The organism is Methanothermobacter sp. KEPCO-1, assembly GCF_008033705.1.
In the GTDB taxonomy this organism is placed as follows: Archaea; Methanobacteriota; Methanobacteria; order Methanobacteriales; family Methanothermobacteraceae; genus Methanothermobacter; species Methanothermobacter marburgensis.
In genome coordinates this window covers 1,339,326-1,453,538 of the sequence record NZ_CP042937.1, presented here as the reverse complement: position 1 = coordinate 1,453,538, position 114,213 = coordinate 1,339,326, and the positions used below count along the sequence as shown (strand labels likewise).

120 protein-coding genes, 6 tRNA genes, 1 pseudogene and 1 riboswitch (2 of these 128 running past the window's edge) are annotated in these 114,213 nt (G+C 49.1%); of the genes and pseudogenes, 58 read left to right on the top strand and 69 right to left on the bottom strand.

Annotated elements, in window-relative coordinates; all coding sequences use genetic code 11:
* A protein-coding gene (locus FVF72_RS09440) for a threonine/serine exporter family protein (RefSeq protein ID WP_255503697.1) crosses the window boundary here: on the top strand, positions 1-462 show its 3' portion. It extends 255 nt beyond the left edge of the window; the window shows 462 of its 717 coding nt (coding positions 256-717); its start codon lies off the left edge, out of view; the stop codon is at positions 460-462.
* Positions 462-962, top strand: a complete 501-nt coding sequence (locus FVF72_RS09435) for a hypothetical protein (RefSeq protein ID WP_255503695.1) — start codon at positions 462-464, stop codon at positions 960-962. Before FVF72_RS09440 ends, FVF72_RS09435 begins: the two co-directional genes overlap by 1 nt.
* On the opposite strand, the gene FVF72_RS07795 is transcribed toward FVF72_RS09435, so the two are convergent.
* The 3 genes from FVF72_RS07795 to FVF72_RS07785 form a co-directional block, all read right to left on the bottom strand.
* Positions 944-1,016: transfer RNA gene (locus FVF72_RS07795), tRNA-Thr, on the bottom strand. The genes FVF72_RS09435 and FVF72_RS07795 overlap by 19 nt on opposite strands.
* 89 nt (positions 1,017-1,105) lie before the next feature.
* On the bottom strand, positions 1,106-1,873 hold the full coding sequence (locus FVF72_RS07790) for an MBL fold metallo-hydrolase (RefSeq protein ID WP_147671784.1): 768 nt from the start codon (positions 1,871-1,873) through the stop codon (positions 1,106-1,108).
* Between the two features lie 94 nt (positions 1,874-1,967).
* On the bottom strand, positions 1,968-2,897 hold the full coding sequence (locus tag FVF72_RS07785) for a DUF2121 family protein (protein ID WP_013295962.1): 930 nt from the start codon (positions 2,895-2,897) through the stop codon (positions 1,968-1,970).
* 133 nt (positions 2,898-3,030) lie between these two features.
* Here FVF72_RS07785 and FVF72_RS07780 point away from each other — a divergent pair, with 133 nt between their 5' ends.
* From FVF72_RS07780 to FVF72_RS07755, 6 genes are all read left to right on the top strand, one after another.
* Positions 3,031-5,064, top strand: a complete 2,034-nt coding sequence (locus tag FVF72_RS07780; RefSeq protein ID WP_147671783.1) for a thioredoxin domain-containing protein — start codon at positions 3,031-3,033, stop codon at positions 5,062-5,064.
* Position 5,065: 1 nt separating this feature from the next.
* Complete coding sequence (locus FVF72_RS07775; protein ID WP_255503694.1) at positions 5,066-7,009, top strand: heavy metal translocating P-type ATPase; 1,944 nt, start codon at positions 5,066-5,068, stop codon at positions 7,007-7,009.
* Positions 7,010-7,081: 72 nt separating this feature from the next.
* A complete protein-coding gene (rbr, locus tag FVF72_RS07770; protein WP_147671782.1) occupies positions 7,082-7,666 on the top strand; it encodes a rubrerythrin in 585 nt (194 codons plus the stop codon).
* A 12-nt stretch (positions 7,667-7,678) separates the two neighbouring features.
* A complete protein-coding gene (locus FVF72_RS07765) occupies positions 7,679-8,053 on the top strand; it encodes a desulfoferrodoxin (protein WP_147671781.1) in 375 nt (124 codons plus the stop codon).
* An 83-nt stretch (positions 8,054-8,136) separates the two neighbouring features.
* Complete coding sequence (locus FVF72_RS07760) at positions 8,137-8,538, top strand: VOC family protein (RefSeq protein ID WP_370511828.1); 402 nt, start codon at positions 8,137-8,139, stop codon at positions 8,536-8,538.
* A gap of 183 nt (positions 8,539-8,721) precedes the next feature.
* A complete protein-coding gene (locus tag FVF72_RS07755) occupies positions 8,722-9,210 on the top strand; it encodes a hypothetical protein (protein WP_147671779.1) in 489 nt (162 codons plus the stop codon).
* Between the two features lie 97 nt (positions 9,211-9,307).
* On the opposite strand, the gene FVF72_RS07750 is transcribed toward FVF72_RS07755, so the two are convergent.
* The 5 genes and pseudogenes from FVF72_RS07750 to FVF72_RS07735 all read right to left on the bottom strand — a co-directional run bounded on the left by FVF72_RS07750 (position 9,308) and on the right by FVF72_RS07735 (position 12,670).
* Positions 9,308-10,507, bottom strand: a complete 1,200-nt coding sequence (locus tag FVF72_RS07750) for a sodium:proton antiporter (RefSeq protein WP_147671778.1) — start codon at positions 10,505-10,507, stop codon at positions 9,308-9,310.
* Positions 10,508-10,545: 38 nt separating this feature from the next.
* Positions 10,546-10,608, bottom strand: a riboswitch (Fluoride riboswitch).
* Between the two features lie 41 nt (positions 10,609-10,649).
* Entirely contained in the window at positions 10,650-10,892 is a 243-nt protein-coding gene (locus FVF72_RS09545; RefSeq protein ID WP_370511827.1) for an MFS transporter, read from the bottom strand.
* Between the two features lie 40 nt (positions 10,893-10,932).
* Positions 10,933-11,496 (bottom strand): annotated as a pseudogene (locus tag FVF72_RS07745) (MFS transporter); the annotation flags it as partial.
* Positions 11,497-11,501: 5 nt separating this feature from the next.
* A complete protein-coding gene (locus tag FVF72_RS07740) occupies positions 11,502-11,804 on the bottom strand; it encodes an MFS transporter (protein WP_147671776.1) in 303 nt (100 codons plus the stop codon).
* A 104-nt stretch (positions 11,805-11,908) separates the two neighbouring features.
* Entirely contained in the window at positions 11,909-12,670 is a 762-nt protein-coding gene (locus FVF72_RS07735; RefSeq protein ID WP_147671775.1) for a prenyltransferase/squalene oxidase repeat-containing protein, read from the bottom strand.
* Between the two features lie 107 nt (positions 12,671-12,777).
* Here FVF72_RS07735 and FVF72_RS07730 point away from each other — a divergent pair, with 107 nt between their 5' ends.
* Positions 12,778-14,955, top strand: coding sequence for a DHH family phosphoesterase (locus FVF72_RS07730; protein WP_147672026.1), 2,178 nt, complete (start codon positions 12,778-12,780; stop codon positions 14,953-14,955).
* Positions 14,956-15,107: 152 nt separating this feature from the next.
* Here FVF72_RS07730 and nth read toward each other — a convergent pair whose 3' ends face one another.
* The 4 genes from nth to FVF72_RS07710 form a co-directional block, all read right to left on the bottom strand.
* Positions 15,108-15,725 carry an endonuclease III gene (gene nth / locus FVF72_RS07725; protein WP_048901292.1) on the bottom strand — a complete coding sequence of 206 codons (618 nt, stop codon included), beginning with the start codon at positions 15,723-15,725 and terminating at the stop codon, positions 15,108-15,110.
* A gap of 42 nt (positions 15,726-15,767) precedes the next feature.
* Complete coding sequence (locus FVF72_RS07720; protein WP_013295975.1) at positions 15,768-16,223, bottom strand: ATP/GTP-binding protein; 456 nt, start codon at positions 16,221-16,223, stop codon at positions 15,768-15,770.
* 81 nt (positions 16,224-16,304) lie between these two features.
* Positions 16,305-17,570, bottom strand: a complete 1,266-nt coding sequence (gene aroA / locus FVF72_RS07715) for a 3-phosphoshikimate 1-carboxyvinyltransferase (protein ID WP_147671774.1) — start codon at positions 17,568-17,570, stop codon at positions 16,305-16,307.
* 18 nt (positions 17,571-17,588) lie between these two features.
* The gene (locus FVF72_RS07710; protein ID WP_013295977.1) at positions 17,589-20,219 is read right to left on the bottom strand and encodes a valine--tRNA ligase; all 2,631 of its coding nucleotides are present in this window, start codon (positions 20,217-20,219) and stop codon (positions 17,589-17,591) included.
* Positions 20,220-20,361: 142 nt separating this feature from the next.
* Here FVF72_RS07710 and FVF72_RS07705 point away from each other — a divergent pair, with 142 nt between their 5' ends.
* Complete coding sequence (locus FVF72_RS07705) at positions 20,362-20,721, top strand: hypothetical protein (protein WP_013295978.1); 360 nt, start codon at positions 20,362-20,364, stop codon at positions 20,719-20,721.
* 26 nt (positions 20,722-20,747) lie between these two features.
* Here FVF72_RS07705 and FVF72_RS07700 read toward each other — a convergent pair whose 3' ends face one another.
* Positions 20,748-21,596: a hypothetical protein gene (locus FVF72_RS07700; protein ID WP_013295980.1), complete on the bottom strand. Its 849-nt coding sequence runs from the start codon at positions 21,594-21,596 to the stop codon at positions 20,748-20,750.
* Positions 21,597-21,762: 166 nt separating this feature from the next.
* Here FVF72_RS07700 and pheT point away from each other — a divergent pair, with 166 nt between their 5' ends.
* The gene (gene pheT, locus FVF72_RS07695; RefSeq protein WP_013295981.1) at positions 21,763-23,418 is read left to right on the top strand and encodes a phenylalanine--tRNA ligase subunit beta; all 1,656 of its coding nucleotides are present in this window, start codon (positions 21,763-21,765) and stop codon (positions 23,416-23,418) included.
* 111 nt (positions 23,419-23,529) lie between these two features.
* On the opposite strand, the gene FVF72_RS07690 is transcribed toward pheT, so the two are convergent.
* From FVF72_RS07690 to FVF72_RS07650, 9 genes are all read right to left on the bottom strand, one after another.
* Complete coding sequence (locus tag FVF72_RS07690) at positions 23,530-23,943, bottom strand: secondary thiamine-phosphate synthase enzyme YjbQ (RefSeq protein ID WP_013295982.1); 414 nt, start codon at positions 23,941-23,943, stop codon at positions 23,530-23,532.
* 145 nt (positions 23,944-24,088) lie between these two features.
* Positions 24,089-25,219, bottom strand: a complete 1,131-nt coding sequence (locus tag FVF72_RS07685; RefSeq protein ID WP_013295983.1) for a DUF362 domain-containing protein — start codon at positions 25,217-25,219, stop codon at positions 24,089-24,091.
* Between the two features lie 34 nt (positions 25,220-25,253).
* Entirely contained in the window at positions 25,254-26,216 is a 963-nt protein-coding gene (gene mch, locus FVF72_RS07680; protein ID WP_147671773.1) for a methenyltetrahydromethanopterin cyclohydrolase, read from the bottom strand.
* Positions 26,209-26,880 (bottom strand): thymidylate synthase, encoded by a 672-nt coding sequence (locus FVF72_RS07675; RefSeq protein ID WP_147671772.1) that lies wholly within the window; start codon positions 26,878-26,880, stop codon positions 26,209-26,211. Before FVF72_RS07675 ends, mch begins: the two co-directional genes overlap by 8 nt.
* A gap of 11 nt (positions 26,881-26,891) precedes the next feature.
* Positions 26,892-27,821: a methionine synthase gene (locus FVF72_RS07670; RefSeq protein ID WP_147671771.1), complete on the bottom strand. Its 930-nt coding sequence runs from the start codon at positions 27,819-27,821 to the stop codon at positions 26,892-26,894.
* 10 nt (positions 27,822-27,831) lie between these two features.
* Entirely contained in the window at positions 27,832-28,137 is a 306-nt protein-coding gene (locus FVF72_RS07665) for a DUF1894 domain-containing protein (protein WP_147671770.1), read from the bottom strand.
* On the bottom strand, positions 28,137-28,592 hold the full coding sequence (locus FVF72_RS07660; protein WP_147671769.1) for a DUF1890 domain-containing protein: 456 nt from the start codon (positions 28,590-28,592) through the stop codon (positions 28,137-28,139). The genes FVF72_RS07665 and FVF72_RS07660 overlap by 1 nt, the downstream gene beginning before the upstream one ends.
* A 20-nt stretch (positions 28,593-28,612) precedes the next feature.
* A complete protein-coding gene (locus FVF72_RS07655) occupies positions 28,613-29,689 on the bottom strand; it encodes a hypothetical protein (protein ID WP_147671768.1) in 1,077 nt (358 codons plus the stop codon).
* 128 nt (positions 29,690-29,817) lie between these two features.
* Positions 29,818-30,303 (bottom strand): GNAT family N-acetyltransferase, encoded by a 486-nt coding sequence (locus tag FVF72_RS07650; protein ID WP_255503692.1) that lies wholly within the window; start codon positions 30,301-30,303, stop codon positions 29,818-29,820.
* Between the two features lie 75 nt (positions 30,304-30,378).
* Between FVF72_RS07650 and FVF72_RS07645 the strand changes: the two genes are divergently transcribed.
* Positions 30,379-30,452, top strand: a tRNA-Ala gene (locus tag FVF72_RS07645).
* 6 nt (positions 30,453-30,458) lie between these two features.
* Here FVF72_RS07645 and FVF72_RS07640 read toward each other — a convergent pair.
* Genes FVF72_RS07640 through hypA form a run of 3 tightly spaced genes read right to left on the bottom strand, consistent with a single transcriptional unit; the run spans position 30,459 to position 32,549 of the window.
* Positions 30,459-31,505: a DUF354 domain-containing protein gene (locus FVF72_RS07640; protein ID WP_147672024.1), complete on the bottom strand. Its 1,047-nt coding sequence runs from the start codon at positions 31,503-31,505 to the stop codon at positions 30,459-30,461.
* A 9-nt stretch (positions 31,506-31,514) separates the two neighbouring features.
* The gene (hypB, locus tag FVF72_RS07635; RefSeq protein WP_147671766.1) at positions 31,515-32,168 is read right to left on the bottom strand and encodes a hydrogenase nickel incorporation protein HypB; all 654 of its coding nucleotides are present in this window, start codon (positions 32,166-32,168) and stop codon (positions 31,515-31,517) included.
* 12 nt (positions 32,169-32,180) lie between these two features.
* Positions 32,181-32,549, bottom strand: a complete 369-nt coding sequence (gene hypA / locus FVF72_RS07630) for a hydrogenase maturation nickel metallochaperone HypA (protein WP_147671765.1) — start codon at positions 32,547-32,549, stop codon at positions 32,181-32,183.
* A 91-nt stretch (positions 32,550-32,640) separates the two neighbouring features.
* Here hypA and FVF72_RS07625 point away from each other — a divergent pair, with 91 nt between their 5' ends.
* A complete protein-coding gene (locus FVF72_RS07625) occupies positions 32,641-33,495 on the top strand; it encodes a ribose-phosphate diphosphokinase (RefSeq protein WP_147671764.1) in 855 nt (284 codons plus the stop codon).
* Positions 33,496-33,603: 108 nt separating this feature from the next.
* Here FVF72_RS07625 and lonB read toward each other — a convergent pair whose 3' ends face one another.
* Positions 33,604-35,538: an ATP-dependent protease LonB gene (gene lonB / locus FVF72_RS07620; protein WP_147671763.1), complete on the bottom strand. Its 1,935-nt coding sequence runs from the start codon at positions 35,536-35,538 to the stop codon at positions 33,604-33,606.
* A gap of 139 nt (positions 35,539-35,677) precedes the next feature.
* Positions 35,678-36,919, bottom strand: coding sequence for a PAS domain S-box protein (locus FVF72_RS07615; RefSeq protein WP_147671762.1), 1,242 nt, complete (start codon positions 36,917-36,919; stop codon positions 35,678-35,680).
* Positions 36,920-37,037: 118 nt separating this feature from the next.
* Between FVF72_RS07615 and cobQ the strand changes: the two genes are divergently transcribed.
* The gene (cobQ, locus tag FVF72_RS07610; RefSeq protein WP_147671761.1) at positions 37,038-38,555 is read left to right on the top strand and encodes a cobyric acid synthase CobQ; all 1,518 of its coding nucleotides are present in this window, start codon (positions 37,038-37,040) and stop codon (positions 38,553-38,555) included.
* Between the two features lie 163 nt (positions 38,556-38,718).
* On the opposite strand, the gene FVF72_RS07605 is transcribed toward cobQ, so the two are convergent.
* Positions 38,719-40,062, bottom strand: a complete 1,344-nt coding sequence (locus tag FVF72_RS07605; protein WP_255503822.1) for a DASS family sodium-coupled anion symporter — start codon at positions 40,060-40,062, stop codon at positions 38,719-38,721.
* Positions 40,063-40,261: 199 nt separating this feature from the next.
* The gene (locus FVF72_RS07600) at positions 40,262-40,987 is read right to left on the bottom strand and encodes a heparan-alpha-glucosaminide N-acetyltransferase (RefSeq protein WP_147671759.1); all 726 of its coding nucleotides are present in this window, start codon (positions 40,985-40,987) and stop codon (positions 40,262-40,264) included.
* 139 nt (positions 40,988-41,126) lie between these two features.
* Between FVF72_RS07600 and FVF72_RS07595 the strand changes: the two genes are divergently transcribed.
* The 5 genes from FVF72_RS07595 to FVF72_RS09270 all read left to right on the top strand — a co-directional run bounded on the left by FVF72_RS07595 (position 41,127) and on the right by FVF72_RS09270 (position 44,038).
* Positions 41,127-41,200: transfer RNA gene (locus tag FVF72_RS07595), tRNA-Gly, on the top strand.
* A 2-nt stretch (positions 41,201-41,202) separates the two neighbouring features.
* Positions 41,203-41,276, top strand: a tRNA-Gly gene (locus FVF72_RS07590).
* A gap of 240 nt (positions 41,277-41,516) precedes the next feature.
* Positions 41,517-42,557 carry a hydroxymethylglutaryl-CoA synthase gene (locus FVF72_RS07585; RefSeq protein ID WP_147671758.1) on the top strand — a complete coding sequence of 347 codons (1,041 nt, stop codon included), beginning with the start codon at positions 41,517-41,519 and terminating at the stop codon, positions 42,555-42,557.
* 12 nt (positions 42,558-42,569) lie between these two features.
* Complete coding sequence (locus tag FVF72_RS07580; protein ID WP_147671757.1) at positions 42,570-43,721, top strand: thiolase domain-containing protein; 1,152 nt, start codon at positions 42,570-42,572, stop codon at positions 43,719-43,721.
* Between the two features lie 170 nt (positions 43,722-43,891).
* A complete protein-coding gene (locus tag FVF72_RS09270; protein ID WP_187239626.1) occupies positions 43,892-44,038 on the top strand; it encodes a hypothetical protein in 147 nt (48 codons plus the stop codon).
* A 58-nt stretch (positions 44,039-44,096) separates the two neighbouring features.
* On the opposite strand, the gene thsA is transcribed toward FVF72_RS09270, so the two are convergent.
* Positions 44,097-45,707: a thermosome subunit alpha gene (gene thsA, locus FVF72_RS07575; protein ID WP_147671756.1), complete on the bottom strand. Its 1,611-nt coding sequence runs from the start codon at positions 45,705-45,707 to the stop codon at positions 44,097-44,099.
* 118 nt (positions 45,708-45,825) lie between these two features.
* On the opposite strand from thsA, the gene FVF72_RS07570 reads away from it, so the two are divergent.
* Both FVF72_RS07570 and FVF72_RS07565 read left to right on the top strand, forming a co-directional pair.
* Positions 45,826-47,034 carry a transglutaminase domain-containing protein gene (locus tag FVF72_RS07570; RefSeq protein ID WP_147671755.1) on the top strand — a complete coding sequence of 403 codons (1,209 nt, stop codon included), beginning with the start codon at positions 45,826-45,828 and terminating at the stop codon, positions 47,032-47,034.
* A gap of 33 nt (positions 47,035-47,067) precedes the next feature.
* Positions 47,068-47,640: a cyclase family protein gene (locus FVF72_RS07565; protein WP_147671754.1), complete on the top strand. Its 573-nt coding sequence runs from the start codon at positions 47,068-47,070 to the stop codon at positions 47,638-47,640.
* 45 nt (positions 47,641-47,685) lie between these two features.
* On the opposite strand, the gene FVF72_RS07560 is transcribed toward FVF72_RS07565, so the two are convergent.
* From FVF72_RS07560 to FVF72_RS07520, 9 genes are all read right to left on the bottom strand, one after another.
* A complete protein-coding gene (locus tag FVF72_RS07560) occupies positions 47,686-48,198 on the bottom strand; it encodes a hypothetical protein (RefSeq protein WP_255503691.1) in 513 nt (170 codons plus the stop codon).
* Positions 48,199-48,420: 222 nt separating this feature from the next.
* On the bottom strand, positions 48,421-48,891 hold the full coding sequence (locus FVF72_RS07555; protein ID WP_255503690.1) for a phosphatase PAP2 family protein: 471 nt from the start codon (positions 48,889-48,891) through the stop codon (positions 48,421-48,423).
* A 201-nt stretch (positions 48,892-49,092) separates the two neighbouring features.
* Positions 49,093-50,136, bottom strand: a complete 1,044-nt coding sequence (gene asd, locus FVF72_RS07550) for an aspartate-semialdehyde dehydrogenase (protein WP_147671751.1) — start codon at positions 50,134-50,136, stop codon at positions 49,093-49,095.
* A gap of 12 nt (positions 50,137-50,148) precedes the next feature.
* Positions 50,149-50,970, bottom strand: a complete 822-nt coding sequence (dapB, locus tag FVF72_RS07545) for a 4-hydroxy-tetrahydrodipicolinate reductase (protein ID WP_147671750.1) — start codon at positions 50,968-50,970, stop codon at positions 50,149-50,151.
* A gap of 17 nt (positions 50,971-50,987) precedes the next feature.
* Positions 50,988-51,878 (bottom strand): 4-hydroxy-tetrahydrodipicolinate synthase, encoded by an 891-nt coding sequence (gene dapA, locus FVF72_RS07540; protein ID WP_147671749.1) that lies wholly within the window; start codon positions 51,876-51,878, stop codon positions 50,988-50,990.
* On the bottom strand, positions 51,875-53,095 hold the full coding sequence (locus FVF72_RS07535) for an aspartate kinase (protein WP_147671748.1): 1,221 nt from the start codon (positions 53,093-53,095) through the stop codon (positions 51,875-51,877). Before FVF72_RS07535 ends, dapA begins: the two co-directional genes overlap by 4 nt.
* A gap of 46 nt (positions 53,096-53,141) precedes the next feature.
* On the bottom strand, positions 53,142-53,330 hold the full coding sequence (locus FVF72_RS07530; protein WP_013296011.1) for a 30S ribosomal protein S17e: 189 nt from the start codon (positions 53,328-53,330) through the stop codon (positions 53,142-53,144).
* A gap of 1 nt (position 53,331) precedes the next feature.
* Positions 53,332-53,628 carry a chorismate mutase gene (locus FVF72_RS07525; RefSeq protein ID WP_147671747.1) on the bottom strand — a complete coding sequence of 99 codons (297 nt, stop codon included), beginning with the start codon at positions 53,626-53,628 and terminating at the stop codon, positions 53,332-53,334.
* Between the two features lie 41 nt (positions 53,629-53,669).
* Positions 53,670-54,530: a shikimate kinase gene (locus FVF72_RS07520; RefSeq protein WP_147671746.1), complete on the bottom strand. Its 861-nt coding sequence runs from the start codon at positions 54,528-54,530 to the stop codon at positions 53,670-53,672.
* Between the two features lie 125 nt (positions 54,531-54,655).
* Here FVF72_RS07520 and sppA point away from each other — a divergent pair, with 125 nt between their 5' ends.
* From sppA to FVF72_RS07485, 7 genes are all read left to right on the top strand, one after another.
* Positions 54,656-55,519, top strand: a complete 864-nt coding sequence (gene sppA, locus FVF72_RS07515; RefSeq protein ID WP_147671745.1) for a signal peptide peptidase SppA — start codon at positions 54,656-54,658, stop codon at positions 55,517-55,519.
* Positions 55,520-55,782: 263 nt separating this feature from the next.
* Positions 55,783-56,040 carry an MJ0307 family thioredoxin gene (locus FVF72_RS07510; RefSeq protein WP_147671744.1) on the top strand — a complete coding sequence of 86 codons (258 nt, stop codon included), beginning with the start codon at positions 55,783-55,785 and terminating at the stop codon, positions 56,038-56,040.
* A gap of 37 nt (positions 56,041-56,077) precedes the next feature.
* Positions 56,078-57,199 carry a cobalt-precorrin-5B (C(1))-methyltransferase CbiD gene (gene cbiD / locus FVF72_RS07505; RefSeq protein WP_147671743.1) on the top strand — a complete coding sequence of 374 codons (1,122 nt, stop codon included), beginning with the start codon at positions 56,078-56,080 and terminating at the stop codon, positions 57,197-57,199.
* 44 nt (positions 57,200-57,243) lie between these two features.
* Complete coding sequence (gene moaC / locus FVF72_RS07500; protein WP_147671742.1) at positions 57,244-57,729, top strand: cyclic pyranopterin monophosphate synthase MoaC; 486 nt, start codon at positions 57,244-57,246, stop codon at positions 57,727-57,729.
* Positions 57,726-59,807, top strand: coding sequence for a DEAD/DEAH box helicase (locus tag FVF72_RS07495; RefSeq protein WP_147671741.1), 2,082 nt, complete (start codon positions 57,726-57,728; stop codon positions 59,805-59,807). The genes moaC and FVF72_RS07495 overlap by 4 nt, the downstream gene beginning before the upstream one ends.
* Entirely contained in the window at positions 59,767-60,237 is a 471-nt protein-coding gene (locus FVF72_RS07490; protein WP_255503689.1) for a DUF2115 domain-containing protein, read from the top strand. Before FVF72_RS07495 ends, FVF72_RS07490 begins: the two co-directional genes overlap by 41 nt.
* Before the next feature lie 55 nt (positions 60,238-60,292).
* Positions 60,293-60,829: a DUF2115 domain-containing protein gene (locus FVF72_RS07485; RefSeq protein WP_147671739.1), complete on the top strand. Its 537-nt coding sequence runs from the start codon at positions 60,293-60,295 to the stop codon at positions 60,827-60,829.
* Here the strand turns inward: FVF72_RS07485 and FVF72_RS07480 are convergent.
* The 3 genes from FVF72_RS07480 to FVF72_RS07470 form a co-directional block, all read right to left on the bottom strand.
* On the bottom strand, positions 60,820-61,302 hold the full coding sequence (locus tag FVF72_RS07480) for a DUF308 domain-containing protein (protein WP_147671738.1): 483 nt from the start codon (positions 61,300-61,302) through the stop codon (positions 60,820-60,822). The two genes, FVF72_RS07485 and FVF72_RS07480, sit on opposite strands and share 10 nt — an antisense overlap.
* 108 nt (positions 61,303-61,410) lie before the next feature.
* Entirely contained in the window at positions 61,411-61,710 is a 300-nt protein-coding gene (locus tag FVF72_RS07475) for a DUF2098 domain-containing protein (RefSeq protein ID WP_147671737.1), read from the bottom strand.
* 11 nt (positions 61,711-61,721) lie between these two features.
* On the bottom strand, positions 61,722-61,988 hold the full coding sequence (locus tag FVF72_RS07470) for a PRC-barrel domain-containing protein (protein WP_147671736.1): 267 nt from the start codon (positions 61,986-61,988) through the stop codon (positions 61,722-61,724).
* Between the two features lie 72 nt (positions 61,989-62,060).
* Between FVF72_RS07470 and FVF72_RS07465 the strand changes: the two genes are divergently transcribed.
* The 4 genes from FVF72_RS07465 (at position 62,061) to FVF72_RS07450 (ending at position 65,844) form a co-directional block, all read left to right on the top strand.
* Positions 62,061-63,086, top strand: a complete 1,026-nt coding sequence (locus tag FVF72_RS07465; protein ID WP_147671735.1) for a CBS domain-containing protein — start codon at positions 62,061-62,063, stop codon at positions 63,084-63,086.
* Positions 63,087-63,153: 67 nt separating this feature from the next.
* On the top strand, positions 63,154-64,770 hold the full coding sequence (locus tag FVF72_RS07460) for a tRNA uridine(34) 5-carboxymethylaminomethyl modification radical SAM/GNAT enzyme Elp3 (RefSeq protein WP_147671734.1): 1,617 nt from the start codon (positions 63,154-63,156) through the stop codon (positions 64,768-64,770).
* 1 nt (position 64,771) lies between these two features.
* Complete coding sequence (gene deoC / locus FVF72_RS07455; RefSeq protein WP_147671733.1) at positions 64,772-65,437, top strand: deoxyribose-phosphate aldolase; 666 nt, start codon at positions 64,772-64,774, stop codon at positions 65,435-65,437.
* A 53-nt stretch (positions 65,438-65,490) separates the two neighbouring features.
* On the top strand, positions 65,491-65,844 hold the full coding sequence (locus FVF72_RS07450; protein ID WP_147671732.1) for a cyclophilin-like fold protein: 354 nt from the start codon (positions 65,491-65,493) through the stop codon (positions 65,842-65,844).
* 23 nt (positions 65,845-65,867) lie between these two features.
* Here FVF72_RS07450 and cofH read toward each other — a convergent pair whose 3' ends face one another.
* Positions 65,868-66,983, bottom strand: coding sequence for a 5-amino-6-(D-ribitylamino)uracil--L-tyrosine 4-hydroxyphenyl transferase CofH (gene cofH / locus FVF72_RS07445; RefSeq protein WP_147671731.1), 1,116 nt, complete (start codon positions 66,981-66,983; stop codon positions 65,868-65,870).
* Between the two features lie 152 nt (positions 66,984-67,135).
* Here cofH and hmtA1 point away from each other — a divergent pair, with 152 nt between their 5' ends.
* Together hmtA1 and FVF72_RS07435 are read left to right on the top strand one after the other, a co-directional pair.
* Positions 67,136-67,342, top strand: coding sequence for a histone HmtA1 (gene hmtA1, locus FVF72_RS07440; protein ID WP_013296030.1), 207 nt, complete (start codon positions 67,136-67,138; stop codon positions 67,340-67,342).
* Between the two features lie 140 nt (positions 67,343-67,482).
* Positions 67,483-67,974, top strand: a complete 492-nt coding sequence (locus tag FVF72_RS07435; RefSeq protein WP_147671730.1) for a rubrerythrin family protein — start codon at positions 67,483-67,485, stop codon at positions 67,972-67,974.
* An 18-nt stretch (positions 67,975-67,992) separates the two neighbouring features.
* Here the strand turns inward: FVF72_RS07435 and FVF72_RS07430 are convergent, their stop codons facing one another.
* Positions 67,993-70,113, bottom strand: coding sequence for a PAS domain S-box protein (locus FVF72_RS07430; protein ID WP_147671729.1), 2,121 nt, complete (start codon positions 70,111-70,113; stop codon positions 67,993-67,995).
* A 118-nt stretch (positions 70,114-70,231) separates the two neighbouring features.
* On the opposite strand from FVF72_RS07430, the gene FVF72_RS07425 reads away from it, so the two are divergent.
* The 3 genes from FVF72_RS07425 (at position 70,232) to FVF72_RS07415 (ending at position 70,606) form a co-directional block, all read left to right on the top strand.
* Positions 70,232-70,480 carry a hypothetical protein gene (locus tag FVF72_RS07425; RefSeq protein WP_147671728.1) on the top strand — a complete coding sequence of 83 codons (249 nt, stop codon included), beginning with the start codon at positions 70,232-70,234 and terminating at the stop codon, positions 70,478-70,480.
* Positions 70,458-70,529: transfer RNA gene (locus FVF72_RS07420), tRNA-Val, on the top strand. Before FVF72_RS07425 ends, FVF72_RS07420 begins: the two co-directional genes overlap by 23 nt.
* A gap of 4 nt (positions 70,530-70,533) precedes the next feature.
* A tRNA-Phe gene (locus FVF72_RS07415) sits at positions 70,534-70,606 on the top strand.
* A gap of 152 nt (positions 70,607-70,758) precedes the next feature.
* Here the strand turns inward: FVF72_RS07415 and FVF72_RS07410 are convergent.
* Genes FVF72_RS07410 through tes form a run of 6 tightly spaced genes read right to left on the bottom strand, consistent with a single transcriptional unit; the run spans position 70,759 to position 76,427 of the window.
* Entirely contained in the window at positions 70,759-72,042 is a 1,284-nt protein-coding gene (locus FVF72_RS07410) for a tRNA (N(6)-L-threonylcarbamoyladenosine(37)-C(2))-methylthiotransferase (RefSeq protein ID WP_147671727.1), read from the bottom strand.
* A 50-nt stretch (positions 72,043-72,092) separates the two neighbouring features.
* Positions 72,093-72,746 (bottom strand): protein-L-isoaspartate O-methyltransferase, encoded by a 654-nt coding sequence (locus FVF72_RS07405; RefSeq protein ID WP_147671726.1) that lies wholly within the window; start codon positions 72,744-72,746, stop codon positions 72,093-72,095.
* 34 nt (positions 72,747-72,780) lie between these two features.
* Complete coding sequence (locus FVF72_RS07400; RefSeq protein WP_147671725.1) at positions 72,781-73,389, bottom strand: HVO_0476 family zinc finger protein; 609 nt, start codon at positions 73,387-73,389, stop codon at positions 72,781-72,783.
* Positions 73,390-73,431: 42 nt separating this feature from the next.
* Complete coding sequence (gene hacB / locus FVF72_RS07395; RefSeq protein ID WP_147671724.1) at positions 73,432-73,932, bottom strand: homoaconitase small subunit; 501 nt, start codon at positions 73,930-73,932, stop codon at positions 73,432-73,434.
* A gap of 18 nt (positions 73,933-73,950) precedes the next feature.
* On the bottom strand, positions 73,951-74,931 hold the full coding sequence (locus FVF72_RS07390) for a beta-ribofuranosylaminobenzene 5'-phosphate synthase (RefSeq protein WP_147671723.1): 981 nt from the start codon (positions 74,929-74,931) through the stop codon (positions 73,951-73,953).
* Between the two features lie 20 nt (positions 74,932-74,951).
* Positions 74,952-76,427, bottom strand: a complete 1,476-nt coding sequence (gene tes / locus FVF72_RS07385) for a tetraether lipid synthase Tes (RefSeq protein ID WP_147671722.1) — start codon at positions 76,425-76,427, stop codon at positions 74,952-74,954.
* A 163-nt stretch (positions 76,428-76,590) separates the two neighbouring features.
* Between tes and FVF72_RS07380 the strand changes: the two genes are divergently transcribed.
* On the top strand, positions 76,591-77,106 hold the full coding sequence (locus FVF72_RS07380) for a CDP-2,3-bis-(O-geranylgeranyl)-sn-glycerol synthase (protein WP_147671721.1): 516 nt from the start codon (positions 76,591-76,593) through the stop codon (positions 77,104-77,106).
* Between the two features lie 75 nt (positions 77,107-77,181).
* Here FVF72_RS07380 and FVF72_RS07375 read toward each other — a convergent pair whose 3' ends face one another.
* The 7 genes from FVF72_RS07375 to truA all read right to left on the bottom strand — a co-directional run bounded on the left by FVF72_RS07375 (position 77,182) and on the right by truA (position 84,783).
* Positions 77,182-77,856, bottom strand: coding sequence for a hypothetical protein (locus tag FVF72_RS07375; protein WP_255503688.1), 675 nt, complete (start codon positions 77,854-77,856; stop codon positions 77,182-77,184).
* Between the two features lie 4 nt (positions 77,857-77,860).
* Positions 77,861-78,886 (bottom strand): hydantoinase/oxoprolinase family protein, encoded by a 1,026-nt coding sequence (locus FVF72_RS07370; protein WP_147671720.1) that lies wholly within the window; start codon positions 78,884-78,886, stop codon positions 77,861-77,863.
* Between the two features lie 19 nt (positions 78,887-78,905).
* The gene (locus FVF72_RS07365; RefSeq protein ID WP_147671719.1) at positions 78,906-79,886 is read right to left on the bottom strand and encodes an ATP-grasp domain-containing protein; all 981 of its coding nucleotides are present in this window, start codon (positions 79,884-79,886) and stop codon (positions 78,906-78,908) included.
* Positions 79,883-81,178 carry a nucleotide sugar dehydrogenase gene (locus FVF72_RS07360; protein WP_187239676.1) on the bottom strand — a complete coding sequence of 432 codons (1,296 nt, stop codon included), beginning with the start codon at positions 81,176-81,178 and terminating at the stop codon, positions 79,883-79,885. The genes FVF72_RS07365 and FVF72_RS07360 overlap by 4 nt, the downstream gene beginning before the upstream one ends.
* Positions 81,179-81,191: 13 nt before the next feature.
* Entirely contained in the window at positions 81,192-82,496 is a 1,305-nt protein-coding gene (wecB, locus tag FVF72_RS07355) for a non-hydrolyzing UDP-N-acetylglucosamine 2-epimerase (RefSeq protein WP_147671718.1), read from the bottom strand.
* Positions 82,497-82,518: 22 nt separating this feature from the next.
* The gene (locus FVF72_RS07350) at positions 82,519-83,877 is read right to left on the bottom strand and encodes a DUF460 domain-containing protein (protein WP_147671717.1); all 1,359 of its coding nucleotides are present in this window, start codon (positions 83,875-83,877) and stop codon (positions 82,519-82,521) included.
* A gap of 84 nt (positions 83,878-83,961) precedes the next feature.
* On the bottom strand, positions 83,962-84,783 hold the full coding sequence (gene truA, locus FVF72_RS07345; RefSeq protein WP_147671716.1) for a tRNA pseudouridine(38-40) synthase TruA: 822 nt from the start codon (positions 84,781-84,783) through the stop codon (positions 83,962-83,964).
* A gap of 204 nt (positions 84,784-84,987) precedes the next feature.
* On the opposite strand from truA, the gene FVF72_RS07340 reads away from it, so the two are divergent.
* A complete protein-coding gene (locus tag FVF72_RS07340) occupies positions 84,988-85,905 on the top strand; it encodes a DMT family transporter (RefSeq protein ID WP_147671715.1) in 918 nt (305 codons plus the stop codon).
* Between the two features lie 37 nt (positions 85,906-85,942).
* On the opposite strand, the gene FVF72_RS07335 is transcribed toward FVF72_RS07340, so the two are convergent.
* Positions 85,943-86,449, bottom strand: coding sequence for a V4R domain-containing protein (locus FVF72_RS07335; protein WP_255503687.1), 507 nt, complete (start codon positions 86,447-86,449; stop codon positions 85,943-85,945).
* A 229-nt stretch (positions 86,450-86,678) separates the two neighbouring features.
* On the opposite strand from FVF72_RS07335, the gene hisA reads away from it, so the two are divergent.
* Both hisA and FVF72_RS07325 read left to right on the top strand, forming a co-directional pair.
* Positions 86,679-87,419 (top strand): 1-(5-phosphoribosyl)-5-[(5-phosphoribosylamino)methylideneamino]imidazole-4-carboxamide isomerase, encoded by a 741-nt coding sequence (gene hisA / locus FVF72_RS07330; RefSeq protein WP_147671714.1) that lies wholly within the window; start codon positions 86,679-86,681, stop codon positions 87,417-87,419.
* A 26-nt stretch (positions 87,420-87,445) separates the two neighbouring features.
* Positions 87,446-87,901 (top strand): adenylyltransferase/cytidyltransferase family protein, encoded by a 456-nt coding sequence (locus tag FVF72_RS07325; protein ID WP_187239675.1) that lies wholly within the window; start codon positions 87,446-87,448, stop codon positions 87,899-87,901.
* 28 nt (positions 87,902-87,929) lie between these two features.
* Here the strand turns inward: FVF72_RS07325 and FVF72_RS07320 are convergent, their stop codons facing one another.
* Positions 87,930-88,727, bottom strand: a complete 798-nt coding sequence (locus FVF72_RS07320; protein WP_255503820.1) for a transglutaminase family protein — start codon at positions 88,725-88,727, stop codon at positions 87,930-87,932.
* Between the two features lie 202 nt (positions 88,728-88,929).
* Here FVF72_RS07320 and argC point away from each other — a divergent pair, with 202 nt between their 5' ends.
* From argC to FVF72_RS07290, 6 genes are all read left to right on the top strand, one after another.
* On the top strand, positions 88,930-89,931 hold the full coding sequence (gene argC / locus FVF72_RS07315; RefSeq protein ID WP_147671712.1) for an N-acetyl-gamma-glutamyl-phosphate reductase: 1,002 nt from the start codon (positions 88,930-88,932) through the stop codon (positions 89,929-89,931).
* Between the two features lie 95 nt (positions 89,932-90,026).
* Positions 90,027-90,524: a flavodoxin gene (locus tag FVF72_RS07310; RefSeq protein WP_147671711.1), complete on the top strand. Its 498-nt coding sequence runs from the start codon at positions 90,027-90,029 to the stop codon at positions 90,522-90,524.
* Positions 90,525-90,553: 29 nt separating this feature from the next.
* Positions 90,554-91,390, top strand: a complete 837-nt coding sequence (locus FVF72_RS07305) for a protein translocase subunit SecF (protein ID WP_370511826.1) — start codon at positions 90,554-90,556, stop codon at positions 91,388-91,390.
* Complete coding sequence (locus FVF72_RS07300) at positions 91,387-92,595, top strand: preprotein translocase subunit SecD (RefSeq protein WP_147671710.1); 1,209 nt, start codon at positions 91,387-91,389, stop codon at positions 92,593-92,595. The genes FVF72_RS07305 and FVF72_RS07300 overlap by 4 nt, the downstream gene beginning before the upstream one ends.
* A gap of 18 nt (positions 92,596-92,613) precedes the next feature.
* Entirely contained in the window at positions 92,614-93,078 is a 465-nt protein-coding gene (gene pyrI / locus FVF72_RS07295) for an aspartate carbamoyltransferase regulatory subunit (protein ID WP_013296057.1), read from the top strand.
* 9 nt (positions 93,079-93,087) lie between these two features.
* Entirely contained in the window at positions 93,088-94,758 is a 1,671-nt protein-coding gene (locus tag FVF72_RS07290) for a pseudomurein-binding repeat-containing protein (protein ID WP_147671709.1), read from the top strand.
* 216 nt (positions 94,759-94,974) lie between these two features.
* On the opposite strand, the gene FVF72_RS07285 is transcribed toward FVF72_RS07290, so the two are convergent.
* The 4 genes from FVF72_RS07285 to FVF72_RS07270 form a co-directional block, all read right to left on the bottom strand.
* Positions 94,975-95,766 (bottom strand): succinylglutamate desuccinylase/aspartoacylase family protein, encoded by a 792-nt coding sequence (locus FVF72_RS07285; RefSeq protein WP_255503685.1) that lies wholly within the window; start codon positions 95,764-95,766, stop codon positions 94,975-94,977.
* Between the two features lie 134 nt (positions 95,767-95,900).
* Positions 95,901-97,079: a GMC family oxidoreductase N-terminal domain-containing protein gene (locus tag FVF72_RS07280; protein ID WP_147671708.1), complete on the bottom strand. Its 1,179-nt coding sequence runs from the start codon at positions 97,077-97,079 to the stop codon at positions 95,901-95,903.
* A 41-nt stretch (positions 97,080-97,120) separates the two neighbouring features.
* Positions 97,121-97,507, bottom strand: a complete 387-nt coding sequence (locus FVF72_RS07275) for a 4Fe-4S binding protein (protein WP_147671707.1) — start codon at positions 97,505-97,507, stop codon at positions 97,121-97,123.
* Entirely contained in the window at positions 97,504-99,051 is a 1,548-nt protein-coding gene (locus tag FVF72_RS07270) for a homocysteine biosynthesis protein (RefSeq protein WP_147671706.1), read from the bottom strand. The genes FVF72_RS07275 and FVF72_RS07270 overlap by 4 nt, the downstream gene beginning before the upstream one ends.
* 219 nt (positions 99,052-99,270) lie before the next feature.
* Here FVF72_RS07270 and FVF72_RS07265 point away from each other — a divergent pair, with 219 nt between their 5' ends.
* From FVF72_RS07265 to FVF72_RS07250, 4 genes are all read left to right on the top strand, one after another.
* On the top strand, positions 99,271-100,635 hold the full coding sequence (locus tag FVF72_RS07265) for a TldD/PmbA family protein (RefSeq protein WP_147671705.1): 1,365 nt from the start codon (positions 99,271-99,273) through the stop codon (positions 100,633-100,635).
* Positions 100,632-101,210 carry a TIGR00296 family protein gene (locus FVF72_RS07260; protein ID WP_147671704.1) on the top strand — a complete coding sequence of 193 codons (579 nt, stop codon included), beginning with the start codon at positions 100,632-100,634 and terminating at the stop codon, positions 101,208-101,210. The genes FVF72_RS07265 and FVF72_RS07260 overlap by 4 nt, the downstream gene beginning before the upstream one ends.
* A gap of 73 nt (positions 101,211-101,283) precedes the next feature.
* Complete coding sequence (locus FVF72_RS07255; protein ID WP_147671703.1) at positions 101,284-102,294, top strand: NOG1 family protein; 1,011 nt, start codon at positions 101,284-101,286, stop codon at positions 102,292-102,294.
* On the top strand, positions 102,287-102,724 hold the full coding sequence (locus FVF72_RS07250) for an Hsp20/alpha crystallin family protein (protein WP_255503684.1): 438 nt from the start codon (positions 102,287-102,289) through the stop codon (positions 102,722-102,724). Before FVF72_RS07255 ends, FVF72_RS07250 begins: the two co-directional genes overlap by 8 nt.
* 98 nt (positions 102,725-102,822) lie before the next feature.
* On the opposite strand, the gene FVF72_RS07245 is transcribed toward FVF72_RS07250, so the two are convergent.
* The gene (locus tag FVF72_RS07245) at positions 102,823-103,827 is read right to left on the bottom strand and encodes an SIS domain-containing protein (RefSeq protein ID WP_147671702.1); all 1,005 of its coding nucleotides are present in this window, start codon (positions 103,825-103,827) and stop codon (positions 102,823-102,825) included.
* A 1-nt stretch (position 103,828) separates the two neighbouring features.
* Entirely contained in the window at positions 103,829-104,386 is a 558-nt protein-coding gene (locus FVF72_RS07240) for a thiamine-phosphate synthase family protein (protein WP_147672017.1), read from the bottom strand.
* 81 nt (positions 104,387-104,467) lie between these two features.
* Between FVF72_RS07240 and FVF72_RS07235 the strand changes: the two genes are divergently transcribed.
* Entirely contained in the window at positions 104,468-104,929 is a 462-nt protein-coding gene (locus FVF72_RS07235) for a DUF2124 family protein (protein WP_147671701.1), read from the top strand.
* A gap of 11 nt (positions 104,930-104,940) precedes the next feature.
* Complete coding sequence (locus FVF72_RS07230; protein ID WP_147671700.1) at positions 104,941-105,612, top strand: DUF447 domain-containing protein; 672 nt, start codon at positions 104,941-104,943, stop codon at positions 105,610-105,612.
* A gap of 38 nt (positions 105,613-105,650) precedes the next feature.
* Here the strand turns inward: FVF72_RS07230 and ade are convergent, their stop codons facing one another.
* The 4 genes from ade to eif5A form a co-directional block, all read right to left on the bottom strand.
* Positions 105,651-107,261, bottom strand: coding sequence for an adenine deaminase (ade, locus tag FVF72_RS07225; RefSeq protein ID WP_147671699.1), 1,611 nt, complete (start codon positions 107,259-107,261; stop codon positions 105,651-105,653).
* Positions 107,262-108,497, bottom strand: coding sequence for a TIGR00300 family protein (locus FVF72_RS07220; protein ID WP_147671698.1), 1,236 nt, complete (start codon positions 108,495-108,497; stop codon positions 107,262-107,264).
* A 102-nt stretch (positions 108,498-108,599) separates the two neighbouring features.
* Complete coding sequence (speB, locus tag FVF72_RS07215) at positions 108,600-109,463, bottom strand: agmatinase (protein WP_147671697.1); 864 nt, start codon at positions 109,461-109,463, stop codon at positions 108,600-108,602.
* 50 nt (positions 109,464-109,513) lie between these two features.
* A complete protein-coding gene (gene eif5A, locus FVF72_RS07210) occupies positions 109,514-109,906 on the bottom strand; it encodes a translation initiation factor IF-5A (protein ID WP_147671696.1) in 393 nt (130 codons plus the stop codon).
* Positions 109,907-110,036: 130 nt separating this feature from the next.
* Here eif5A and FVF72_RS07205 point away from each other — a divergent pair, with 130 nt between their 5' ends.
* The 5 genes from FVF72_RS07205 to hemC all read left to right on the top strand — a co-directional run.
* Positions 110,037-110,480, top strand: a complete 444-nt coding sequence (locus FVF72_RS07205; RefSeq protein ID WP_147671695.1) for a pyruvoyl-dependent arginine decarboxylase — start codon at positions 110,037-110,039, stop codon at positions 110,478-110,480.
* 18 nt (positions 110,481-110,498) lie between these two features.
* The gene (locus FVF72_RS07200; protein WP_147671694.1) at positions 110,499-111,344 is read left to right on the top strand and encodes a bifunctional fructose-bisphosphatase/inositol-phosphate phosphatase; all 846 of its coding nucleotides are present in this window, start codon (positions 110,499-110,501) and stop codon (positions 111,342-111,344) included.
* Positions 111,341-112,192 carry an NAD(+) kinase gene (locus FVF72_RS07195; protein ID WP_147671693.1) on the top strand — a complete coding sequence of 284 codons (852 nt, stop codon included), beginning with the start codon at positions 111,341-111,343 and terminating at the stop codon, positions 112,190-112,192. Before FVF72_RS07200 ends, FVF72_RS07195 begins: the two co-directional genes overlap by 4 nt.
* Before the next feature lie 186 nt (positions 112,193-112,378).
* Entirely contained in the window at positions 112,379-113,701 is a 1,323-nt protein-coding gene (gene cfbE, locus FVF72_RS07190) for a coenzyme F430 synthase (RefSeq protein ID WP_147671692.1), read from the top strand.
* Positions 113,702-113,821: 120 nt separating this feature from the next.
* Positions 113,822-114,213 carry the 5' portion of a hydroxymethylbilane synthase gene (gene hemC / locus FVF72_RS07185; RefSeq protein ID WP_147671691.1) on the top strand. 478 nt of this gene lie beyond the right edge of the window, so 392 of the gene's 870 nt are visible here — the first part of the coding sequence; its start codon is at positions 113,822-113,824; its stop codon lies off the right edge, out of view.

Sequence of the window (114,213 nt, the reverse complement as noted above, 5' to 3'; positions counted from 1 at the left end):
GTCAGGTCAGGCGGGACCGAAATCAGCGACGCACTTGATGAACTCAGGGAAATAGTGGGTGGACCCCACAGGTTCGGGCGCTACGGGATGTTCCTCGGGTACCTGCTCCTCTCAGTGGGGATAGCCTTCCTGATACAGCCTGATCTGAACCTTGTTGTCTATTCCTCCCTTCTGAGCGTAATATCAGGTGCGCTGATAGTGCTGGGTTATGGTAACAGGAGGCTCTCCCTAATCATGCCTGTACTCGCCTCCTTCACGGTTTCAGGTGTTGCATTCTTTCTGATAAGGGCGGGGGCCGTCACAGGTAACCTCACCCTCATTGTACCCCCACTCATATACTTCATCCCGGGGGTCACCCTCACAACGGGCATATATGAACTTGCAAGCGGTGAACTCGTATCAGGGTCCAGCAGGGTGATATACGGCTGCATGGTTCTTCTCCTCCTCTTTTTGGTGTCCTGATGGGTATGCAGCTCAACAGGTTCCCGCAGGAGGAATTTGCAGCTATAAAAATATCAGCCATAAGTTACAGCCCATATCTGGGGGCATTCCTATTTGCCGTTGGCATATACCTCTTCCTCTCCGTCTACCGGAGTGATTTTCCATGGATACTCCTTGTACTCTACACGGCACTGGTTGGTCAGCAGCTTGGAAACACCATGGGGGGTGGGCTTCTCGGGGCCTTTCTTGGCGCCCTCTCCATGACACTGGTGGCAAGGGCCATTGAGATGGCCGGTAAAACCCCGCACTTTGTCACGCTCTACCCTGCCTTCTGGTTCCTTGCACCGGGGTCCATAGGGTTCATAGGACTTGCCAATCTCCTTGGAAAGAATTACCTGACATCCATTGCAGAGATAACGCTCTTTTCAATGACGGTGATCGCCATAGCCCTCGGACTCCTGGTTGGAGCGCTTCTAACCGAACCATTCCATGAGAAAATAAGAGCCCCGGGCGGGGATTGAACCCGCGACCTCGGGATTACGAATCCCGCGCTCTCCCACCTAAGCTACCGGGGCATATCAGGGATTAATGCATTTTTATTATATAAAATTTTGGTGCTCAGGTGATAGATCATCTACCCTCAGCACCATCTCAGGTAATTAAATCAGCGGATCATGTTAAAAATGCCGCTCTCATCCAGTTCAATTTTCATCCCATCCCTTGCTGCCAGTGTACGGATCCCTGTGGCCTCCTGAACCCTGAATGCCTCCATTTCAGGGTCATTGAGTATCATCTTCATTCCAAGGTGGTTCATCACCGCAAGTCCCGGTTCAACCTCCTCAACGAGTTTTATGAAGTCATCGGTGCACATGTGACCCCTTATATGGTCATTACCGGGTCTTATGACGCTTGCTATGAGAACATCCGCATCCCTGTGGTATTCTGAGAGCCCATCAAAGTATTCTGTATCCGATGTGTAGGATACTGTAAGATCACCGGCCCTCAGTTTGAATCCCACCCCTGTGGGGTCTCCATGCACGGTCCCTGTACCCATCACCTCAATCTCCCCTATCTCCACGGTCTCGCCGGGGGATAGTGTCAGGCAGCGAGATTTTCTCTTGTGATAATCTGATATGCAGGGACCCCAGTCCCTGTAGCCATCTATGACACTCACACTACCCACAACAGTCCCATTCTGGCGGGTCATCCCTCTTGTCATCGCCTCTATGAGTACCTCGGCGTCGGTGTAATGGTCCGTATGTGAATGTGAGACCATGACTGCATCCAGTTTTCTGGGGTCAGCATCGAACTGGTAGGACCTCACAAGGGCACCCGGACCGGGATCCACATGGATGTTCATTCCACCGAATCCATCAATTCTAAGTCCACCGGTCATCCTCTTCTGTGTTATGGTGGCGAAATCGTCCGCCACCACTCCCCAGAAATGTTAGCCTCATTTTATATCACCTATCTATGTAATGGGGGGAGATTATAAAAATCTATCCCCCTGACGATTTCTTAAAAGTCTATTCCTCAGTGCGGCAGATTATGACGTCGCACTCAAGTTTTATGTCCCTGCCGTCCACGCAGAGGTTCTCGTTCCTCACAGCGACCCCCTCACCTGCAGCCACCGCAACATCGTCTGAGAGCCTCATGAGAACATTCTCACCGGGGCCTGCAACACGTTTCCATCTGGTGTCGTAGGCCTCGACACCATCTGAAAGTTTCACCTCAACATGGTTGCCGTCCTGACTGATTACACGGCCAACCTCCCCCTCAGTGAGTATTCTGGATGCCAGTTTCATCTCCTCTCTGCGATCAAGCATCTCTTGTTTAAGTTTAGCCCTCCACTTCTGGAGGAGCCGGACGTCCCTAACGATTGTATCGCTGAGAAGCTTATGTGCGCTCCTTTTATCCAGTGAGGGACTCTTCATGAAGATATCATATTTACTGCCAACTGAGGGGGTTCTGGATGAAACGTAATCCATGAGTTCCCTGAAAAGATTTTCAACCTCCTTGAGGGTCGTCTTTGTCTTCCACCTCTTCTTAAGGAACCTGTTTGTCAGTTCCTTGGCCACCTTATTTCCGAAGACGATTATCGCAGTTTCACCCTTCTCCATGCTGGTTATCCTTGAGCCTGTGAGATCTATTATCTGATAGGCCCCTGTTGTTGCGTATATCCTTCTCCTCTTTGTCTCGAATGGGGTTTTCTGGCTTATCTCCCCAACAACCACATCCCCCAGGCTTCTCACCTTGGCTGTGTCATCTGTGACCTTTATACTGACACCAAGCTCCGACGCCCTTCTGTGGAGTTCATCGTCACTCTTTATCTTCCCACTGTATAGTTCCTCTTCAAGCTTTTCCCTCTTTGATTTATCCCCAAAGTAGGCTATTCTGCGTTTGTCTCCTGCTATCACGCATCCCCTGGTACTTATGTATGTTATGATGAGACTCATTGTGGATCACCAACAGGTACCATATCTGGTGGGGGAAATAATAAATGATTCGAATGACCCCTCGCCCTGGCAGCAGCCCATCTATTAATATTAATAAAGCCGGATCAACATAATTGATGTTGAGGGGGAGTAAATGAAAGGTAAAGAATTCACCAATTCTCTGATAAATGAGAAGAGTCCCTACCTGCTTCAGCATGCCCACAACCCTGTTAACTGGTATCCATGGGGGGATGAGGCTTTTCAGCTGGCACGGGAGGAAGAAAAACCCATATTTCTATCCATAGGTTACTCAACATGTCACTGGTGCCATGTGATGGCACGGGAATCCTTTGAGGACCCTGAAATCGCGGGAATACTCAATGAAAACTTTGTTGCTGTGAAGGTGGACAGGGAGGAGCGCCCTGACATCGACGCCATATACATGAGGGTCTGCCAGATGATGACCGGGACAGGTGGCTGGCCACTCACAATCATCATGACACCTGAGGGGGAACCCTTCTTTGCAGGGACCTACTTCCCGCCCGATGACAGGGGCGGTGTACCGGGTCTCAGGACAATCCTCGAAAGGGTGGTTCTGCTCTGGAAGAACGACCCTGATGGAATAGTAAAAACCGCCAGGGAGGTTGTCAGTGCCCTTAAAAAATCTGTGAAAGAATCATCCAGACTCAAACCCGGAACCGTGGATGCTGCATATGAGTATCTAAGGAGGAATTTCGATGCCAGGAACGGCGGCTTTGGATCCTACCAGAAGTTCCCGACCCCCCACAACATCTACTTCCTCCTGAGGTATCATCTGAGGCGAAGGGACGATGATGCCCTCGGGATGGTTAACCTCACCCTGAGGAGGATGAGGTACGGGGGCATATATGACCAGCTGGGTTACGGATTCCACAGATACGCGGTTGAACCCACCTGGACTGTGCCCCACTTCGAGAAGATGCTCTATGATCAGGCGCTGATACTGAAAGCCTACCTGGAGGCCTTCCAGGTTACCGGTGATGATCTCTACAAAAAGACATCCCTTGAGATGGTTGAATACGTTCTTGGGAATCTCCAGTCCCCAGAGGGGGGTTTCTATTCAGCGGAGGATGCCGAGAGTGAGGGAGTTGAGGGTAAGTACTACCTCTGGAGGGCCTCTGAGATACGCAGGGCCCTGGGGGATGATGCGGATGTTGTGATGCGCTATTTCAACGTGCTTGAGGATGGAAACTTTGCAGGTGACGTGAGGGGTGAGAACATACTTCACATCGGCTCCCCCGGAAGGGTTGCAGAGGAGTTCAACCTCACCCTGGCTGAGTTAAATGAGATCATAGAAAATGCAAGGGGTGTCCTCCTTGAGATGAGGATGGAGCGACCGGCCCCCGCCCTGGATGATAAGATATTAACGGACTGGAACGGACTTATGGTGGGGGCGCTTGCAGCGTGTGGGAGGATCCTCGACAGTGATGAGGCCCTGGACGCTGCAGAGAGGTGCCTCAAATTCATCATGGACAACCTGCACATGGATGGTGAGCTTCTTCACCTCTATCGTGACGGTGATGCTGGAATAGACGGGAAACTCGATGACTACGCATTTCTCATCTGGGGCCTCCTTGAGATGTATGACGCGACCTTCAGGAAGGATTACGTTGAGATGGCCCTTGAACTCTCAGAATCCCTTGAGAATAAATTCGGTGCCCCTGATGGTGGATTCTATTCAACCGATGACCCCAGGCTAATATTAAGACCCAGGAATGCTGCTGATGGTGCCATCCCCTCAGGAAACTCTGTTCATATGCTGAACCTCCTCAGGCTGGGGGGCATCCTTGAGGATGATGAGCTAGCAGAATCTGCCAGGGGCGTGATGAGGGCCTTTGCCGGTGATGTTGAATCTGCGCCGGCAGCCCATACATTCCTCCTATCCCATGCAGAGTGGGCCATAAGTGGAGGCAGGTCCCTCACTGTCGTCTGCAGCGGGAAACCTGTTATACCCGTGGAGCTCAGGAAAAGGCTGATACCTGATTTTACCATCACCGTCATGCCCCGTGACTGGCCCATTGCACCTTCACACCTCAGGGATAAGAGAGCTCCATCTGAGGGCTGCGCCTATTACCTCTGTGATGGCAGCAGATGCTACCCCCCGGTGAATGATCCGGTGGAAGTCATGGAACACCTGGGGGTGATCTAGGATGGAGATGCACAGACACCATGAAATGGAATACAGGAGGAGATTCATTGTATGCCTCCTCCTCACCATCCCTGTTATCCTGCTTGGTGAACTGCCAACAGGGACTGTTCTGGTAAGCTTTGAGGGTAGTGAACTGGTTGTTCTGATCATATCATCCATCATATTCTTCTACGGGGGCTACCCCTTCCTGAGGGGATCCGTGAGGGAGATTTCATCCAGAACCCCCGGTATGATGACCCTCATCGCCGTGGCCATAACCGTGGCCTACATCTACAGCCTCGGGGTACCGGCCGGCCCTGGGGGTATGGTGTTCTTTGTTGAACTTGTAACCCTAATTGACGTCATGCTCCTCGGGCACTGGATCGAGATGAGATCTGTCAGGAGCGCCTCCGGGGCAGTTGAGAGGCTTGCAAGGCTCATCCCCAAGAAGGCCCACCTCCTGGTGGATGGAAAGGTTGAAGATGTTGATGTGGCCACCCTCAAACCAGGCGACATCGTGCTTGTGAGGTCAGCAGAGAAGATACCAACGGATGGAACCGTGATAAAGGGGGAATCCCATGTGAATGAGGCGCTGCTCACCGGGGAGTCGGTTCCCGTCAGAAAGTCCCCTGGTGACCGGGTTATTGGGGGTTCCATAAACACCGGAGGCCCCCTCACTGTAGAGGTGGAGCGCGTTGGTGAGGAATCATTCATTTCCCAGATAATCCGGCTTGTGGGGATGGCCCAGGAGGGGAGGACAAGGACTCAGGTGCTGGCAGACAGGGCAGCATTCTGGTTAACAGTTGTTGCCCTTACCGGTGGGGTCCTCACATTCACAGCATGGTACGGCCTTGGTATGGGAGCATTCTTCTCACTTGAAAGGTCAGTGACGGTCATGGTAACAGCCTGCCCCCATGCCCTGGGACTTGCAATACCCCTTGTGATAGCTGTCTCCACCGCAATCTCAGCAGGGAGGGGCATACTCATAAGGAACCGGGAAGCCTTCGAGAACGCCATGAACCCTGATGTTGTTGTTTTTGACAAGACAGGAACACTGACGGTGGGTGAACTCGGGATAACCGATGTCATATCCTTTGACCCTGAAATGGATGAGGGGGAGATACTATCCTATGCTGCAGCCGTTGAGTCAGCCTCCAGTCACCCCATAGCCAGGGGCATAGTTGAGGCCGTGGATGAGGTGCTCCCTGTGGAGAACTTTGCAGCGATAGGTGGAAGGGGTGTTATGGGGCATGTGAACGGCTCAAGGGTGAAGGTACTCAGCTACAGTTACACAGAGGAACTCGGACTCATGGTTAAGGACCCCAGGGTTGATGAACTCATGGATCAGCCTAAAACCACGGTCTTTGTAACTGTGAACGATGAACTCAAGGGCTGCATTGCCCTTGCAGATGTCATACGCCCCGAGGCCAGGGATGCCATCAGGATACTCAGATCCCGCGGTATAAGGTGCATGATGTTAACCGGTGACAGCCAGAGGGTCGCCGGCTGGGTTGCCTCCGAACTTGGCATTGATGAATACCAGGCACAGCTCATCCCCCAGGAGAAATATGAGGTCATAAGGGGACTGCAGGATGACGGGCTCAGGGTTGCAGTGGTGGGGGATGGTGTAAATGATGCCCCGGCCCTTGCACAGGCAGATATCGGCATAGCCATAGGGGCCGGGACCGATGTGGCGATTGAAAGTGCCGATGTGGTGCTTGTGAGGAGCAACCCCCTTGATGTTGTTGACCTCATGGACCTTGCATCGGCCACCTACAGCAAGATGAAGGAGAACCTGATCTGGGCCACTGGTTACAACGTCATAGCCCTCCCTCTTGCAGCCGGGGTGCTGTATGGCCAGGGCCTCATCCTGACACCCGCCATGGGGGCCATACTCATGTCTGTAAGTACTGTCATAGTGGCCCTCAATGCCAAGACATTCAGTTTCAGGGGTCATGGCGGTTAAGTTCACAGGCAGAGAACATAAAATGAAAGGATTTAATATGAGTTGCTTGCATATATTGGATGGGTGAAAAAAATGAAAAGGACCCTGGAGAACCTTACAAAGGCCTTCATTGGTGAAAGCCAGGCGAGGAACAGATACACCTTCTATGCGAAAATTGCAAAGAAGGAAGGATTCGAGCAGATATCCGAGATATTCCTGACCACCGCCGAGAATGAGAGGGAACACGCCAAGTGGCTCTTCCGCCTCATAAATGAACTCAGGAAGGAGGCAGGGGATGAACCCGAGTCCATCGTTGTGGACGCAGAGGCCCCCCTCATCCTCGGAAGTACCGATGAGAACCTGATAGCCGCCATTGCAGGTGAGCACTACGAGAACAGCGAAATGTACCCTGAATTTGCCGATGTTGCAGAGGAGGAGGGGTACCCTGAGATTGCCAAGAGACTCAGGGCGATAGGAGAAGCGGAGAAGCACCACGAGGAACGTTACAGAAAGCTGCTTAAAGTTGTTGAAACAGGCAAGGTTTACAGGAAGGATGAACCTGTGGCCTGGGTCTGCAGGAAGTGTGGCTACGTCCATGAGGGTACAGAGCCACCAGAGAAGTGTCCATCATGTGACCACCCCACCAGGTACTTCCAGGTGAAATGTGAGGAGTACTAGAAGGGAAGCCCTATGACAGAGAGGAACCAGATATTCAGGTGCAACGTCTGCGGGAACATCGTGGAGGTACTCAACCCTGGCGCGGGTCAGCTGGTATGCTGCAACCAGCCAATGGAGCTCCTCGTTGCAAGAAGAACAGATGTTGGGCCAGAGAAACACGTGCCCGTCGTTGAGAGGAGCGGTGATGGAATCAGGGTTAAAATTGGTGAGGTACCCCACCCAATGGAGGAGAACCATCACATACAGTGGGTAGAGGTCATAGCAGGGACAGAGGTCCACAGGAGGGATCTCAGGCCAGGTGACAGGCCAGAGGCTGAATTCCCTGTTGACCCTGACTCAGAGTTCATGGTGAGGGCCTACTGCAATATCCATGGACTCTGGTACTGATGGTTCAATCAACCTTTTATTTTCATAGAATGAACTTTTAGTTGCTCTAAATTCAATTAGAGAGTGCTCTGGTACGTATCAGTATGGATGCTCTGGAGAGTTTTTATGGAAGGAGGCTTTATTTTATGAAAATTAAGTATATAACCATGATAGTTAAAGATATGGATGAATCCGTCCGCTTTTACAGGGATGTCATGGGTTTTGAGGTGGATAGCCACTATGACCTTGGAGATCATGGTGAGATAACCATCCTCCGGGGTGATGGGGAAACCATGGTGGAACTCATAAGGAATCCCGTCAACAAAGAGGGTTTATTCTCGGTTGGAATGGACGTCGATGACCTTGAAGTCACACTGCAGGAGCTGAGATCCCGGGGGGCAAGGGTTGTAATGGATCCAACACCCATAACTGTGGGAAAACTTGCATTCATAGAGGACCCCAATGGGGTGAGGATAGCCCTGATTCAGCACACGGATGGGGACTGAACCTCAATTTACAGATCATCCGGTTCCATGACCGGTGAAAATTCTGGCTCCATAAACCATGCTCAGGATAACCCAACCCACAATCACAAAAAACCTCACATAACCCCTACAGATAAACTACCCAAACCCAAAACCTTTACCCAAACCCAAAACTTTTATTTTTCAAATTATAAAATCCCCTCCATGAAGAGGATCTATCTTATGGCACTCCTTCTTCTTACCGTAAGTGTGAGTGGCTGCATAACTTCAGGGAACAGCAGCATCAACCAGCTTGCCCCCCAGATAAATGATCATATAAAGAAGGGTGATGCTTATTTCAATGAATCAGCACTTGCAGCAAACAGCTTCAAACTGGACGATGCGCTTTCAAAGTGCGAACTTGCAGAGAGTGAGTATAGTTCCGCCAGGACCCTTGCATCCGAGGCCCTGAATCATGCTAAGGACACAGGTGACCCCATAGTGGTCAACTACATCGAACTCCTGGTATCTGAGCTGGAGGCAAAACTCAACGCCACCCAACAGCTTAAGAATGCCATACAGATGTTCACACTGAAAGACACTGAGAGCGGGAACTCAAATATAGAACTTGCAAATGGTTACATGCTGAGTGCAAAGGAATTAGAAAGAAAAAGACAGGAAATTGTAAATAAAAATCCCGAAAGGTTCAGTTAAACTTACAGTACACACCCCTTATCTAAAAATCCTGAAAGGTCCAGTTAAACTTACAGTACACACCCCTTATCTAAAAATCCTGAAAGGTTCAGGTCCCCTACGGGGCCCCTTCAACCTCCAGGAACCTTTCGCCTGTGATTCTGACAGCCACTGACCCAAGGGGTGCTGTGAAGAGTATGGCGAGTACCGCCATTGCAAGTATTGTTTGACCCGCTGCAACCCCCGCGGCAAGGGGTATTGCACCCACAGCTGCCTGCACAGTAGCCTTTGGTATGTAAGCTGCTATGCAGAATACCCTTTCCCTCAAATTAAGGTTGGAGCCTCTGAGTGCCAGGAGCACGCCCATACTCCTTGCTGCAAGACCCAGGATTACCACTGCCAGTCCCAGGAGTCCCACCTGGAATATGAGTTTAACGTCAACCGCTGCCCCCACAAGCACAAAGAGAAGTATCTCTGCAAATATCCATACCTTGTTGAATTTCTCAGAGAGCTTGAGTCCTGTTTCAGGCATCCTCTCAAGTATAACAAGCCCTGTTACCATCACACCAACAAGTGCGGCTATGGGGACATGGGCACTGAGTATATCCCCTGCATTCTTAAGGAGTATTGCCGCGCCCAGGATGATGAGTGTCTTCTCAGTGTTTCTTATCTCAAATTTCCTGAAGAGATACACAAGGGCAAGACCAAGGGCAAGACCCGCAACCATACCTGTCAGTATTGATATCGGGACCCCCAGGACCTCCACAAGAAAGTTAACCTGCTGTCCCTGATACATTCCCAGGAACGCCGAGAAGAGGGTTATTGAAACAACGTCATCCACAGATGCACCTGTCAGTATAATGGTGGGTATACCCTTGGCTGTCCCCATCCTCCTCTCAATGAAGGAGAGCATCTGTGGGACTATAACTGCAGGTGAAACCGCGGCTATAACAAAACCAAGGATACCCGCCTCTATGAGTGAAAGGCCCAGTATGTAGTGGGCTGCGAACATCACAGCGAAACCCTCAACGACATCGGGTATGAAACTCATCTTAACTGCGGTCATGCCCACCTTTCTTAGGCTTTCGAGGTTTATACCAAAACCAGCCCTCAGGAGGATTATTATGAGTGCTATGACCCTGAGGTCGGGTGAAACGTCCATTATACTTTTTGATATAAGGTTCAGTCCATGGGGACCTATCAGAATGCCCAGTACAAGCATCCCCAGGATTCCCGGTATCCCGATGCGGTTGAATACCCTGCTGAACAGAAGACCAAGTAAGATAATAACAGCTACGCTGAATGCAACATACTCCAAATTGATACCTCCATCTGGAGGATAGCTCCTCCTACATTTTTTCTGCAGGAGTCATCAGCCAGAAAAAGCGTTTAAAGGTGGACTCCATCACCTATATACTGAACTTCAGGTTGATTTATATAAATTTTCCGGTTGCTTTCATCTAAGGAACCTTCCTCTCCATCCGTTCAACACCAGCTATTACAGCTATGGCAGCTGACTGGGTTATAATTGAAAACAGGACAACCGCAGGTATCCACAAACCGTAGAGGTAGCCCATAAGGAGGCTTCCCGAAAACCAGGCGACTCCAAAAACCATGTTGAACGTCCCGTAGGCTGAGCCCCTCCTCTCTGGTGGAGAAAACCTTGAAACTGCGGCCCTCATAACAGACTCCTGTGCACCCATACCCACACCCCAGAGTGCCGCCCCAGTAACTGCCGCCACTGAGCCGCCAAGGAAGGCAAGGGGGGCCATAGAGCATGGAGATTAACACCGCAAGGGCCATGACCCTGAAACCATACCTGTCAAAGTACCTTCCAAAGATGAGAGCTGAGACGGCATCTGTGAGCATGGCAAGGGAATAAAGGACAGGAATCATTGAGGGTCCCATAACCCCACTCACTCCAAGGTGGTAACCCACAAGTGGAAAATCAGCGTATCCGAGGGCTATGAAACATACAGCGAGCATGTAAATCCAGTAGGAACCTCTGAATGATGTGTAATCAATTCCTGTTGAGGTTTCAAGTTCACCTGGACGTGGAAAGAGGAGGTAACCTGCAGTTAAAACTGAGAGCGCCATGACCGCCGGAACTGCAAGGATCAGGAACCCCTCCCTGAAGCCTCCGCCAAGTGCCAGAACAATGAAAACTATGAGGGGTCCTGCAACAGCCCCAATCTGGTCAAGGGCCTCATGTATCCCGAATCCAGTACCATGACCCATACCTGAGGATGCATATGATAAAATAGCATCCCGGGGTGGTGTTCTGAGGCCCTTACCCACCCTCTCCATTATTATCAGGAGAACCGCCGCCTGCCAGTTACCTGCAAATGCAAGAGAGGCACAGCTATAAGGTTGATCAGGTAGCCGGCAAATGTTATGAACCAGTACCTCCCTGTTCTATCTGAGATGTACCCTGAAAGGAACCTTATAATGTACCCTGAAAGTTCACCGAACCCTGCCGCAAATCCAACCATGAATGCGCTGGCGCCGAGAAAGGCCATGAATGGCCCTGTTATTCCCCTGGCACCCTCATAGGTCATGTCTGCAAATAGGCTCACAATTCCGAGTATGATTATGAACTTAGCCGCCCTATTCATGGTAAACCCCCATAGAAAAATGAGTCTCCCTCCCCCTTACGAATTTAACTGCCTGTAAAATCCCGGCAGAGGAATGAATTTCCAGTTTAGAGATAATCATCACCTTAACCCCTGAACAGAATGTAAACCGCCCTATAGGTGTACTCAGGTTCAGATATGCCCATATACAGTGACCTCCTGAATCCCCCATCAGGGTTTCTCAATTTCAATATAAAGTCTCCCACATCATGTTTCATTCCCCTGAGGATCTCGTTGACCCTGAAACCTGCGTAAACCGTCTCAATGTATGGCGGATGGGACAGGGGCGTGAAGTTCCAGCCCCCCTCACCCCAGCAGGAATCAGCAAATTCAAGCACCTCCTTCCTGCTGAAATTCACACCATGGGCCTCCAGTATCTCAACCGCAAAATGGGTGTTTATGATGTCTGAACCGTGCCTTCCAAAACCGCCGTCATCGTTCTGAAGCGAAAGAACCCATTCAGGGACCCCCTCAAGGTATTCACCATGGAGGCGGAGAACCGAATCCATGTAATACGTTATTTCAAGCTTTGATCTTCTGTAGGACCTTCTTAGAAGATCGAGAAATCTATCCTTTACCCTGAATTCCCTGCCATAATCAGCCAGCAAACTGCACCTGTAGAAAAGTCCCTGGGCAGCGAAGCTACCCCTCGAGTGAAGCTCCTCAAGCCAGTCAAGGGTTCTCGCAACATCATCAGGGAGAGAATCAATGACCTCCAGGGACTTTATGGCGTAATACGTATTTTTAGAGTCAGGAAGCCCCTCATAAAGTGTGTAACCCCCTGATGGGTGTCTCCTCCTGTCAAAAAAGTTAATGATTCCCACAACCATGGGTGACGTCCCTGACATCTTATTCCCCCGGCTCCACAACAATCAAATATAAATAATGAACGCCGCCATTATATAATAAGTTCCCGTTATTTATCATTAAATAAATCGTTTCTATGAGGAATACCATGATCCAGTCATGTAGTGAATGTAAGGGTAAGGGTTACCGTGTTAAAAGTTACAAAATATGCAGCGCATGCCATGGGACAGGCTACCAATCAACGGAGGATATTAAGGACCACTTCAAGGGTGTATCAAACACTGCAAGGCAGAGGTTCGACCTTGAGGAGGCCCATGATGTGCCCTGCGAGGTATGCAGGGGAAAGGGTGAGGTCGAGGTGAGGGAACCCTGCCCCAACTGTGGAGGAAAGGGTGAGGTGAACATATGCCCCTCATGTGGAAAGAGGATAAGTGGCAGGGACGAGTACTGTCCTGACTGCCAGAAGAAGGAACACGTATACGTCCTCCACCCGGCATGCACCATCGACGACCTTGAGGTTGGAAGCGTATACCGTGGAAAGATAACGAGGATAGAAAAATATGGTGTCTTCGTGAGCCTCAACAGCCATGTCTGGGGACTCATGAGGGGCCTCTTCCCTGACCACAGAATCGGTGACGAAATATTCGTCAGGGTATCCCATGTAAAGCCCTACAAGGGCGAGGTTGACATGATACCCGCCAGTATAAAGGGACCATATGAGATCGTTAAATTAAAAAAGGACCTCCCAAGGACAAGAATAGCTGATATAGACACCAAGAGTCTTGGTAAAACAGTGAGAATAGTGGGTGAGGTCATACAGATACAGCAGACCTCAGGACCAACAATATTCACAATCTCAGATGAGACAGGGACAACCTGGGCAGCGGCCTTTGATGAGCCAGGCATAAGGGTCTACCCCCACATCCAGATAGGACACATAGTTGAGGTTATAGGTGAGGTTAACCAGCACACCGGTAAGATCCAGATAGAATCAGAGTCCATTGAACGCCTCATAGGAAAGGATGCTGCTGAGGCAAGGAGGCTCATCGATGAGGCAATTGACAGGAGGGCAGAACCTAAGAGGAAGGACCTCCTCATAGAAAGCGAAACCCTTGAAAAACTGAGGCCAAAACTCATTGAAGCAGCCAAGGCCATAAGAAGGGCAATATACGATGGAAGATCCATACTGGTAAGGCACCATGCAGACGCCGATGGTATATGTGCAGGTGTGGCCATAGAAAAGGCAGTTGTGCCCCTGCTGAGGGAACTGAACCCGAGCACAGATGCAGAGTGGCACTACTTCAAGAGGGCCCCAAGTAAGGCCCCGTTCTATGAACTGGAGGACGTGGTGAAGGACCTTTCCTATGCACTTGAGGACCTGGAAAGGCACGGGCAGAAACTCCCCCTCCTTGTGCTCCTTGACAACGGGTCGACAGAGGAGGACATACTCGCCCTCATGAAGGCAAAGATCTATGACATCGAAATAGTGGTCGTGGACCACCACTACCCGGGTGAGGTCACCGATGGAAGGGTGGAGGTTGATGAATACGTTGACGTGCACGTGAACCCATACCTGGTGGGTGGGGACTCCCAGATAACGGCTGGTGCCCTTTCAGTGGAGATAGCCAAGATGATAAACCCTGAGATCACCGAGAGGATCCTGCACCTCCCCGGCATTGCTGCTGTGGGGGACCATGCAAACTCCCCTGAAGCCGAAGGTTACATTGAACTCGCAGGTGAGCGGGGCTATGAACGGGAGGAGCTTGAAAAAATAGCCGCCTGTGTTGACTTTGAGGCTTTTTACCTCCGATTCATGAATGGAAGGGGCATAATAGACACCATCCTTGGTCTTGGAAATCTTGATAAGCACAAAAAACTGGTGGACGCCCTCTACAGGGAATACGAGAGAAAGGTTGATACCCAGCTCCGGGCCGCGATACCCAACCTCAAATCCACGATGCTCCCCAATGGTATACTCTTCAATGTCCTTGACGTTGAGAAGTACTCACACCGCTTCACCTTCCCTGCCCCCGGCAAGACCTGCGGCTTCGTCCATGACTACATGGTCCAGAAGCACGGCGAGGAGACACCAATAATCACCCTTGCCTATGGACCGGACTTCGGGGTTATAAGGGCAACCGATGCTGTGAATGAGAAATTCGGGTTCAACCTCAACGAGATAGTCTGGGAACTGGCAGAGGAGATTCCTGAGGCGGTGATCGATGGGGGTGGACATGAATGCGCAGGGTCACTCAAGTACATTGAGGGCCTCTCAAAGAAGGTTTTATCAGCCTTTGCAGAGAAGGTGGCATCCCTCAGGGAATAAAAAATCAATTAAATTGATATTTTTTTCCTGTGACGCTCTGAGAAACTAGACTTCTAGATTTTAATTTTGAATAGATTGACTCTAATCTTATTTTAATTAATCAAGTATCCCCTCATGAATGCCTGAAAAAAGTAAATATTAACTCCTAAACATCAGGTTTTTTCCCTTTCGTCCATCAAGCTCTTATAGTAGTCGCATTCATCTGCAATGGGACATTCCTCATGCCTCGGACCCACTGGCCTGCATATGTCCTGTCCGAACTGGACCATGAGGTCATTGAGTTCTATCCAGTATTTCCTGGGTATGACCTCCATGAGGACCCTCTCGGTCTCCTCAGGTGTCCTGGTGTTCACAAGGCCTATTCTGTTTGATATCCTGTGGACATGTGTATCAACAGGGACCACTGGCTTATTGAATGCATATACAAGTACACAGTTTGCTGTTTTCCTCCCAACACCTGGAAGTTTAAGGAGTTCATCAATGTCATCAGGGACCCTCCCCCCGTATTCCTCAAGGAGAATCCGCGAAACCTCCCTGATCCTCCGTGCCTTGACGTGATAGAAGCCAGCCTTCCTTACAAGCTGCTCCAATTTCTCAACCGGTGCATATGCAACGTCCTCCATGGTGGGGTACTCAGAGAACAGCCTGGCGGTTGCCTCATCGGTGTTCTCGTCCCGGGTCCTCTGGGAGAGTATTGTTCTTATGAGGACACGGTAGGGGTCCCTGTCCTCAAAGACCCTGAGGGAGTAGAGGCTCCTAAGACCCTCCATTATCCTGTCAATATCCCTGATGGATACCACCGGAAAAAAGAATCAGTTAAGTTTCTGGAGCAGAAGCTGAAGACCGTCCATCAGCCCCTCACCCTCGGTTGCAATGGTGGGCAGAACATCCACATCCCTGTCAATCTCAAGTTCAGAATCATCAAGGTCCTGTTTATTTGAGAACACAACGTATGGGATGTTTTTCTCCTCAAGTTCTGCCATTATCTCCTTCTCAGCCAGGGTTACCCCCCTTGAGTTATCCACCACTATTATGGCGGCATCAAGGCCATTGGAGATGATCTCAAGCATGAACTTGAACCTCTCGTGGCCGGGTGTTGCAAAGAGGTGTATCTTCTCACCGTTAACGATGCAGTTACCATAATCCAGTGCCAGTGTTGTGCCCTTGTACTCAACCTTTGTTATCTTATCACAGAGCTGCTCAAGGGTGGTTGTTTTACCGGTATCATAATCCCCGAAGATTACAACCTTTGTCTCCTTATTTTTCATTATAATCAACTCACACTCATTTATAGTTAAGTATAATGTCTGAATGCTGTGTCCCTATTTTATGTACCATATTTTATATATTTAATGCTGTGGGAGGTTTATTCGACACCCAATTGACCTCATCCTCTCTGGAAAATCAGGGAACGAAACACTGAAGACCTCACCATCCATTATTGTTATACCCTCCCTGAGACCTATGAGGGTGAATGCCATTGCAAGTCTGTGGTCGCCGTGGGATGAGACCACTCCACCCCTCACACCACCCTCAATGACCATGCCGTCCCGCAGCTCCTTAACATCCACTCCCAGTTTTCCAAGTTCAGTGGCGCATGTCCTTATCCTGTCTGTTTCCTTGTACCTTGCATGTTCAACCCCCCTTATCTCGGTTCGTCCATCTGCAAGGGCCCCAAGGACCGCTACAGTTGGGAGGAGGTCCGGGGCGTCATGGAGGTCCGCCTGGACACCTGAAAGTTCCCCTGTGGATGATACAACCACGTGGTTATCTCCCACCACAACATCGGCCCCCATCTCACTGATTATGTCAAGTATGATACGGTCGCCCTGCCTGGAATCCCTGAAGAGGTTCTCGATTCTGACCTCCCCGCCTGCAACTGCAACTGCCCCTGCAAGGTAGGATGCAGAGGAGTAGTCACCCTCAACCGTGTACGTCCTTCCCCTGTACCTGGATGGTTCAACAGAGAATACCCCATCAGAGTATTCCACCGGGACAGAGAATTTCTCCATCACATCAAGGGTCATGTCAACGTAGGGCCTTGATATGAACTCCCCCTCAACCTTCAGGTCAACGCCCTCTGAGAGGGGTGCTGCTATGAGGATCGAGGATATGAACTGTGAACTCAGACTCCCATCTATTGATGTCTCACCGCCCCTGAATCCTCCCTTTATAATAACAGGTGGGAGGCCGTTCATCCTTGAGGATACTGCCTCAACACCCAGTGGTTTGAGGGCGTCCAGGAGGGGCTGCATGGGTCTTGTCCTGAGGGACTCATCACCGGTGAGTACAGTGTAGTTCTCTGCAAGGCCAGCCACCGAGGTCATGATGCGCAGTGTTGTCCCTGAATTTCCAAGGTATACAACATCGTCGGGTGTTTCAAGTTCACCCCCGCTTCCGGTGACGGACCATTTCTCATTGCCCTCTATGTCAACCCCGAATGCCCGGCAGGCCTCCACTGAGGAGAGGGTGTCCTCTGCCACAAGGGGGTCCCTGATCTCTGATATGCCATCTGCAAGAGCCGCCACTATGACTGCCCTGTGGGTGTAACTCTTGGATGGTGGGGCTTTGACTGTCCCTGAAAGTTCAGGTGAAACATCAACTTTAAGTTCCATTGAAACACCTCGAGGGGATCATCGCACGATTTCTATTATGATCTCAGGTTCATCCATGTTGAGCACATCGACCCTTTCGCCGGCTGTTCCCACAACCTCCTTTCTGAAGCTTATGTATTCAGCTGTGAGTCTTCTTCCAGCAACCTCTATTTCCCCATTCTCCTGGAGTTCATCGTAGACATCCTGGGGGTCAGATCCCTGGAGATGGGAGATTATGGCCGGGGCGTCTCCCCTGAACTCGGGCCCTATCCTGTCCATTCTCGGTTCAAGTTCCACGACCCTCTCTGTTATTTCAGGTTCACCCGTCTCAAGGCCCACCTCAGATATATTCATTGTCCCTGCTATGTCCTGGAGGAATGGTTCCAGCATTGCCGCTGAATCCTCATCCGTGTATATGGTGGCTGATCGGAGGGGTGCGTTGAGGGGCATCTTTGATGATGACTTGAACCTCCTGATTTCACCTATAACCTCAACTGAAATGTCACCCATCCTCTCGATCTCAGGGTCAACCAGCTCAGGTCGGTACTCTGGCCAGCCTTTCACATGTATTGATCCCTCACCGATGTGCTGGTGAACCTCCTCTGTGAAGTGGGGTGTCACCGGGGCAAGGAGCCTGAGGCATGTCTCGAGAACCATCCTGAGGGTGGTCTGGGCTGCCACCCTTGAGGCCCCATCCCCCTCTGAGTACAGGCGGTACTTGACAGCCTCGATGTACTCGTCACAGAAGTCATGCCAGACGAACTTCTGGATCCTCCCCACCGCTGCTGCGAAGTTGTACTCCTCCAGACTCTCTGTAACGTCCCTCACCAGGTTCATGAGCCTGGAGAGTATCCAGCGGTCAAGCGGTCTGAATTCCGCCTCCCTGTCATCTCCCAGGTGGATGCTTATGAATCTGAATGCATTCCAGAATTTCCTCAGGAACTTGTAGCCGTACTTCACGTCCTTCCAGGCAAATGGAACGTCTGACCCTGGCACACTCCCTGCGGCCCAGAGCCTCAGTGCATCGGCACCGTAGTCCTCAAGGACCTCCTCAGGTGCTATAACATTTCCCCGGGACTTGCTCATCTTGTGTCCGTCCTCCCCGAAGACCATCCCGTTTATCACTATCTCACTGAAGGGTTTCTCACCGGTGAGTGCCATGCATCTCAGTATGGTGTAGAATGCCCAGGTACGGATTATGTCGTGTCCCTGTGGCCTCAGATTTGCGGGGAAGAGGTCCCTGTAGGATTCATCTGGCCATCCTGCAACCGAGAGAGGGGATATTGAACTGTCCATCCAGGTGTCCAGGACATCCTCCTCCCCAATGAATTCTGTGCTTCCGCATTCACATTTTATCCCTGGATCGTCCCTTGTTGGGTCAACTGGCAGCATATCCTCATCTGCAACGTGGACCCTTCCGCATTCCTTACAGTACCACACTGGTATGGGTGTTGCGAATATCCTCTGCCTTGATATGCACCAGTCCCAGTCCATGGACCCTGTCCAGTTGAGGAGCCTCGTCTTCATGTGTTCGGGCACCCATTCCATTTCCTCAGCAGCCCTTCTAACATCGGGTATGAGTTTCTTTACCGCCACAAACCACTGCTTCTTGACCAGGATCTCTATCGGTGTCTTGCACCTCCAGCAGGTGCCCACGTTCTGCTTTACAGGCTCCTTTCTCAGGAGGAAGCCCTCCCTTTCAAGGTCCTCAACTATCTGTTCCTTGCACTCCCTTATGGTAAGACCCTTATATTTGCCTGCGGCCTCTGTCATATATCCCCTTTCATCTATCGCCTCTATAATGTCAAGGTTATGGCGGTTGACCCAGGTAACGTCCGTCTTGTCCCCGAAGGTACATATCATGACAGCACCGGTACCGAATTCAGGGTCAACATCAGGGTCCTTTATCAGTTTAACCTTCTGGCCGAAGAGGGGTACCTCTATCTCCTTACCCTCAAATTCACTGAATCTATCATCATCAGGGTGCACAGCCACAGCCACGCAGGCTGCCATGAGCTCCGGCCTTGTTGTGGCTATCTCTATATCTTCACCACCATCGACAGGGAACCTCACATAGTTGAGGTTTGTCTCGTTCTCAACGTATTCGACCTCTGCAAAGGCTATCGCAGTCTCACACCTGGGGCACCAGTTGACCGGGTGCACACCCTGGTATATGAGGCCGTCCTCATACATGCGGAGGAATGAGAGCTGGGTTCTTCTCATGTACTCAGGGGTCATGGTCACGAATTCGTGGCTCCAGTCCTGGCTGAAGCCAAGGCGCTGCATCTGCTCCTTCATCATCTTTATGTTTTCCTGTGTGAGTTCCACACAGAGGCGCCTGAATTCCTCACGTGACACGTCACTCTTCTTTATGTTGTGGGTCTCCTCAACCTTGACCTCCGTTGGGAGACCATGACAGTCCCAGCCCTGGGGGAAGAGGACATCGAATCCCCTCATCCTCCTGAACCTTGCTATTATGTCCATGTAGACCCAGTTGAGTACGTGGCCCATGTGTATGGATCCTGTTGGGTATGGTGGTGGCGTGTCTATGATGTACCTGGGCTTTGTCCCTGACCCTATGAAGCGGTATATGTCATCTTCCTGCCATTTTTTCTGCCATTTAACCTCGTTTTTATGGTTGTAATCCTTTGGGATCTGGTTATCGGTCATCTTATTCTCTCCCTGATAGAAGCTGTGAAGTGCTGGAAAAGTTATATGATAATATTCACTACCCAATCTTTATAAAGATGTTTGAATACTCTAACTTTGTGGAGAAATAAAAGGAGAGCAAGTTCTCATATGGTGAATGCCAATGGAGTTGATCTGGTTCTACATAGCACTCTTCCTTGCAATAAGTGATGAGATACACACGAGGATACTCTGGAATGTCTTCTTTGATTTTTACATACTTCTTGCCGGGATAATAAAGGAGACCGTCTCATCGAACATCCAGCTGTGGCTGGTCCATGAGGGTCTGGAGGCCCTCTTCCACTTCATAGTGCTGTCCCTTGTGTTTCTCTCATTTGAGATAGGGTTCCTCGCAGCCCTCATACACCTTGTTGTGGATCTTTACCATCAGCTGAGCGGGGTGGACCATGGATGGCTGTATCACAGGGCCCTCCACTTCACCGTGGAATCGGTTTTCTTCATAATGGTCTTCTCTGCCCTCTAAAAGGCCCGTTTCCTTTTAAAATAATTTTATCCTGTTCTCCCCAGTGTCAGAGACCCTATGAATTTTGTGGTGGGTATCCGTGGGAGTGATGATGCTGCCACATATTTTCCAAGGAATATTATGTTATCGGGCCTTCCCCTGTTTCTTCCAAGGAGTCTGCCCCCATCAAAGGTTGCGTGCACCCTCAGAAGTGTGGAGTTTTCCCTGCTCAGGGTCTCGTAGAGAAGTATGTTTCGCCTGTTGTATCCCCAGCGGTCTGTCCCTGCAGCATAAACCGCTGCCTTAAGGGGATTTTGACTCCAGCGTGAATAGTAGCCTCTCCTGTAATAGGATGGGCTGTTGGGTACACTTATGTACTCCCCATTCCGCAGCCTGAATACTGAGAGCCTTGAGTAGCCACTCCTGTAAATTGAAACCCCTACCTGACCACCCGGGCCCCTTATAACAAAGTGTCCGAGGCCGAGTTTTCTCACGAGGCTGTGGGCCCTCTTCATATCATAGGATGTCACGTTACCGCGCCGGATGATGTCTCCCCCTATAGCCTCAAGGGCCCGGTTTATCCAGACTATATCGGGTCCGCCGGCCCCCATCATCCAGCCACCCTCTGAGATTATGGTGTGGAAGAAGTATCCGTTGACGGTCTTGTATTCCTTCAGGGTTTCCCTGCCATTCCAGATCGTCTTCTGAATCCTGAGGGTGGCGGCATAGGTGGAATCCCTCCTGTAGGCAAAGACAGCGTCACTCTCATTAACATTAACCACCACCGAGCAGCAGTCAGAGTCCACCTCATGGTGATGGGTCCCTGATGACCCCCAGGTGCTCCAGCTGTTATTTGCAGGTGTCTGATTTACAGCGGCTGCTGATGCTGCACCCATGAGAATCGCGATTACAAAAAATATAGCAAAAAAATGTGCTTCAACTTCACACCCCCTCTATGTATTCTGTTTCCTGGACTATATGAATTTTGAGATAGGGGGCGGGTTAATTATTTATTGGATACCCATGATAATTTGAACCATCATATTTACCGGAGAGATCACCATGCCTGTTATAACGTTGGATTATGATGACCTGAAGGAACTGGGCATTGACATTGATAGAGAAAGGCTCATTGAAGTTCTGCCGATGATGGGGAGTGACATTGAGGACTTTGATGATGAGGGTATTAAGGTTGAATTCTTCCCCAACCGCCCTGACCTCCTCTCGGTTGAGGGTGTTGCAAGGAGCCTCAGGGGATTTCTGGGGATTGAAACAGGCATGCCCAGTTATGATGTTCCTGAATCAGACATTGAGGTGACTGTTGATGAGTCTGTCCTCAATGTGAGGCCCCACCTTGGAATGGCTGTCATTGAAAATGTGAGATTCACAGATAAGAAGCTTAAACAGGTCATGGAGTTTCAGGAGGACCTCCACTGGGTTATCGGGCGTGACCGGAAGAAGGTGGCCATTGGTATACATGACCTTGACCGTGTTGAGCCCCCCTTCGTCTACAGTGGAGTTGAACCTGAGGGTGTCACCTTCACCCCCCTTGAGAGTGTATGTGAAATGACACCCCGGGAGATACTGGAGGAGCACCCCAAGGGTGTGGCCTACGCACATCTCCTGAGGGACCATGAACGTTATCCCCTCATAACCGATAAGAATGGAGATGTGCTCTCCCTCCCCCCCATAATAAACGGGGAACTCACCAAGTTAACCACAGAGACAGAGAGGATACTCGTTGATGTTACAGGGACCGATGAGAGGGCAGTTAACCAGGCCCTGAACATCATATGCACATCATTTGCAGAGTCTGGTGGTGTCATAAGGTCAGTAACGGTGAGGCGCCCTGAATCTGAGTTAAGGCTCCCTGACCTCACACCAAAGGAGATGAGTGTCTCTGTATCAACAGCTTCACACATAACAGGCATTGAACTTGACGCTGCTGAGATCAAAGAACTCCTCATGAAGGCCCGTATGGATGCATCCATCGTCTCCCCTGACGAGGTCCTTGCGGTTATCCCGGCCTACAGGGTGGACATCCTCCACGAGGTTGACCTTGTGGAGAACATAGCAACCCAGTACTGCATAGGGAGGATCGAACCCCTTATCCCTGAAGTTGCAACCATTGCAGAGGAGGATAACTGGAACAGGGCCGATAAATTCATAAGGGATGTTATGGTGGGTCTGGGCTTCCAGGAGGTGATGAGCCTCATGCTGACAAGTGAGGAGAGCCACTACCAGAAGATGCGACTCGAGGAGGATGAAAGGGTGCAGGTTGCCCAGCCGATTTCACAGGATCGGACCATGATCCGCAAGAGCCTCCTGAATGGTCTCCTTGAATTCCTTGAGGATAACAGGCATGAGGACCTCCCCCAGAGAATATTCGAGGTTGGGGACGTGGTATACATTGATCCTAAAGCCGAGACCCGTACACGTACCGTGAAGAAACTGGCATGTGCAATCACCCACTCAAGCGCGGGTTTCACCGAGATCAAGTCAATTGCAGCTGCAGTGGTTGAGAACCTTGGATATGAGTTCAGAGTGGAACCCCTCGACCACCCATCATTCATAAGGGGGAGGTGTGCGTCCATTGAATCTGAGGGTGAATCATCGAGAATAAGAGGGTTCTTCGGTGAGGTTCACCCCGAGGTTGTGACAAACTTCAACCTCGAGTACCCTGTCATTGCCCTTGAAATTGAATTTGAGGAGAAGTGAATATCAACAAGCTAAATCCCGATCAGTGGGTGTTGTGATCCTCCAGTAGGGGGAAAAAATAAATAACTGGGTTAGGGTTTACACAGAAACCCTGCCCCCAATAACCAACCTTCAGGGCTTACCAGCAACCGAAACCCTGATCTTCCTGTTTCTTGGTCCGTCAAGTTCAGCAAAGAATATGCTCTGCCATGTGCCCAGGTCCATCTTCCCGTTTACCACCGGAATAGTCTGGCTCCCACCAAGGAGCACGGCCCTCAGGTGGGAATCGGCATTGTTATCTATTACATTATGGCCATATGAACCACCTGAAGGCACCATACCTGAGAGCATTGACTCTATGTCCCCCAAGAGCCGTGTCTCATTTTCATTTATGAATATCGCTGATGTGGAATGCCTTGAGAATACGTTCAGTATTCCCTCCTTTATTCCGGATGACGCGAGGACCCCTGAAACCATGGAGGTTATATCAATGAGTTCAACCCGCATGGAGGTTCGCAGTGGAATCTCCTCTGTATAGAATTCCATGGAAACACCGGTTTTAGTTATGGCCCTATATCAATAAAAGTTTTGGTGTGCGCCTCACCAGATCAGGGGTTTGTGGGGTTCCCCCAGAATCAGATATCAATAAAAGTTTTGGTGTGCGCCTCACAGTCAACCTTCATAAAAAAAGCTATTTGAGCACCCCCGAGAACAGACTGGTAAGCCTGTAGAGGAGGCTTTTATCCTGGTAGAAAGCCCTGTGTGGGCATACCTCCATGCAGCAGAGGCAGTTGATGCAGCTGGAGTAGTCAAACTCTGGTACCAGCGCCCCAGACTTCAGGGCGTCGGCAGGGCAGCTCTCAACACATACATTACAGTTCCTGCACCTTTCAGGGTCTATGGCCGGCCTTGACCACCAGAGTTTCATGAGCGCACGTGCAAGACCCGATGGAAGCAGATCAAGGGTGTAGTATATGTTGGAGGGCCACCTGAAGTCATCCACCACTTCAGCCCCGAATCCCAGAATCTCTATATCTGAAGGGTCAGGAGCAAGGTTCCTCCGCCGTGCAGCCTCATTCACAGGTACCCTGAACGGGTCCATCCCCAGGAGCAGGGGTATGTAAACGTCAAGTGCCAGTGCATCCTCTGATGCCAGAAGAAGCCCAAGGTCTCTTGGATCCCCTCCTGAGGGACCATTGCCCTCCATCCCCACAACCCCATCCACCACTGTGAGTGCAGGATTTACAAGCAGGTAGATCTCGAGGAGCTTCTCAGCAAACTCAGATGGCCCCGGGTGTTCCCTGTGATAATCCGCCTTCCTGAAGCCTGGTACAGCACCGTACATGTTCTTTACAGCACAGGTGAAGATGGTCATGGAGTGGGTCTTGAGCTTGGGGAGGTTGACAACGGTGTCACTATCCACAACCGGCCTTGAGATGGGGTAGCCCTCCCCTCCCATTATGTATGACCCAGATGCCTCAAAGTTTATGAGTTCAATATCAAGCCTCTCTGCCACGTCAAGTATCCCTGTGGCCCTCCAGAACTTCTCTATATTCCTGAAGGATCCGCCTGGACTGTCCCCAACTCTGACCTCCGCCCCGGTGTCTATGAAGAGCTCTGCAACCGCCTCGATAACCGCTGGATGTGTTGTGACGTGTCTTTCAGGAGGGGCCGCCATGAGCATGTTGGGTTTCAGAAGGACCCTGTCACCGGGTGATGCGAATTTTTTAACACCCCCAAGGTGATCCAGGCACTCCCTAACACCATCCCTGACCTCTTCAGGGTCATAGGACTGGCAGTGAGTTACTGATACTGATGGCATGAACTGCTGCTCCAGAAAAAAGTTAAGAAATAAATTAAAGTCCAAAGGACTTCATCAGGAGTTCTTCATTGACGAAACCTGCCCTGAAGACCTCACCGGTTCTGAGGTCATTTATGACGACCTCTGCTGGTGCGAACATACCCTTGTCTATCTTGTAGAAGTCGTAGTCAGCCTCCTTGAATACGTCATAGAATGGTTTACCGTAGCCCTCAGAGGCTGATGATGGCAGTTTCTCTGCAAGGGATTTCAGGTCATCACCCTCCTCTGATTTTATGTAGTAGTAGGTTCTGCCTCCAAAGAGGACTGCGTCATTGGTTTTACCCATTGCCTTCAGGCTGTCAGGGTCCACTGGGGCTATTGGGGCGATACCTGCGGCGTATTTGACCTTGTTAACATCAAAGTGGAGTGCCTCAAGCATCTTGTAGGTACCGTTCTCCACCACACGGCCTGAGATCTGTATTGAACCAACAAGGGATGAGGTTGGGGCCACGAGTACGTAAACGTTCTCAGGTGAAACATCACAGTCCTCTGCAATCCTGTCTGTGACGTCCTCCCCTGGGAGTTTATCTGCTTCAAGGGTGAGCACTGCAATGTCAGCCGCGTCCTGGTAGCCTATCTCCTCATAGGTCTCTGCCGGTTTAAGTGCCAGTGCCCTTGCAGGTCCTGAACCAAGTGCAAAGAAGTCACCGACACTGACTGACCAGCCTGCCTTCTGGGCGCCCAGTGTTGAGATTGCCGGGAAGTCTGTCTTTATCTTGACTGATGGAAGGGCGAACCTCTCTGATAGATCACCGGGTATTGATATGCCCACATCTGCAAGGCCTCCAAGGCACACCGCGGTGTAGAGTTCACCGGCCTTTATGCTACCATCAACGTTAACACCACAGTCTATGACTGTTGAGCCATTTTCAAGTTTATCAACGCTTATTTTAAGGTCATCTGCGCCTTCGATCATCCGGTCGACTATTTTCTTTGCCTCAATGTTCACACTAACCATTTTCAATCACCTCTTTTGCTTCTTTGAAGTTAACCTCATATATATGAGCGCTAATGGAGTGGATGGTTATATGTCCAACATCAACCCCCACCTCTGATGCAACGTGATCTGCAAGGTAGGTCAGGCCAACGGCGTTGGGGAACCATGCGCCGTAGATGTCGTGGCTGCGCCAGAGTGCGGTGGTGAAGAGCCTCCCATCCCTCACCTTGAAGTCCACGAGGATCATGCATGGAACCTCATCACTCCCAGTATCCGTTTTAGGGTCCCATGTGATCATGGTTGCCCTTCTGGACTCTTTACAGTTTTTCAGCCTCTCCACTGCCTTATCCACCTGGTCCACGCCGAAGTGTGCCCTCAGACGGTTCCCGTAGGTGTATATGAATCCCTTCCTGTCATCTGAGAGGAACTGTTCTGAGTACTTCGAGAGTTTCTCTCCACTCCAGAAGTACCCCTCAGGGACCCTGATGTTGATGAGTGATCTGCCCGGGAGGTGGTAAAAGTCGCCTGACCTGCCGAGGGGGTTCTTTATTGTCACAACCGTGTTCATGACCTCCCTTGTCAGGGACCCCCTTTCATCCCTTATCTCTCTTCCATCACGCATTATCTTCTCAACCAGTTTAAGCCAGCCCTCTGCAATTTCCTCGACGCTTATCTCATAGGCCATTTTTGAACCCCCTAAAACTCTGATGCAGCCTTCACCATGTTTCTGAGTTTGGTGAATGCCACCTCCCTTGGAAGTTTCCTCATTCCACAGTCAGGGTCTATGTAGAGGTTATCCTCCCCGACTATATCAGCACCCCTTTTAATAAGGTCTTTTATGGTATCAGTGGACTCAATCGCCTCCTTCGATGTGTCAACGCAGCCGAATCCCAGTTTTTTATCACCCCTCCATTTATCTGCCAGCACTTCAAGATTTGATGGTCTTCCTGCAAACTCAAGGTCCAGCATCTCAACGGGAAATGTGAGGAGTTCCCCAATAACCCCTCTGATGTCACCGCAGACATGGAGTGAGACATCAACATCAAGGGCCCCTGAAATGCGTTTAACAGCCCTTCTTGCTGCCCCCATATCCACCATACCCGTTGATAGGAATGGTTCATCTATCTGTATCATGACTGCCCCTGCATCCTGGAGGTGTTCCGCCTCGACTTTAAGGGCATCTGCCATATCCATAATTGCCTTCTCCCTCTTCTGGGGGCTGTAGAATCCCTCTATCCTTGAGGCGTGCACCATGGTGGATGGTCCTGTGATTATCCCCTTAACACCCCCTGATTCATTATCTTTAAGTTTCCTGAGGATTCCCATTGCATATCTGAGGTCATCGGACCCTATAGACCCTGCGGGAGCTGTTATTCTTGAAAATATGATTGATACTCCATCCTTTACCGTCATGCCACCCATTGCCTCTGCAAAGTGGCCCACCATGTCTCCCCTCACCTGTCCATCTGAGATGATGTCAACACCCGCCCTTACCTGGTCCCTCACGGCGGTCTCTATGGCAGGTCTGCAGGCATCATAGGATCCAATAAAACTTGAGATTCGCTCCCTTAATGTTTCGGGTCCCCGGGGGGTTGCGGGGTAGCTTCCAACCACCGTTGTGATCACTCTATCACCGTCAGTGCTCTGCAACTTCAAGTATTCTCTCTATTTCATCTTCATCGACGGGTATCTCTATGACAGCTGTTCCATAGCAGGGCTTTGTGTAGGGTATCATCACGGTTGAACGCTCCCTATCTATACCCAGAGGTACCGGGGGTATGCCTATTATCCTTGCACCCAGTATCTTCTCGCCTGGCCTTATATGGACAACCATTTTTGCCTTTTTCTCAATGAAGGCTGCGCATTCCCTGAACCCTGAACGGGTCATGTGGATTTCATAGTCGTCGGACTGCTGCAGGTAGGTCTCTATGCAGAATGACATCAGATCTCCTCCAGGAATCTGTCTATCCTCACCCTCAGTGGGGCGGGGTTGTGGTGTGCCCTTGCGGCTATTATGCCGGCTTCTGTACCTTCCATCACCGCATCAACCAGTTTTTCAAGGGTATCTGCATCTCTTTCAAATACAACTGCCAGTGTTTCTGTATTAAGTATCCCTGCAAAGGTTGCAAGGTATGCAGCAGCAGCATCATTGGGTACAAAGCCTACAAGGAATTCATAGTCCCCTTCAGATAGTTCATTGAGGCAGGAGTCAAGGTCGGTGAGTTCACCAGTGTATACACCCTCTGGATCCGCAACCTGCACAAGCCTTATTGCAGCGGGATTTGCTGTTATGGTGACACTGAACCCCTTCTTCCTGAGTATGTGTGATGTGTAAATTGCTATGGGAACCTGCACCGGGGACTCCGGGCATCCGAGTACCATCAAAGCTTTCTTCATCCTATACACTCCCTGAATACTTATTCCTTCACCCCGAATATGGTGGCGAATATGAGTGAGCTGAGAAATATGAATGTCATGAGCGCTGTCCCGTTTATTGTCCTGTTTATTATGAATAGTCCTATGAGGGCCTGGGACATGAAGGCTGCAAGTGCACCTGTGAGGAGGACCTCCCTTCCAAGGTATGTTTTTGAGCCATTTTCCCTCATATCACGGTACATGTGGAGCATCCGAAGGCCCATGATGATGATGCCGGCACACCAGATTAAAAGGAAGAGCATTGTAATGTAACCAAAGTCATATGCCCATCCAAATATTCCAGGCACCATGTAATCTATCACATCCTTCTTGTTGACCAGTATGCCGTAGAAGACCGGGAAGGGGAGGCCAAAGAATAGTATAAGCTGGAGTGGCAGTGAAATGTAGCCGTCTGCAAATCCGCTTGAGAGTTCACCCCAGTAGGATGACATGGGGTTATGTCCAAGGAGGGTGGTGTTCTTGAGTACAAGTTTGAGGCTTGGAAGTGAAAAGGTCTCAAGCCTCTCTATACGGAGAAGGGGGCTTAAAACAGGCATCTGGAGTATCCTTGAGAGTAACTCCAGCCCCCCAAATCCTGCGACCGCGATGAAAGCAAAACCCAGAACCCTCTTAACTGTTATGATGGACTTCTGCCTCATGGACTTTGATATGAGGAAAAAACCTATCAGCAGTCCCAGGAGCCATAGTAGAAGGAATGATCTGTGCATGAGACCTCCAAAAACAGTGATACCCGCCATAAGGATATAAACGAATCCCCTGAGTCCCCTTACATCAACCCCGGACTCCTCCATGATTGCAAGGGCTGCAAGTGATGATATGGTAACAAGGAGTGCTATGGGACCAAATGGGTGTGTGAATTCACTCTGCCCGAAGGACATGAAGAGCGCCACAACATCAAGGCCAAATATTATATTGAATCCTATCCCCAGCACCAGGCAGAGGAACAGTATCATGCTGAGGGAAAGGGGTGCCAGGTTCAGCAGGAATATCATGGCCGCATACATTATGATGCCGACCTCGACTATGAACTGAAGGTGATTCTGTGCTATGAGGGCCAATTTAATCCTCCAGAAATTTATCAGATTATCAGATACATCCTTATTTGGGGGTCATCTTAAAAAGTTTTTCCGGACCCATAGCAACCATGCTGGGATAAGAGTGATGTATTCCCTGCGGTCTTCCAGCATCAGATCAGCCTTCTGAATACCACCATGTCTTCACCGGGACCATTGTAATCTGCCAACGCCTTCACGGGACCCGCATCAACGGTTTCACCATTCTCAACCGCCCTGAACCCATTTTTAAGGTAAAATCTTATCGCCCTCTGGTTAACCGGTTTTGTTATAAGGTATATCACATGAACACCCTTCTGCTCCACAGTTTCCGTGAAGACCTCAAGAAGCCGGGATGCCACGCCCATTCCCCTGAGCTGTGGTGAGACACACAGAAGATGAATGTATGCCTCATCAGGGTTGTCCTGGGATATGAATCCCAGAAGAAAGCCCCTGATTCTTCCATCCTCCTCTGCAACAAAGGAGGTGCTGCTGAAGAACCTTGTGAAGATGTGGTAGATGGAGTTCCTCTCTGTAACCATGGGGGGACATCTAAATGCCAGTTGGGCTATTGCAGTGAAATCCTCCTCCCTCACGTTCCTTAAGATCAAACCAACCACCCGGATATATTATGAGCTGGAGAACTGTTAAAGGGTTAAGTTTAAATATGAAAAGACTTAATGTATACTGTGTTGGGGCTGGTAGCTCAGGTTGGTAGAGCGTCGCCTTGGCATGGCGGAGGCCCCGGGTTCAAATCCCGGCCAGTCCATCAATTCTACCTTTTAAGTCCCGAATCAGCGGCCTCATAGACACTGTCAATTATTATTCTGAAAAGGTCGTCTGTCTTGATTTCCTTCGTACCCTTTCGTGAAACAAGAAGCCTCAGTGCCAAGTTGACTATCTCATCAACATCGGTTGACCTGTACATCAGCCCGTTCTCAATGTAGAACCTGTCAACCGAAAGCGGCTTTCCAGGGTAACAGGATATGACCGGCGTGCCGAGTAGGGCGGCCTCCCTGTTCATGGTGCCCCCTGCCCCGATTACAAGGTCGCACCTCTTCATGAGGCTGAATGTGTCAACCGGCGGCTTGATTATGGTGACGTTATCATATCCCCTGAAGATCTCCTCCTGTTCCCTGAACCTTGGGATGATGAGTATGTTGGCGTAATCCTTTAGAACCTCCACTATCGGCGTGAGCACAGATTCATGGCAGTCAGCATCCAGATAGGAGGCCAGAGATGGTTCCGGCCTCATGAGTATGGTCTTCTCCCTTTCAAGTTTCAGGTTCAGGTCCTCAAAGATGTTCTCATTGTACTCAAAGTTCTGGAAGTGGATTATCTCAGATGACCCCCTGTACCTCGTTATCCTGTTGGGGTCAGCCCCTGTCTTCATTATATCCCAGAGATCAATGACCTCAGGCATGATTATATGATCACAGAGTGGGAGTGTCAGCTTGTTGGCTGCAAGGGCATGCTCATTGTCCAGTACATAGACACTGGGGATTCCAAGACCAAATGTGACCCTTGGAAGCTCTATCGAATGTTTTGAAAGGCCGACATCAGGTTTCTCTTCACTTATAAATTTTGAGAGCTTGTAGGCCCTCTTTGTACTCTCAAGAAGCTTTTCAGAAAGGGTGACGCCGTGTTTACCTATCGAGGTGAATTCAAAGCCAAAGAGGTTCATGAGCCTGTGGATATCTCCGAACTTCCTTGCTGTTATGATCACATCCTCCCCCTCGTCCTGGAGGTGGGTGATGATGTCCCTGAAAAACCTCACATGGGGGGCATTTGTAATGTCAATCCATACCTTCAAGGGGATCACCATAAAATTTCAATCCACCATGGCATCCTCAATGGCATCAATTATCTCCTGAACACCCTCACCGGTTTTAAGACTGGTCTTAAGCACCATTACATCGGGGTTGATATTCTTAACATCCTCAACCATCTTATCAAGATCTGCACCAACCGCATCTGCAAGGTCGGCCTTGTTGATAACCACGAGGTCTGCCTCCCTGAATATGAGGGGGTGCTTCTCCACCGTATCATCGCCCTCTGTGGAGCTCACCACAACGACCCTCATATGTGATCCAAGGTCGAAGTCCACCGGGCATATGAGGTTACCAACGTTTTCAATGAAAAGGATGTCCACATCATCAAGGGGAAGATCCTCCAGTGCGTGTTCAACGAGATGGGCGTCAAGGTGACATTCCTTGCCTGTGTTCAGCCCGACAACCGGGACGCCGTAACTTTCGAACCTCCCCGCGTCAAATTTGCTTATAACATCCCCTGCAATGACCGCAACCTTCCTGTCCATGTTCTCAATGAGCCTCTCTATGAGTGTTGTCTTCCCTGATCCTATTGCGCCAAGGAAATCAACTGCAAAGACATCTGACCTGTCAAGGCGCCTCTGGTTTTTCCTGGCAAGTTTTCTGTTTGCAAGGAGAATATCATTCTGAATTTCAACCTCTGCTATCTTATGCATGGAATTCCTCCTTTATTCCTTCTTCTCAATCTTTATGTTCTTAACGTTGCATTCCCTGCCAGCCCTCACCTGGAATTCATGTCCCCCGCATTCAGGGCAGCTTATAACCGGGGCAAGGTGGTCAAGTTCATCGGCCTCAACCACGCCCTCATATCCGCATTCGCATTCTATTTCAGCAGGGACAACCTCAAGGTTAAAATCTGCCCCCTCAAGTATTGTGCCCTCGCTGAGGACCTCCAGCATGAATCTGATCTGTTCAGGGTTAAGTAGAGTGAGCTGACCGATCTCAACCGTGACCTCCAGGACCTCAACTGCATCGTTCTTCTCTGCAGCATCGATGACGGTCCTCACAATTGCATCGGCCATGGATAGTTCATGCAACCATTTCACCTCTCTGGTCTGACAAAATTTTATAATTAGAATTAATAGAGTTATCTATATAAAAATTGTTAATCATGCATGGTGATTTTTCATGATAATAGGTTGTTCAGCATCACAGAAACTGGCTGCCAGCGTTGCAGATTTGCTTGATGATAGACTGTGTCCAGTTGAAACCCGTAAATTCCCTGACGGGGAGCGTTATATCCGTGTTAAGGGCGAGGTTGATGGTGAGGTCACCGTTGTTCAGTCAACAGGTTACCCTCAGGATGAAAACCTCATGGAACTCCTCTTCATGATGGAGAACCTTAAGGATCTTGGGGCGGATTATGTACGGGCTGTGGTACCCTACTTCGGTTACGGGAGGCAGGAGCGGCGCTTCAAAGGTGGTGAGGCTGTGTCAGCCAGAATAGTTGCCCACCTCCTCGAGGCCGCTGGTGCAGATGAGATCATAACTGTGAATCTCCATGAGAACTGTCTCAGCGAATTCTTCACCATACCTGTAACTGAACTTTCTGCCATGCCCCTCATAGCCAGGCACATTTCATTCCTGGATGATCCTGTGATCATCGCACCCGATAAGGGTGCTATGGACCATGCCAGGGAGGTCAGCAGCATACTTGGATGTGAATGCGATTACATGGAGAAGGTTAGACTTTCCCCTGAAACCGTTGAGACCCGGGTGCGGGACCTGGATGTTGAGGGGATGGACGCCGTGGTGGTGGATGACATCATAAGTACCGGTTGTACGATTGTGAACGCCGCAGGAATTTTAAGAAACTGCGGGGCCTCAAGCATAACCGTGTGCTGTGTCCACCCTGTTCTGGTGGAGGATGCCCTGCTCAAGATATTCTCTGCAGGTGTTGAGCGGGTGATTGCAACGGACACCCTGAAATCTGAGGTGAGTGAGATCTCGGTGGCTCCTCTGATTGCAGAGGCCATGAAATAATTTTTTTATTCCAGACCTAAAGGTGGACCCTTTACTACTAAAAGGACCCGTCTCCATTGAAAACCTTCGAAATTGAAATGGGAAAAAGTCCAGCCCCTTCGGAAAAAATCAGTGCATGGCTGGCTTCTTCATGATTGAGGGTACTATATCGCTTATTTTCTGCATCCTCTCAAGTAGGCTCTCCTTGCCCTTACCAATGAGGGCGTGTTCCAGGACATCACCGAGGGTCTCAACGGGTATTATCTCAACCTTATCCTCATACCTCTTCTCAATCATGACATCCCCCATATTGGAGGCGGGTATGAGTACCTTCTTTATTCCTGCCTCTGCAGCTGCCTCTATCTTCCCTGTAACCCCACCCACAGGGAGCACATCACCACGTATGCTCAGTGAGCCTGTCAGGGCGACTGACTGATCCACGGGTATCTCCTCAAGGGCTGATATGACTGCCGTTGCCACTGAGACGCTTGCACTGTCACCCTCCACACCATCGTATGCCTGGAGGAACTGGATGTGTATGTCATAGTTGGATATGTCTGTACCTGTGTATTTCTTGATTAGGGCGCTTACGTTCTGAACCGCCTCACGGGCGATCTCACCCAGTTTACCTGTTGCGATTATCCTGCCCTCCTCCTTGCTCTGAGCTGGGGCTGCCTCTGCAGCTATCGGGAGGATGATACCGCTCCTGTCACCGATTATTGCAAGCCCATTGACACGTCCAACCTCGCCTCCCTCTGATTTGAAGACACTGTACTTCTTCTTCTGTACAATGTATCGGTCTGCGATCTGCTGTTCGAGGGTCCTTGAAAGTTTCTTTGCCTCCATAACATCGCTGGTCTCAACCAGTTCAGCGCCTCGACTCTTGGCAATGTCCCCCGCAGCCCTCACAAGACCCCCAAGTTCACGGAGTTTGAGTGTGAGTGAATCCTTCTTACCGGCCCTCCTCTGGGCCTCCCTTATTATCTCCTCTATGGCCTCCCTGCTGAAGTGAGGGATCCTTCCATCCTTTTCAACTTCCTGTGCAACGAACTGGACAAGTTTGTCCCTGTTTTCAGGTGTATCGGGCATTGTGTCCTTCATGAAGACCTCGTAACCGTATCCCCTTATCCTTGAGCGGAGGGCGGGGTGCATGCCCTCAAGCACCTGAAGGTTACCTGATGCCACGAGAACAAAGTCACATGGGACTGCCTGTGAGCGCACCATTGCACCGCTGCTTGTCTCGCTCTGACCCGTAATTGAGTACTTCTTCTCCTGCATTGCTGTTAGGAGTTCCTGCTGGGTCTTCATCTTCATGGTCCCTATCTCGTCTATGTAGAGGACCCCCTTGTTGGCCCTGTGTATCATCCCGGCCTCGACCCTCTCATGTGCAGGGGTGCCCAGGCCTCCTGACTGGTATGGGTCGTGCCTCACATCCCCCAGGAGCGCACCTGCATGGGCACCGGTTGCATCCACAAATGGGGCAACCTGCCTTCCCTCATTGTTGACCAGGAGTTTAGGCACCATGACTGTGTTCCTTGGCCTGAACTGCTGGAGGGCCAGGAAGACTATACCCGCTGCTATTATGGCTGCAAGGAACTGATTAACCATGAACCCGAGGACAAGGATGAATGATATTATGAGCATCATGAAGAGGTTCTTCTTCTCATCCTGTGCCCTGGCCCGGTTCTTGTGGTTCATCACGATTTTCCTGCCCTCCCCGGCGGGTACGGTGCCAATGAGGGGGTTGTTCGGGTCATCTATATTGGGGTAAACCAGTATGTCCTGGAGTTTTTCCCGGGGCAGGAGTTCTGCCATTGCCTTGGCCAGCATTGATTTGCCGACCCCTGGTTCACCTATCAATAATACGTTACGTCTCTGTTCTGCAGCCTTTTTTATGGTCTCAACTGCCTCTTCCTGACCTATGATCTGATCTATGAGTCTTTCAGGGACATCTATATCCTTTGAGGTTTCATATGAAAGGCTCCTCCCTGATTCCCTCTTATCATCTGTACTTTCATATGAAACAGATTCTTCAATTCTGAAGTTTTTAATGGTGGGTTTCATTTCTATTCGAATGCCTCCATTAAGTGAAGTGGTTAAAATAAAATCACAGTTTACTGTTATCCCTTCTGCCTAAAATATTTTACTTACAAATTTTTATTTTAATTTATGGTGATGTCACTTATAAAGGTATCTCCAGGGGTCAGCGGTTTATCTCGGATATGAGGGCAAGGGCATTCTGGATAAATTTCTCAACTATTTTACGGTACTTCTCCTCACTTGCCCTGAGGGCCTCCTGTGTCCTCTTAATCTCAGTTATATCCCTTGCAATGGTGGATACTCCTATAATCTCACCATTAACGTCCCTGAGTGGTGAGAGTGAAATGGAAACCCATATCTCCTCCCCATCCTTCCTTAACCTTCTGGCTTCAAAATTTGAAACAAGTTTACCTGACCTCACCTCTGATATGAGGTTCCTGAGTCTCTCAAATTCCTCCTCATCCATGAGCATCGAAACATTCTGTCCCCTGGCCTCCTCTGCACTGTAACCATATATCCTCTCAGCACCCCTGTTCCAGTCAATTATGGTCCCATCAAGGTCATAGCTTACGATGGCATCTCCCGAGGACTCCACGATGGACGCCAGCCTTTCGAGTTCACGCTGGAACTTCACCCTCTCTGTCACATCCCTGAAGATGGCCCTACTGTACTCAACCTCCCCATTCCTCATGCGAACGTTAACGTTTCCCTCCACAAAGATCTTCTCACCATCCTTTGTTATGAATGCGGTTTCAACCAGGGAAATGCTCTCCCCACTCATTACACGCCTGAAGATCTCGTGGCACTCATCCAGCTTGTCGGGGTGTATCACATCGAATAGGGTGAGATTCTCAAGGTCGTCCTCAGTGTAACCCAGTGTCTCCATCCAGGCCCTGTTCACATATACAAATCTGCCCTCAGGGTCGACAGCCTGTATCATATCATTGGCGTTCTCAAAGAGGTCCCTGAACTGCTCCTCCCTTCTGTGAATCTCAGCCCCCATTTTCCTCCTCTCTGAGATATCCCTGATTATTGAGGTCAAAAAAAGGCCCCCTGATGTTCGCGCAGGGTTCAGGCTCATTTCAACAGGGAACTCAGTTCCATCTGATCGGAGGGATGTGGTTTCAAAGAGCCTCCCTGCAAGTTCGTGCTTCCCCTCCATCCGGTATTCTCTCATCTTGGCGTTTAGGTCATCCCTGAGGGATTCGGGAACAAGTAAATCCACTCTTTTACCCTCAAGGGAGGTGTATCCAAACATTCTGTCTGCCGCAGGGTTTGAGAATACTATAATGCCCTCAGAGTCAACAGTGATCACCCCATCGGGGCTGTTATGTATAACCGTCTCAAATACTGATTTAAGGTCCTCATCAGACAGTAAATGGATTTCAGGGGAAACACCGGACATCCAACCATCTCCACATAATAAATCAAACAGTCTCAGATAATATCTATGCCGGCAAGGTATTTAAGATTTTAGTGATCAATAGATCTTAGGATCACAGGAGCCCAGAAGTGGTGAATAAATGAGTTCAAAATGTATAATGGTTCAGGGGACATCATCAAGCGCTGGTAAGAGTGTCCTTGTGGCTGCACTATGCCGCATATTCTCAAAGAGGGGGTACCGGGTTGCCCCCTTCAAATCCCAGAACATGTCACTGAATTCCTTCACAACCCATGAGAACAGGGAGATAGCGGTGGCCCAGGTCCTCCAGGCAGAGGCTGCAGGCATCAGGCCATCATATCATATGAACCCAATACTCCTCAAACCAAAGGAGGACTTCACATCCCAGGTCATTGTCCACGGGAGACCCGCCGGGAACATGAACTTCCAGGAGTACCAGACAGGGTTCCGGGAAACCGCCCTTAAGGCCATAAGGGAGTCCCTCGATTACCTTAAGGAGCGATATGACATCATCGTGATTGAAGGGGCCGGGTCACCTGCCGAGATAAACATGAGGGACCGGGACCTTGCCAATATGGAGATAGCCCACCTTGCAGACGCCGATGTCATACTTGTTGCTGATATAGACCGTGGAGGTGTTTTCGCCTCAATTGCAGGCACCCTAATGCTTCTCGATGAGCGTGACAGGTCCCGGATAAAGGGTGTTGTCATAAACAAGTTCAGGGGAAACATTGACATCCTTATGCCTGGTATAGAAAGGATTGAGGAGATCACCGGCGTGCCTGTGCTTGGCGTGCTCCCCTATGATGATAGCCTGAGGCTTCCTGAGGAGGATTCAGCCTCACTCTCAGGGCGCAAGTACCGTGGAAGCGGGGATGTGAAGATCGGTGTCATGAGGCTTCCGAGGATATCCAACTTTACAGACATAGACCCCCTTGAGTACGAGAAGGACGTTGCTGTGAGGCTCATAGAGGCCGGTGACAGCCTTGAGGGCCTTGACGCCATCATAATCCCTGGAACCAGGAACACCATCAGCGACCTCATGTATCTGAGGGAGAATGGCTTCGAAGATGAGATCAGAGATCTGAGCCATGAGATACCAGTATTTGGTATATGCGGTGGTTTCCAGATGCTTGGAAGGAGGGTCGTGGATGAGGGACTTCAGGAGTCAAAACTGGGAAGCGTTGATGGCCTTAACCTCCTTGACTGTGAAACCACGTTCACAGGTGATGGTAAGATCATATCCAGCAGCGCCGGGGAGATCACCGGCGCCGGCTTATTCTCAGGTCTTGCAGGGGAAACCGTTGAGGGATATGAGCTTCATGAGGGAACCACAGTCCTGGGTGACGTTAAACCCCTCATGAAGGTGAAGAGGGGCTTTGGTAACACATACACCATGGGATTCGATGGTGCCGCTGATGGGAACGTGGCCGGTACCTACTTCCACGGCATATTCCACAACTTCAGATTCAGGAGATACTTCACCAACCTTCTGAGGGAGAGGAAGGGACTTGAAAAACTTGACTATGTGGATGACCACTTCGATGCCTCAAGGAGGTTCTCAATTGACCGTCTGGCTGAGATAGTCGAGGATAACATGGACCTCTCCATCATTGAGGATATCATCGGAGGGGATTGAGAGAAGACCCATACCCCCAGAAAAATCCCTTCCTAAGGAACCCTCCAAAATTAAAGAACCTCATCCAAAAAAATCCCTTCCTAAGGAACCCTCCAAAATTAAAGAACCTCATCCAAAAAAAATTAAAAAGGTTTTTATTCAGGACAAGCCTGAATCGTTGATTCTATGCTATGAATGGCACCGCGAGTGTTGTAATCACGAGGACCGTCAGGATGATACCTATCACCATCACCGGGATCCCTGCCCGTGGTATGTCCCGGAGCTTAACGTAGCCAGACCCATATGCCATTGCAACGGTTGGATCCGCCATTGGCAGCATGAAGGACAGTGAACATGCTATGGCCACCGGAACCGCGTATATACCCACCGGCTGATGCTGTGCACCTGCAAGGGTCACTGAAAGTGGAACAAGGATCGCTGATAGTGCTATATTTGACATCACCTGCGTTATAAGCACTGCGATGACCATGAGGACCACCATGACAAGAATAGTTGATGGATCAGAGCCCAGCATCCTTATAAGGTCATTTATCAGCCATGCCGCGGCACCAGTCTTGAGCAGGGCGCTTCCAAGGGAGAGTGCGCCCCCAAAGAACACGATGAGTCCCCAGTCAATATTCTTCTGGGCGTCCTTCCAGGTTATAACACCTGCGAAGATGAACATCACCGCGGCTATCAGTGAAACCGAGTAGCTGTTGATGCCTGTCCACCCAGCTGTCACCCATAGTAGAATTGCAAATAGGAGTATCCCCACACTGACCTTCTCCTCCCTTTTAACCGTGCCAAGTTCCATCAGTTTCTTCCCTATAACCGCCTCACCGTCAGATAGGGCTGTGACCTCACTGGGGAATATCTTCAGGAGGACAACCCATATTACAAAGAGCATTGCAACTGCAAGGGGGAACCCGAAGATCATCCAGTTGAGGAAGGGTATCTGGGTGTAGGCAGCAGCCATGAGGTTGGGGGCTGTCCCTATCTCCGTCCCGAAGCCACCTGCAAGGGACCCAAATGATGCCCCGAGTACCATAGCCTTTGCATAGTTACTCCTCCCCCTCTCGGGCTCAGAACAGCCCATAATATCCACTATCTCCTTTATGATTGGAAGGAGCATGGCAAATGCCACCACGTTCTCGATCCACGCTGAGAGGAGACCCGTGGAGAATATGCTCACAAAGAGACCCCTCTCCGGTGATGTTCCAAGTCTCCTTAAAAGGTAGTAGGTGAATCTCTGTGCAAGGCCACTCTTCCTTATGGCCTCAGCCATTATGAACCCGCCTATCATGAGGAAGAGTATGGGGTTTGCAAATCCTATAACAGCATTTTCAAAGCTCCCGACACCGATAAGTGGCTGTGCAAAGAGTATTATGAGGGACGTGACTGCAAGTGGAACAGACTCCGTTGCCCACATTGAAATCGCGAAAACAAGTAAGGATATTGCCGCGTGCCCTGAAGCCTTAAGACCCGGTAATGGCATCAGGTACACTGCAACTGCAAGAAGAAAACTCAGAATAAATCCTTTCTTTGCATCCGTAATATTACCTCCTCTTTTACCTCCTCTTGTTGGTAACTGTAAGTTTCAAGTAGCTTATAAATTTTTTACATTATAAAGAGATCGGCCTTTAATCCCACCCCAGTTTTGCTGACTGCCAGTTAATCCATAAGGATGGGCAGCGACAGCCTAAATCAGAAGAGCTGATGCTGAACATTTAAATATTCATTAAAAACCATGTGAAAGCCAGTATTACAGGCTGGTGGATAAAGTAAATGGTCAGCGAGTGTTTTCCCAGAAATTCAAGTGCATGGTTTCTCCCTGGCAGCTCCCCATTCCATCTTCTCCTGTATCCAGGATAGAGGGTATCCCCTGTGAAGATACCGAGAAGGACAACGCCGAGCCATGGAAGCAACGGAAAGTAATCAAGAGTGTAAAATCCAGGTGGCTTCAGTCCAAGCCAGAGCAGATAGGGGGTGTCCACCATCAAGCCTGAAACCCGCATACCCGCTGCCAGTGCCAGGAGGGCTGCGATAAGTGAGAGTGCCCTTCTTCCTGCAAACGGGTATGTGATGATCACAGCAACCCCTATGAAATGCAGCACCCCGAACACTATGAACCCCTCATGGGGGTATACCCAGGTGGCAGCAGTTATAAGAAGGCCGTAAATGAATATCATGACACCCCTCCTGATGTAATGTCCAGGAACACCGGAGCCCCTTCTGGAGTGGCTCAGGCTGAGTGATACGCCCACAAGGAATATGAAAAGAAATGCAGCCAGCCTGCCGGTGAGCCAGATGATGGGTGAGTTCAGATCCAGTTCCACTGCTCCAAGGAAGTCAAGGTCAAAGATTACATGGTATACAATCATCATCACAACAGCGATGCCCCTCATGGCATCGACCTCATGGAACCTCCCGCTGTACGAGGATGCTGCCCCCATGGATAACCTCCATTTATAAATTGTGTGGATCCCTGTAAAAGCAGTTCCACTGGAGGGATGATCTCCAGATGAATCGTCTGAGAGGAAAATAGAAAATTTTATATAGGATGATTTCAAATCTCTTCTATGCCTACGAATTGCGGCGTTAGTCCAGCCTGGTTAAGACACTGGCCTGCCACGCCAGCGACCCGGGTTCAAATCCCGGACGCCGCATAGCGGTTGTAGTCTAGTCTGGTTAGGACTCGGGCCTTCCAAGCCCGCGACCCGGGTTCAAATCCCGGCAACCGCATAAAAACTGCTTCTGCTGACGGTAACACGTTATTTCTGGAGTACATGATAAACTGTTTCTGGCTGATTTTAACTGTTTATTCCAATTGAAACTCCACTGGAGGTAATCTGCACGTAACAGGGGAAGTGACCAGCCATATATCAGATATATATATTAGAAACCCCGATAGTAGAGCAAAGGATAAGTACTTTAATTCTAGATAATAACAGGATCCAGACTAATATTAATGGTGTGATACTCATGGCTGGAATCGTTGGATATGGAGTTTACATTCCATCATACAGAATAAAGGTTGAAGAAATAGCAAGGGTCTGGGGAGACGACCCCCAGGCCATATCAAGGGGACTGGTTGTTGAAGAGAAATCAGTTCCAGGTCCAGATGAGGACACCGCAACAATCTCAGTGGAGGCTGCCCGCAACGCCCTCAAAAGGAGCCAGATAGACCCCTCAAGGATAGGGGCCATATATGTTGGATCAGAATCCCACCCCTATGCAGTCAAACCAACAGCAACAATCGTCGCAGAGGCCGTGGAGGCAACACCTGAAATGACAGCGGCTGACCTTGAATTCGCATGTAAAGCGGGAACCGCAGGTATGCAGGCCTGTATGGGACTTGTTGACTCAGGAATCATAGAATACGGCCTTGCTGTTGGCGCAGATACAGCCCAGGGAGCGCCGGGGGACGCCCTTGAATACACAGCATCAGCAGGTGGAGCCGCCTACATCATAGGAAATGAGAGCTGTCTTGCAGAGATAATGGAAACCTACAGTTTCACCACAGACACACCCGATTTCTACAGAAGGGAGGGAATGCCCTACCCCAGACACGGTGGAAGATTCACAGGTGAACCAGCCTACTTCAAACACGTTCTTGGCGCTGCAAAGGGCATGATGAAAAAGACCGGTCTTTCTGCAGGTGACTTTGACTACGCGGTTTTCCATCAGCCAAACGGAAAGTTCTACCTGAAGGCAGCGAAAAAACTTGGATTTGAAACCGAACAGGTGAAACCGGGTCTCCTAACACCGGTCATAGGCAACACATACTCCGGTGCAACACCAATAGGCCTTGCAGCAACACTTGACGTTGCAGAACCAGGGGCAAGGATACTTGCAGTTTCCTATGGTTCAGGGGCCGGAAGTGACGCATTCATAATAGAGGTCACCGATGAGATAGAGAGAAAGAGGGACCTCGCCCCAACCGTTTCTGAAATAATCAGCCGCAAAAAATACGTTGACTATGCGCTCTATGCCAAGTTCAAGGGCAAACTCAGGATGGCTTAAGATGGTGATAACATGAGGGATGTAGCAATTATTGGAGTCTCACAGACAAAATTCGGAGAACTTTGGGACGTCTCATTCAGGGATATGATAACCGAGGCCGGCCTCGGTGCCATAGAGGATGCTGGAGTTGAAGGTGCAGACCTGGAGGCAATGTACGTTGGTAACATGTCAGCGGGTCTCTTCATAAAACAGGAGCACATTTCTTCACTCATCGCAGATCATGCAGGGCTAACACCAATACCCTCAACCAGGGTGGAGGCCGCCTGTGCATCAGGTGGACTCGCCCTAAGGAGCGGTGTAATGGCCGTGGCATCAGGATACCATGATATTGTGATAGCGGCAGGTGTTGAGAAGATGACCGACGTTGTTGACCCCACCCCTGCAATTGCAACGGCATCCGACCAGGAATGGGAGGCCCAGCAGGGTGTAACCTTCCCCTCACTTTACGCCATGATGGCAAGGAGGCACATGTACGAGTACGGTACAACAAGGGAGCAGCTCGCCATGGTATCTGTGATAAACCATGAGAATGCCTCAAACAACCCGAGGGCCCAGTTCCCCATGAAGGTCACGGTTGAACAGGTCATCAACTCAACCATGGTCGCGGATCCCCTCCGACTCCTTGACTGTTCACCCATCTCTGATGGTGCTGCAGCAGTCATACTCTGCCCCGCCGAGATGGCAAGGGAATACACGGATACCCCTGTGTATGTGAAGGCATCAGCACAGGCATCAGGTACCATTGCACTGCACGATAGAATGGATATAACCAGGATTGACGCCACTGTGAACGCCGCAAGATCCGCATTCAAAATGGCAGATCTGACACCAGGGGACATAGACCTTGTTGAGGTTCATGACTGCTTCAGCATAAATGGTATACTGGCTGTTGAGGACCTCGGATTCGTTGAGAAGGGTGAAGGTGGAAGGGCCTTTGAGGAGGGCATGACCCGCATTGATGGTGACATACCTGTAAACCCCTCAGGAGGTCTCAAGGCACGTGGCCATCCACTGGGAGCAACAGGTATCGCCCAGGCGGCTGAGGTGGTCTGGCAGCTGCGTGGTGAAGCCGGTAAAAGACAGGTTGAGGGTGCTGAGATAGGTATGACCCACAACATAGGTGGAACCGGTGGGACAGCAGCTGTGCATATATTCTCAAGGTAGCCACCATCCATTTCATTTTTTTCCTGCAGTGGATACCAAAAGAGTACTGAGTCCAGTGAAATAAAAGAAACTGAACTGAGCCAACTTGGATTTTCCAATTCTGCACTAACCTTCTGATCATTAGTTCATGAAAAATTAAATATCTGCAATGACCTTTCTGCCCTGTGGTGATGCCAGAGAATAAGGAAGCCGTGCACATGGAAAATGAGTCATATTCCATTTTCCTGAAATTTTCTGAAGGACTTATGGGGTCAGCAGACTTCAAAAAACAGGTTTGCATTTACAAAACTGAAAATACTCGAGGTTCAGGGAACTGAAAGTACCCTTATTCTGATTCAGAAAAAGCCATGAAAAAAGGAGGAATTATGGGGGTGCCTACATTGGAGGCATTCCGCCCATGTCGCCCATATCCATGTCCTCATCGGATCCAGAGGATGATGCTGCTATGACGTCGTCTATGCGGAGGATCATCTCAGCTGCCTCTGCAGCGGACTGGATGGCCTGTTTCTTAACCCTGTGGGGCTCTATTACACCGACATCCTTCATGTCAACGATTTCACCATCGAAGACGTCAAGTCCCATGTAGGGTGACTCCTCATGGGCAGCCCTGAGGTCCACCAGGACGTCGATGCTGTCAAGTCCAGCGTTCTCTGCAAGTGTCTTTGGAACGATCTCAAGGGCATCTGCAAATGCTGAGACTGCAAGCTGCTCCCTGCCACTTATGCTATCAGCGTAGTCCTTGAGCCTCTTTGCGACCTCTATTTCAGGTGCTCCGCCACCTGCAACAACCTTTCCGTCCTCGACTGTTGCTGCAACGACTCCTATTGCGTCTTCGATTGCCCTTTCAACCTCGCTTACAACGTGTTCTGTTGAACCCCTCACGAGTATTGTGACTGCCTTTGGCTCCTTGCATTCCTCAACGAAGATCATCTCTTCGCCTGAGATCTTCTTCTCTGAGACAATTCCTGCTTCACCCAGGTCGTCCTCACTGAGGTCCTCGATGTTTGTGACGATGTTTGCACCTGTTGCCTTGGAGAGTTTCTCCATATCGGATTTTTTAACCCTTCTTACTGCAAGGACGCCTGCCTTGGCCAGGTAGTGCTGTGCAAGGTCATCGATACCCTTCTGGCAGAAGAGCACGTTGGCACCAGTCTCGACTATGGAGTTGACCATGTCACGGATCATCTGCTCTTCCTGTTCAATGAAGGCCTGCATCTGTGATGGGTCTGTTATCCTGATTTCAGCGTCGACTTCTGTCTCCTTGACTTCGATTGGGCAGTTCAGGAGTGCTATTTTGGCGTTTTCAACCTTTTTGGGCATTCCTGGGTGAACCCTTTCCTTGTCGATGATGACACCCTGGACGAGTGTTGAGTCGTCCACGGCTGCGCCTTCCTTCTTCTCTATCTTTATGTGGTCCTTCTCGACTTCGCCGTCTTCCTCAACCTGCTGGACCGCGTCAACTATGAGTTCAGCCAGTGGTTCCCTTGCCTTTTCTGTTCCTTTACCGGTCATTGCGGTCATTGCGACCTTTATGAGTGTGTCCCTGTCGCTTGCGTCAATTGCGATATCGTTGAGTATTTCCTGGGCTTTCTCAGCGGCCTGCCTGTAACCCATTGCGATTATTGTTGGGTGGATCTCCATTTCAAGGAGTGTTTCGGCTTTTTTGAGTAGTTCGCCTGCTATGATGACAGCTGTTGTTGTACCGTCACCCACCTCGTCTTCCTGGGTCTTTGCGACCTCAACAAGCATCTTTGCTGCTGGGTGCTCTATGTCCATTTCCTTTAGTATTGTGACACCGTCGTTTGTTACCACGATGTCTCCAAGGGAGTCAACCAGCATCTTGTCCATTCCCTTTGGTCCAAGGGTCGTCCTGACGGTTTCTGCAAGTATTTTACCTGCAAGGATGTTCATTCTCTGTGCGTCCCTTCCAAGGTATCTGCTTGTACCTTCGGGCAGTACAAGAATTGGCTGCTGTCCCTGTGCCATTTAATCACCTCAATTTTTATTATCATTAGTGCATTTATCAATGGGTTAGAGGTTCTATAAATATTTTGCGGTCAATGTATTTATTAAATGGTGACCTTATTTAAATACAGGTAGGAGAATGTATAAATCACCGGTTCCTGTCTGCCTTTCGGCGTTCATGATTTTAATTCTATTAACTGAAGGCTCCTGTGCCATCGAAGAAGTTGAGGATCCCCTGAATAGCTCTGATGTTCTCGAGGCAGGTGTCAGGGTTTCCAGTTTTATTGAAAAAAACCAGAGGCTTCCTGAAAACGTCAGTGTGGGTAACAGGACACTTGACACCCCATTCTGCGCCTACGCCCTCAGCAGGGTACTTACCGGTTCAAATCTGGTTGAAACCCAGACCATCAATGCGCCCCGCCTGGATATAAGGCGCATATCAGTGAAGCTAACAAAAAAACAGTACATGGAGATAGCATCAAAATTCCGTAACCTCACATCCCGGACACAGTACTGTCCAGAAACCATCTCCTTCAGCGGGGGCAGGATTGACTTCTACAATGCAGTGTATCTCCTATCAAAGATCGGGCGCTACAGAAAACTTCATGGTAAACTCCCGGATTATGTGCAAATAAGCACCCCCCTCCCTTTAAATGCATACAGAATCGACTCCAACACCATCGACAGAAGGATAAATAACCTGAAATCCCAGATCAAAAAAACAATTAAACTCATGAACCTTATTCATAGGAGGATCAGATATTCTGGAAACAAAAAAACCATCATGAGGCTTCAGAGCAAACTGAAGTCCCTTGAAAAAAAATACACCTATCTGAATGGGCAGCTCAGATACTATGAGGGCCTCAGAGTCAGCCCCTGGTACGTCCCATCATCCCTCCGACGTTACATCAGATCCACAGCCTACTGCAACATCACCGATCCCAATATAGTTTACCTTGCCCGGGAACTCTCAGGAAACACCACCCACTCCACTGCACTGAATCTTTTTAGCTGGGTCCGGGACAATGTTGACTACTCCTTCTACTACAGGACCCGCTACGGTGCCTCAGGCACATTAAGGCGCAGGACAGGAAACTGTGTTGACCAGGCACACCTCATGGTTGCCCTTGCAAGGACCAGCGGTATACCTGCCCGTTATGTCCGTAGATACTGCAGGTTCATAAGCGGAAACTGGTACTCCCATGTGTGGGCCCAGTTATGGATAAGGGGCCGCGGTTGGGTGACAGCAGACACCACCCACACCATGAACACCCTCGGACACGTGTATAACTGGAACACAAGTGTGTCAGAGGTTAGGGAAGTGCTTCTGGAATATGATCTGCACTGAACCCTTATATTCCCTCATGAGATATCATGATCCATGAAAATCATTGATATGAGCCGCAGAATTGAGGATTCCATGCCTGTCTTTCCAGGGGATCCTCCTGTCAGAATAAGGACACTTGAAGATAGGGACTATCTGACCTCCTCAATGGAGGCTGGAATGCACACTGGAACCCACATAGATGCACCGGCACACGTACACCGGGGTGATGAAACCGTTGATAGGATAGGCCTTGAAAGACTGACAGGGCAGGGCTTCCTTATATCGCAGGGAACAGAAAAAATTCCATCTGGAGATATTGCGGTTCTGAGAACCGGGTGGGGTTCAAAGTGGGGTCTGGAGGAATACTTCAAAGACTACAGAGGCATTCCCATGGGTCTTGCAGAGAAACTGGTTGACCATGGAGTGAAGGGGGTGTGCACAGACGGTCCAAGCGTTGACATGCCTGGAGAAACAGCCGTGCACAGACTACTCCTTGAAAACGGGATATGGATAGTTGAAAACATGAAAAACACGGAACTGGTTCCAGAAAGATTCAGAATATTCGTTGTTCCACTGAATGTAAGGGCGGAGGCCTCCCCCGTAAGGGTATTCGCCGTTACAGACTGACCATCATCGAGAACCCACCACAGGACTATCTGCGTTAAAGACCCGTCATCTCTCTATTTTCTCCCAGAGCACCATTCCACCCTCTCTCACTGACCTGAAGTAACCCTTTCTCTCAAGGTTCCTCAGTATCTGAACCATGTTATCAAGCTTCATGTCCCTGAATCCTATCTCATTCAAAAAACTGAGCAATTCCTCGGCTGTGGATCTTTCATCAGGTAGCAGACGGTAGATCTGTGACTGGAAGGAGGTCAGATCCCTTTCGGGTTTCTGTGTAAGCGCATTGAAGTACTCCCTGTACCTTTTAAGGTCAGATATGCGGGATTCCTTCTCGGCTATGATTGCATTGAGATCCTGTATTATCTTATCCTTCTCAGCCATGAGCCCCTCAAGTTCAGCTATCTTTCTTTCCCTGAGTTTAAGGGTCTCCTCAAGTTCCCTCACCCTTCTGGAGTTCTCTGAATTCTCCCTGCACTTCCTGAGATCCATCTTGAGCTTGCTTATCTCAAGCATGCATGCCTTGACAAGAAGCTTGAGCTGTTCCTTTTCCGAATCCCTCATGAACTTCATGGTACCCCTTTCCCCTAATTAAATATTACGTGGAACCTTAAAAACCTTCCTGAATTCATCCCGGGATACCAGACAGAGTTATATAGCGAAAGGGTCTCCAAATATTCCTTAAAATGAGAACATAGAAAATAAAACAACAACTCCCCCTACAGACATCACCCAATCCTTAAAATGAGAACATAGAAAATAAAACAACAAGTCCCCCTACAGACATCACCCAATCCTTTCAAAGTTGCAGAGGCCGAAACACTTAACCCTCTCCTCCACCTTCACAGCTGCAAGGGCACATAGAACTCCAAGGAAAGCCCCTGCAATGACATCACTGGGGTAATGTAGACCAAGGCATACCCTTGAAATACCAACAAGGGAAGCAAGCAGTATGAAAAGCCATAGTCTCCCAAATTTAAAGTAGAGTGCCAGGAAACCGCTGAATGCAGCCACTGTGTGCCCTGATGGCATGGAGTAGCCCCCGGCTGGTGTGGTATACCTAACCCAGCTGAGAACCTCATAGGGCCTTGGCCTCGCAATAACAGCCTTCAGTAATTCACTGAGAAAGAATCCCATTACAAGGGCTGTGAGCGCAATGAATGCGGCCTCCTTCCCATTCTCATCCCCAAAAATGTAGAATATGAGGCACAGAACCACCCAGAAAATCGGGGTTCCTCCAAGGGTTATGATCTGCATCAATGAATCAAGAATGGGCGAACTGATTGTTGAATTTAAAAAATAGAGAATTGAGGTATCAATACCAGCAAATAAAAGAAAAGGATGCATCATAAAATAAAGAATGGATGCACAGACACCAGCAAATAAAAGAAAAGGATGCATCATAAAATAAAGAATGGATGCACAGACACCAGCAAATAAAAGAAAAGGATGCATCATTTACAGTATCTCATTTATAAGTTCTGCATTCAGTATCGATGCTCCTGCAGCCCCCCTCACAGTGTTGTGGCCGACAAGGACATACCTAAGGCTGTTGCTGAATGCTGCATCCTCCCTGAGCCTTCCGACAGTGACTGACATTCCACCATCCCTGTTCCTGTCCATCCTTGGCTGGGGTCTGTTCTCCTCATCCAGGACCACAACAGGTTTTTCAGGTGCTGAGTAAAGACCCAGTTTCTGTGGGAGCCCCTGGAAACCATCCATGGCCTCCTTTATATCCTCAATTTCAAATTCATCATCCAGTTCCACGAAGACTGCCTCGGTGTGACCATCAAGAACAGGGACACGGTGGCATGATGCACTCACACCGAAATTTGCAGGTTTAACCACACCATCGTCAAGTTCACCAAGCAGGTGGAGGGTCTCGGTTTCAATCTTCTCCTCCTCCCCACCGATATAGGGGACGATGTTGTCCATTATCGCCATGGATGGCACCCCACTGTACCCTGCACCTGAAACAGCCTGCATCGTGGAGACATAGACCCTCTTTATTGTGTGGCTGTCATAGATGGGCTTAAGAGTGAGGGTGAGTGCTATGGTGGAGCAGTTGGGGTTGGTTACGATGAAGCCATCCCATCCCCTCCTCCTCTGCTGAACCTCTATGAGGTCCAGGAACTCCGGGTTAACCTCAGGGATCACAAGTGGAACATCGGGTTCCATTCGCATTGCACTGGCATTTGAAGCCACTATGTACTTCTCAGCAAATTTTGGCTCAACCTTGCGCGCCACATCTGCGGGAAGTGCAGAGAACAGTATGTCCACATCCCCCACACCTGCAGGGTCCGTTTCAACAACCTCTATATCCCTTACAGACTCAGGCATCTCGCTGTCAAGGTACCAGTTCGCAACCTCCCCGTAGGGTTTCCCCGCGGACCTTGAAGATGCTGCAAGGGTTGTAAGCTCAAATTCAGGATGATTCTCAAGCATCTCAATAAACCGCTGCCCAACCATCCCTGTTGCTCCAAGAACACCAACATTAACCATAATACCACCTTATCATTTTATTCCAAGCACGTCCCCCATATCCATTATCTTTCCAGGTTCTGCGTGTTCAATAAACCTCACCGCCCTTATAACTCCGCCTATAAATGCGTCCCTGCTGTGGGCCCTGTGAACTATTTCAAGGCGTTCACCATCACCTGCAAATAGGACTATGTGGTCCCCCACTATGTCACCGCCCCTCACAGCATGGACACCTATCTCATCACGGGTCCTCTCACCTGTAAGTCCGGACCTTCCATGCACCGCCACCTCCTCAGGTTTCCTGGAGGTGGCCTCTGCGATAACCTCAAGTGCACGCACCGCGGTACCTGAAGGAGCGTCCTTTTTGTGTCTGTGGTGGGCCTCTATAATTTCAACGTCATAATCAGAGAGTACCGGTGCAAGATCAGAGAGCACCTTGAAGAACACATTGACACCCACAGCCATGTTTGGTGAGATAACAGCCCTCACACCTGTCCTCTCAATAGATTCCCTGATAGTCTCCATCTGCTCATCTGAAAATCCTGTTGTTCCAACCACAAGGTTAACCCCTGCTTCAGTCGCTGTCTTTATGGTTTCAACAGCTGCCGGTGCCACTGTGAAGTCAACGAGAACGTCGGGTTCTGTTTCTCTGAGTGTTTCGGCAAGGTCAGATGCATCGCTTACCTTAACACCCACTTCGCCCGTGGCTGTGAATTCACCCACGTCCCTTCCCTTAAGGGCTGTTCCAGGTGCCTCTATGGCAGCCACAAGCTTCATGTCCTCCTCTTCAAGTACCTTTTTTATTATTCCAGAGCCCATGCGCCCGCAGGCGCCGGTAACCGCAACTTTGATCATCAAAACACCTCAGGGATTCAGATGAGTGCCAGTTCCTCAAGGACCATCCTCAGCTTCTCACGGCTGCTGTCCCTCAGGGGTGCGAGCGGCATCCTGACATGACCGGCAGGTCTTCCCATCATGTTGAGGGCCTCCTTGACGGGAACAGGATTGCTCTCGATGAAAAGAACCTTCATGAGGCTGTACAATTCATAGTGGGTTTTCATTGCAGACTCAAAATCCCCTGAGAGTGCCTCGTTGACAAGGCGGCTCATACGGGCTGGATCGACGTTTGCCACAACAGATATGACACCCTCTGCACCCATTGAGATCATTGGGAGTGTGAGGTTATCGTTACCTGAGAGTATGATGAAATCATCGAGGCCCATGTCCATGAGCCGTGATTTCAGCATGGAAATCTTATCCAGGTCAGGGCTAGCTTCCTTTATACCGATTATACCATCAAGCCCTGCGAGTTCAGATACCGTGTCAACGTCGATGTCCGTGCCTGTCCTTGAGGGCACATTGTAGATTATAAGGGGTATCTCTGATGCCTCCTCCAGCATCCTGTAGTGTTCAGTGAGCCCATGGGGCTGTGGCCTGTTGTAGTAGGGTGTTATCACAAGGGCCGCGTCTGCACCTGCGTCCCCTGCATACTTCACAAGACCAAGGGCCTCCCTTGAGGAGTTGCTCCCTGCCCCCGCAATGGTCTTAACACGCCCGTTAACCTCATCCACGAGTATGTCAATCATTCTCCTCTGTTCCTCATGGGTTATAGTTGCTGATTCACCTGTTGTGCCGGCAACCAGCAACCCATCAACCCCATTCTCAATCAGATAGTTTATGTTGTCCCGCAGCCCGGCCTCATCCACCCGGTCGTCCCCTGTGAATGGAGTCACCATGGCCACTACTGTGCCTTCAATTCTCATTCAAGAACACCCCTTACAAGTTCATACGCCTTTTTACCATCATTCCAGTCAACAAAGATAACCACAGATGTCTGTGAGGATGAAATTTCAACTATGTTAAGATCATTATCCCTGAGGGGCTTGGTGATCTCGGATATTATGCCCGGAGTGTCTATGAAGTCAGGGCTGGATATGGTTATCATTGCAATATCCCTTCCCAGGGAGAGTGAGCTGAGGTTATCATCTGCAATGACAACATCATGGAGAAGCCTGTGCGCCTCATCAGCGTCCTTCTTATCAACAAATATTGTGACAGAGTTCTGGCCTGTTGAAATTCCTATGATGTTGATGGAGTTCTCTGCAAGTTTTGAGGTTAACTTTGCCAGTATACCTGGCTTATTGAGTATCTTCTCCCCCACAACCGCAACCACAGATATTGGTTCAGGGTTGAGGGTCGTTGTCTTAACCATCTTATTCTTTGATGGGCCTATGATTTCAGTACCCGGGGCTGAGAGATCCCCGTGCTCGAATCCTATGATCTTTGCATTTATATCAGGGTCCTTGTATTTCAGGGCATGTGGGTGGAGTACCTGCGCCCCATGGGTTGCAAGATCCCTCATTTCCTCAACAGAGATTTTGTCGAGCTTCTTTGCTCCCTGAAGTTTATTTGGATCAGTCGACATCACGCCCCCAACATCGGTTACGATTATAACCTCATCCGCCTTCAGGCAGTGGCCCAGCAGGAAGGCTGTGATGTCACTTCCACCCCTCCCCAGGGTTGTTATGTAACCATTGGGGTCCCTCCCAAGGAAACCACACACCACAGGTATTATACCCTGGTCAAGGAGTTTTAAAAGTTCCCTTGACTTCTTCTCAGTTGCCTCAAAGTCCACCTTAGCATTTAAAAGGTTGCTGTCGGTTATTATTGGCCATTCATCCATGAAGGGGTCTATGTATTCAGATTTAACCCCAAGTGCCTCTATTGCAGAGGAAAATATCCTTACACTTGTCATTTCACCCATGGATACTATTTCAGCCAGCTGCTTTTCTGTAACAGCATCTTCCATTGCCTCATCAACTATCTGAAGGAGTTCATCGGTTGTCTTATTGATGGCAGATACAACAACAACGACCTTCTTGCCCTTCATGTACTCCTTCACGACAGAACGGGCCGCCTTTTTAATTCGCCTACCATTCCCTATAGATGTACCGCCAAATTTAGCAACTATTAACTCCATTAACCTTCACAGCCTTTTAAATGTTGAAAATGGAAAAAGATCAAAATTATTTCTGCTGGCTGATTATCCTTGTGATGTAGCCCGCGATCTTGTTCCTGAGGTGTTTTGTGCTGACCGTTGAAAACTCCTCCACAAGTTTCTTGTTTTTATCAAAATCAGATGTGAATTTACCTGGATGAGTTTCTATCAGTTCTTTCGCGATTCTTTTTACAAAGGATGTTCTTATGTTTCCCATTTCATTGCCTCCTTAACAGTTCTTTCTGTTCAGTTTTGCTTAGATCCATCAGAATCTTCATCAGCTGGATGAGTTTATCCTCATTGATACCATAGGCCCTGGCGATTCTCCGGGTCCTCTCTATGATCTCAAGCTCCCTCTCAGGGTCGAATATGTCCATTCCAAGGGCAACTTTGGCCTCAGCTATCTCACGTGCAAGGGATGTGCGTGATGATATGAGGTCAAGTATCTCCCTGTCTATTCTATCTATTTCCCTTCTGGACCTTTTAAGGGTTTCCAGTGCTCTGGATTCGTCCATAAAACATCCCCCTGACCTGCACTGCTTTAGGGGTCACCGGATCAGTCAAGCACATGTGTACCCTGGTTATCCACTGATGTTACAGTAACATTGCCCTCAAGGTTCTCCCATGAATCAATGACATTCCCTGCAGAATCATCATCAGCCAGCGCCACAAACGCCGGTCCTGTGCCTGAAAGACCCGCTGAGAGGGCACCCGCCTCAAGGGCATCGAGGGCTATTCCCGGATCGAATCCCAGGGATGCACAATAGAGTATCCCGTTGAGTGTCATTGCACTGTGCACCCTGCCCTCAAGGACCTCTCGGAAGGCCATGTCAACCCAGGGGGCCAGCAGCTTCATCCTCGGGACATCTGATTGTGCAGTCAGTGATTTTCTGTCCGGCATGTATATTAATACCTTTTGATTTTCCATTTCCCTCCTGCAGATTATGCGCCTTGCCATGTTATCTGTCACGGTGAGGCCCCCGTAGAATGATGCGCTTGCATCATCATAGGCACCCGTCACCGTCACCCCTGCCCTGAGGGATGCCTCCACTCCCATATTGAGCATCTCAGGTCCACCCATGGGTTCCAGCTGAAATTCCTCTGATATGAGTTCAGAAACTGCCATTACAGTGGCATTGGATGCCGCGCTGCTGCTTGAAAGGCCGCTCGCAACGGGTAAATCAGAGGCTGTGACCACCCTCACACCAGTATCGGCGCCGTAATGCTCAAGGACCATCTCTGTGCAGAGTTCCATGAGCGCTGTATCCGCACCCTCAAGGGAGATGCACTCTATACCGGAATCTGTGAGTCTGGCCTCTGCCCTGACACCGAGGCCTATCCCGAATGCTGAGCCCCTTCCCGTTGCAATGGCATTTATAACCGTGGCTGATCCAGGTGCTCTTGCTGCTTTTCTCAACCTATCACTCCAAACAGTTCATATACCTAGATTATATAAAAACTATTTATATAATGGGTTGCAGTCTTAATTAATACAAAAACAGTAAAGTTTAGGATGGGAGGTAAATCTGAAGGTCTGATATCATGGACAGGAACAGTAAGATGGTTGCGGGTTTAATTGTGGTTCTATCAATTTCAGGGCTGGTAATGTCAATTTCAGGGCTAATTGGAGGACCTGAGGGTACTGTGGCAATCATACCAGTCCACGGGGCCATAGCCTATGATACATCAGGGTTTTCTGATGTTGTCAGCCCCGATGATGTGAAGGAGCTCATAGAGGAAGCCAACAGTGACCCCTCAGTTAAGGCCATAGTCCTGGATATAAACAGCCCTGGAGGGACTCCGGTGGCGAGTGAAGAGCTGATGGAAGCCATAAAAAAATCTGAAAAGCCTGTTGTAAGCTGGATAAGTGATTCTGGTACCTCAGGAGCGTATCTTGCAGCCTCGGCATCTGACAGGATAGTTGCGAGTCCATCTGCATGGGTTGGAAGCATAGGTGTCATACTTGACCTCACAGATCTCTCCGAGATGTACAGGCAGATGGGTATAAACAAGTACGCAATAAAGGCCGGGGAATACAAGGATATGGGTGCGGATTACCGTATGATAACCGATGAGGAGAGGCAGATGCTCCAGTCAATGGTGAATGAGGAGTATGACTACTTCATAAGGACCGTGGCTGCCAACAGAAACCTCAGCGTATCATATGTACGTGGCCTTGCAGAGGGAAGGATATTCACCGGAAGACAGGCCCTGAAGAATCGGCTCGTGGATTATACAGGTGGAAGGGACTATGCTGTTGATGTGGCAGCTGAACTTGCAGGTTTAAGGAACTATGACACCGTAACCCTTGAGCCTCCAGGTGGATTTGTGAAGATCCTCTCAGGGATGTTCTCAAAGCTTGGATTTGCCGATTCCGGAAATACATCAGAACACCTCAAGATCTAAAAAATAAAAGGATAAGTTTATGGAATTGCACTCGAAGAAATACAGCAGAACACCTCAAGATCTAAAAAATAAAAGGATAAGTTTATGGAATTGCACTCGAAGAAATACAGCAGAACACCTCAAGATCTAAAAAATAAAAGGATAAGTTTATGGAATTGCACTCGAAGAAATACAGCAGAACACCTCAAGATCTAAAAAATAAAAGGATAACTATTTATCCTAAAAGGATTGAAGAATATAATTAATCCCACGGAGGTTAGGAAATGGTTGTTAAGATAGAGGTTTTCACATCCCCAACCTGTCCATACTGTCCAATGGCAATCGAGGTTGTTGATGAGGCCAAGAAGGAATTTGGGGACAAAATAGAAGTTGAAAAGATTGACATAATGGTTGACCGGGAAAAGGCAATCGACTATGGCCTCATGGCAGTCCCTGCAATAGCGATAAACGGTGTTGTGAGGTTCGTTGGGGCCCCTGGCAGGGAGGAACTCTTCGAAGCCATAAGCGATGAAATGAGATAGATTACTTTTTCTCCATTAATTTTAAAGGATCTTTCTGATGAGGGATGAGAGGGTATTCGGAATCACAACGGGAACCGCCGCCACTGCAGCGGCCCTCGCATCACTTCTATGTTTAAGGGGTCGCGTGGTTAACAGTGTCGGTGTTGAGACCCCCTCAGGGAAAATTGATGTGGACGTTGATTCTGTTGAAAGGATCTCCCAGGACAGGGCAAGGGCCTGTGTAATAAAGAGACCCTACGGTGACCCTGACGTCACAGTGAACCTCAGTATCATAGCAGAGGTTCAGATCACAGAAACCTCTGGAGTAGTAATCAGGGGCGGTGAGGGCGTCGGTACCGTGACAAAACCGGGTCTCCAGGTCCCCCCGGGTGAGGCTGCAATAAACCCCGTCCCGAGGAGAATGATAGAGGCTAATCTGAGGAAATACCTGAAGGGAGGGGAGGGGGTGGTTGTCACTGTTTCGGTTCCCGATGGGGAGAAAATCGCCTCAAAAACCATGAACCCCCGCCTCGGGATTGAGGGGGGTATCTCCATCCTTGGGACAAGTGGCATTGCAAGGCCCATGTCCTCATCAGCCTACAGGAGATCCCTTGCATGTCAGATTGACATTGCAGTCGCCCGTGGATTCAGGGAACTCGTATTCGTCCCTGGTAACATAGGGGAAAGGTTTGCCAGGGAATACTTCAACCGGATTGATGAGGAGAGGATAATACAGATGGCCAACTTCCCGGGTTACATGCTGGAGGAGGCCGCCAAAAAGGGTGTGAAGAGGATTGTGCTGATGGGCCATGCAGGCAAACTCATAAAGCTCTCTGCTGGGATATTCCAGACAAAGAACTCCATTGCAGATGCCCGGCGCGAGATAATGACCGCACATGCAGCCCTCAGCGGTGCAGCGCCAGAGGTTACAGAGAGGATCTTCAACCTCGCCACCGTTGAGGAGATGATCAGTGAACTCGAAAGGGGGGGTCTGAGGGAGGATGTGTTCAACAGCATCAGCAGAGCAATAAGGGAAAGGTGTTCTGAAAGGTTCCCATTTGAGACCGACGTTTTGATCTTCAGCATGGATGGTAGGATACTCAACTCCAACTTTAAAACCACGTCCGCCCACAGATTCCGGGACGGCAGCCACTCTCTTCCAGATGAACAAGCAGAATAAGTGCACTGATAGTATTTACCTAATCAAGCGAGGTAGTGGTTTGCATGAAAGGATTTACCCACACAGATGGAAAATCTGTACGTATGGTTGATGTGGGATCGAAGGCGGTTGTCAGAAGGACGGCGACCGCTGAAGGTCACATATCACTCACAGAGGATACCCTGAAATTGATCAATGAAAAAAGGATTGAGAAGGGGAATGTGCTTGCAACAGCCCAGATAGCAGCCATAGCAGCGGTTAAACGAACCTGGGACCTCATACCCCTCTGTCACCAGCTTCCTGTAACCGGCGTTGACGTTGAATTCGATGTTAAGGCTGACGGGATCACCGTCAGGGTAACTGTGAGGTGCGATGGAAAAACAGGCGTTGAAATGGAGGCCCTCACAGGGGTTTCTGTGGCGCTCCTCACAATCTGGGACATGGTTAAAAGTGTTGAGAAGGATGAGAATGGCCAGTACCCTGAAACTGCAATCAGCAATATCAGGGTCCTTAAAAAGGAGAAGGTAGAGCTGGAAGAAGTGGTTGAATGAAATTTCTGAACCCTGACCTAAGGAAGATCATCACCGACTGCTACCCGTATATAAGATCCCTGAACCCCGCCCAGATGAGTGCTGTTGAGGCCGGCTACCTGGAATCGGATGAAAATTTCATCATAGCCATACCAACGGCCAGTGGAAAGACCCTCCTGGGAGTTCTGGCTGCCATTCAAGCCATAATGGATGGCGGACGGGTTATCTACACCGTACCACTCATATCAATACAGAACGAAAAGGTAAAGGAGTTCAGGGAGCTTGAAAAACACGGTATAAGTGTGGGTAAGGATCCCCGAACCTCAGACCTGGCGGTGATGGTCTTCGAATCCTTTGACAGCCTCACCCGATTCTCATGGAACACCCTGAGGGAGATTGACCTTCTCATAGTGGACGAGTTCCATATGATCGGGGAGTACAGCAGGGGCCCTGTAATAGAATCCGCCATCACAAGGGCCAGAAAACTGAATTCCGCAATGCGCATTGTGGCCCTCTCAGCGACCCTCTCAAATATGGATGAAATAGGGGAGTGGCTCGGTGCAAGAATCGTTGAACACGACTACAGGCCGGTACCCCTGCACCGGGAGGTGCTTGACACCGAGATGTTCGGGGCCCGGGACAAGAATCAGGTTGTCCTGAAGATCCTTGAAAGGTCCATCAGTGAGGATAGCCAGACCCTGGCATTCGTATCCACAAGAAGGTTCACAGAATCCCTCGCATCCTACCTTGCAGATAGGATCAAAAAGAAGATCCCGGGGGACTTGCTGGAGAGATTCAATGAAGTGGCGGAGAGGATACTTGACGTGCCAAGGGCCAGCGGCTCACCCCCAACCTCCACCTGCCTGAAACTTGCAGACTGCCTCAGGGCAGGGGTTGCATTCCACCATGCAGGCCTCTTCAACAGGCAGCGGGAAATAATAGAGGACGAATTCAGGAGGGGAAACATCCTCATGATCGCAGCAACCCCCAGCCTCATGTACGGGGTGAACCTCCCCTCAAGGACCGTTGTGATAAGGGACTACACCAGGTGGACAGGGCAGGGCCCCCAGAGGATCCCTGTATTTGATTATGAGCAGATGTCAGGGAGGGCCGGGAGACCCCTCTATGATGATATCGGCTACTCCTACCTCATAGGAAAGAGCCATGACGAGGCCATGGAACTCGAGGAGTACTATGTGAATGGTGAGGTGGAGAGGACCAACTCAAGGCTCATGGAGAACCGGGATGCCCTCTACAGGCAGATAATCGCACAGGTGGCCTCAGGACTTGCATCCACAACTGAAGATCTCCTTGAATTCTTCAGGGAAACCTTCTACGGCTACCAGATGAGTGAGGGTCCATTCAGCAATGCATTTGGCCTGGACAGCATTCAGTACGAAATCGAGACCGCCACAGAGTTTTTGATTAAGAACAGGATCATATATCCTGGTCCCAGTGGCTTATCAGCGACAGAATTTGGGCTTCTGATTGCAAAATCCAGTTACTCTGTTGAGACAGCCGTCAAACTCCACCAGTTCGCATCTGAAATGGATGAACTCGACATCTACCGCCTCATCTACGAGCTGGCAGGGACCCCCGACATTCCACTCATACCATTCAAGGGGCGGAAGAGCCGCGACCCGGTACGTGAGAGGCTCATGGAACATGGAATATTTGTTATGGATGCCGGTAACAGCGAGGCAACAGCAGCAGCCCTCATTGAGTGGATAAATGAGAGGACGGAGTATGAGATTGAGAACGCCTTCAATGTCTATGCGGCATCAACAAGAAGGACCGCATACGAGGCATCAAGGCTCGTTAAGTTCTTCAAGAGGATCTGTGAAATCCAGGGCGTTTATGGTTACACAGGGAAACTTGATGTTCTGGCTGCAAGACTCTACTATGGAGTCAGGGAGGACATCATTCCACTGGTGGTTGGTGTAAGGGGCCTTGGACGTGTCAGGGCCCGTAAGATTGTTGAAACCTTTGGGGAGGACCTCAGACATGTGCGGAAGGATGAACTCAAACGTATCGATGGTATCGGGGAAAAACTCGCCGATGCCATTAGAGGATATGCTGAGAGATCCTGCCAGTCTTAAAACCATTTTAAGGGAGTGTGCAGCGTCCATCAGCATATTTGACATCATGAGGATCCGTGAATTCATTGAGAGGGAATGTGCCCACGTTCCCAGAGGGTACAGGGAGGCCTATATAAAAACCTATACTGGAATTGCTGTTGAAGCTGTTCTTGCTCTTAAGGGTGGTGTGGGGGATATCACTGCAGATAGAAAAAGCCTTCTGAGGACACTGAAAAGACTATATGATACCTCCAGCCCCCTTATTGTGGTTTTAACCGTTATTTACAGGAATTTTATCCTTTCAGAACCCCTCCACCCTGTGGGGACTCCTTTTCCCGGTGGTTACTCAGTTACAGAGGAACATGGGACATACTACTGCCCTGTGAAGGATAAGCAGAAGGATAATCCATCAGCGCTGTGTGATATCTGCATTGCAGAGCAGACCCCATGACTCAGGAGATGACTTCTGATGGTGAGAAGCTGTGAAACCCTAAAGGAGGGCCCCAATGATCCAGGCGGATGAGATTCCAGAGAAACTGACAAAAATGGAGCTCCTTGAGATGGTTAAAAAGGAGGCCTCTTCGGTACATATAAAGGATGTGATGGACGCATCGGTTTACCTGAGGGAGGATGCCAAATACATGCCACCAAGGGAGCAGAAGGAGTTCATTGAAAGGTTCACCAGGGCCTTCTTCAACAGGATAAGGGATATAAAGAATGATAAAAACATCTACCCTGGAGAGGTTGACACTGAAAAACTGGCTGAATTCATAGGGTTCCTTGATGAACAGTTAAGGCGTGCCAGGTCACGGCCTGAAAGGTGTTTCCAGAGGATCGCCCGTATAATAACCATCTACGTAACCTTTGTGAGGGAGGAGCCAGTCCACCCCGTTGGAACCCGCTTTCCCGGAGGCTTGATGGTTAGAAGGGTGGGTGATGTCTTCTACTGCCCTGTGAAGGACAGGCAGATCAGCACCCCCACCGCCCTCTGCCGTTTCTGTGTGAGCAGGCAGGACCCTGATGTTCCAGGCGCTCATTCATAGAGAAGAAGACCGATACCATCAATGACCAGTGAAAGACCAATCAGCCAGGCAAGGAAGACAGGGTTTCTTACGAATACTCCCAGGATGATATAGAGGACTCCCAGAATCACCACTGATAGACCTGCAACCATTCCTGCTCTGTGCTCCCTGGAGAATAAACTTGCAACACCTGCGATTATGAGGATTATACCTGTGAGGTATATCCAGAATGCTGCAAGGAAACTGAATAGCGCCACGTTACCTGCGAGGGCAGCTGCAAGTATCACGCCAAGTATTCCCAGCACAACATAAAGCACGCCTGCCCCTCTGCTAACCTTCCATGCGTTCACGCCAAGAAGGAACAGCCAGAGCGCCAGAAAGAGAACCGCAACACCTGTGAGGACACTCAGTGTGAATATTGAAAACAGCGGGAAGATTATCACAAGAATACCTAGAATCAGTGTTAAAAGACCTGGAACTTTTGTCTCAGCCACAATTTCACCCCCTTTAAATTTTTGTATTCATATATGAATTTCAGTTACTCTGTTTGTACTCAGATAGAGATTTCAATATAAACTCGCCAAAAAAGGATTTGGTGGAGTTCATCCACCTCCGTCACAGACCTCTGAACCCATATCAATGTCTTCAAAGTCCTCTTTCATCCTCTTAAGCCTTTCAACGGTATCTGTTTTTCTTCCTTTTCCAGATCCCCTCTTAAGCTGGGATCTGTCGATTACCTCCAGGTAATTCGCGTTGTACCATAGATCAGAGTCTTCAAGGCGGACCCAACCATCACCATCTTCAACCTTGATGGCTGAGATCTCACCCGTCGTTCCGGTACCTGTGTAACGGACAGCCATACCAACCGTCAGCACATTCCCGTTTACGTCCTTAACCTCCATTGTATCCACCATCATTCAGGTGAAACTTCCTTTGACTCCTCTTCAGGGGCCTCTTCCGCCTCATCAGCGGCTATTTTAAGTATCACATAGTCTCCAACCCTGCTCACGTTGTCCATGCCAACAATGAATGTCCTCTGTTTAAGGGACAGCTCCCCCTTGGATATTATGATGGAATTCACAACACCCTTCTCAGGGTCCAGTTCAAGGTCAGAGACCTTCCCTATCTCCATCGCATTCTTATCCAGCACCTTACGACCCAGGAACTCCGTTACCTTCATTTTAACACCACTAAAATCTATGTACGTCATGGTATAAAAAATGATTTATTCATAGCACTCCAATATAATAGCATGGCTGCCGTGAAGATATTCCGTGTTCTTGGAATACCCGTTGAACTCGACATCTCATTCCTCATTCTGATGGTATTCATATACCTCCTCACCTATCTGGGTTTCCTATCACTCAACCTTGCTGTGCTCATAACCCTCGTCTTCGTGGTGGTGGTGATACATGAACTGGCCCACTCCTATGTCGCCCTCAGGTTCGGTGTGAAGATAAGGAGCATACTTCTCCTTCCCATAGGCGGGGTTTCAAGGATGGAGGAGATACCAAAGGTTCCAAGGCAGGAGTTCCTCATATCCATCGCCGGGCCCCTCACAAACATCATAATGGCAGTGTTAACAGCAGTGCCAATCCTCCTGAACCTCACAGGACCCCTCAAACCATTCCTTGGAGATTTCCTGGCCGTGAATCTGGTCCTGGCACTCTTCAATCTTATACCCGCCTTTCCAATGGACGGTGGGAGGATACTGAGGGCCATACTCGCCGAACGTGTGAGTTACCTGAGGGCAACCAGGATAGCAGCGAACCTTGGTAAGACCATCGCTGCAATGATGGCTGTCACCGGCCTCTTCTATAACCTCTTCCTGATACTGATAGGACTCTTCATCTACATAGGTGCAGAGCAGGAGTACCAGTCAACCCTAATATCCTCGCTTCTTGAGGGGGTGACCGTGGGGGACGTGATGACCCCGGATCCTGTAACACTCAGACCCGATATGACAGTGGGGGAGGCCCTTGATGTCATGTTCAGAAAGAAGCACATGGGTTACCCTGTAACCACCGGGAATGAACTTGCAGGAATAGTGACATTCCATGACATATCAGAGGCTGCCAGAGATGTGATGGTGGGAGATGTGATGACCACGGAGATTGTGACTGCCACAGAGGACGAGGAACTCACCTCTGTCCTTGAAAAAATGAACCGCCACCAGCTTGGAAGGCTCCCTGTGATGTGTGACGGTAAACTGAAGGGTATAATTTCAAGGACAGATATAATAAGGACGCTGAATCTTATGAGAAAGGGAATTGAATGAAAAATGCATATTAAGGACGCTGAATCGAATGAAAACATATCTACAGTGAACCTTTACGGTGAAGATAATGAGGGAAGCTTGTCGCCGGATAATCGATGATATAATATCAGGTCAAATAAAAACAAGGAAGGACCTTGAAAGGGCTAAACACAGGGTTTGCCGTGACTTTGGACTTGAAAAATTCATGAGTAACTCAGAAATCCTTGAACATGCTACTCCAGAAGAAAAGAAATTGATCGAAAATCTCCTCAGGAAAAAACCCACCAGGACAATATCAGGTGTTGCCGTTGTGGCAGTCATGTGTCACCCCCATGAATGCCCCCATGGAAGGTGCCTGTACTGCCCTGAAAGTGAAAAGGCACCCCCCAGCTACACAGGAGAGGAACCAGCCGCCCTGAGGGCCAGAATGTACGATTTCCACCCCTACAGGCAGGTCTACAATCGCCTTGAGCAGCTCCACAGCATAGGCCACCCTGTTGACAAGGTGGAACTCATAGTCATGGGGGGCACCTTCCCGTCCCACAGCCTCTGCTACCAGGAATGGTTCATATCCAGGTGCCTTGAGGCCATGGTGGACTTTGGAGCCAGACTGAGTGGTGTCAAGGTTGATATGCCCAATCACCATGGTTATGTGAAGGTGGATGACGCCCAGCGGTTCAACGAGACATCGCCGGTTCGCTGTGTGGGGATGACATTTGAGACAAGGCCAGACTACTGCCGGGAGGAGGACGTTGACAGGATGCTCAGCCTTGGGGTTACCAGGGTTGAGCTGGGCGTCCAGACCATCTACAACTACATCTACCAGCGCATCCGGAGGGGCCACAGCATAGGGGACGTTATAGAATCCAACAGGATACTCAGGGACTCGGGGATAAAGGTTGCGATGCACCTCATGCCCGGCCTCTTCTCAGACTTTGACCGGGACCTCCGGATATTCAGGAGAATATTCCAGGACCCATCCTTCAGACCTGACATGCTGAAGATATACCCCTGCCTTGTTACCAGGGGCAGCGAACTCTACAATCTCTGGGAAAAGGGTCTCTATAAACCATACTCCACAGAGGAGGCCGTTGATCTAATCGTCGAGATAAAGAAGATGATGCCCCCCTGGGTGAGGACCATGAGGATACAGAGGGATATACCCTCCCAGCTTATAGTTGATGGTGTCAGGAAGTCCAACCTGGGTGAACTGGTCTACAGGCGCCTTGAGGAGGAGGGCATCCGCTGCAGGTGCATAAGGTGCCGTGAGGTGGGCCATGTGAGCCGCAGGGGTGTGAGTGTCAATGAGGATGCAGTTACAGTGATGGTTGAGGAGTACGATGCCGCAGGGGGCAGGGAGTTCTTCATCTCAGCCGAGGACCCTGAAAATGATGTCCTCATCGGATTCCTGAGGCTAAGATTCCCATCAGAAAATGCTCACCGCCCTGAAATAGATGATAAGACCGCCCTTGTGAGGGAACTCCATGTCTACGGTTCAATGATACCCATAGGTGAGCGTCGCGATACCATTGGACAGCACAGGGGCTACGGTGAGGAGCTACTAAGCCGTGCAGAGGCAATAGCACACGCCGGGGGGATGGAGAAAATTATGGTCACAAGCGGGATAGGGGCCCGTGAATACTACAGCAAATTTGGCTACAGAAGGGAGGGCCCCTACATGTCAAAAGAACTCCAGGAGGGTTAAAATGAAGGTTGAAACAGCAGAGGAACTTGCATCACTCATAGACCATACAAACGTAAGGGCAGATGCAACGGTTGCTGATATCAAGAAACTTTGCAGGGAGGCCATTGAGTATGGGTTCAGGTGCGCGGTTGTCACCCCAACCAACGTCAGGCTGGCATCTGAACTCCTCAGGGACAGTGACGTCATGGTCTGCTCTGTTATAGGATTTCCAGCAGGTGTTAACACGCCTGCGGTTAAGGCCTTCGAGGCATCAGAGGCCGTGGATAACGGTGCAGAGGAGGTTGACATGGTAATGAACATAGGGGCACTGAAGTCAGGGCTGAGGGAACTTGTCTATGAGGATATAAGTGGAGTCGTTGATGCCGCAGGCGTCCCTGTGAAGGTTATACTGGAGACAGCCTACCTCACAGACGAGGAGAAGGTGGAGGCATGCCTCATAAGTAAGGATGCTGGTGCCGCATTTGTTAAAACATCTACAGCATATGGTGGGCTTTCAGGTGCCACAGTGGAGGACGTGAAACTCATGCGTGAGACTGTGGGTGATGAGATGGGTGTTAAGGCAGCCGGCGGTATAAGGGATGCTGAAACAGCCCTTGCAATGATAGCGGCCGGTGCAGACAGGATTGGAACATCAACCGGGGTCCAGATCATGGAGGGGTGGAGGTAATATGAGAAGAAAGGTTCCTGATCCTCGGAAGCATTCTCAGAAGGTGATCTGACATGAGGATAAGGATAACCGTGGAGGGTAAGGGTTACGCTGAGGCCGAACTTGATGAGAGAAACCCTGAATCTGCAGAGAGGATCTATGAGAGCCTTCCACTTGAGGGCAGGGCCCTCCTATGGATGGAGGAGGTCTACTTTGACATACCAGTCACCCTTGACTATGAGAACCCCTCTGATACCGCCAGTCCAGGGGACATATCCTACTGGCCGCCAGGGTACGCCCTCTGCATATTCTTCGGGTCAACACAGCCCTACTCCCCGGTGAATCATATAGGGAGGGTGACCAGAAACCTTGACCTTTTCTTCAGTGTTGATGAGGGCGACAGGATAATAATAGAAAGAATGGACTAACAAAAAATCAGCGACCGGAAACGCTAAACATCCTCTATTTCCCTGTAAAGCGTATCCCTGCTTGCTGGAATCCTTCCCAGATCCTTCACAACCCTTATTATTTCTTCAGGTTCCGTTCTAACCCCATGTGAGGCGCCAGCAGACCTTGATATGTTCTCCTCACCCAGTGTACCCCCAAGGTCGTTGGCTCCTGACATGAGGGCAACCTGTGCAAACTTAAAGCCCAGTTTAACCCATGAGGCCTGTATGTTCCTGATAAGGCCCCTGAACATCAGCCTTGAAACCGCATAGACCTTAAGGTCATCTGCACCGGTTGCACCTGCAGCCGCCTTTCCCTCACGGTATATGGGGGCCCTTGGATGCATGAATGGTAATGGAACAAACTCAGTGAATCCCCCTGTTCTCTCCTGAATCTGCCGCAGTATGTCCATGTGTTCAACCCTGTGCTCGGGTCCATCGATGTGACCGTACATCATGGTGCAGGTTGTTGGTATCCCAACCCTGTGTGCCGTCTCTATAACCTCAACCCACTCCCCGGTACTCAGCTTTGTAGGGCAGATAACGGCCCTTATATCATCATTGAGTATCTCTGCCGCCGTGCCGGGCATTGAACCAAGACCCGCCCTTTTAAGTATCCTCAGGGCCTCCTCAATGGATAGCTCCGCATTACGAGCACCATAGTAAACCTCCATTGGGGAGAATGAGTGGAGGTGCACATGGGGTAGCTCTGATTTTATGGTCCTCACAAGATCCTCATAGAAGTAGGTGTCAAGGCCCGGGTAGAGGCCTCCCTGTATGCAGAGTTCACGGGCACCGTTTTCCACGGCCTTGCGGGCAATTTCAAGGATCCTTTCAGTTTCAAGGTAATATGCGTCCCCATCCAGATCATCCCTCTTAAAGGCACAGAACCCGCACTGTCCCGAGCATATATTGGTGAAGTTGATGTTCCAGTTCTCAATGTAGGTTACCCTGTCACCCGCCTCGGACTCCCTGACAGTGTCCGCGGCTATTAAAAGGGCCTGGAGGTCCCTTCCCTTCACATTCATTAAGTAGAGGGCCTCCTCATTGTTGATTGGCTCGTCCATTGCCTTTTCAAGTATTTTTTCTGTGCGGGTTTTGATGTCCATGGTGCCAAACATGCGATTTAGTATCTGGTTCTCCAAGTTTAAAATTTTTGGTTTTGGTGAAATCCATATCCATTTACCCCCATGGGCCCTATGTGGTCCATTAACCCGGCAGAACCAATAAATTTAAATATTAGAGATTACCAGCTTAATTTGGAGGTGAAATTATGGCTGAATTACCAATCGCACCAGTAGGTAGAATAATAAAAAATGCCGGTGCCCAGAGAATAAGTGATGATGCAAAAGAGGCTTTAGCAAAGGCCCTCGAAGACATGGGTGAGGAAATCTCACGCAAAGCCGTTGAACTTGCAAAACACGCCGGCAGAAAAACTGTTAAAGCCACAGACATTGAAATGGCCGCTAAACAGTTATAGGTAGACCAATAATTCTACCTATTTATTTTTTCAGGGACCAGGTGCCCCCTACCAGATTTAAGCTGTTATGATTCTGTACTGCTTCATGTTTTTTCTTTATAAGCTCAGACTAACATAATAATAAGATGAGGTGATTTTTGATGTCAACAATGGATAACCTGAAGGAAGCATTTGCCGGGGAGTCACAGGCAAACAGAAAGTACCTTGCATTCGCAAGGAAGGCTGATGAGGAGGGTTACCACCAGGTCGCAAAGCTCTTCCGTGCCGCGGCCGCAGCAGAGACAGTCCACGCAATGAACCACCTTGAGGCCATGGGGGCCGTCAATAGCACAGAGGAGAACCTAAGGGAGGCAATAGCCGGAGAAACCGCGGAATTCAAGGAGATGTACCCTGGATTCATAGAGGAAGCAGAAGCAGAGGGTGAAGAACAGGCACGCTGGAGCTTTGACGTTGCAAATAAGGTTGAGAAGATCCACGCTGAACTCTACCAGAATGCCCTCGATAACCTTGGAAAGAACGTTGAGGTGGACTACTACGTCTGCAACTGGTGCGGTAACACCGTTGAGGGTGAGGCACCCGAAAGGTGCGCCATCTGCGGGGCCCCCAAGAAGGAGTTCAGAAAGATAGAATAATTTTCTATCACCTTACTTCTATTTTTCATCAATAACGCCCTTCTCTGTGAAGGTTATCCTGAATGTTGTACCCCCATCTGAAATCATCTCTGCAGTCCCATCAATCTGGTCGGTGAGGTTCCTTACAAGCTGGAGACCAAGGGATGGACTGCTCTCCCAGTCAAGATCAGGTGGAAATCCAACCCCATCATCACTAACCTCAATCAGAACATGGTTATTACTTCTTTTAACCGAAACAGATACAGTACCTTCGCCATCAGGGAAGGCATGTTTTACCGCATTTGTTAAAAGTTCATTGACGATGAGGCCAACGGGTATGGCGGTCTCCACGTCAACTTTCAGTTCATCCACGTCCATATTCAGCCTTATCCTGGAATCTGCAGAGTAACTTCTGAAGACCTCAGATGCGAGTGTCCTTACGTATTCACCCATATCAATGTTTTTGAGATCCTCTGAACGGTAAAGCCTTTCATGGATCAGGGCCATGGACCTAGCCCTGTTTTCACTCTCCCTGAAGAGGTCCAGGGTCTCTTCATCCTTGGCCTTCCTTGACTGGAGGCTGAGGAGGCTTGAGATTATCATCAGGTTGTTCTTGACCCTGTGGTGTATCTCCTTAATGAGGAGTTCCTTCTCCTCAAGGGACTTTTCAAGCATCCTTTGTGTCCTCTTGAGGTCTGAGATGTCATGAAGGACCACCAGGGCACAGTCCCTCCCCTCAGCATGTACAAGCTTATTGTATATCCTTACGGTGTACTTCCTCCCAAGAGGGTCATTAAGGACAACCTCATAGGGTTCAATATTCCCCTCATCTTTGATTATTTCAAGCTTTGATCTGAATTTATGCTTCACATCATCAGCGATGAATTCAACGTCATAGATGGATGTTCCTCGAAGTTCCTCAGGTGCCATTCCAAGTCTCTCTGAGAGGGTTGAATTAATATCCAGTATCACACCACCCTCCAGATCAAGGAGGATTATGTAGTCGGGTGAAAGATCAAATAGTGACCTGTATTTTTCCTCACTCTCCCTCAGTTTCCTTTCGTTCTCTATTCTATGAGTTATGTCCCTTGAAACCGATACAACCACATTTTTACCGCCAATTTCAATAAGGCGGGAGTTCACCTCAACCGGGACCCTGCGACCGTCCTTTGATATGTAGGTTCTCTCAAACCTTGCGGCCTTCCTTTCAAGGAGTGTCCTCATATTATCTGAGATCTCCTCCTTGGTGGGTCCAAGGTCCATGGGGGTCATGTTGAGGAGTTCATCCCTTGAGTAGCCCAGTTTCTCCACAGCGGTCCTGTTCACCTCAATGTAGTTACCTGGCAACCCATCATCCCTTAACTCAACGATGGTTATTATATCCTCAACACCATTGAAAACCGCCCTGAATTTCTTTTCACTCTCCCTCAATGCCTCTTCAGCCTTTTTCCTCTCTGAAATGTCCCTTATAACCGCTGTTACAAAGTTTTCCCCCAGGTAATGCCATCCTGTGACGGAAATATCCACAGGGACTCCTTTTCCATCCTTTCTGATGGCCTCCACATCCGTGATCATCAGAGAAACGTCACTATTTATATCCTGAAAGTTGTGCATGTCCCGGTTTTGCTCTGAGATTATTTTATTGATGTGTTTTCCCTTCATCTCATCTGCGGTGTACCCAAAGATCTTCTCAGCCCCATAGTTCCATGAAACCACCCTTCCCCGCTCATCAGCGGTTATTATTGCATCCCTTGCTGTCTCCACTATTGTCCTGTACTTCTCCTCGGTCTCACGGATAACCTCCTCTGATTCTTCTATGGACTCAGCAAGGAGTACTGTAATGAGGTTAACAAAGAGCATCACGGAAACCCTCAGCAGGTCCTCATAGAAACCTGAAAGAGATGCCATGACGTTTGTTACAATAAGTACCGTGCCAAGTAATGCCGTTACAAGAAATGACCTCCTCTCAAACCAGATAGCTGCAAGGACTATTGGTATGTAAAAGATATGTGTGAATACAATTTCAATCCCAAGAAACATATGGAAATAGACCGTTGCAGCAACACAGAGGGCTGTGAGTGATGCTACAATAGCCAGCCGGGTCCTCATATCCCTGTATGACTGTATCTTCTCTGTAAAAGTAAGAGTTCTATTAACCAATGCCCCCACCCTATCAATAAACCTTGTGTATCTGTGTAAAACCATCAATCCCATGATGGTTTCACATTCAGTTATTATTTAAGTTATCAGATTCACTAAAAAGTTTTCCATGAATAGTATGTATGAAGTATTAGAAATACATTTATGGCATATAATAATTGAAAACTTTGTGCTGGAATTCCTGAAACCCCTGATTTTTAACCATTATCATGCCGATGGGGTTTTATTGGGCATTTCAGGTTCATGGTGCCACCCCATGCCTGTAAGGAGGCTTTTATTCCAGAATCCCCAACCCAGAATGGAAAAGGTTATATATGACTACTTCCATAGTTTAGAAGGAACATGGGCCGGTGGTCTAGGGGTATGATACCTCCCTGACACGGAGGTGATCACGAGTTCGAATCTCGTCCGGCCCACTATGCCGTGGTAGTTCAGTTGGGAGAACGCCAGACTGAAGATCTGGATGTCGCTGGTTCAAGTCCGGCCCACGGCACTTATAACCACCTCTTTATCCAGAAACTAATTATATAGCTATTTTTAAGGACATTAAAACATAAGACAAGTCTTAACTTATTTTACTTGGTTTTAAAGACCTGCAAACACTCAAGTCAGTTAAGAAATAAAATAAAACCTTACTGGAGGCTATTACTCTTCTGATTCTGCTATAAGGTATGTTCCTGTGGCCCTCTTGATCCTCACACTCCTGAAGGATCCCACCTCGCCATCATGTGTGACAACAGGTATGTATGAGTCTGTTCTGCCTATGAAGCCGCCCTTCCTTCCCCTCTCAACTATGAGTATGTTCTGGGTGGTTCCAACAAGCCTCCTATTTTCCTCCTCTGTGATCCTCCCCTTGAGTTCCTCAACGGCCTTTGACCGCCTCCGCAGTTCCCTGAAGTCTATCTCATCAAGGGAGGACGAGAGGGCGCGTGGCCTGTGCCTGTACTTTGAGAGGTGTATGAAGCCGGGTCTCACCTCCTCAAGGAGCCTGCAGGTGTCAAGGAAGTCATCCTCGCCCTCAGTGGGGTAGCCAACGATTATATCGGTTGCAATGGAGATTTCAGGAATTCTTGACCTGAACCTGTCAACTATCATCCTGAAATCATCCACAGTGTGCCCCCTTCCCATATCCCTGAGTACACGGTCACTTCCACTCTGAACAGGGATGTGGAGAAAACTGTACACCTTCTCTGATCTGAATGCCTCAACAAGACCATCAAGGTCCCTGAGGACACTTGCAGGGTGCATCATGCCAACACGCACCCTGAAATCACCCGGTATTTGAGTTATTTCTCTTATGAGGTCAGAGAGTCTCTCACCTGTATCAGAACCGTATGCTGCAGTATCCTGTGCCGTAAGCTGAATCTCCCTGCATCCAGCCTCGATGGCCTCCCTGGCCTCCTGGACGATGATATCTGATGGGTAACTCTGTATACTCCCCCTTGCAAAGCGTGTGCAGCAGTAGCTGCAGCTTCCACTGCATCCCTCACATATCTGTATGATGTGTATCAGGGGGTTCGACCTCACCCTGGGGACCCCCACCTTCACATCAGATGTGAAACCTGTTATCCGTTTAACATCACCGCGGTAGGCGGCACGCACAACCTCCGCCGTTCTCATGAGCTGGTGGGGTCCAAGCCATGAGGCATCCCCTGATATGGATTCAAGTTTCTGTGGGTCTATTTCAACCATGCACCCGGCAACGACGAGGCCCTTATCAGGGTACATCTCCCTGATCCTCTTTATCCTGTTTATAACCTTGTGTTCAGTGGGATGCTTAACATAGCATGTGTTAAGAATTATCACATCCGCCTCATCAATCCCTGTAAGAGAAGCCCCTGCTTCACTCAGGACGCCCGCCATGATCTCTGAGTCTGCCTGGTTGAATGTGCATCCAAACGTCTCTATGTAAACCCTGATATTGTCCATTAGGAATCCCCTTTAAAAGTCATCTGTAAAATTCCCGCCTAAATACGGGTTCAGTGGAATTTCCAGCCATGTTCACCTATCAATGGAACAAATGCAACTCCCCCCAGGTTCCTGGACCTGTAATCCCCAGAGGAGAGCCTCTCAACAAGAACAAGTTCCTGGTAGAATTTATCAGAACCAACAGGTATTAAAAGTTTTCCCCCAACCTCCAGTTGCTCCCTGAGGGGGTCTGGTATGTAGGGTGCTGCCGCGGTCACGTATATCCTGCTGTAGGGGGCCTCAGGAGGGTATCCCCTGCTTCCGTCCCCATGTATGACAGTGATGTTATCGTATCCCAGGGCCTCAAGTTTTCGCCTCGCCCTCTCATACAGTGAACGTATCCTTTCAATCGTGTAGAGGTGGCCCTCCCTCCCTATTATCTCTGCTATGACCGCCGCATTGTAACCGCAGCCGGTGCCAACCTCAAGGACCTTCATTCCCCTCTCAAGGTCCAGTAGCTCGGCTATCATGGCGACCATGTGGGGTGCGGATATGGTCTGTCCCTCACCTATCGGAAGGGGCATGTCAAGGTAGGCCCTGTGCCTTTCATCTTCGGGGATGAACTCATCCCTTGGAACCCTCTCCATAGCCCTTCTTACGGACTCAGATTTTATGTAGCCCTTATCTATGAGGTCCTGGACCATTCTAAGTCTTTCATTCATCATTGGACCACTAAAAACGGTTATGTTCGGCCAGATATCACACAATCATGTCTGTGAGGTCATGTCTGAACCTGAGGTTTACAGGATAGCCATAAACCCTCTTAATCCTCCGGGCCGGTACGGAGCCCCTCCTTATCATGCTATCCTCTGTCTTTATGCTCCTGATCTTGAAGACGTGTTCATCTATCTTCATGACATCTCCCACCCTGAATTCAAAGTCCCTGTCCACCTCAACCTTTCTTGAGTAGACCTCACCATGGAGGTCCACGGATATACCAACACGGGCGGGAGCCTCGAGTGAAACAGCCCAGAGAGTCTTAACATCGGCGGCAGTGGCTTTATCAACCCTCTTGCCACTCTTAAGTTCCAGTGATGTTATTTCAACGAGTTTTCCTGATACGGTGATTGCATCGCCTGTTGATACCTCCTCATGGGGGTATAGATCCACCTCATCCCTGTAGGAGCTTCCATGCTCACTTATTATTATCCTGTGGCTTTCGGGCTTTTCAATCACAAGGCTATCCCTGAAGACCGTCCCGCATTCCTCACATTCAAGTACAAGGTGCTTGACCTTCCTTGATCTGGACTCATCTGTTCTGCTCTTTAAAACCCTGAATGCCTTTGACCCGCAAATCGGACACTGCATCTATTACCCCTCATACACTTTCCTGTGAATTTAAATGTTTCTCTATCCCGAACCTTCTTTCAGCGTCCTGATGTAGTGGTTTACAAGGCCGCCGTCCTGCAGTATCGATAACATGTAGTCGTTGAAGGGCTTCATCTCATATCTCTTTCCAGAGGTGAGGTTCTCAATGAAACCACCCTTGAGATCAACAGAGATTTCATCCCCGTCCGCCGCATCCACACGAGCCATTATAACGGGAAACCCTATGTTTATGGCGTTCCTGTAGAATATCCTGGCAAAGGATTCTGCAATGATCGCGGCGACACCTGCATGTTTAAGGGCTACCGGGGCCTGTTCCCTCGACGATCCGCATCCGAAGTTGCGCCCGGCCACTATTATGTCGCCCCTCTTAACCTCAGAGGCAAACTCTGGCCTTGCACCCTCCATTACATGGGATGCGAGTTCATCAAGGCTGAAGGTCCGCAGGTAACGACCTGGTATGATCATGTCAGTATCTATGTTATCACCGAATCTCCATACTCTTCCCCTTATAACTTCTTCCATCCATATTCCCTCCTGCACTCAGGATCTGATCACAGAGGCCCCCCTGTTGCGGCCGCCTGTTACAAAGGCCTGCCCGGAATCCATTATCTCCAGAACCGCATCCACCATATCATCAGCTTTCCCATCTGTGACCGCGTATACTGCAGGACCAAATGAACTCATGCCCGCCCCTGCAGCCCCTGCAGACAACATAGCATCTATTAATCTGTCAATCAGTGGGTCCTGAAGATCCCTTTCAACCTTCTTGAATCCTATCTTCTGTATTTCATTAACAGATTCCCCAAAGGCCTCAATGTCCCCTTCAATGACTGAGGGCATCATCTTCATGAGAATTATGTGTGATAGCCTTTCAACCTCCCTGAGGGGGATGGGGCAGTATTCCTGGAATATGTTAACCTCCTTTTTCCCTGAAACGGATCTCTCAATGTGGGGTATGGCAACCACGATATTCCAGCCCTCAGGAAAATCATATCTTGCAATAACCGGTGGTGGAGAGGCATGTGAGGCAGATGACGGCAGGAAGTCAGACTTTTCACGGGTGTTGTGTCCTGCATCCACTATGAATCCTCCCTTTTCAAAGGAGGCGACACCTATACCTGATGTTCCACCCCTACCAACAATCGCTGCCAGTTCCCTTGCCCTTATACTGACGCCGTGGTACTCTGCGATGAGCTTTGCGGCTGCAAGGGATATCTGGGTCCCTGAACCAAGGCCTGAGTGGGCCGGGAACATGCTTTCAACCTTGAAGGCGAATTTTTCATCACTGCCAATGTAACTGAGGGTTTTCTCTGCAGCCGCTGTTATCTTTGAAACGTATTCCTCCCTGAGTGAGCTATCCACTTCACCAGTGAACTCCACAGTGATTTCATCTGAGGCCTTGAGGCCCATAATGAGTTCAGGCTCCCTGAGGGTGATTCCCACCCCTCCATCGAGGCGGCCCCTCCTCCCATTGAGGTCTATGAGGGTGAGGTGTAACCGGGACGGTGTGTTGATGATCAATTCAATTACCACTCCTTCGATTATCCTTTTAGAGGTTTTGAGAACTGCTTTTCAACCTCTGCCCTGTGTATTGAGTTCATGGTACAGAATGGGACTATGCGCCCATCAGGCAGGGCGTAGTGTATGACGCACCTTCTAACCCTCTCAATATCAAAGTTCCATGGGTCCATGAAGTGCATGCATGATACCAGGAGGGTGTTGTAGTGGAATTCCCCAAGGGCACTGTATGATCTCTCCCTGAATACTGATGTTAGTATGCTCTTTATATCAACAGACTCCGGCGCCTTTGATTTGTCGAGGGTTTTTGGAAGTTCTATTGTTGATTTTGCTATCAATTTGGCCTTTGCTGCTATTCCGCCCTTCTCAAGTTCCTTCCTGCCCTTATCGAGTATCTCAAAGAACCTGTCAACATCGATGAACCTTGTTATTGGGATTATTTTTCCGTCCTCTATGAATATGTATGTGGCTGTACCGCAGTGCTGGTGGCATGTGAATGTAACCTGGGGTTCGCCCTCAATGGCCGCAACGAAGTCGGATATTGGGCGGACAGATGATGCCGGGTAGAAGTCGTCCACCGCTATCTCTGAACCTGTCTGTTCCTCCACGAGTTTCTGGAAGTCGGGTATTGTTATGCGCTGCTCCTCAACCCTATCTGCAGGGGTTCTTCCTGCAAAGGACACCGGCTGGAAGTTAACGCCCCTTATTATATCGATGTTTTCAATGGCAAACCTTATTATGTCCCCCACCTGGCTGTCGTTGAGGCCCCTGACGAGTGTGGGGACAAGTACTATTCCAAGACCTGCCTTTCTGCAGTTTTCTATTGCCTGTAATTTCAGTGGCAGCAGATTTTTACCCCTTGATACAAGGTAGGGTTCCTCTGTGACCCCATCGAACTGGAGGTAAACTGTGTTGAGCCCTGCCTCCCTGAGTTCCGCTGCGAGTTCAGGTTTCCGCGCAAGTCTCACGCCATTTGTGGCTATCTGGACATGGGTGAAGCCCTCCTCCCTTGCGAGTTTAACGAGCTCCACTATATCCTTCCTCACAGTGGGCTCACCACCCGCGTACTGAATGGCTGGGGTGGGTACGGGTCTGTTTCTGCGGAGATTTCTTAGCATCTCCCTTATCTCTTCATAGGTAGGCTCATAAAGGTACTTTGAAACGGCAGCATTGGCAAAACAGATGGGACATTTAAGATTGCATCGATTAGTAACATCAATAAGACCAAGAACAGTGTGGCTCTCATGTTCAGGACAGAGGCCACAGTCAAGTGGGCATCCCTTGAGGGGATCCGTCTGCGGGTTCAGTAGCCCCTCACCTTCCTCATCATAATTTTCTGCCTTATGGTAGACCTCGGAATTGCTCCAGTAAACACCCTCAAAGTTTCCGTGCTCCGGGCATTCCTTCCTTATTAGAACCCTGCCCTCGTCCTCAAAGACCTCTGCATCGACGGGTCTGAGGCACTCAGGGCAGAGACTCCTTGTTCTCTTTATTACCACAACAGTCACCTGTTTAATTTGAATATTAAAATCATTGAATCAGTTCACTGGCAAATGTTATATACTTGATGTATGAAATTACAAACCCATGCATCCTCTTCTTGGAGCCTGAACTGACAGTTCTTGCAGTATCTCAAATTAAATAATTTTGCGAGGTGTACACGTGAATACCGATATTATCAATATTATAGATGTTCTCTATGTAATATACTTTATGTTACCTGCCTACATGGCAAATATAAGTGGTCTCGTATTTGGTGGGGGCAGACCCCTTGACATGGGCATCACCCTCCGTGATGGCAGGCGCCTCATAGGGGACGGGGTAACCTGGCGGGGCACTGCTGCAGGTACCCTTATTGGACTGCTTGTGGGATTAATTCAGGGTCTTCTTTCAGGTTCAGTTATAACAGGAGTAATAACAGGACTTTTACTTGGATTCGGAGCCCTTATGGGAGATGCAGCGGGTAGTTTCATAAAAAGAAGGCTTAAAATAGATAGGGGTAGGCCTGCGCCCATTCTTGATCAGCTTGACTTCGTTGCCGGGGCCCTGATACTGGTATCTCCCATGAGGGTACTGCCAGTTGATTACATCATCCTGATAATGCTTATCACCCTGGTCCTTCATCTCTCAGCAAACATCATAGCATACCTCATCGGTATGAAGGATGTCTGGTACTGATAGGGAACAGACGATCCCCTAAAAAAGTTTAAGGGTCATGAAAGAATAACCCCCACCATTTAATTACGATAGAAATTACGATAAAACAGAACTGCTGGCCCTCAAAAGTTTAAGGGTCATGAAAAATACCTCATATGCTGATGACCACTCAGGGACCTCATAGACAAGTGTGGGGTAACCTGCGGCAGCAAGTGGTCTTGAGAAGAGTCTTGCAGATGAACTCCTGTACCTTGCTTTTCCTGAGACCGGGTAGTAATTGAAACCTTCCTTCCTGAGGCTTTCAGCGATTTGCACTGAGGGTTCATCCATCTGTGGTGTTGCAACATAGAATCCCTCACCATAACCCGGTGCATGGGCATGGGCGATTATCACAAGGTCATAATCAGATTTCATTACATCTGGGAGGATGTAGGTGGCTGCAAGGCCCTCACCATTGGCTCTGCCCTTGCTGTAATCCATTGGACTGTCCTCAACATTTATACTGTAAAGTGCAACCTCCACAGGGAGAAGTGCGAATGCCCTGCTGGCCCACTGGACTGGTGCAACTGAAACCTCCTCCCGTGGATGTATCCCTGTTACAACGGCTATCTTTATGTTCTGCTTCCCGTAATGTGCATAGACATCCTTTGTAACATATCCCCTGGAATCCGAGCCGATGGTTGAATGGTCAGATAGGTTCATGATTACAAGGGGGGTTACAATCAGGAGGAGGATCCCGGCAATTAAAATCCTTGATTTCAACTCGACCATCCATCTATCTGTTCTGGAGGTAATCCTCCATCAGGAGTGCTGTGCCAACTGCAGGGGCCACCACACACTCCTCCTCTGTCAGGAATTCGTCCATGGTTCTGCATTTGAGGTCAAGAATTTCCGCGGCCCTTTTTGCAAGAACATTCATTCCAAGGCCAGTGGCGATCACCTCATCAAGGTTCTCGCGCTCTGAAACCTCTGCGATTCCCTCTGCTATCTTGAGTATCTGCTGGTGGTAGATGTACTCTGACACCTCAAGTATATCCTCTGGTTCAAGGAGTTCCAGGTCGGCGCATAGGACGCGGGCTATCCTGAGCATGCAATCTTCAATGGATCTCCCTGAACCATCAGGTGTGCTGCAGGTGTAGTCGGATTCCCTGATATTGCCGAGTACCCTGTGAACATCGGCCGTTATTGCAAAAAGTTCAGATGAAACCCTGAACCATTTATCATGCAGGGGGACCCTGTCGACTATCGTTGCCACATTGGTTCTCAGTGTACCCGTGTAGACAAGTTCACCAGTTGATAGTCTTTCGAGGTCATTCCTTCCCCTTGCAGCCTCGAATCCGTCCTTGACGGGTATTATGTCTGTTGTTGTGCTTCCCACGTCCACCATTATGCAGTCGCTGCTCATTGCAGAGGCTATCTGTGAGGTGGCAACCCAGTTGGCTGCAGCCACATCCATGGGGTCCCTGACCGCCTCGGAGGCATCCACCATACCCGAGAGGCTCACGTATGCCACTGGAACATCAAATGCGCTCTGGACACTTTCAACTATGTCGATAACTCCCTCTGCCTTGCTTGGGTAGGCGTCCACCAGTTCCGCTGTCATGCACACGCCAACGCCATCAAGATCATCAAGATCATCCCCTGTAAGCTCAATCAGGGTCTCTGAAAGTTCATCACGTTTAAGCCACATGGGGAGGTACCTGAAGTCCACACGGACTTTCTTCATTTCACCATCGGCTCCAAACTCTATTAATGCCATGTCAGTGTTTGCTCCTCCAATATCAAATCCTGCGATCTTCATCAAGGTCAACTCCATACTCTTAATTCCCGGCTTCAGCTCCCCTGCGGATATCCACAACCATGCCGCTGGAACCTTTTCTGAAGTGTGCTGTTCCATTGAATTTAACACACTCTGGAAGTTCACCCATAACAGATTGAAGGACCATATGGCCCAGGTTTCCCTCTGAAATCCTTCTGAGTCCTATGTAGGGTGTCGTGATCCTGGAGTTTATTTCAACAACATATGGTTTATCTGCAAGTATCATGTCCACACCAACATAGCCCCTCAAACCCTTAATGGATTCCACAGCCCTTCTGGCAACCCTGAAGGCCTCATCCCTCATCCTGTGATCCACAGGGGTGACGCCCCCATTATACTCCAGTGAATCCCCCCTTATGAGGATATTCTGCCTGTTGAGGCTCAGTGGAAGTGCTCTTCTTCCATCAGAGAGCAGGCTCACGCTGACGCTCTCACCCTCAACAAATTCCTGTATTATCATATTCTCAGGGATTTCATGGAGGTTCTCCGGCTCAAGTATCCTTATACCCTGGCAGGCAACACCGTCTGCGGGTTTTATGAGAACCCTTGATGGTAGTTCTTCAAGATCATCCCGTTCATAGGTCCTTATGAGGGGAACCACGCCCCTGAGGGCCCTGTAGGTCATCCTCTTATCTGAGCATATGCGGACCGCCTCACTGCCTGAGCCGATAAGAAGTACTCCTGAGTCCTCAACCAGTTCTGTGAGTTTATAGAGTTCCATATCCTCCTCTGCTGCGATGAATATGCAGGCGTCAAATCTATGAAGGTTTGCTCTGAGCCATTTCCTGAGGGAACCTGTGATGATTGTTGGCCTGCAGTTGGACTGGATTTCAATATCAGCGAACTTCTCAGAGAGAAGAAAGTCAATTTCAAGGTTACTGAAGTCAGCAAGAAGAGCCTCAAGCATTGAACGGCCCTCAAGGAATATCTCGGGGTCTTCAATCCCTGAGGCAGTTGCATATTCAAATATTAGAAGTTTCAAGGGCGCCCCACACCCCGGAATACTATGCCATGTTCTCTGAATTCTTCAGGATCCAGAACAGGTCTGGTGCAGATGAATATCCCACCCACTATCATCTCAGGGGTTATTTCAAGATATTCAGAATGATCCGTCATGAGAACCACACAGTCAGATTCAAGTGCCTCCTCAAGTGAGACAGGTTCAACACCCATTTCCTTTATCAGCACCGGGTCAACATGGGGGTCGTTGACAACGACCTCAGCACCCTCGGATATGAGTGCTGCCACAAGGGGCCTTGTTGGTGTCTCCCTTGCATCTGCAACATCACCCTTGTAGGCCACGCCAAGAACACCCACCCGTGACCCTTTAAGGTCCCGGCCAGCTGATTCAAGTGCATCCCTTATGATGTCAAGGACATGGAATGGCATGGATTCATTGACCTCCCTGGCCGTCCTTATGAGTCTTGCTGGTACACCATGTTTCTCTGCCATCTCAACTATGAAGTAGGGGTCTATTGAGAGGCAGTGGCCCCCAACACCGGGTCCTGGGGTGTGGAGGTTCACCCGGGGGTGGTGGTTTGCTGCCTCTATGGCCTTTATGGCGTCTATGCCGAGTGACTCACATATCACTGCAAGTTCATTGGCGAGGGCTATGTTGGTATCCCTGTAGGTGTTCTCCATGAGCTTAACCATTTCTGCTGTTATGATGTCATCCACAACTATTACCTCGCCCCTTGTGACCTTACCGTAAAGTTGAGCGGCCATATCTGCACTTTTCCCATCGATACCCCCTATGACCCTTGCGTTGTTCTGCATCTCATGGAGTGTGTTGTTTGGAAGGGCCCTTTCAGGTGTGTATGCAAGCCCAAAGTCCCTTGATGCGCGTAAACCTGTTTTTTCAAGTATCGGAAGCACCACGTTCTCGCATGCCCCCGGAGGTACGGTGCTCTCTATAATCACAAGGTCGCCCTTCTTAAGACCCTCTGAGATGGTCTCTGTCGCTGATATGACAGCAGAAAGGTCAGACGTGTTGTCGCTGTTAACAGGTGTCGGTACCACCACAACCATCACGTTTGATTCCTCTGCAGCGCTAACACCATCGACGGTTGCCCTCAGTTTACCTTTCCCAACAACCTCAGCAACGAGTTCATCAAGACCCGGTTCAGGGACAGGTGATTTTCCTATGTTGACCTTTTCCACCGTTTCTGTGCTTATGTCAACCCCTGTAACATCAAATCCTGCCCTGGCAAAAAGTGCTGCTGTGGGAAGGCCTATGTGTCCAAGGCCAAATACTGCTATCCTGTAATCGTCCATGTCAATTCCTCCATCACCTGTACTCAATCAAAACATCCTTATCCTTCAGGTTAAGTGTATGGGAAGGAAAAACCGGTTCTCCTCCAGCATAAACCATCCTTATAACTGCATCATTCCCTTCAGCGAATTCAGCCACCGTGATATTCTCATCCACATGTATAAGCCTTCTCGATGGTGCTTCCATGACCTCAGCGGGTGGTTTCATTGTGAGCCTGCCCTCCATGTGTAGCCGAAGGGTCTCATCCAGTATCCTCTCTGATGCATGGCCGTCACCGTAGGGGTTCTCTGCCATCATCATCCCCCTTCTGAAATGAGGGTCCTCAAGGAGTCTTCTTGCCGTTGTGGTTATCCTGTTCTTATCAGCACCTACAAGTATGTTACCCCCAGCCTCAACAGTTTCCGGGCGTTCAGTATTGTATCGCAGGGTTAAACAGGGTACATTGAATGTTATGGCCTCCTCCTGGAGTCCTCCGGAGTCAGTGAGTACTATGAACGAGTTTGAAAGTAGAAGAAGGAAATCAAGATAGCCCATTGGCTTCTTTAATGTGACATGATCCGCCTCGAGCAGTCTGTTATAGAGTCCAGATTTTTCCAGGTTCTTCCTCGTCCTTGGATGAACCGGGAAGACTATCCTGAATTCATCAAGCTCAAGTATGGCCTCCACTATTGATCTGAGCCTTTCAGGGTTATCCACATTTTCTGCGCGGTGAAGAGTCAGCGCAACAAGTTTTTCATCCCCCTGAAACTCTGAGAGGATATCTGATTTCTTTGATGCTATCTCAATATTCCTTAGGCAGGCGTCAACAACCGTGTTTCCGGTTACAAATACTGTCTCTGGATCGGCACCCTCCATGAGGAGGTTAATGGCAGATTCCTCAGTGGGTACATAGTAGAGTTTTGAGCAGACATCTGCCACCATCCGGTTTATTTCCTCCGGCATGGTCCTGTCAAATGATCGGAGGCCCGCCTCCACGTGTCCAACGGGTATGTGGAGCTTCACTGCCGCAAGGGCCCCTGCAAGGACAGCGTTTGTGTCCCCCTGTACCATCACGATATCGGGTTCCTCCCTCATGAGGACATCCTCTATACCCCTTAGCATCTCTGCAGTCATGGCCCCATGGCTCCCTGAACCTGCACCTATATTGTAGTCCGGTGACGGGAGTTCCAGGTCAATGAAGAACTGATCTGACATTTCATGGTCGTAGTGCTGACCTGTGTGTATGAGTGTGAAGTCAAGGTTGCGCCTTTCTATCTCATCTATGACCGGGGCCATCTTTATTATCTCTGGCCGCGTTCCCAAAACAACTGCAATCTTCATTTTAACCACTTGAAAAGTCTCATTAATGATTTCTTCTTCTCTGAGCCCTGTATTCAGTTATTACCCTCAGAAGCTCCTCTTCTTCTCTTTTCTTTCTCTTTTCATTTAATCTGTGTTTCCATTTTTTAATTTCTCTATTTAAATCTTGAGTTTTAACTGAGCCGAAATCATCATGTATCTGAATATCAAGGGATTCCCTGGATATGACGGGCACTTCGGCCTCCTCGAAAACCTCAAGGGCCTGGTGGGACATTCTGTCCTCTGTTATAATGGCACAGGGTTTCAGGTCCCTTAATATCCTTGCGGTCTGTGAGCCCCCGCCCTCGGAACTTCTGAGTAGAAGCACGTCACCCCTCTTTATCTTCCACCGGGAACATGCGCTCCTTATACCCTCCCTTGTGAAGCTATCAATTATCTTCACAGGTGATGTGTTTTCCGATGACTCCATGTCCTTTATCTGAAGCAGTGCGTCAAGATCCCTCTCAAGGGATTCCCTGCGTTCCCGCTCCCTCGTGTATTTCCTCTGAAGCTTTTCAATGACCTTGAGTTTATGTGATAACTCCCGGTTGAGTAAAAGGTCCCTTGAATATTCATACTGTAACCTTTCAAGCTTTGACTCCAGCTTTGACTTCTCCTTCTCGAGTTTCCTTATCCTTTCCTTAAGGGACCTCCCCTCCCTTTTGAGTTTTTCAATTGTCAACCGCTGGTGCCTTATAGTTGAACGCTGAGTCCTTATGGTCCTCCTGAGTTTTTCAACGTCTCCGTGGGATTCTTCATCAGCAGCTGAAAATTTGGAGGTTTCTATCTCAGAACCCCCCTCCATAGGTCCAGAAGAGATTTTATCTACCTCTTCCAGTTCTTTAAGTGATCTTATTGCTTCTGCAACTGGTTTTCCCATTATAACCAGGCCCTTGACCTCAAGGGTTTCCCCTGCTGTGAGGCCAGTACCCTCAACCTTCCTATCGATCTGTCTCAGTTTCTTTTCATAATGCCTGTAGGCCCTCAAAGCCGCTGCAAGGGCGTCCCTTTCATGGGAGTTTTCCGGTGCATTCTCAGATTCCCTTAGAAATTCTGATACCAGTTCATTCTTGAATGATACCGTTAAAACCTTCTCCGGAGTATATAATTTAGCGTTGAGCATTGAAGCGATCCTTTTAACCGCTCCGGGAGGGGGGTATACGTCCGATGCGACAACTACGGGTTTTCCATATTCTATTATCTCCTCTATTATGCTGGACCTTGAGGCCTCCTTCATGCTTCCAAGGTAGAGAAGTCTCCCCTCCAGGTCTAGGACTGCCAGGCCAACCGTGAGGCCAGGATCAACACCAACTATCGTTAGGGGTTTCGCAGCACCCCTATCAGGATTTCTATTCTGCTGCAGATTATGATCCTCCAGAATTATCGCTTCCCTGGTTACTATATTTATAATAAATTATTTAGAGTTTTGGATAAACCAGAGGGGAACTCAGTCAGAGTCGCGTATATGTTTCAGGGAATCTCCCATGACTCTCCTGACCATTGACATGTCACGGTACCTCCGGAATTCCTCTTCAAGAAGGGATCTGAAACGTTCAATGGCATATTCATCATGCCTGAGTTTTATCTTAACCCCATATTTGAGGTCCATGAGGATGAGGTTCTCAGGGGGCGCCGGGTCTATGAAAACCCTTTCGTCTGTATCCAGAAGTTTTGCAACATCCTCTGGAGATAGTTCCCCCTCTGAAACCAGTAGGAGGACTCTCACCATTTTGCGTACCATCTGCCAGAGGAAGCTTTCACCGTAGACGTCCACCAGGATGGAGTTCTCATCTTCTGATACCCTGACATCATTTATTTTTCTTATGGGATTCCTGTCCCTCCTCCTCGAGAAGTTGCTGAAGTCGTGGGTGCCTCTGAAGTGTTCAGCTGCCTCGGCCATTGCATCAGTGTCCATGGACTCCCCCCTGTGTAGAATGTAGCGGTAGTGTCTCTCAAGGGGGTAGCGCACCTTGAATGGGTACATTACAGATGCCCAGGCAAGGACCTTTATGTCAGGGGGGAGGAGGTCGTTTATCTGGTTCACATGGATCTCCTCTTCTGTGAAGAAGCTCACAAAATTCCCCAGTGCATGGACACCCCTGTCAGTCCTGCCCGCTATCTGGAAGCGGGACTCTCCAGGACTCCTGATTACGCCAGCCTCCTTCAGAGCATCAAGGAGTTTTCCCTCCACAGTGGGGACATCAGGCTGTCTCTGAAACCCGTGATAGTTGGTACCGATATATGCAACCTTAAGTGCTATCTTCTTCATATTAGATCCCCCTGAACAATGTTACAGAGCAATGGATGCTTTAATTCGTTATTGATGAACATCTGACTACTAAGCATAACTCCGGAAATAACCATACGCTACTTTTATAATCTGCGTCAGCGATATCTGAACCGACATCATGCCATGTTTTATATGTGATCTGCAAGTTATATTTTGATGATTCACTCACTCTGGGGTGCAGGTATGCGAAAGGTCTGGGGTTATCTAAGTATCATAACTGCAACGGTTTTCTTTGGTATGTCAGCAACCCTTGACAAGATAATGTTATCTGAGATGCACCCCATAACCATCGGGGCCTACACATACCTAATTGCAGGCATTTTTCTTTTCATGGTGAGGCAGTCACCCCTCAAGGAGAACATACTTGACATGATCAACAGAACAGATGAGATAGAGAGCAGAATAACCGGAAGGGATTACCTTTTACTCCTGCTCACAGCACTCCTAAGCACGGTTATTGCACCTGTACTTTTCCTTACTGGTCTTGGTGAGACAACAGCAGTTAACGCATCCCTCCTTTTAAACATTGAGGTTCTCTTCATCATAATCCTCGGCTACCTGATTTTCAGGGAGACGCTCAAATTTAAGGACTTCCTTGGAATAATGCTTCTCGTAGTTGGAGCCGCCTACCTCGTCAGTGATGGTGAGTTTCAGAGTCTCTTCAACAATGTGGCGGTGAGCGGTAACCTCCTTGTTATCTCAGCGGCCTTCTTCTGGAGCCTTGACACAGTTCTAAGTAAATTTTTAAGCAAAAAAAGGGACCTCATCCTTCTTTCAGGTATCAAAAGTTCTGTGGGGGGCTTTCTGCTCCTGATTATCATGCTGATTCTCGGTTTGGGCACAGTTCTCCCGCCTGAAATGCTCCCCTATGCACTCATGGTTTCGATTTTCAGTATAGGCTGCTCCTTCATCCTCATCTACATTGCAGTAAGGGAGATAGGCGCGGCGATGGTGGGGTCCCTGTTCCCTCTATCGTCACTCTTTGGAGCCATATTTGCGTTTTTAATCCTGAATGAACCCTTTTCAGCCATGCAGGTGGTTTCTGGAATTGTGATGCTCACTGGGGTTATAATTCTCTACTGGAACGGCATGAAAAAATAGTTCAAGCTTGGAGCTCAATCTCCACTGAAACAGTTGATCAGATTCTGGCCCTCACATCAAACTGGCAGAAGGAGTAGCCATTGGTCCAGCAGCGCCTCTCATATGCATCAACCCTTCCCCCAAGTATCTCAGAGAGGGCCCCTGCTATTATGCCTGCCTCAAAGAAGCAGATGGGGCGTCCAATATTTGGAAGGCCCGAGCACTCGATACACTCATAGACCCTTATGTCCATCGTGAGGTGCCTTCCGTCCCCCTCTTCAGATATCACGTCAAGTATCCCGAGTTTATGCTCCAGCATTAACTCCCCCAGTGATCGGGTATCATCTGCAAGGCCCTCCTTTATAAGCGCCCTTCCAAGGTTCATGCCCCCAATGTATGAGACACCTGCAGCTGACCCGGCGATTATATCAGGGATATTGAAGTGGCCAAGCCGGAAGCTGGATACATACTTGTCGTCCTCTTTGAAAGCTGAAAAATACCTTCTACCTGGATTCAGAAGGTCTCTGAACTCTATCTTTTCCTTGAGGGGACCCCTTGGACCCATAAGAGTTCCATTTCCTGTTTCAGATTTGATTTCATTGTCTGTGATCTTTCTGTATTTCCCTGATGAGGGCCCTTAAACCGGTCATTGCAAACACCTATTATGTCTTAATATATGTGGGTGAAATTCTTAAATATTTTCAGTGAAAAGTGGGTATCATATGGGGAAGATAATTATTGCAAGGGGTTTCTCAGAGGCCCATTTAAACATAGATTAACTTTAAAGTGATAATATGACCTTCAGAAAGGATAGAATGCTCATAATTCCAGCTGTTGATATAAGAAACGGTAAATGCGTCCAGCTTGTGCAGGGAAAACCTGGCACCGAGCAGGTTGTGATTGATGACCCTGCCGGTGTGGCAGAGAGATGGGAATCCCTGGGGGCTGAGACCATCCATGTGGTTGACCTTGACGGTGCCCTGGGTTCAGAGAGGAATACCGATATCCTTAAAGAAATCACAGAAAGGGTCTCTGTACCACTCCAGATAGGTGGGGGAATAAGAAGTAAGGGATATGCCTCTGAACTCCTGGAGATGGGCTTTGAGAGGATAATACTCGGCACCATGGCCATCGAAAACCCTGAGGTTATAGGGGATCTCTCAGGGGAATACGGTTCAGACCGTATAATGGTCTCACTCGATAGCAGAAACTCAAAGGTGGTGATAAGGGGATGGACAGAGAATATAGAACATACAGCAGTGGAAATGGGTAGAAAACTCCAGGAGAAAGGGGCTGGAAGTATACTCTTTACAAATGTGGACTTTGAGGGCCTTCTATCCGGATTTGATCCAGAACCTGTGATTGAGCTTGTGAATGCCGTTGATGTCCCCGTTGTTTACTCAGGGGGTGTTAGCAGCATTCAGGACATTGATAAGCTCCAGAAAACAGGTGCCGCAGGTGTTGTTATTGGTTCAGCGATTTATAAGGGTAAAATAGACTTCAGGGAGGCCTTAAAATATCAGAAACTGAAATGAACGGATCCGTTGATGAGCGAACTGAAATTAAAACCGTCATGGCCACAGGCACATTTGACATAATCCACCCGGGACACGGATTTTTCCTTGAGGAGGCAAAGAAACTTGGGGGAGAAAACGCCAGACTGGTGGTTGTACTTGCGAGGGACTCCACGGTAAGGGCGCGTAAGAGGACGCCCATCATAGGTGAAAGGCAGAGACTTGAAGTTGTAAGGATGCTCAAACCCGTTGATGATGCCTACCTTGGAAGTGAAACCGATATGTTTGAGATAGTTCACAGGTTGAAGCCTGATATAATCGCCATAGGCCCAGATCAGAAGTTCGATATCGATGAACTGAGGGATGAACTCAGAAGAAGGGGCCTTGAGTGTGAGGTTAAAAGGGTGGGCAAATACAGAAGATCCGAACTTGACAGTACCTGTAAGATAATAAAAAAGATACGGAAGATGGAATTTGATGAGAACGCCCTGAAAAACTGTTAAAAAAATAAAAAATTGGATATTTGAGATTCTAGAATGGTAATTCGGCGTAAACACCTTTTATGAATGCGCTGGAGGTGTCCCAGTTTTTTATTGTGCCAAGCGTGTTTGAGAAGCTTGTTGCGTCTGCGTCATACCATTTTCCGTTGATATATAACTGTCCCCAGACGTGTCCATAGGTGTTTCCGCTTCTAAATACGCATTTACCATGCATGTACCTTGCTGGTATGTTTGCAGCCCTTGCAAGAGCAACCAGAAGATGTGTGTGGTCACAGCAGTTGGCTGACCTTTTGTGGAGTGTCTCAACCGCACCGTTTTTTGTGTTGTAGTAGAAGCTGTAGTCTATATTATCCCTGACCCAGTTGAATATGCGGACAGCTTTCTCATAGGTTGAAGTGCATCCTGCAGTCAGGTTAGAACTTAGAGAAGAAATTTCAGGATCCGAAACCTGGCAGTTTTCTGTTTCCCTGAGGTAATCGCCCATCTCAGCATACCCGATCCGAGTAACCTTTCTGTAGCGTGTCTCTGTAACCCATCTGTAGGTTTTACGGTACTTGGTCACATAGGTGTAGCTGTAGACGTACCTCACCCTGTACTTTCCCTTCCTGTAGTAGTACCTCTTTATGGGTGTCTTAACCTTCACTGTGTAGGGTTTCATATAGGAAACCTTCACCCTCACAGTATACGGGACATACTCGTGGTAGGTGTAACTCACTGTTGTTGATGGAGATACCTTTGTGTACGCAGAGGTACTGGCTGCTGTGCTGTTAACCGTTGCATTGGATGTTACATTTGAATCAGCTGCACTCACATACCCCGCAGGCAACACTGCCACCCCGAGAAGTAGCAGCACTGCAAATATCGAGTGACGCTTAATTTTACCGCCTCCATTGTGGGGGTAACTTCTCCCCCGTGGACATTCAAGAATTCTATGCCACTCCATTTATAAGTTTTTGGTCCATTTAAGCAGAATACAACCTTATTTAAATGCATTCCACCAAACTACTAATAAATTAGCAAAGGTGATTGACGTGATCAGTGCGGGTATTATTGGAGCCAGCGGATATACAGGTGGTGAACTCCTCAGATTACTTGATAACCACAGTAAGGTGGAGGTGGTGGCTGCAACCTCAAGGCAGTACAGTGGTCTTCCTGTATCGCGCGTACATCCCCATCTCCAGGACACTGACCTGAAATTCGAGGAGTCCATGGAAAAGGTGGATGCGGATATCGTTTTCACGGCCACCCCACATGGAGCCTCCATGAAGATCGTTCCCGATCTGCTAGAGAGGGGTATGCGGGTTGTGGATCTCAGCGGGGACTACAGGTTCCAGGACCCCAGTACGTATGAGGAGTGGTATGGGATCAAACATGAAAAACCCCTTGAAGCTGTCTATGGTCTTCCCGAGATTCACCGGGAGGAGATAGAATCTGCAGATCTTGTGGCGAATCCTGGATGTTTTCCCACAGGTGCAATACTTGCATGTCTCCCACTGGTTTATGAGAAGCTTGCCGACACATTCATAATTGATTCAAAGACAGGTGTGAGTGGTGCCGGTGTGAAGCCAACCCCCCTCACCCATTACCCTGAATGCAGTGACAATGTTACCGCCTACAACGTGACAAGACACAGGCATACGCCTGAAATAAGGCAGGAACTTTCAAGGTTTAACCCTGTGAGGCTCAGCTTCACCCCACACCTTGTCCCGGTAACAAGGGGCATCCTCACAACCGCACACACCTTCCTCAGTGAGGACCTCAATCAGGATGAACTCATGGAGATATTCCAGGGCTTCTACGATGGAGAACCCTTTGTCAGGGTTGTCGATGGGATGCCTGTGCTCAGTGCTGTGAGGGGTTCAAACTTCTGCCACATAGGATGCTTTGAGGTGGATGATAACCAGAGGGCCGTTATAGTCTCTGCCATAGACAACCTTGTGAAGGGTGCCTCAGGTCAGGCCATACAGAACATGAACATAATGTGTGGATTCAGTGAGGTGGAGGGCCTTGACTTCCCTGGAATGCATCCATGAGATTCTGGATTCAAGGGAAATATTAAGTGAACAGAAAATTATATTATAAATAAATGGATCAGATTATCTGTTAGGTGATGAAGCTGAGTGATACGATGAAGACATGTGTGATCTACTATTCACGCACAGGAAACACTGCAATGGTGGCAAAGACACTTGCAGAGGAACTGAATGCTGATCTAACTGAAATCAAGGATCTTAAGGATAGAAGAGGATTTTTAAGTAGTTTTAAGTCCTCAATAGATGCGCTTAGGGAATCAAAGACCCCGATCAGTCCAGAAAGGGTTGAACTCTCAGAATATGACCTCATATACATTGGCACCCCAACCTGGGCCGGGAAGCCCGCACCTGCAGTGATAACCTTCATTGACAGGGCAGATTTCATGGGAAAGGACGTGATACCCTTTACAACCATGAGCAGGCAGGGTGGTGAGGGGGTAATCGAACGCATGTCTGAAAAGATAAGGGCCCGAGGGGGCCGTATAGTGAATTTCTTCATGCAGAAAACCGGTGGAAAGGAGCTTATCCAGGTGAGGGAGGATACACTCAAGCTTATGGCAGAAAAGGACCTGAAGATATACAGCTCCAGGTGATGAACTGCCAAAGAGATCAGGTGATAACATTGTTTGATAGGATGTTCAGATCATACAAGCCGCTCATAGCAATACCTGCAGCCATAACACTGCTGGCCCTTCTCCTTGTGGTTTTCCATGGTCTCAATGAAAGCGTGGACCTCAGGGGCGGGGCTCTCGCAGAGCTAACCCTTGAGAAGAGCATCAGTGGTCCGGAACTGGAATCACTCCTCAAGGGTGAACTGGGCCTGGATGATGTGAAGGTGCTCTCGGTGACAGGTAAAAGGGCGACGGTACAGTTCGGTACCGATTTGGATGTTGTCAGGGTGAGTGATGCCCTTAAGGGAACCGCGACCATAAACAGTTACAAGTCAGTAGGACCTGTACTGAGCAAGCAGGCACTGAATCAGATATACTGGGCCGTTGGATTCGCATTCCTCTTCATGTCAATCACCGTCTTCATAGTATTCAGGGACCCGATACCCTCCATCGCTGTTATCCTTGCAGCAGCGTCCGACATAATAATAGCAGTTGGTGGTATGTCCGCCTTTGGAATACCACTCTCCCTTGCCTCAGTCGGTGCCATACTCATGCTCATAGGTTACAGTGTGGACACGGATATTCTCCTCACAACAAGGGTCCTGAAACAGAGGAAGGGTGACATCAACCAGAGGGCTCTGGGGGCCATGAAGACGGGGCTCACCATGTCCATATCGGCCATAGCCTCAATGACAGCCCTGTACCTGGTCACTGTCTTTCTTATGCCTGAGGCACAGGTCCTCAGTAACATAGCCGCTGTACTCATAATAGGGCTCCTTGCAGACATCATAACCACCTGGCTCATGAACCTTGGAATTCTAAGGTGGTACCTGGAGGTTAAAGCATGAACAGGAAGGTTTCAAAATTCCTCAAAGATTACAGGGTTATACTCCTCCTTGTCCTCGTTGCAGGCAGTATAGCTGCGGTGTCAACCCTGGGGATCCAGCAGGGTCTTGACCTCAAGGGGGGTTCGCTCATACAGATACAGCTTGAAAAGCCGGTGGATGCTGCCACAATGAATACAGTGACGAGCGTGCTGGACAAGAGGCTCAACATATTCGGTGTCAAGGACGTGAAGGTGCGTGCCAGTGGCGATCAGAATGTTATAGTTGAAATTGCAGGTGTCCAGCCAGATCAGGTTGCAGACATAGTTGGTAAACCAGGTAAATTTGAGGCCCGGATAGGAAACGAGACCGTCCTCACAGGGGCGGACATTGTGAGTGTCCAGGCACCCATAATCACAGCCAATGAATGGGAGGTGCCCTTCAAGCTTTCAACTGAAGGGGCTCAGAGGTTCGCTGAGGCTGCCAGGGGCAAAGCAGGGCAGCCAGTCAACATGTACCTGGATGACCGTCTGATCACCTCCCCTGAGATTTCACCGGAGGTTGCAACAGGAAAACCAACCACGGATGTCCGGATAACAGGGGCTGAGAACAGCAAGGAAGAGGCTGAGGCCCAGGCCAAGGAGATAGAGACGCTCCTGAAATCAGGGTCTCTTCCTGTGAAGGTTAAAATTGTTGGTGTGAGCAGTGTATCCGCGGAACTTGGAAAACAGTTTGTGGAGGGTGCACTCATCGCAGGGCTTCTTGCTGTCCTTGCAATTGCCGTCATACTCATAATACGCTACAGGACCCCCCTCCTGGTTGTGCCCATCTTCATGACGACACTTGCAGAACTCATAATCATCCTGGGTGCAGCTGCCGTTATACGGTGGAACATTGACCTTGCGGCAATAGCAGGTATACTGGCAGCCATAGGTACCGGTGTGGATGACCAGATCATCATAACAGACGAGGTGCTGGCAGGTGAGGGCAGGAGAACCAGACGTAAGTTCAGGATAAAGGATGCCTTCTTCATAATATTCGCATCTGCAGGTACCCTGATAGCCGCAATGCTTCCACTGGCCTACGTGGGCTTTTCAAGGGGTGCCACGGGTATAGGTCTCCTTTCAGGTTTCGCATTCACCACCGTCCTTGGGGTGCTTATAGGTGTGTTCATAACAAGACCTGTGTATGCAAAGTTCATTGAAACCTTCAATCTGGGTAGAAGGTGATCTGAAGGTGGGTATGAGATGAAGAAACCCTTTGAACTGCGGGTCAAGCCAATAAAGAACGGGACGGTTATAGACCATATAACTGCCAACAGGGCCCTCAATGTACTCAATATCCTTGGATTACCTGATGGGAGGAGCAAGGTGACGGTTGCCATGAACATGGATTCATCCCAGCTTGGCTCCAAGGATATTGTTAAGATAGAGAACAGGGAACTTGAGTCATCCGAGGTGGATCAGATAGCCCTGATAGCCCCGCGAGCTACCATAAACATCATAAGGGATTACAAGATTGTTGAAAAGGCCAAGGTGAGGCTTCTGGATGAGGTTAGGGGCATCCTGAGGTGCCCCAATCCCAACTGTATCACCAACAGCGATGAGGGCGTTGAGAACCGGTTCTATGTCATATCAAAGGAACCTGTGATGCTGCGATGCTATTACTGTGAGCGCCTCATCGAGACCGAGGAGATAGAATCCCAGTTTTAGGGTGATTCCATGAGAGAGATTAAGGTATCTGCACTGGTCATCATGTTCCTGTTGCTTATATCACCGGCAGCCGGTACTGTTTTTGTAACCGATTCATCCCATACCATTATAACGGCACCTGTGGCAGCCCATACAAAAAGTGGGCTTGTGGTGAGCAGTTACACTCCAGAGAAGTCCGTCCTCAAGTATGTTAAGGGGATGGACACAGTTGTTGTTGGTGACGTTAAGGTTAATGGGACCCGTATCCCTGCAAGGACATCCTCACTTGCACGTTACTGGAGCAGGAGCAACGTGGTTGTCCTTGGAACGGGGTCAGATATCTCAGCAGCATATGCTGCAATAAAAAATGATGCCCCCCTCCTTATAAGTGGAAAGACGCTGCCATCAGCCACAAAAACAGAGATAAAGCGTTTGAAGCCCAAGAAGATAATCATATGCGCCCCTGCATCAGCCATACCCTCATCATCACTGAAGGGCCTTGGCATACCCTACCAGAGGGTGTGGTATGGCAGTGATTCAGCCACACTGAGCGCCCTCCAGCCAAAATCAGGACCAAGGGTTATGGCACCCAGGTCGCTTCTCCCCGTGGCGATGACACTCTGGAGATCAGGCGTATTCTCCACATCCACATCAGTTAGAGTCAATGGAACGGTTCTCTGGTCATCATGCTATCCAACCACATCTGTTATAATGAACCGCTACGCTTCAGGAACACTGGAGACCATATACATGAGCTCAGACAGGTTGAATGGTGTTAATGGAAGAACACTCATGGAATCCATAAAGGCAGAGATAGCAGGGTCAGCCAGGGTTATAATAGATGAGAGGTCACCGGCCCCCGGGGAAGCCGACCGTGCCATTAAGAATGCCCCCCCAGGATCCCTTGCTGTTTACATAGCAGCCGCATGTCCCGGGACGATGTACAGTACCATCTCAGGAATAAAATCAGGTTACCTCAGATCATACGCCTCCAGTCTCGACGGGGTGGCCTATGTGAACTACGGTAGCCTCAACCTTGAGAAGACCAGCTACCTATCCAGGGCCTGGGATGATAACTTCTCAAATGTCTACTTTGCAGGTATCAGTAAACCCTCAGAGTACCTCAAGACTTCGGGTATCCTTCTCCTGGAACCAAAGGTTTTACCCCAGAGCCAGCAGATTCACTTCACAGCAATGAACCTCATCGACCACGCCTACTCTGCAGATGGTGAGCACCTGAGGACAGTGAATTCATCAGTGTACATCGCAAGGCATGAAATCGATCCAACCACACTCTCAGCAGATGCCCGCCGCATAGTCAGTGGTAACACGACCGTGATGGCCCGGGAGGAGTGGGCCTACCTTGCATCCCAGTACATAGCAGGGCTCCCCATCAGGAAGAACACAACTGCAATATCAGACGCCAGTTCATCAAGCAACACCTACACTGGGACACTCACAAGGGCCGAGTACCGTGACGCTGCAAGGAGGGTCTATGAATTCGCAAAGGCCAACAGGAGGCTTCCCGCCTATGTCTCAGTTGGTGATAAAAAGCTTGGAAGGGACGAGTACACACTGATGTTTGCACAGATAATCCAGAACCACACAGATAAGAGCAAGATGGTGTTCCCGTCATCTGTTAAGGTGGGTGAGAGCCTCATTGACACTGTGGTCCAGTTCATAAAGGACCTAATAACATAGATGTGTCAAAAATCTCTTTTTTTATTTTATACCCTTTTCATCTCTAATTTGATATGTTTTTTCTGCAAAACGAATACAGATAATGTTCCATTAAAAAGAAAGGAATAGGTTTTCCCAGATGCCTTTGTACTAAGACTTCGGCTCTTGGGAATTCCACGATAAATTACTTCTTTCAGAAGCCCTTGAACACCCGATATTTTCCCTAGGTGACCTCATTCAGATGATGCCGTTGTACTTCAGGAAGGCTATCATCTGGGTGTAGGATTTTGTAACACTACCTGATGCAACTGAACCATGGGGGGAGCGGACCTCCGCTGTAACTGCAGGGATACCTGCAAGGTTGCAGACATCCTCAAGGGCTCCTGGATAATCCTTACCTGCCACCTGTGATGGTATGAGGGCTGATCCGCTGTAGCGGCTCATATAGGATGCCATCCTGTAGCTCTCATAGGTTGGTATCCTTGTGCATAGAATCGATGTTTTCCCCGGCACTCCACCGGGCCTTGTTGAGTGGAAGTCCCCCACGGCACTCACACCCCTTGAAGCAGCCACCTGAACTATCCTGTTGGATGGTGTGCCCCTCACATTTGCAATGCTGTTGGGGTTCTTACCATTCCAGTACCTGGAACTCCGGGCAGTGGATGAGGGTATGAGGAACGGTACAACGTAGACCGTCCCGTTTATCCTTTTACCTGAAAGATAATTTATGAGCTTAACAGCGGCAATTGAAGCTGGAAGTTCATTTCCATGGACACCTGCAACTATTATAACCTTCCTGCTACCATTTCCAAATGTGAACATTGGAGTGCCCTTTTTTGCAGCCTGAAAAACCCCTGATGTTACCGATGTGTGGGGGGAGTAGTGCCTGATGTAATAGTTCTTTGATACATCCCCCCCTGTACCAGTATAAATGATCTCAGTTTTGAGTGCCGAAGCCACGGGCACAGATGAAAGGATGAATGCGACTGTAACAAGAATGGTTAGAAATTTCAACGGTGCTTTTCTCATAAATCCTCACCTTTCCTATCATATATTCAGCATCATATATTGATTTTTGGTTCCGAAAAGACTTAATAAATTAATTTTGTCTTCCTTAACGTCCCGAAAAGAAAAATTGTGACTGGTTAAAAAATCTAAAAATGTTATAAATAAGATGCCAGGTGCCTTGCGAGGCGCCTTGCAAGTGCCATGAGGGTGAGGATCGGTGGGGCCCCTGGTGCCTCAGGCAGAACGCTGGCATCGGCCACAAAGAGGCCCTGAATGGATGTTTCAAGGTTCTCGTCCACAACATCCCCTATGGCCGCTGTACCCCCAGGGTGGGCTCCACGGGGGCGTGTGGATCGTAGGGTATCCGCCCTTACCCCTGCCTCAGATAAAATCGCCCCTGCAAGGGCGGCGCCCTCAGCGAGATACCTAACATCCCTCTGGGTATGATGCTTCACAACCCTACCCGTCTCCACACGACCGCAGGCCTCATCCCTTATCTTGACCATGAGCCCCAGAACGTCACCCCTATCCCTTTCAGGGAAGAGAAGGGTTGAGAAGTGGGGTGAAAGTATGAAGCCGTCCATTTCAATGAGTGCATTCATCTGGACCTCATCACAGAACCCGATCCCATCAAGTATGCCCCCCACCGTAACGAAGGTGTCCATGAAGAACTTTCTCCCTGCATCAATACCTGCCCTCATTAGGATTCTTGGGGTTTCAACTGCCCCTGCTGCCAGGACAACGGTTTCATCATGGAAACTGCCTGCTGATGTTTCAAGACCCCTGACCTTCCCCCCCTCCAGGATCAGGTCCCTTGCCTCTGTCTCCTTAACCAGCACCGCGCCGTGTTCAATGGCCTCATCCATGAATTCCCTGGCAGACCATTTGGCACTCCTGGGGCAGCCAAAGGAGCATTTACCGCATGGTCTGCATTTTTCGGGTCTTATGAACTTTGGCATCCTCCTGATTTTAAGTCCAAGGGACTCTGCCGCATCCATGATGAGTGCAGTCCCCCTCCCGATGTGTGTATCAGGGAGTTCCCGCACATTAAGTTCCCTTTCAATGGCATCGAGATCATCTGTTATATCAACACCATAATCCTTCAGCGTGTCCTCAAGGACTCTTACGGCGTTACCTGCTGCCACGAGTGTCGATCCACCCACACAGCTTGTTTTAAGGATGTCAGGGTCATCTGAACTCTCATCGTAGCACAGAAATGCGTCCCTGTCCTGAACGTAGGGGCCCCTTTCTATTACGGTAACATCAAATCCCCCCACTGCAAGTTCCCTTGCAAGGGTTGCCCCTGAGGCCCCTGAACCGACTATGAGAACCATAATTCACCTTTTCTTCAGGATCTGAAAACCGGATCCTTGTTTCATTCAAATAGCATTATGGCCCTTGTAGGGCATGAGTTCACACAGAAGCTGCATCCTATGCACTTCTGGTCGTCAATTCTTATCTCCCAGTCATCCTCGATGCATATTGCGCTCACAGGACAGAGTGAGACGCAGGCCCCACAGTCAACGCACTTCTCCCTGTCCTTCTTCACCACCCTCATTGCAGGGTGAACCTCAATTCCAGCGTCCTCGATGAAGTCTATTCCCTCCTTCTCCTCCGGACCGCTTATCTCAACGAGCATCTTACCCCCGCGGGGTGTGATGTTGGCACGGAGTATGTTGAAGTCAATGTCGTACCTCTTTATTGCCTCTGATATTATGGATTTGTTAACGATATTAGGTGAGAATTTAAGCCAGGCCTTCATATTGACTCTCCCCTATTCTCCAGTTTTCCTATCAGCCTTGAAATATCCTCTGCTGTGATTATACCCTTCACCCGGTTTTCCTCATCCACTATCGGTAAACCTGATATGTTATATTTATCTATACGTCTTGCAACAACGTCCACGGGTTCATTTTCCCGTGCTACGATTACTCTACGGGTCATTACATCCTTAAGGCTTCTCTTACCCCTTGCAACTGCATCTGCGATGTCCCATGATGTCACAATACCCCTGAGGATGCCCTGGCTGTCAACAACAGGTATATGGTTTATGTTGTTGTCAACCATCTTCCTCGCCACCTCCCTGAGGTCGTCATCCTCATGGGTCATTATCACAGGTTTGCTCTCAAGTTCCCTCACCATGATGGAGGGCCTCCTTATTTCCAGTGGCTTTGTGGAATGGCCCCTCGATGGTAGGGGTTTTATGGGTTCTGTGAGGAGGAAATCTCCCCTTTCAATCCATGATTTCAGTTCCTCTGCAATCTCCCTCGCCTTTTTAAGTGATGAAAGTGGAGATGTTGGGACCTCAACACCATTTATTTCAATTTTACCTGATTTGAGCTCCTTATAGTTTGTTTCCATGATAACTGGTCTTGATCTTCTTGGAACACCGTAGTCTATCACCCTGCAGACTATTTCCTCATCTGATATTCCTGTTGCAGCTGCTATATCCTCATTGAGTACCGGTATGGGTATCCCCGCCCCAACATAGAGTGTGGGGCCGTACCTTGGCATGGTCGCCCCCCTCACGTATTCAGGGTCCATCTCCTTCATATCACCCCTGACCATGAGGGTCCCTGCGGCTGAAATAGGAACACCATTCTTTCTATCCACATCTGTTGAGTGCTGTGTGCCCTCCCCGATTATATAGCCCTCTGCACCGCAGAGGAATATCTTTGTGCCCAAACCGATCGTCTGGAAGTATGGGTCATTGAGGAGGGGGCTCAGTTCCCCTGCACTTGAATATGTCACATTACCGTAATTTGGAAGGAGTGTTCCCATGTAGGTGTAGAGGGTCTCCTGGGTTGAATTGACGGCAACCGCATAGTTCTGGTAGCAGTTTCTGGGGTTCACCATTACCGCCTGGTTTATTGTATCGAGACTTATGAGGGTCTCCACGCTCTTTAATGGGTAGCAGTCGGTACCATAGGCCTCTGCAACCAGTTCTATCTCCTTTCCCCTTATGAGGTCCTCTATGACATGTGAACCCCCATAGCTGAGGCCTATCTCAGGGTCCCTGTTTGGCTGTGTTGCCCCTATATAGGCGTCCACAGCTGCAAGTCCGGAATATGCCTCCACACCATTCAGGTACGTTTTCGACATCTTTATTGGTGGATCAGAGTGACCGAAGTTGAGGAAAGCGCCTGATGAACACATAGCACCAAATGTACCGGTTGTAACAACATCAACTTCCCTTGCAGCATCTTCTGGTCCGGTTTCAGCCACAATTGCCGTCATCTCAGCTGCAGTTACGACGACAGCATCCCCATCCCTGATCTTCTGGTTTATTTCCTCAATTGTTTTCAATATACCACATCCGGTGCTATCTGTAAAATAAACTGATTAGTTGGTATATGGGTGTTCATTTAAATAATTTATCTAATCCACTGAATCTCCCAATCAAGATCTGCCTACTTGCAATGGCATTCTAAACCTTAATGGATACCATTCAACTAAACAGGCAAAAGAATCATAAGGCTCCACTTACAGATAAACCTAGAGAAACTTCTTGAAGGCTGATGGGAAATGGATATCGATATGGATCATCTGGAGAGGGTAATCAGCGGTATAGCTGAAAAGGTAGAATACGCAGATTTAAGGGCAGGGACCTCATCTTCAGGTTCAATTATACTCAAGGACGGCAACGTACAGGAGGTCAAGTCAGGAGAGGCTGCAGGGTTCAGAATAAGGGTGCTCAAAAATGGTTCATGGGGATTCGCCTTCACCGATGAACCAGAAGAACTGGAGGGAATGGCACTCCATGCTTTAAAGATGGCAGAATCACTGAGGGGCGATGTTGAGGTTGGTTCACTGCAGCCCCAAAACGATAAGACAACCGTTAAATCATCAAGGGCCCCCTCAGATGTTCCAGCAGATGAGAAACGGGAGCTTGTGTTTGAGGCTCACCATGCGGCATCGGTTGATGGGGTTGTGAGCACCACCGTGAGTTATGTTGATATGGAGAGTTCAACCGTTTTCCTCAACTCTGAGGGATCCTGCATAGAGATGAACGATTCAAAGGTTGCCCTGTTCCTCAACGCCGTTGCATCCGACGGTACCAGCATACAGTTTGGCCATGGTAGCTGCGGTGGCACAGGAGGATTTGAGATACTTGAAAGGGAGGACATCGAAGAATTCGGGCGCAGGGCAGGTGAGAAGGCGGTGAGACTCCTATCAGCAGATTCACCCCCCTCAGGACGCTTCCATGTAATAACAGACCCTGAACTTACAGGTGTCTTCATACATGAGGCCCTGGGGCATGCCGCCGAGGCTGACCGCATACTTCAGGGTGACTCAATCCTTGAGGGAAAGCTCGGTGAGAGGATCGCCTCAGAGTCTGTGACCATAGTTGACGATCCAACCATAGAGGGTTTTGGTAGCTACAGCTACGATGCAGAGGGTGTGGAGGCATCAAGGACCGTTCTTGTGGAGGACGGTACTCTCAGATCACTCCTGAATTCCAGGGAAACAGCCTTCAAGCTTGGTCTTGAACCATCAGGAAATGCACGTTCAGCCATAGGGGACCAGCCCATTGTCAGGATGAGCAACACATTCCTTGAACCAGGAGACCTATCATTTGATGAACTCGTTGAGGATATACGTGACGGCATCTACCTTCGGGGTTCAAGGGGAGGTCAGGTTGATACAGGTAAGGGGATATTCCAGTTCAATGCGGCTGAATCATTCAGGATAAGGAATGGTGAGATATGTGAGCCCCTCAGGGATGTTTCACTTTCAGGAAACGTTCTTGAGACCCTCATGAACGTTGATGGTGTTGGGTCAGACTTCAAACTTGGTATTGGCTTCTGCGGTAAATCAGGACAGAGCGTCCCTGTGGGTGATGGGGGGCCCCATGTGAGGATACTGAATGCAATGGTTGGTGGAACATGAAATCCATATCAAGAGAGGAGGGAAGGCTGCTTGTTGAAATTGCAAGGAGTGTAATTGAGGAGCACCTGCGAGGCTCCGAAACCTTCAGATTACCAGGAGATCTTCCTGATAAATTCAGGGAGAAGAGGGGAGTATTCGTTACACTGGAGAAGAATGGTGAGCTCAGGGGATGCATAGGTTACCCTGAACCGGTAAGACCCCTCATAGATGCCCTCATCGACGCCGCCATATCCGCGGCCACACGTGACCCCAGGTTCCCGCCTGTTGAACCTGCTGAACTTGATGAGATAGAGGTTGAGGTCAGCGTCCTCACACCACCCACCCCCATCAGGGTTGAAAATCCTGCTGACTATCCCCAGAGAATAAGGGTTGGTGTTGATGGCCTCATCGTTGAGAGGGGATGGGCCAGGGGCCTTCTTCTGCCACAGGTTGCAACAGAGTGGGGATGGGATGCTGAGGAGTTCCTCTGCAACACATGTATGAAGGCAGGACTTCCACCTGACTGCTTCTATGACCCCCAGACAAGGGTTTACAGGTTTCAGGCCCAGATATTCCGTGAAAAGGACTACAGATAAAACCCAGAATCACACCCTTGAGGTTCACCACACATAAATATTCCAAAGTTATTAATAGAGAAGAGTGATTTTCATGATAATACCAACAGTTCCAACAGCGGATGAACTCCTTGATAAGGGATTCAGGAGGGCCAGGAAAGCCGCATCCCTCAAGAGGAGTTCAAAGATCCCTGGACAGAAAAAGGCCAAGATAATTGAATCCACACGAATCCAGACAGCATGCCAGGTTATAAGGGACCGTCTGAAGATGATCATCCAGCGCATACCAGATATAGAGTCACTGCCAGAGTTCTATCAGGACTACATCGATGTAACAGTGGGTGTGGATGACCTCAAAAAGTCCCTCGGCGCGCTTAACTGGGCTGTCGGAATACTCAATCAGCTTGAATCCGATTACATGAAGAAAATCAAACGTTCAAAGCCATCAGATGCATCCAACCTAAGAAGAGAGGCCTTCGGGAGGATATCATCAGTTGTGAGAAGAATTGAAGGGGACCTTGACTTCCTTGACTTTGCAAAGAACAAGCTCAGGAACATGCCAACCGTGGACTTCGACGCATTCACGGTTGTTATAGCGGGCTTCCCAAATGTGGGGAAATCCACGCTCCTCAGGACACTGACAGGTGCAGAACCAGAGGTTGCTGATTACCCCTTCACCACCAAGGGTATACAGATAGGCCACCTTGAACGTAAATGGCGGAAAATTCAGGTAATAGATACTCCAGGTCTCCTTGACCGGCCGGTTGAGGATATGAACAACATTGAACTACAGGCCATGGTTGCCCTTGAGAACATAGCCGATGTCATACTCTTCATATTTGACGCCTCAGAAACCTGCGGGTACACACTCGAAAACCAGTACAGCCTTTATCTTGGCATAAAGGGTATCTTTGAAACGCCCATCATCACGGTTTTCAACAAGATGGACCTTGCAGAAAATGTTAAGTATCTGGAAGAATATATTAATATGGTTGAGGAACCACTGATGGTGTCTGCATTCCAGGGCAGAGGGGTCTCCGAGATAGTAAAAAAACTGGAGGGTTTATATGAAAAAGAAACTGGAAAAACCTATGACAATGTTTGAGAAAAGAAGGCTGATGGCCGAGAAGATGATGGAAGATATGATAAAGAACATGAGGGAGATGCAGAAGGAGTTCGAGAAGAAGATATCAGAGTACACCGAGAACATACCTGAAAAGCTGAACATGGACGTCATAGAAACAGATGACCAGATAATCATAAAGACGGACCTTCCCGGTGTTAAGAAGGAAGATATAAACATAGAACTCACAGAAAATACCATATCCATATCTGCAGTCTTTGAAGAGGAAATTGAGGTCAAGGAGGCCAATTTCGTCAAAAAGGAAAGGAAATACGGTGAGGCAAGAAGGGAGATGAGGCTCCCTGAAAAGATAAAGGTCGAAGAGGCCAAGGCCAAATTTGAAAATGGTGTCCTTACAGTTGAGCTTCCAAAGGTGGAGGTCAAAAAGAAACAGGTCCTCAAGGTGGAATGAACCACCTCCTATTTTTTGTTGCCACTGGAACTTTAGGCTGATTTTTGCTGGCTAATAAAAATCGGTTCACGGATTACTTTAAAGAAAGTAATAATTCATTAGTATCTGACCTTGCCGATATGCCTCGTGCTTCCAGGATCCTCACCATTGAAGTGGGCAAGGTAGTATACGAACCACTCAAGGGGAACTGCAAGCACAAATGGTGAGAGCAGTGGACTGAGGTCAGAGTAATCAGACATCCTGAATACTATATTCAGAGCTCCAAGACTTTCACAGAACCTCAAAGCCCTCTCTGTAAGCTCATCACCCGGAAATCCTGACTCAAGGAATATCACCGGCACCCCCTTCTCCACCCTCTCAATGAGTCCATGCCTGAATTCGCCTGAATAGAGGGGACAGGCATGTTTCAGGGCGCCCTCCATGAGCATGGTCATGGCAAGCTTGTATGCCAGTCCATAGTTTGGGCCGCTCCCCATACAGTAGAATATATCCTCCCCTGCATGCTCCTCTGCAAGACCCCTGCAGTCATCCTCGGTGTCACTCAGGAGCCTCCCGATCTCATCAGGTAGCTCGTCCAGTTCTGAGAGTATCCTCTCAGATAACTCATCGGTGTGCATGTCAAATAATATCCTGTAGAGGGCCAAGAGCTGTGTCATGTAGGTCTTGGTGCCAAGTATGGCCTCCTCTCTGCCACAGCGGGTTATTATGGTGCTCTGGGACTCAGAGGCCATGGTGCTTTCAGGTTCATTTGTGATCGTCACCGTTTTAAGTCCAAGTTCAGTGGCCCTTCTAAGTGCCGCGAGGGTATCTGCTGTCTCCCCGGACTGGGACGTGAATATAACCACAGAGTCCCTTTCCTCAATCTTTCTGTGGTAGTAGAATTCATAGCCGGTCATGACATCAATGTTAAGCTCATAGTTCATTGCAACTGCATCCCTTGCACTGTAGCATGTGGATAGTGAACTTCCACATCCAACAAGGTATATTCGTCTGCAGTCAGCAATCTCATTTGATATCTGGGACATTCTGTCCCCTTCAGCTTTAAGGGTCCTTTTAAGTGATCCTGGCTGTTCCATGAGCTCTGTGTACATCCTGTATTTCATCTCATCTCCCCAAAAGTTTTTCATAATCCTCAGCTATTCTAAGGGCTGCCTCTGCAACTTCAACTGCATCTCCTCCAGTGAGTACGATCATTGGCTCCTTGCCCCATGCACCCCTGTGGTATATGACATCAGGGGGTGATTCTGAGTTTCTTATGGCCTCCTCAACACCCCAGGGTATGGTGCCGCCCTCGATCTCCCGCACCTCTGGGGGTTCCCTGCTGCGGTCATATGATGAGACCACCATTCCATGGTCCCCACAGATATCAATTATACTTTCATCAAATTTAATATTAAGTGCGCTTCTCTTCCAGGGAAAGTGCCTGTTGAGGGCTATTATGAAACGGGCCATGTGGGATGATGCCCCGAATTCAGGTTCCCTGCATGCGAAGGCCCTCCCACGGAACTCTGTGATTCTGCCAGGTACCGCCACAACATCTTCGATATCGCGGGGGTTTTCCCGTGCCATTACAAGGTTGGACCTCACCTCAGGTATGAGAATCCCGAAGCATTCAGATGATGATAGCATATCAAGGGCCATCTTAACGTTCTCTATTTCCATGATATCACTCAAAGAGAATATTCCAGTAAAATAGTTATATGGAGACCATTAATTTATAACTATAAGTTTTGAGGTGTCAGTATGGAGAAGGTGAAGGAATTCAGGGGTATAAAGGAACATCTCGGTGTATTCCGGGAGGCTGTTAAGGATGCTGATAGTATAGGCTTTGCAGGTGTACCCGGGGTCTGCACACCCTTTGCCCAGCTATTTGCATACGCCTCAAGGGACAAGGATAACATATTTATACCCAACACGGACTTTAAAAGGGCAAGAACACTGGAATTAACAGAATATGGGGTTGAGCTTGGTGAAATGAAATCAGAAAAGGTCGATGTCCTCGTGCTGCTGGGGGGGCTCTCAATGCCAGGTATAGGTTCAGATATTGAGGAAGTTAAAAGGCTCACCGATGAGGCCCTTGTTGAGGGCGGGATGCTCATGGGAATATGCTACATGGACATGTTTGCAAGGGCCGGATGGTACGACCTCCTTGACTTTGACTGTGTCATAAACGCAGATATAGAGGGGTTCGTCCTCAGAAGGTGATATTTATCGATTTGAAGAGAAAACCTGAAGATGATGGGACATCTGAGGGCACAGGGTACACCCATGAGTCCAGTGTGAGGGCCCTTGATATGGTCCCTGGACAGCTATATGAGACCATAGTTGTAACGTGGGATGAATCAATGAGGGGGAATGCCGCCCCCATCGGAGTCCTCTGCACCGGTGAGCGGAGTGTGACCCTCTACCTGTATCCTGGAACCCGCACACTTGAGAATATACTCAGAAACAGAAAATTCACGGTGAACGTGACCCTGGATCCCCTCATCTTCACCGAGGCCACCCTGGGTGAGCTTGGCGATGAGATGTTCTCATCCCACAGGGAATACCTTCACCTCAAGGGCGCCGATGCATTCTTCACCGCAGAGGTTGATTCTGTTAAGAAGGTGGTGAGGACCGACCGGTACGGTGAAACAGAGATCCACATCGTAAATGCAAGGACCCCTGAGATTTTCAGGGGTGAAGATTTCAGGATCGTCCTTAACAGGGGAATATATGCTGTTATAGAGTCACTCATAAATTACACCCGGGCAGGCTTCATGGACCCCCAGGACCTTATGAACAGGATCCGTGAAATGAACAGGGTTGCAAGGAAGGTTGGGGGACCCCGTGAACGGGAAGCCATGAAAAGGATAATAAGGGCCCTTGAATCAAAGGGGTTTAAGTGATCACCCACTGAATACATCCAGAACAAAAAGACCAACCATCACCCAACAATAACATCTACGAACCGGAAGTCATCCACACTGAAGAGACCCCTATCACCTATTTTCAGTTCAGGGATAACCAGAAGCGAGAGGAAGGACATCGTCATGAATGGGGCACTCAGAGTGCAGCCAAGTTCGCACACAAAATCGTTGAGGTCCTCCATTCTGGATGCGACCTCCACTGCATTTCCATCTGACATTAAACCTGCAACCGGGAGTTCAAGGGTCCTTTGGTCATCATCTGAAACAGCCACAAGCCCCCCACCTGTTTTTTTGAGGATATCGACCGCCCTCTTCATGAGTTCTGAATCTGTGCCCACTGTTATGACGTTGTGTGAGTCATGGGCCACAGTTGAGGCAATGGCCCCTTCCTTAAGTCCGAAGCCATGAACGAATCCATTGGAGATGTTCCCCTTACCATAACGATCTATAACCGATACCTTAAGTACGTCCAGGGATGGGTCCGGGGCTACGAAACCATCATTTACCCCAAGTCTCTTCTGCAACTCCCCTGTCACTATCTGGCCATCGAATACATCAATTACCCTGACAGTGACCTCATCATCTGATTTCACCTCAAGATCCTCTGCAGTGAAATCAACGATTTCAAGGCGGTTCATCTTCCTGTGACTGGTTTTAGGGGCTTCCAGGTATCTTCCATTCTCTGCAACGACCCTTCCATCAATGTAGACCCTCTTAACATTGAAGTCCCTTAGGTTATCAACAACCACCATGTCGGCTGCCCTTCCAGGTGCTATGGCCCCTGTATTGAGGTTGTAGTGATCTGCAGGGTTCACGGTAGCCATCTGCACAGCTTTAACAGGGTCAACACCGTATTCAACAGCCCTTCGGAGTATCCTGTCCATGTGACCCCCCAGGAGGTCTGCTGGGTGGATATCATCTGATACCAGGAAGTCACAGTCGACGGCTACAAGGTCCCTGAGGTTCCTTGCGCTGGAGCCCTCCCGCGCCATTATCTTCATTCCAAGTTCCCTTTTCTCAAGGGCCTCTTCGGGACTCACACATTCATGTTCTGTGGATATACCGGCCCCTATGTATGCACACAGTTCATTACCTGATAGTAGGGGGGCGTGGCCGTCCACCGGCTTATTGTGTTTCCCTGCAGCATCTATCTTCTCCATTACTTTCTCATCCGCTGATATCACACCGGGGAAGTTCATCATTTCGCCCAGTGCCACCACAGAGTCCCTTGAAAGGAGGTCCTCTATCTCCCTGGCTGAGAGCTCTGCACCTGATGTCTCAAAGGGTGTTGCAGGTACGCAGGATGGTGCCGTGAAGTAAAATTTCAGGGGTGTGTGCGAAGCATCCTCCAGCATGAACTCAACACCCTCAACACCCATAACATTGGCTATCTCGTGTGGATCAGAAACAACAGCGGTGGTGCCATGGGGGATTGCAGCGGCTGCAAAGGATGATGGGGTGAGCATTGAGCTTTCGATGTGGACATGGGCATCCACAAATCCCGGGAGGATTATATCGGTGAAGTTCCCCTCCACCCTCCGGACACATGTTATCATGCCACCTGAAAATTCAACCTCTGCAGGGTATATATCCCCTGTGAAGACGTTGAGGATGTTACCCCTTATCATCTAATCCCCCAGGTTGTTCATCTTTTTGAGTTCATGGAGGAGTATGGGGATGAACGCACCCACATCTGTAACCACGCTCACAGCCTGTGAACTGCCCCTGTCAGAGAGCTTCGTTACGGTTGCCGGGTTTATATCAACGCATATTGTCTTTACACGTGATGGGAGTATATTTCCAGTGGCTATTGAGTGGAGCATGGTGGCTATCATTATGACCATGTCGAGGTCCTGAACGTACTTCCTCATCTCATTCTGGGCCTCCATGACATCGGTTATGACGTCAGGAAGCGGCCCATCATCCCTTATTGAACCTGCAAGGACAAATGGCACGTCATTCTTTATGCACTCATACATTATCCCTGACCTGAGGACCCCCTTCTCCACTGCATCCCTTATTGAACCGGCGCGGTTTATCTCGTTTATTGCATTGATATGGTGTCTGTGACCCCTGCTTACGGCCTCACCCCTCTCAAGGTTAACCCCGAGTGAAGTGCCGTACAGGGCTGACTCTATATCATGTGTAGCAAGGGCGTTACCTGCAAAGAGCACATCTATAAAACCACGCCGTATCATCTCTGCAATCACAGGTGCAGAACCTGTGTGCACAATTGCCGGGCCACCGACAAGGCCTATCTTACCCCCCCTCCTTTTAATATCGGTTATCTCAGAGGCTATCTTCTTTATGGTGGTCACAAGGGGTTTCTCACTTGAAACATCACTGCCCATGAATTCAAATACCCCCTGCTTACCCCTGGGCCTCTCGGGTGGTACCACCTTTATTCCTTCCCTTCCAACAACAACCAGGTCCCCCTCCCTTATGTCCCTGATGGGTTTGCACCGGGCAGTTTTTGCCTCAGGGTCAACGACTATCATGCAGTCCATCTCTATCCCCTCAACCTCCAGCCATTCGCCTCCGTGGTAAATGAAGGTCTGATGGTTGGTTGTGGAGTAGAAGTCATCAGGGAGAACCCTGTCCATCGGGGCTCTTTTCAGCTCAACCTCCCTTATCTCTGCTATGGACGCCCCTATCTCACTGAGTTCATCCAGGATTTGGTTGAGGAGTGATGGTGTCTCCGCCTCCACAAGTATCCTTGCATGGCTTGGATCAGATTTTCTCTTTCCTATTTCGATTTCAAGTATCTGGAAATCCCCGCCCATATCCATTATTATATCAAGGGCCCTGGGGAGTATGAGACTGTCAATTATGTGACCCCTGAGTTCCACCTCTCGAGTATTCATGATTTACACCACCGGGATTGATAATTAAATGGTTGGCCAACAAAGTATATAAAATCTGCTGGGATCAGGAAGGGAATCCGGGCTTTTAGATGCTTTAAAGAATTATAAAAGTGTCAGAAGGTCATAGATTATCTTGGCCGCATTCACAGATGTCTGATCCCCAAAGCCGGTGGATGCAACTTCCACCACATCAAAACCAACCACATCCTTCCTGGAGAGAACCTCAGCGATATCCTCGAGAACCCATGGCGTGAGACCGCAGGGTGTGGGGTTACCAACGGATGGTGCATATGCCGGGTCAAGTACATCCATGTCGACTGAGATATATACAGGGTCCCTGATACCCTTGAGGGCATCAAGCGTCTCCTCAGGGTTTCGCATTACCTCATGGGCCATTATGCATCTTATACCGTTCTCCCTTACAAATGCAGCCTCATCGGCTGATGCCGAGCGAACACCAATCTGTATTACCTCCGCCCCGATTTCATGAACGCGCCTCATGACGGTTGCATGGGAGTACCTCTCGCCTGCATAGCGATCCGCCATATCCATATGTGCATCGAGGTGGATAACCACTGGGGCACCATCCCGGGATATGAGTTCCTCAACCACAGGGAGTGTCACCGTGTGCTCACCGCCCAGGGTGATGGGTTTGAGGCCCAGATCCAGCACCCCACCTATGGAGTCACCTATGAACTCTGCGGTTCTCTGGAAATTACCCGGCACCACATCCACGTCACCGAAGTCGAAGCATTTAACGCCCGGCTCTCCTGAAAACCTGAGGTTATATGATTCAAAGCTGTAGGATGCCTCCCTAACTGCCAGGGGGCCGAAGCGTGTCCCTGGAACATAGGTGGTTGTGGAATCAAAGGGGACCCCCAGTATTCCAAATGAAAGTTCCGGTATCCTCTCAGGGTCCGTTGTTGAAAAAGCAAATTTCAGAGGGTCTTCTGTATGTAAAAGCATTCAGATCAAAAACCTGATTTTATCAGATTGTAAAAAAGGAGTTTGTGGGATTATCCCTTGGTCCTCATGAGTTTCCTCTGACCGAGGGCCTCTATGTATTCCACCTCAACACCCTCAACCAGCTGGTCGCTCAGTTCATCAGGTATGGGTGTTTCAAAGGTTTCATAGGTTTCAAGGTCCATCAGCTGGACGTCTCCGCCCATTATTGCAAGAACCTGGGCTGTCCTCTTGTCGATTATGGGTATGTCAACCTTTGAGTCAACAGGTTTAACAAAGCTCCTCTTCTGGTTGTCAAAGATCCCAACAGCCTCAACACGGGCCTTTGCTGATCCATGCTTGCCCGGAGATGATGTTGAGATGTTTGTAATCTTTGATGCCTCACCATCAATGATCACGTACTTTCCAACCTTAAGTGTCTTAACTTCAACCACTTTCTTTGACATTAATTTTACCTCCTGTTAGAATGAGTGATATGAGACAGATGTATATCTATTAATCTGGTGCACATATATAAAAGCTTTATAGAAACAGTACCCCTTGTGATTAAATTGAATCTGATAAGAAGTGATTGAGATGAAGGTTGCTATAACATCAGGTAGCTCTGAAGGGCCCACCAGGCTCAATGCCTTTGACAACGCACTCCTTGAAGCTGGAATAGGTGACGTGAACCTCATAAAGGTTTCAAGCATACTCCCCCATGGCACGAAAATAGTTGAACTTCCACCCCTTGAACCCGGGTCCATGGTGAACTGTGTGCTCTCATACAAAATATCAGATACCCCCGGTGACCTCATATCCGCCGCCATAGCAGCTGCAACTTCAGATGAGTTCGGATGTGTCGTTGAGAACTCTGCGGTTAACAGAAACCCTGAGGATGTGAGGGAAGAGGCCATCTCAATGGTCAGATACATGATGTCTGTGAGGGGACTTGAAATAAATGAATTAATAGTAGAAGAAACAAACCATGTTGTTGAAGAGTGCGGGGCTGCTGTATCAGCGCTCATCTACCTTGATTGAACTCAAGAAGGGGGTTGAATGGAAGAATCAGACATCTACTACTGGAAGAGCATCGCAGTTAAAATGGCCGAGCAGGTTGAAAAGGCTGTTGCTCCCCTTGTAGGAACTCCAGATGCCGGGGAGATAATCAAAATGGGGGCTGATGGAACACCCACAAAACTCATAGACCTCGTGGCGGAGGATGAGGCCATAGGTGTGCTTGAGAACACCGATCGACCAGTCACCATAATAAGTGAGGAGATCGGTATTCTCCACATAAACCAGGAACCCCCGGATGAACCCAGAATAATCTTCGTTGTGGACCCCCTCGATGGTACAAGCAATGCAATAAGGAACATACCCTTCTACGGGATCTCTGTGGCTGTTGCAGAATATATCCCTGGAGGCGACCTCCCCTCCCTCAACAATGTCGTCATGGGTTTCGTGAAGAACTTTGCAACTGGAGACCTTTACTGGGCAATAAGGGGTCAGGGCGCCTTCCTGAATGATAAAAAAATCTGCGCATCAAGCCAGAACTCCCTGGATAGGACATCCCTCGGTGCATTCATCTACGGTACGAGATTCCGGAGGGTTGATAGCATCTGCAGGGTGATCCGCCGGATGCGCATTCTGGGCTCAGTGGCCCTTGAACTCGCATACGTTGCAAGCGGATCATATGACGCCTTCATGGACCTGCGGGAGAATCTGCGAATAGTCGACATAGCCGCATCCAAGCTCATCGTGGAGGAGGCCGGTGGTGTGGTGACAAATGAGAGGGGCGAATCAATAGACGGTCTGCTAAACGTCAAGGCAAGGACCTCACTTATCGCTGCAGGGAACATGGAACTCCACAAAAAGATAATGCAGACCCTGGAGGTCATCTGATGCGTATAGGTATAATAGCCCGCTTTGATGTGCCTGAAGCCGTTGAACTTGCAGGTAAGGTGGCCTCATTCCTTCTGAACAGGGGCGTTGAGCTGAGCGTTGACCTCAAGATCACAGAGGAGCTACCTGAACTCCGTGAATACGGAAAGGACATCAGGGACATGGATGTCGACATGATACTGACCATTGGGGGGGACGGGACAATACTCCGCACCCAGAGTCTCATAGAGGGTAAGGAGATACCGATCCTTGGAATAAACATGGGCACGGTCGGTTTCCTCACGGAGGTTGACCCTGAAAATGTCTTCTCGGCCCTGGAGGATGTTCTTATTGGCAACTATGCCGTTGAGAGGAGAACCCTCCTCAGCGTATACCATAACGGTGAACTTCCATCAGCCCTCAATGAGGTTGTTATGATGACAAGGAAGCCCGCCAAGATGCTCCACATAGAGATATCTGTTGACGACGAGGTGGTTGAGGAGCTCAGGGCGGACGGTATAATCATAGCAACACCCAGCGGTTCAACAGCCTATTCCATGTCCGCTGGGGGTCCAATAGTTGATCCCCGTGTGGAGGCCTTCCTTATAGTCCCCATCTGCCCCTTCAAGCTTAGCGCCAGACCACTGGTTGTCTCCAATAAAAGTGTCATCAGGGTCAAGCTCTTGAGGAAGGGCAAAAAGGCCATCGCAGTGATTGATGGGCAGTATGAGGAGGAGATCAACCACATGGAGGAGGTTGTATTTAAAAAATCGGATCACTGCGCCCACTTTGTAAGGCTCAGTAAGGACTTCTACAGGAAGGTGCGTGAGAAGCTCATAGAGGGGGGTATAGACTCAATAAAGAGTTAAAGCTGATTTTAAGCTCTTGTAGTCGCAATGGTTAACCAAAGCCATTTAACTGGACTAATGTTATACAGATGACCAAAGACCTCAAAACCATCTCAAAACCCAAAAAAGGTTAAAAAAGGTTATACGGATGACCAAAGACCTCAAAACCATCTCAAAACCCAAAAAAGGTTAAAAAAGGTTATACGGATGACCAAAGACCTCAAAACCATCTCAAAACCACTTGTTGTTGACCTCACACATGGTGGAGTTACCATTGCCCGTGAACTGAAAAAAATATCGGACCATGTCCTTGCATGGGACATATACGGGACACTGAAGGGCTCTGACCATGAAATGCTCCTTGAAATGGGCATCGATGAGGTCGATGGTCCCATAGCCGATTCAACCATAATAGCACCGGTCCACTGCCCGGTTAAAGCAGATATAACCCATCATGAGATAACAGGTCTTCTGCTGGGCCCCTGGAAAGAAGCACGTGGGATACCTGTGGTTGAGGTTACAGGCGTAAAGGGTAAGACCAGCACGGTATGGATACTCAGAAAGATCATGGAGAACCTGAATCCTCTCATCCTGAGCAGCCTGGGGTCCTATGCGGGTTCTGAACTCCTGAGGAGGGATATAAGTATAACCCCTGCCAGTATGATTGAGACCGTGAAACTCGCTGGTCCCCGTGATTATGGTTCAGCCATCTTTGAGGTCTCCCTTGGTGGCACGGGGCTTGCAGATGTGGGTGTGCTGACAAATATAGCCGAGGACTACACCATAAGAAGGGGCACATCAAGGGCCAGTTCCGCCAAGAGGCAGATATTCAAAAGCAGAATGGTCTGCTGCGACCTTCAGGCATTCAACAAGTACTACCGGAATTTTGAGGATAAAACAAACACATTCTCGGTTGACACCGGTGCCAGTGTCCATGCCACCGATATCAGGTACGGCCTTGATTCCACGGTGGCCAGTGTCATCGTGGAGGACCTTAAAACCATTGATGGTGACCGGATCAATACAGAGTTTGGAATTGAAACATTTGCACCTGCAGGGCACCATCTATCAAACGTCCTTGCCGCAGTCAGCGCCGCTCTCACACTTAACCTTGATGTGAGTGACATCCAGCAGGGGGTTAAGGGCTTCCAGGGAATACCTGGCCGCACATCAATCAGAAAAGTGGATGGTGCCTGCATAATAGAGGAGGTGAACCCTGGTCTGAATGTGAAGGCCGTCGAGTACACACTGAAAATGGCCGAGGACCTCCCTGATCCTGCAGTAATCATAGGTGGAAGATACGGTGTTACCTGTGAGGATATAGATGAGGACAGACTCTCTGAAATTCTTAGAGAATTCAGTGACCTCAACATCATGTTCACCGATGAACTGGGGTACAGTATAATGAGAAAAACCCATAAAAACAGCCCCTACTTTAAGTCCCCTGATGATGCACTGAAGGCTGCCCTTGAACATGAAACCGTGATCCTGATTTACAGGTCAGAGTACCGTGACCTCTCAAGAAGATGATGAGTAACGCAGTGTATGTAATCAGAAATTGGGTTTTTTTAATAATCGTGACTTTTTAAAAACTTATAAATAGGATGCCATAAATTTTTCAAGTGATTAACGTTTACTGGAGATGATTCATTGATAGCTGGAACAAGGGGGAGTCGCCTGGCACTGGTACAGACAGACCACGTCATTGATATGCTCAGCAAAATCTGCGGTGAGAGGATCGAAAGGAGAATCATAAAGACAAAGGGTGACAGGATAAAGGATTCCCAGCTTTACAGTATGGACTCAAGGGGTCTCTTCACAAGGGAACTTGACATAGCAGTCCTTGAGGAGGAGGTTGACTTTGCTGTCCATAGCCTCAAGGACGTCCCCAGTGACCTTGATCCTGAACTTGTGATTGCAGCGGTACCCCCACGGGAATCCCCCAATGAGGTCCTTGTATCCCGTTTTGACTGGGATGAACTTCCCCCCGGTGCTAAACTTGGAACAAGCAGTCTCCGGAGGGAGGCATTCTGCAATCATCA

Bases quoted from the DNA above. Each gene is read 5' to 3' on its own strand.
- FVF72_RS07580 (WP_147671757.1), top strand. From the start codon at position 42,570: ATGAGGGATGTAGCAATTATTGGAGTCTCACAGACAAAATTCGGAGAA.
- truA (WP_147671716.1), bottom strand. From the start codon at position 84,783: ATGAAGAAGATAGCACTTAAGGTTGCATATATCGGTACCAACTATCAC.
- wecB (WP_147671718.1), bottom strand. From the start codon at position 82,496: ATGAAGATTGCAGTTGTTTTGGGAACGCGGCCAGAGATAATAAAGATG.
- FVF72_RS07625 (WP_147671764.1), top strand. From the start codon at position 32,641: ATGATAATAGGTTGTTCAGCATCACAGAAACTGGCTGCCAGCGTTGCA.
- hmtA1 (WP_013296030.1), top strand. From the start codon at position 67,136: ATGGCTGAATTACCAATCGCACCAGTAGGTAGAATAATAAAAAATGCC.
- FVF72_RS07275 (WP_147671707.1), bottom strand. From the start codon at position 97,507: ATGAAGGCCTGGCTTAAATTCTCACCTAATATCGTTAACAAATCCATA.
- FVF72_RS07240 (WP_147672017.1), bottom strand. From the start codon at position 104,386: ATGGAAATAGAGAACGTTAAGATGGCCCTTGATATGCTATCATCATCT.
- asd (WP_147671751.1), bottom strand. From the start codon at position 50,136: ATGGTTAATGTTGGTGTTCTTGGAGCAACAGGGATGGTTGGGCAGCGG.
- speB (WP_147671697.1), bottom strand. From the start codon at position 109,463: ATGCTTTTACATACAGAAGACCCTCTGAAATTTGCTTTTTCAACAACG.
- FVF72_RS07555 (WP_255503690.1), bottom strand. From the start codon at position 48,891: ATGCAGATCATAACCCTTGGAGGAACCCCGATTTTCTGGGTGGTTCTG.
- cofH (WP_147671731.1), bottom strand. From the start codon at position 66,983: ATGTTTGGCACCATGGACATCAAAACCCGCACAGAAAAAATACTTGAA.
- FVF72_RS07425 (WP_147671728.1), top strand. From the start codon at position 70,232: ATGTATGAAGTATTAGAAATACATTTATGGCATATAATAATTGAAAAC.
- FVF72_RS07360 (WP_187239676.1), bottom strand. From the start codon at position 81,178: ATGGACGATTACAGGATAGCAGTATTTGGCCTTGGACACATAGGCCTT.
- FVF72_RS07200 (WP_147671694.1), top strand. From the start codon at position 110,499: ATGGAAGAATCAGACATCTACTACTGGAAGAGCATCGCAGTTAAAATG.
- FVF72_RS09435 (WP_255503695.1), top strand. From the start codon at position 462: ATGGGTATGCAGCTCAACAGGTTCCCGCAGGAGGAATTTGCAGCTATA.
- aroA (WP_147671774.1), bottom strand. From the start codon at position 17,570: ATGGAACTTAAAGTTGATGTTTCACCTGAACTTTCAGGGACAGTCAAA.
- FVF72_RS07570 (WP_147671755.1), top strand. From the start codon at position 45,826: ATGTATAAATCACCGGTTCCTGTCTGCCTTTCGGCGTTCATGATTTTA.
- pheT (WP_013295981.1), top strand. From the start codon at position 21,763: ATGCCTGTTATAACGTTGGATTATGATGACCTGAAGGAACTGGGCATT.
- FVF72_RS07775 (WP_255503694.1), top strand. From the start codon at position 5,066: ATGGAGATGCACAGACACCATGAAATGGAATACAGGAGGAGATTCATT.
- FVF72_RS07285 (WP_255503685.1), bottom strand. From the start codon at position 95,766: ATGAGAAAAGCACCGTTGAAATTTCTAACCATTCTTGTTACAGTCGCA.
- dapA (WP_147671749.1), bottom strand. From the start codon at position 51,878: ATGAGAATTGAAGGCACAGTAGTGGCCATGGTGACTCCATTCACAGGG.
- FVF72_RS07460 (WP_147671734.1), top strand. From the start codon at position 63,154: ATGAGGGAAGCTTGTCGCCGGATAATCGATGATATAATATCAGGTCAA.
- FVF72_RS07335 (WP_255503687.1), bottom strand. From the start codon at position 86,449: ATGGGTCCAAGGGGTCCCCTCAAGGAAAAGATAGAGTTCAGAGACCTT.
- hypB (WP_147671766.1), bottom strand. From the start codon at position 32,168: ATGCATAAGATAGCAGAGGTTGAAATTCAGAATGATATTCTCCTTGCA.
- FVF72_RS09545 (WP_370511827.1), bottom strand. From the start codon at position 10,892: ATGGGTGCACAGGAGTCTGTTATGAGGGCCGCAGTTTCAAGGTTTTCT.
- FVF72_RS07245 (WP_147671702.1), bottom strand. From the start codon at position 103,827: ATGAAATACAGGATGTACACAGAGCTCATGGAACAGCCAGGATCACTT.
- FVF72_RS07660 (WP_147671769.1), bottom strand. From the start codon at position 28,592: ATGAAGAAAGCTTTGATGGTACTCGGATGCCCGGAGTCCCCGGTGCAG.
- FVF72_RS07585 (WP_147671758.1), top strand. From the start codon at position 41,517: ATGGCTGGAATCGTTGGATATGGAGTTTACATTCCATCATACAGAATA.
- FVF72_RS07560 (WP_255503691.1), bottom strand. From the start codon at position 48,198: ATGAGGGATTCGGAAAAGGAACAGCTCAAGCTTCTTGTCAAGGCATGC.
- FVF72_RS07525 (WP_147671747.1), bottom strand. From the start codon at position 53,628: ATGGACGAATCCAGAGCACTGGAAACCCTTAAAAGGTCCAGAAGGGAA.
- FVF72_RS07740 (WP_147671776.1), bottom strand. From the start codon at position 11,804: ATGAATAGGGCGGCTAAGTTCATAATCATACTCGGAATTGTGAGCCTA.
- FVF72_RS07485 (WP_147671739.1), top strand. From the start codon at position 60,293: ATGATCCAGGCGGATGAGATTCCAGAGAAACTGACAAAAATGGAGCTC.
- FVF72_RS07765 (WP_147671781.1), top strand. From the start codon at position 7,679: ATGACAGAGAGGAACCAGATATTCAGGTGCAACGTCTGCGGGAACATC.
- deoC (WP_147671733.1), top strand. From the start codon at position 64,772: ATGAAGGTTGAAACAGCAGAGGAACTTGCATCACTCATAGACCATACA.
- sppA (WP_147671745.1), top strand. From the start codon at position 54,656: ATGGACAGGAACAGTAAGATGGTTGCGGGTTTAATTGTGGTTCTATCA.
- FVF72_RS07710 (WP_013295977.1), bottom strand. From the start codon at position 20,219: ATGACCGATAACCAGATCCCAAAGGATTACAACCATAAAAACGAGGTT.
- FVF72_RS07475 (WP_147671737.1), bottom strand. From the start codon at position 61,710: ATGGAGGTTAAGGACGTAAACGGGAATGTGCTGACGGTTGGTATGGCT.
- FVF72_RS07435 (WP_147671730.1), top strand. From the start codon at position 67,483: ATGTCAACAATGGATAACCTGAAGGAAGCATTTGCCGGGGAGTCACAG.
- FVF72_RS07730 (WP_147672026.1), top strand. From the start codon at position 12,778: ATGATCCAGTCATGTAGTGAATGTAAGGGTAAGGGTTACCGTGTTAAA.
- mch (WP_147671773.1), bottom strand. From the start codon at position 26,216: ATGGTTAGTGTGAACATTGAGGCAAAGAAAATAGTCGACCGGATGATC.
- hacB (WP_147671724.1), bottom strand. From the start codon at position 73,932: ATGGAAGAAGTTATAAGGGGAAGAGTATGGAGATTCGGTGATAACATA.
- FVF72_RS07205 (WP_147671695.1), top strand. From the start codon at position 110,037: ATGAAGGTTGCTATAACATCAGGTAGCTCTGAAGGGCCCACCAGGCTC.
- hisA (WP_147671714.1), top strand. From the start codon at position 86,679: ATGACCTTCAGAAAGGATAGAATGCTCATAATTCCAGCTGTTGATATA.
- FVF72_RS07290 (WP_147671709.1), top strand. From the start codon at position 93,088: ATGAGAGAGATTAAGGTATCTGCACTGGTCATCATGTTCCTGTTGCTT.
- FVF72_RS07375 (WP_255503688.1), bottom strand. From the start codon at position 77,856: ATGGTCGAGTTGAAATCAAGGATTTTAATTGCCGGGATCCTCCTCCTG.
- FVF72_RS07450 (WP_147671732.1), top strand. From the start codon at position 65,491: ATGAGGATAAGGATAACCGTGGAGGGTAAGGGTTACGCTGAGGCCGAA.
- FVF72_RS07755 (WP_147671779.1), top strand. From the start codon at position 8,722: ATGAAGAGGATCTATCTTATGGCACTCCTTCTTCTTACCGTAAGTGTG.
- FVF72_RS07300 (WP_147671710.1), top strand. From the start codon at position 91,387: ATGAACAGGAAGGTTTCAAAATTCCTCAAAGATTACAGGGTTATACTC.
- cobQ (WP_147671761.1), top strand. From the start codon at position 37,038: ATGAGTTCAAAATGTATAATGGTTCAGGGGACATCATCAAGCGCTGGT.
- FVF72_RS09270 (WP_187239626.1), top strand. From the start codon at position 43,892: ATGCCAGAGAATAAGGAAGCCGTGCACATGGAAAATGAGTCATATTCC.
- pyrI (WP_013296057.1), top strand. From the start codon at position 92,614: ATGAAGAAACCCTTTGAACTGCGGGTCAAGCCAATAAAGAACGGGACG.
- FVF72_RS07690 (WP_013295982.1), bottom strand. From the start codon at position 23,943: ATGGAATTCTATACAGAGGAGATTCCACTGCGAACCTCCATGCGGGTT.
- FVF72_RS07255 (WP_147671703.1), top strand. From the start codon at position 101,284: ATGATAATACCAACAGTTCCAACAGCGGATGAACTCCTTGATAAGGGA.
- nth (WP_048901292.1), bottom strand. From the start codon at position 15,725: ATGGAGGGTCTTAGGAGCCTCTACTCCCTCAGGGTCTTTGAGGACAGG.
- FVF72_RS07735 (WP_147671775.1), bottom strand. From the start codon at position 12,670: ATGTCAGGGACGTCACCCATGGTTGTGGGAATCATTAACTTTTTTGAC.
- thsA (WP_147671756.1), bottom strand. From the start codon at position 45,707: ATGGCACAGGGACAGCAGCCAATTCTTGTACTGCCCGAAGGTACAAGC.
- FVF72_RS07780 (WP_147671783.1), top strand. From the start codon at position 3,031: ATGAAAGGTAAAGAATTCACCAATTCTCTGATAAATGAGAAGAGTCCC.
- FVF72_RS07470 (WP_147671736.1), bottom strand. From the start codon at position 61,988: ATGAAGGTAACGGAGTTCCTGGGTCGTAAGGTGCTGGATAAGAATGCG.
- FVF72_RS07760 (WP_370511828.1), top strand. From the start codon at position 8,137: ATGGATGCTCTGGAGAGTTTTTATGGAAGGAGGCTTTATTTTATGAAA.
- lonB (WP_147671763.1), bottom strand. From the start codon at position 35,538: ATGAAACCCACCATTAAAAACTTCAGAATTGAAGAATCTGTTTCATAT.
- FVF72_RS07280 (WP_147671708.1), bottom strand. From the start codon at position 97,079: ATGGTTCTCATAGTCGGTTCAGGGGCCTCAGGGGCAACCCTTGCAAGG.
- rbr (WP_147671782.1), top strand. From the start codon at position 7,082: ATGAAAAGGACCCTGGAGAACCTTACAAAGGCCTTCATTGGTGAAAGC.
- FVF72_RS07705 (WP_013295978.1), top strand. From the start codon at position 20,362: ATGGAGTTGATCTGGTTCTACATAGCACTCTTCCTTGCAATAAGTGAT.
- FVF72_RS07785 (WP_013295962.1), bottom strand. From the start codon at position 2,897: ATGAGTCTCATCATAACATACATAAGTACCAGGGGATGCGTGATAGCA.
- FVF72_RS07490 (WP_255503689.1), top strand. From the start codon at position 59,767: ATGCCATTAGAGGATATGCTGAGAGATCCTGCCAGTCTTAAAACCATT.
- FVF72_RS07530 (WP_013296011.1), bottom strand. From the start codon at position 53,330: ATGGGAAACATAAGAACATCCTTTGTAAAAAGAATCGCGAAAGAACTG.
- FVF72_RS07720 (WP_013295975.1), bottom strand. From the start codon at position 16,223: ATGAAAAATAAGGAGACAAAGGTTGTAATCTTCGGGGATTATGATACC.
- FVF72_RS07565 (WP_147671754.1), top strand. From the start codon at position 47,068: ATGAAAATCATTGATATGAGCCGCAGAATTGAGGATTCCATGCCTGTC.
- ade (WP_147671699.1), bottom strand. From the start codon at position 107,261: ATGATAAGGGGTAACATCCTCAACGTCTTCACAGGGGATATATACCCT.
- FVF72_RS07235 (WP_147671701.1), top strand. From the start codon at position 104,468: ATGGAGAAGGTGAAGGAATTCAGGGGTATAAAGGAACATCTCGGTGTA.
- FVF72_RS07340 (WP_147671715.1), top strand. From the start codon at position 84,988: ATGCGAAAGGTCTGGGGTTATCTAAGTATCATAACTGCAACGGTTTTC.
- FVF72_RS07495 (WP_147671741.1), top strand. From the start codon at position 57,726: ATGAAATTTCTGAACCCTGACCTAAGGAAGATCATCACCGACTGCTAC.
- FVF72_RS07510 (WP_147671744.1), top strand. From the start codon at position 55,783: ATGGTTGTTAAGATAGAGGTTTTCACATCCCCAACCTGTCCATACTGT.
- cbiD (WP_147671743.1), top strand. From the start codon at position 56,078: ATGAGGGATGAGAGGGTATTCGGAATCACAACGGGAACCGCCGCCACT.
- FVF72_RS07685 (WP_013295983.1), bottom strand. From the start codon at position 25,219: ATGCCATCAGTATCAGTAACTCACTGCCAGTCCTATGACCCTGAAGAG.
- FVF72_RS07260 (WP_147671704.1), top strand. From the start codon at position 100,632: ATGAAATCCATATCAAGAGAGGAGGGAAGGCTGCTTGTTGAAATTGCA.
- FVF72_RS07265 (WP_147671705.1), top strand. From the start codon at position 99,271: ATGGATATCGATATGGATCATCTGGAGAGGGTAATCAGCGGTATAGCT.
- FVF72_RS07665 (WP_147671770.1), bottom strand. From the start codon at position 28,137: ATGTCATTCTGCATAGAGACCTACCTGCAGCAGTCCGACGACTATGAA.
- FVF72_RS07220 (WP_147671698.1), bottom strand. From the start codon at position 108,497: ATGAATACTCGAGAGGTGGAACTCAGGGGTCACATAATTGACAGTCTC.
- FVF72_RS07250 (WP_255503684.1), top strand. From the start codon at position 102,287: ATGTTTGAGAAAAGAAGGCTGATGGCCGAGAAGATGATGGAAGATATG.
- FVF72_RS07535 (WP_147671748.1), bottom strand. From the start codon at position 53,095: ATGGAGTTAATAGTTGCTAAATTTGGCGGTACATCTATAGGGAATGGT.
- cfbE (WP_147671692.1), top strand. From the start codon at position 112,379: ATGACCAAAGACCTCAAAACCATCTCAAAACCACTTGTTGTTGACCTC.
- FVF72_RS07370 (WP_147671720.1), bottom strand. From the start codon at position 78,886: ATGAAGATCGCAGGATTTGATATTGGAGGAGCAAACACTGACATGGCA.
- FVF72_RS07405 (WP_147671726.1), bottom strand. From the start codon at position 72,746: ATGATGAATGAAAGACTTAGAATGGTCCAGGACCTCATAGATAAGGGC.
- eif5A (WP_147671696.1), bottom strand. From the start codon at position 109,906: ATGTCAAAGAAAGTGGTTGAAGTTAAGACACTTAAGGTTGGAAAGTAC.
- FVF72_RS07310 (WP_147671711.1), top strand. From the start codon at position 90,027: ATGAAGACATGTGTGATCTACTATTCACGCACAGGAAACACTGCAATG.
- FVF72_RS07675 (WP_147671772.1), bottom strand. From the start codon at position 26,880: ATGGCCTATGAGATAAGCGTCGAGGAAATTGCAGAGGGCTGGCTTAAA.
- FVF72_RS07615 (WP_147671762.1), bottom strand. From the start codon at position 36,919: ATGTCCGGTGTTTCCCCTGAAATCCATTTACTGTCTGATGAGGACCTT.
- dapB (WP_147671750.1), bottom strand. From the start codon at position 50,970: ATGATCAAAGTTGCGGTTACCGGCGCCTGCGGGCGCATGGGCTCTGGA.
- moaC (WP_147671742.1), top strand. From the start codon at position 57,244: ATGAAAGGATTTACCCACACAGATGGAAAATCTGTACGTATGGTTGAT.
- FVF72_RS07410 (WP_147671727.1), bottom strand. From the start codon at position 72,042: ATGGACAATATCAGGGTTTACATAGAGACGTTTGGATGCACATTCAAC.
- FVF72_RS07465 (WP_147671735.1), top strand. From the start codon at position 62,061: ATGGCTGCCGTGAAGATATTCCGTGTTCTTGGAATACCCGTTGAACTC.
- FVF72_RS07400 (WP_147671725.1), bottom strand. From the start codon at position 73,389: ATGCAGTGTCCGATTTGCGGGTCAAAGGCATTCAGGGTTTTAAAGAGC.
- FVF72_RS07600 (WP_147671759.1), bottom strand. From the start codon at position 40,987: ATGGGGGCAGCATCCTCGTACAGCGGGAGGTTCCATGAGGTCGATGCC.
- FVF72_RS07700 (WP_013295980.1), bottom strand. From the start codon at position 21,596: ATGGGTGCAGCATCAGCAGCCGCTGTAAATCAGACACCTGCAAATAAC.